This window comes from Paenibacillus sp. FSL R10-2771 (assembly GCF_038000205.1).
GTDB lineage: Bacteria > Bacillota > Bacilli > Paenibacillales > Paenibacillaceae > Paenibacillus_AQ > Paenibacillus_AQ phytohabitans.
In genome coordinates, this window is the sequence record NZ_JBBOBM010000001.1 from 3,171,932 (window position 1) to 3,287,274 (window position 115,343).

At 51.5% G+C, this 115,343-nt stretch carries 81 protein-coding genes and 1 riboswitch (2 of these 82 running past the window's edge); of the genes, 8 read left to right on the plus strand and 73 right to left on the minus strand.

The annotated features are described in order from the left end of the window. The 15 genes from NSU14_RS13640 to NSU14_RS13710 form a co-directional block, all read right to left on the minus strand. Positions 1–3,015, minus strand: the 5' portion of a protein-coding gene (locus NSU14_RS13640; protein WP_340945455.1) for a family 43 glycosylhydrolase. Its footprint begins 180 nt before the window's first position; only the first 3,015 of its 3,195 coding nucleotides appear in the window; it begins with the start codon at positions 3,013–3,015; the stop codon falls past the left edge of the window. Positions 3,016–3,870: 855 nt separating this feature from the next. After that, positions 3,871–5,721 (minus strand): sensor histidine kinase, encoded by a 1,851-nt coding sequence (locus tag NSU14_RS13645; RefSeq protein WP_042137499.1) that lies wholly within the window; start codon positions 5,719–5,721, stop codon positions 3,871–3,873. 20 nt (positions 5,722–5,741) lie between these two features. Next, on the minus strand, positions 5,742–7,184 hold the full coding sequence (locus NSU14_RS13650; protein WP_340945459.1) for a response regulator: 1,443 nt from the start codon (positions 7,182–7,184) through the stop codon (positions 5,742–5,744). Positions 7,185–7,304: 120 nt separating this feature from the next. Further along, positions 7,305–8,900: an extracellular solute-binding protein gene (locus NSU14_RS13655; protein ID WP_340945461.1), complete on the minus strand. Its 1,596-nt coding sequence runs from the start codon at positions 8,898–8,900 to the stop codon at positions 7,305–7,307. A 130-nt stretch (positions 8,901–9,030) separates the two neighbouring features. Then, entirely contained in the window at positions 9,031–9,927 is an 897-nt protein-coding gene (locus NSU14_RS13660; protein WP_081970010.1) for a carbohydrate ABC transporter permease, read from the minus strand. After that, positions 9,921–10,871 (minus strand): ABC transporter permease, encoded by a 951-nt coding sequence (locus NSU14_RS13665; protein ID WP_042137495.1) that lies wholly within the window; start codon positions 10,869–10,871, stop codon positions 9,921–9,923. Before NSU14_RS13665 ends, NSU14_RS13660 begins: the two co-directional genes overlap by 7 nt. A 198-nt stretch (positions 10,872–11,069) precedes the next feature. Next, entirely contained in the window at positions 11,070–11,804 is a 735-nt protein-coding gene (locus NSU14_RS13670; RefSeq protein WP_340945465.1) for a glutamine amidotransferase, read from the minus strand. 72 nt (positions 11,805–11,876) lie between these two features. Beyond that, positions 11,877–13,190: an ArgE/DapE family deacylase gene (locus NSU14_RS13675; protein WP_231575146.1), complete on the minus strand. Its 1,314-nt coding sequence runs from the start codon at positions 13,188–13,190 to the stop codon at positions 11,877–11,879. A 70-nt stretch (positions 13,191–13,260) separates the two neighbouring features. Continuing rightward, positions 13,261–13,770, minus strand: a complete 510-nt coding sequence (locus NSU14_RS13680) for an ureidoglycolate lyase (RefSeq protein ID WP_042137490.1) — start codon at positions 13,768–13,770, stop codon at positions 13,261–13,263. 26 nt (positions 13,771–13,796) lie between these two features. Next, a complete protein-coding gene (locus tag NSU14_RS13685) occupies positions 13,797–14,834 on the minus strand; it encodes an autoinducer 2 ABC transporter substrate-binding protein (protein ID WP_042137488.1) in 1,038 nt (345 codons plus the stop codon). 5 nt (positions 14,835–14,839) lie between these two features. Continuing rightward, entirely contained in the window at positions 14,840–15,784 is a 945-nt protein-coding gene (locus NSU14_RS13690; RefSeq protein ID WP_042137486.1) for an ABC transporter permease, read from the minus strand. After that, a complete protein-coding gene (locus tag NSU14_RS13695) occupies positions 15,781–16,743 on the minus strand; it encodes an ABC transporter permease (protein ID WP_042137484.1) in 963 nt (320 codons plus the stop codon). The genes NSU14_RS13690 and NSU14_RS13695 overlap by 4 nt, the downstream gene beginning before the upstream one ends. Next, the gene (locus NSU14_RS13700) at positions 16,740–18,251 is read right to left on the minus strand and encodes a sugar ABC transporter ATP-binding protein (RefSeq protein WP_340945475.1); all 1,512 of its coding nucleotides are present in this window, start codon (positions 18,249–18,251) and stop codon (positions 16,740–16,742) included. Before NSU14_RS13700 ends, NSU14_RS13695 begins: the two co-directional genes overlap by 4 nt. 151 nt (positions 18,252–18,402) lie before the next feature. Then, a complete protein-coding gene (gene rbsK / locus NSU14_RS13705) occupies positions 18,403–19,320 on the minus strand; it encodes a ribokinase (RefSeq protein ID WP_340945478.1) in 918 nt (305 codons plus the stop codon). Between the two features lie 21 nt (positions 19,321–19,341). Further along, positions 19,342–20,376, minus strand: a complete 1,035-nt coding sequence (locus NSU14_RS13710) for a LacI family DNA-binding transcriptional regulator (RefSeq protein WP_256703784.1) — start codon at positions 20,374–20,376, stop codon at positions 19,342–19,344. 477 nt (positions 20,377–20,853) lie between these two features. On the opposite strand from NSU14_RS13710, the gene NSU14_RS13715 reads away from it, so the two are divergent. After that, positions 20,854–22,008, plus strand: a complete 1,155-nt coding sequence (locus NSU14_RS13715) for a glycosyltransferase family 61 protein (protein WP_340945482.1) — start codon at positions 20,854–20,856, stop codon at positions 22,006–22,008. Positions 22,009–22,049: 41 nt separating this feature from the next. Here NSU14_RS13715 and NSU14_RS13720 read toward each other — a convergent pair whose 3' ends face one another. From NSU14_RS13720 to NSU14_RS13760, 9 genes are all read right to left on the minus strand, one after another. Next, positions 22,050–22,859 carry an AAA family ATPase gene (locus NSU14_RS13720; RefSeq protein WP_340945485.1) on the minus strand — a complete coding sequence of 270 codons (810 nt, stop codon included), beginning with the start codon at positions 22,857–22,859 and terminating at the stop codon, positions 22,050–22,052. Further along, positions 22,856–24,361 (minus strand): right-handed parallel beta-helix repeat-containing protein, encoded by a 1,506-nt coding sequence (locus NSU14_RS13725; RefSeq protein ID WP_340945490.1) that lies wholly within the window; start codon positions 24,359–24,361, stop codon positions 22,856–22,858. The genes NSU14_RS13720 and NSU14_RS13725 overlap by 4 nt, the downstream gene beginning before the upstream one ends. Before the next feature lie 621 nt (positions 24,362–24,982). Beyond that, entirely contained in the window at positions 24,983–25,336 is a 354-nt protein-coding gene (locus NSU14_RS13730) for a YciI family protein (RefSeq protein ID WP_336100314.1), read from the minus strand. Positions 25,337–25,446: 110 nt separating this feature from the next. Continuing rightward, positions 25,447–26,640, minus strand: coding sequence for a Ger(x)C family spore germination protein (locus tag NSU14_RS13735; protein ID WP_042137473.1), 1,194 nt, complete (start codon positions 26,638–26,640; stop codon positions 25,447–25,449). After that, the gene (locus NSU14_RS13740) at positions 26,637–27,725 is read right to left on the minus strand and encodes a GerAB/ArcD/ProY family transporter (protein WP_042137471.1); all 1,089 of its coding nucleotides are present in this window, start codon (positions 27,723–27,725) and stop codon (positions 26,637–26,639) included. Before NSU14_RS13740 ends, NSU14_RS13735 begins: the two co-directional genes overlap by 4 nt. Before the next feature lie 25 nt (positions 27,726–27,750). After that, on the minus strand, positions 27,751–29,502 hold the full coding sequence (locus NSU14_RS13745; protein ID WP_340945497.1) for a spore germination protein: 1,752 nt from the start codon (positions 29,500–29,502) through the stop codon (positions 27,751–27,753). A 154-nt stretch (positions 29,503–29,656) separates the two neighbouring features. After that, a complete protein-coding gene (locus NSU14_RS13750) occupies positions 29,657–30,319 on the minus strand; it encodes a hypothetical protein (protein ID WP_340945499.1) in 663 nt (220 codons plus the stop codon). A gap of 161 nt (positions 30,320–30,480) precedes the next feature. Then, the gene (locus tag NSU14_RS13755) at positions 30,481–30,936 is read right to left on the minus strand and encodes an amidase domain-containing protein (protein ID WP_340945501.1); all 456 of its coding nucleotides are present in this window, start codon (positions 30,934–30,936) and stop codon (positions 30,481–30,483) included. Between the two features lie 440 nt (positions 30,937–31,376). Beyond that, positions 31,377–32,240: an alpha/beta fold hydrolase gene (locus NSU14_RS13760; RefSeq protein ID WP_340948939.1), complete on the minus strand. Its 864-nt coding sequence runs from the start codon at positions 32,238–32,240 to the stop codon at positions 31,377–31,379. 187 nt (positions 32,241–32,427) lie between these two features. Between NSU14_RS13760 and NSU14_RS13765 the strand changes: the two genes are divergently transcribed. After that, a complete protein-coding gene (locus NSU14_RS13765) occupies positions 32,428–33,000 on the plus strand; it encodes a TetR/AcrR family transcriptional regulator (protein ID WP_042137462.1) in 573 nt (190 codons plus the stop codon). A gap of 47 nt (positions 33,001–33,047) precedes the next feature. Here NSU14_RS13765 and NSU14_RS13770 read toward each other — a convergent pair whose 3' ends face one another. From NSU14_RS13770 to NSU14_RS13850, 17 genes are all read right to left on the minus strand, one after another. Then, positions 33,048–33,236, minus strand: a complete 189-nt coding sequence (locus tag NSU14_RS13770; RefSeq protein ID WP_052421883.1) for a hypothetical protein — start codon at positions 33,234–33,236, stop codon at positions 33,048–33,050. A 114-nt stretch (positions 33,237–33,350) separates the two neighbouring features. Beyond that, complete coding sequence (locus NSU14_RS13775; RefSeq protein ID WP_340945504.1) at positions 33,351–34,202, minus strand: RCC1 domain-containing protein; 852 nt, start codon at positions 34,200–34,202, stop codon at positions 33,351–33,353. Positions 34,203–34,295: 93 nt separating this feature from the next. Continuing rightward, a complete protein-coding gene (locus NSU14_RS13780) occupies positions 34,296–35,648 on the minus strand; it encodes an MATE family efflux transporter (protein WP_336100323.1) in 1,353 nt (450 codons plus the stop codon). A gap of 242 nt (positions 35,649–35,890) precedes the next feature. Continuing rightward, a complete protein-coding gene (locus NSU14_RS13785; RefSeq protein ID WP_052421882.1) occupies positions 35,891–36,577 on the minus strand; it encodes a MarR family winged helix-turn-helix transcriptional regulator in 687 nt (228 codons plus the stop codon). 113 nt (positions 36,578–36,690) lie between these two features. Next, on the minus strand, positions 36,691–37,500 hold the full coding sequence (locus NSU14_RS13790) for an alpha/beta fold hydrolase (protein ID WP_042137456.1): 810 nt from the start codon (positions 37,498–37,500) through the stop codon (positions 36,691–36,693). A 7-nt stretch (positions 37,501–37,507) separates the two neighbouring features. Further along, positions 37,508–37,640, minus strand: a riboswitch (cyclic di-AMP (ydaO/yuaA leader). A 180-nt stretch (positions 37,641–37,820) separates the two neighbouring features. Continuing rightward, positions 37,821–39,131 (minus strand): extracellular solute-binding protein, encoded by a 1,311-nt coding sequence (locus NSU14_RS13795; protein ID WP_340945512.1) that lies wholly within the window; start codon positions 39,129–39,131, stop codon positions 37,821–37,823. Positions 39,132–39,197: 66 nt separating this feature from the next. After that, positions 39,198–40,025: a carbohydrate ABC transporter permease gene (locus NSU14_RS13800; RefSeq protein WP_042137452.1), complete on the minus strand. Its 828-nt coding sequence runs from the start codon at positions 40,023–40,025 to the stop codon at positions 39,198–39,200. Between the two features lie 12 nt (positions 40,026–40,037). Further along, positions 40,038–40,916, minus strand: a complete 879-nt coding sequence (locus tag NSU14_RS13805) for a carbohydrate ABC transporter permease (protein WP_042137450.1) — start codon at positions 40,914–40,916, stop codon at positions 40,038–40,040. Then, positions 40,913–42,004: an ABC transporter ATP-binding protein gene (locus tag NSU14_RS13810; RefSeq protein WP_340945518.1), complete on the minus strand. Its 1,092-nt coding sequence runs from the start codon at positions 42,002–42,004 to the stop codon at positions 40,913–40,915. Before NSU14_RS13810 ends, NSU14_RS13805 begins: the two co-directional genes overlap by 4 nt. Positions 42,005–42,049: 45 nt before the next feature. After that, on the minus strand, positions 42,050–42,784 hold the full coding sequence (locus NSU14_RS13815) for a glycerophosphodiester phosphodiesterase (RefSeq protein WP_042137446.1): 735 nt from the start codon (positions 42,782–42,784) through the stop codon (positions 42,050–42,052). Continuing rightward, positions 42,781–43,524 carry a glycerophosphodiester phosphodiesterase gene (locus NSU14_RS13820; protein ID WP_042137444.1) on the minus strand — a complete coding sequence of 248 codons (744 nt, stop codon included), beginning with the start codon at positions 43,522–43,524 and terminating at the stop codon, positions 42,781–42,783. Before NSU14_RS13820 ends, NSU14_RS13815 begins: the two co-directional genes overlap by 4 nt. A gap of 20 nt (positions 43,525–43,544) precedes the next feature. After that, positions 43,545–44,339: an HAD-IIA family hydrolase gene (locus NSU14_RS13825; protein WP_052422189.1), complete on the minus strand. Its 795-nt coding sequence runs from the start codon at positions 44,337–44,339 to the stop codon at positions 43,545–43,547. A gap of 165 nt (positions 44,340–44,504) precedes the next feature. Next, a complete protein-coding gene (locus tag NSU14_RS13830) occupies positions 44,505–45,065 on the minus strand; it encodes a glycerol-3-phosphate responsive antiterminator (RefSeq protein ID WP_042137442.1) in 561 nt (186 codons plus the stop codon). A gap of 197 nt (positions 45,066–45,262) precedes the next feature. Then, positions 45,263–46,162 carry a sensor histidine kinase gene (locus tag NSU14_RS13835; RefSeq protein WP_042137440.1) on the minus strand — a complete coding sequence of 300 codons (900 nt, stop codon included), beginning with the start codon at positions 46,160–46,162 and terminating at the stop codon, positions 45,263–45,265. Positions 46,163–46,184: 22 nt separating this feature from the next. After that, positions 46,185–46,946, minus strand: coding sequence for an ABC transporter permease (locus NSU14_RS13840; protein WP_042137438.1), 762 nt, complete (start codon positions 46,944–46,946; stop codon positions 46,185–46,187). After that, entirely contained in the window at positions 46,939–47,862 is a 924-nt protein-coding gene (locus NSU14_RS13845) for an ATP-binding cassette domain-containing protein (protein WP_042137436.1), read from the minus strand. The genes NSU14_RS13840 and NSU14_RS13845 overlap by 8 nt, the downstream gene beginning before the upstream one ends. Before the next feature lie 81 nt (positions 47,863–47,943). Then, positions 47,944–48,636: a response regulator transcription factor gene (locus NSU14_RS13850; RefSeq protein ID WP_042137434.1), complete on the minus strand. Its 693-nt coding sequence runs from the start codon at positions 48,634–48,636 to the stop codon at positions 47,944–47,946. A 235-nt stretch (positions 48,637–48,871) separates the two neighbouring features. On the opposite strand from NSU14_RS13850, the gene NSU14_RS13855 reads away from it, so the two are divergent. Next, on the plus strand, positions 48,872–50,002 hold the full coding sequence (locus NSU14_RS13855) for an IS4 family transposase (RefSeq protein ID WP_340945528.1): 1,131 nt from the start codon (positions 48,872–48,874) through the stop codon (positions 50,000–50,002). 354 nt (positions 50,003–50,356) lie between these two features. Here the strand turns inward: NSU14_RS13855 and NSU14_RS13860 are convergent, their stop codons facing one another. From NSU14_RS13860 to NSU14_RS13890, 7 genes are all read right to left on the minus strand, one after another. After that, entirely contained in the window at positions 50,357–51,643 is a 1,287-nt protein-coding gene (locus tag NSU14_RS13860) for a Gfo/Idh/MocA family oxidoreductase (RefSeq protein WP_340945530.1), read from the minus strand. 147 nt (positions 51,644–51,790) lie between these two features. Continuing rightward, a complete protein-coding gene (locus tag NSU14_RS13865) occupies positions 51,791–55,540 on the minus strand; it encodes a sugar-binding protein (protein WP_340945533.1) in 3,750 nt (1,249 codons plus the stop codon). A gap of 27 nt (positions 55,541–55,567) precedes the next feature. After that, a complete protein-coding gene (locus NSU14_RS13870; protein WP_340945536.1) occupies positions 55,568–56,965 on the minus strand; it encodes an FAD-dependent oxidoreductase in 1,398 nt (465 codons plus the stop codon). Then, positions 56,962–59,031, minus strand: coding sequence for an MGH1-like glycoside hydrolase domain-containing protein (locus NSU14_RS13875; RefSeq protein WP_340945538.1), 2,070 nt, complete (start codon positions 59,029–59,031; stop codon positions 56,962–56,964). The genes NSU14_RS13870 and NSU14_RS13875 overlap by 4 nt, the downstream gene beginning before the upstream one ends. A gap of 30 nt (positions 59,032–59,061) precedes the next feature. Next, complete coding sequence (locus NSU14_RS13880) at positions 59,062–59,916, minus strand: carbohydrate ABC transporter permease (RefSeq protein WP_039292182.1); 855 nt, start codon at positions 59,914–59,916, stop codon at positions 59,062–59,064. Then, positions 59,910–60,881, minus strand: a complete 972-nt coding sequence (locus tag NSU14_RS13885; RefSeq protein ID WP_171719614.1) for an ABC transporter permease — start codon at positions 60,879–60,881, stop codon at positions 59,910–59,912. The genes NSU14_RS13880 and NSU14_RS13885 overlap by 7 nt, the downstream gene beginning before the upstream one ends. A gap of 86 nt (positions 60,882–60,967) precedes the next feature. Then, entirely contained in the window at positions 60,968–62,566 is a 1,599-nt protein-coding gene (locus NSU14_RS13890) for an extracellular solute-binding protein (protein WP_340945548.1), read from the minus strand. 261 nt (positions 62,567–62,827) lie between these two features. Between NSU14_RS13890 and NSU14_RS13895 the strand changes: the two genes are divergently transcribed. Continuing rightward, positions 62,828–65,137: a helix-turn-helix domain-containing protein gene (locus NSU14_RS13895; protein WP_340945551.1), complete on the plus strand. Its 2,310-nt coding sequence runs from the start codon at positions 62,828–62,830 to the stop codon at positions 65,135–65,137. Positions 65,138–65,537: 400 nt separating this feature from the next. Here NSU14_RS13895 and NSU14_RS13900 read toward each other — a convergent pair whose 3' ends face one another. From NSU14_RS13900 to NSU14_RS13940, 9 genes are all read right to left on the minus strand, one after another. Next, positions 65,538–68,330 (minus strand): polysaccharide lyase family 8 super-sandwich domain-containing protein, encoded by a 2,793-nt coding sequence (locus NSU14_RS13900; protein WP_340945554.1) that lies wholly within the window; start codon positions 68,328–68,330, stop codon positions 65,538–65,540. Positions 68,331–68,664: 334 nt separating this feature from the next. Beyond that, positions 68,665–70,923 carry a polysaccharide lyase 8 family protein gene (locus NSU14_RS13905; protein WP_340945557.1) on the minus strand — a complete coding sequence of 753 codons (2,259 nt, stop codon included), beginning with the start codon at positions 70,921–70,923 and terminating at the stop codon, positions 68,665–68,667. 33 nt (positions 70,924–70,956) lie between these two features. Next, a complete protein-coding gene (locus NSU14_RS13910; protein ID WP_340948941.1) occupies positions 70,957–73,116 on the minus strand; it encodes a GH92 family glycosyl hydrolase in 2,160 nt (719 codons plus the stop codon). A 39-nt stretch (positions 73,117–73,155) separates the two neighbouring features. Then, positions 73,156–74,259: a glycoside hydrolase family 88 protein gene (locus tag NSU14_RS13915; RefSeq protein WP_042137412.1), complete on the minus strand. Its 1,104-nt coding sequence runs from the start codon at positions 74,257–74,259 to the stop codon at positions 73,156–73,158. A gap of 85 nt (positions 74,260–74,344) precedes the next feature. Beyond that, positions 74,345–75,916 carry an ABC transporter substrate-binding protein gene (locus tag NSU14_RS13920; protein WP_340945562.1) on the minus strand — a complete coding sequence of 524 codons (1,572 nt, stop codon included), beginning with the start codon at positions 75,914–75,916 and terminating at the stop codon, positions 74,345–74,347. A gap of 77 nt (positions 75,917–75,993) precedes the next feature. Further along, the gene (locus NSU14_RS13925) at positions 75,994–76,905 is read right to left on the minus strand and encodes a carbohydrate ABC transporter permease (protein WP_336100343.1); all 912 of its coding nucleotides are present in this window, start codon (positions 76,903–76,905) and stop codon (positions 75,994–75,996) included. A 16-nt stretch (positions 76,906–76,921) separates the two neighbouring features. After that, positions 76,922–77,857 carry an ABC transporter permease gene (locus tag NSU14_RS13930; protein WP_197074243.1) on the minus strand — a complete coding sequence of 312 codons (936 nt, stop codon included), beginning with the start codon at positions 77,855–77,857 and terminating at the stop codon, positions 76,922–76,924. 106 nt (positions 77,858–77,963) lie between these two features. Further along, positions 77,964–79,796 (minus strand): sensor histidine kinase, encoded by a 1,833-nt coding sequence (locus NSU14_RS13935; RefSeq protein WP_340948942.1) that lies wholly within the window; start codon positions 79,794–79,796, stop codon positions 77,964–77,966. Beyond that, positions 79,684–81,336, minus strand: a complete 1,653-nt coding sequence (locus NSU14_RS13940; RefSeq protein ID WP_340945567.1) for a response regulator transcription factor — start codon at positions 81,334–81,336, stop codon at positions 79,684–79,686. Before NSU14_RS13940 ends, NSU14_RS13935 begins: the two co-directional genes overlap by 113 nt. A gap of 348 nt (positions 81,337–81,684) precedes the next feature. Between NSU14_RS13940 and NSU14_RS13945 the strand changes: the two genes are divergently transcribed. Beyond that, complete coding sequence (locus NSU14_RS13945; protein WP_340945569.1) at positions 81,685–85,344, plus strand: glycoside hydrolase family 9 protein; 3,660 nt, start codon at positions 81,685–81,687, stop codon at positions 85,342–85,344. A gap of 516 nt (positions 85,345–85,860) precedes the next feature. Here NSU14_RS13945 and NSU14_RS13950 read toward each other — a convergent pair. From NSU14_RS13950 to NSU14_RS14005, 12 genes are all read right to left on the minus strand, one after another. Beyond that, a complete protein-coding gene (locus NSU14_RS13950) occupies positions 85,861–86,478 on the minus strand; it encodes an SGNH/GDSL hydrolase family protein (RefSeq protein WP_340945572.1) in 618 nt (205 codons plus the stop codon). A 15-nt stretch (positions 86,479–86,493) separates the two neighbouring features. Then, positions 86,494–88,419 carry an FAD-dependent oxidoreductase gene (locus NSU14_RS13955; RefSeq protein ID WP_340945575.1) on the minus strand — a complete coding sequence of 642 codons (1,926 nt, stop codon included), beginning with the start codon at positions 88,417–88,419 and terminating at the stop codon, positions 86,494–86,496. Between the two features lie 26 nt (positions 88,420–88,445). Then, positions 88,446–89,771, minus strand: a complete 1,326-nt coding sequence (locus tag NSU14_RS13960) for a carbohydrate ABC transporter permease (RefSeq protein ID WP_042137399.1) — start codon at positions 89,769–89,771, stop codon at positions 88,446–88,448. A gap of 5 nt (positions 89,772–89,776) precedes the next feature. Next, positions 89,777–90,688, minus strand: coding sequence for a carbohydrate ABC transporter permease (locus NSU14_RS13965; protein ID WP_042137398.1), 912 nt, complete (start codon positions 90,686–90,688; stop codon positions 89,777–89,779). Positions 90,689–90,765: 77 nt separating this feature from the next. Further along, positions 90,766–92,190, minus strand: coding sequence for an extracellular solute-binding protein (locus NSU14_RS13970; protein WP_340945581.1), 1,425 nt, complete (start codon positions 92,188–92,190; stop codon positions 90,766–90,768). Positions 92,191–92,291: 101 nt separating this feature from the next. Beyond that, positions 92,292–94,139 (minus strand): FAD-dependent oxidoreductase, encoded by a 1,848-nt coding sequence (locus NSU14_RS13975; RefSeq protein ID WP_340945584.1) that lies wholly within the window; start codon positions 94,137–94,139, stop codon positions 92,292–92,294. Continuing rightward, positions 94,117–94,968 carry a hypothetical protein gene (locus NSU14_RS13980; RefSeq protein ID WP_340945585.1) on the minus strand — a complete coding sequence of 284 codons (852 nt, stop codon included), beginning with the start codon at positions 94,966–94,968 and terminating at the stop codon, positions 94,117–94,119. Before NSU14_RS13980 ends, NSU14_RS13975 begins: the two co-directional genes overlap by 23 nt. Positions 94,969–95,013: 45 nt before the next feature. Next, positions 95,014–96,642, minus strand: coding sequence for a response regulator (locus tag NSU14_RS13985; protein ID WP_336100355.1), 1,629 nt, complete (start codon positions 96,640–96,642; stop codon positions 95,014–95,016). A 4-nt stretch (positions 96,643–96,646) separates the two neighbouring features. Beyond that, on the minus strand, positions 96,647–98,455 hold the full coding sequence (locus tag NSU14_RS13990; RefSeq protein ID WP_042137397.1) for a sensor histidine kinase: 1,809 nt from the start codon (positions 98,453–98,455) through the stop codon (positions 96,647–96,649). A 13-nt stretch (positions 98,456–98,468) separates the two neighbouring features. Then, a complete protein-coding gene (locus NSU14_RS13995; RefSeq protein WP_340945591.1) occupies positions 98,469–101,225 on the minus strand; it encodes an alpha-mannosidase in 2,757 nt (918 codons plus the stop codon). Between the two features lie 166 nt (positions 101,226–101,391). Next, positions 101,392–106,206: a sugar-binding protein gene (locus NSU14_RS14000; protein ID WP_340945593.1), complete on the minus strand. Its 4,815-nt coding sequence runs from the start codon at positions 106,204–106,206 to the stop codon at positions 101,392–101,394. Between the two features lie 140 nt (positions 106,207–106,346). Beyond that, positions 106,347–106,898 carry a TetR/AcrR family transcriptional regulator gene (locus tag NSU14_RS14005; RefSeq protein ID WP_171719593.1) on the minus strand — a complete coding sequence of 184 codons (552 nt, stop codon included), beginning with the start codon at positions 106,896–106,898 and terminating at the stop codon, positions 106,347–106,349. Between the two features lie 148 nt (positions 106,899–107,046). Between NSU14_RS14005 and NSU14_RS14010 the strand changes: the two genes are divergently transcribed. Further along, the gene (locus NSU14_RS14010) at positions 107,047–107,958 is read left to right on the plus strand and encodes a ketopantoate reductase family protein (protein WP_340945598.1); all 912 of its coding nucleotides are present in this window, start codon (positions 107,047–107,049) and stop codon (positions 107,956–107,958) included. Here the strand turns inward: NSU14_RS14010 and NSU14_RS14015 are convergent. Continuing rightward, the gene (locus NSU14_RS14015) at positions 107,942–109,030 is read right to left on the minus strand and encodes an NAD(P)/FAD-dependent oxidoreductase (protein WP_340945602.1); all 1,089 of its coding nucleotides are present in this window, start codon (positions 109,028–109,030) and stop codon (positions 107,942–107,944) included. The genes NSU14_RS14010 and NSU14_RS14015 overlap by 17 nt on opposite strands. A gap of 561 nt (positions 109,031–109,591) precedes the next feature. On the opposite strand from NSU14_RS14015, the gene NSU14_RS14020 reads away from it, so the two are divergent. Together NSU14_RS14020 and NSU14_RS14025 are read left to right on the plus strand one after the other, a co-directional pair. Beyond that, a complete protein-coding gene (locus tag NSU14_RS14020) occupies positions 109,592–111,640 on the plus strand; it encodes a B12-binding domain-containing radical SAM protein (protein ID WP_336100364.1) in 2,049 nt (682 codons plus the stop codon). Between the two features lie 31 nt (positions 111,641–111,671). Beyond that, complete coding sequence (locus NSU14_RS14025) at positions 111,672–112,958, plus strand: MFS transporter (protein WP_336100366.1); 1,287 nt, start codon at positions 111,672–111,674, stop codon at positions 112,956–112,958. Between the two features lie 379 nt (positions 112,959–113,337). Here NSU14_RS14025 and NSU14_RS14030 read toward each other — a convergent pair whose 3' ends face one another. The 3 genes in view from NSU14_RS14030 to NSU14_RS14040 are tightly spaced (at most 27 nt apart) and all read right to left on the minus strand, a layout consistent with a single transcriptional unit that may run on beyond the window. Further along, positions 113,338–114,084, minus strand: a complete 747-nt coding sequence (locus NSU14_RS14030; protein ID WP_340948943.1) for a cyclase family protein — start codon at positions 114,082–114,084, stop codon at positions 113,338–113,340. Between the two features lie 23 nt (positions 114,085–114,107). Next, a complete protein-coding gene (gene map / locus NSU14_RS14035; protein WP_340945606.1) occupies positions 114,108–114,854 on the minus strand; it encodes a type I methionyl aminopeptidase in 747 nt (248 codons plus the stop codon). 27 nt (positions 114,855–114,881) lie between these two features. Next, positions 114,882–115,343, minus strand: the 3' portion of a protein-coding gene (locus tag NSU14_RS14040) for a TetR/AcrR family transcriptional regulator (protein WP_340945608.1). 294 nt of this gene lie beyond the right edge of the window; only the last 462 of its 756 coding nucleotides appear in the window; the start codon falls outside the window, past its right edge; the stop codon is at positions 114,882–114,884.

Below are 115,343 nucleotides of genomic sequence, written 5' to 3' on the forward strand. Positions count from 1 at the left end.
GAAGCTGAAGTCCGTGGCCACCGGAGCAGGAGCATCGTTAATATAGACGGTATAAGTCTTGGCGTCCCAGTTAGCGACCATTTTGATTTTGTACCATGTGCTCAGACTGAAGTCTTTAACCTTAACCTTATTGGAGGCTCCATTCTGCACGATGATTTTACCTGTATCAAACGCCGTGACCATGGAATAATTGCCGTTTCCGCTGTCGTTCCTCACCATGGCGCCATTGGCGTACGGGAAGCTACTGTTCAATCTGACGCGATATTCGATGACGATACGTTCATCCGCCTCAGCTTTGACCTCACCTGTATATGGCAGGAACAGATTGGCCTTGCCCGCTGTAGCGGTAGTCGTCAGCCGGAGGAATTTATTCCCGCCTTCCTCCTGCACAGTGGTGGTAGCGCCGCCAGTGAGAGCTTCGCTGACAATACCGTAAGGGTATTTACCTTCCGTGTCGCCGGAGAAATCCCGGTAAGCGTTATAGAACACGCCATCCTGTGTAGTGTTAAGCGAAGCTAACAGGGCGGCCTCTGCTTCAGCAAGCTTATTAAGCTCCCTGTCAAACTGCTCTTTGGTCAAATTCGCGTTCCCGGCCAGTTCCTCCGCGTGATCCACTTCTGCCACGAAGGCGTTATACTTCGATTGACTATAGTTACCTAGCCCGTCTCCCAAAGGATAGGAGAAATTGACCAGCTTGCCGCGGAGCTGGTTCACAATCTCATCCAGACCATAACCCGGAACAACTTCTACGGAAACGGTGGAGAAGAACTCACGTCCGGCCAGCTTCAGGGTAACAGGCACCTGAACTGTGCCAATCGAACTGAAATCAAGTCCTGTCAGCTCCCGGCTGACGACAGCGGCCTGCTTCGGCTTATTATTGTAAACGACATCCACAATTCCGGGCAGCTTGGGGCTTACACCAGAAGGAGTCCTCACCGCAGTTACCACTTGAACCACCTCAGAAGCTGGGATGACGGTCAGGTTGTATTCCGCCTGCTTACCGCTATACGCGGCTGTTATAAGAGCTGTGCCCGGTTTAACCGCATACACCGATTGGCCAACCGAACCGGACTCCATCCTGGCTACCTCGGGATCGCTGCTGGTATACTGGGCATCGCCTGTCACCTTTCGAACTTCATAGTTGTTATAATGTGCTGTTAGCTGAAGGGGCGAGCTGGTCTGCCCGCTGGTCAGTATAGGGGACAATCCCTTCATCACAACAGACTGCACCGATTTAGGCTCTGCAGTTACGGTAACCGCGGCCGTTGTTGTTTTCCCGTTGTAGGCAGCGGTGATAGTGACACTGCCTGCCTTTAGAGCCTCAATCAGATTCCCTGTAATAACGGCCACCTTCGTATCAGAAGAACTGAAGACCGCTCCTGTATTAACAGTGGAATAAGTAGTGCCTGTTACCGAATACAGGGGCAAACTGCGGGTTTCCCCCAAGCCCAGCGTGAACCCTGGAGCTTCAAATAGAAGCTCTGACGTATTCAGCCGGAACACATCCATACTGTCGATTTCGGCAACATTTTTCCCCTTGTAGAAGCTGATGGTGTTGCTGCCTTGTTCAAGATAGACCTTCGCCGTGGAAGCCCCCCAGCGGTTCAATCCCGAATAGACAATGTTCAGATTGGCACCGGAACCGCCGTTGACCGACAAGATATGGGAGGCCTCTCCCGCATCCGGTGAGCCATTGGCATTACGTACAGACAGCATATAAAAGCCCGCCTCCGGCACGTTAACTGTAAACCGGGCATAATCATTGTCGTTCCTGATGTTGGCGACTTTCATCCCGCCGGAAGCGGAGGCTTCCCGCCGGACAGCCGGGAAAGATTCATCAGCCGGATCTTTCACCAGTATCGCTGCTTCTGCTTCATAACGCGTCCGCACCGGCTCACCCGAAGGCACTGCAAGCGGACTGTTCGGATCGGCGGGTTCTCCCAGGTTCGGCGTATGGTCTGCATTCCAGGTGAACCTCTGCGCACGGACATTGCGGGTCCAGCCTGAGCCCGGCCAGCGGGCGGTATGGTAGATAATCCAGTCCTCTGTACCGTCTGGAGAGGTGACGATACTGTGGTGGCCCGGGCCGTAGACGCCATTCGCACTGGAGAAGACCGGCTGATCGCGCTTGATCCAGGAGCCTGGGTTCAGCGGATCATCACTGAGCTTGGCGGTAATCAGCCCAAGGCAGTAGCTGTCTGTCCAGCTTCCATTGGCAGAATAGATCAGATTAATAGTGTCCCCCTTTATAGTGATCTGCGGACCTTCATTGATTCTGCCCGGGGACGTCTCCCAATCATGTTCAGGCGTAGATATCAGTACCCGCTGCGAGCTTATGGTCCGCGGATCGCTCATCCGGGCGATGTATAGATTCTGGAAGCTTCCGTCCGTATCTTCCCAGCCGGACCAGATGAAATAGTGTTGCTCACCCACCGTCAGCACCGTTCCGTCGATCGCCCAGCGGTCGGTGGGATCGGTGATTTTACCTTTGAACTCCCAGGTTCCGCTTAGCGGATCTGCACTGGCGTTCTCCAGCACGTACATACGGTGGTTGGCGTTGGTTCCGTTGTCGGCTGCGAAGTAGATGTACCATTTGTACGCTCCGTCCGTATCTTTGAGATAGTGCATTTCCGGCGCCCACACATTGGAGCTATACTGCGTCCCCTTAACCGGTGTCCAGGCCAGGCTCCGCTCACCCGCTTCAATGCCGGTGATGGTCTTCGCCCTGCGGATCATGATCCCGCTGGCATTGACGAATACGTTGTAATAATAGCCGTCCGTATGCTGGTATACCCAAGGATCGGCTCCCGTCTGCATAATAACATTGTAGAAATCGGACACGTTATTCCCTCCTTGTACAGCGGCCGGCCCCGGTGAAGCCGGCGTTGACTCTTCCGCAGCAGCCACCCCGCCCCATTGTGGCAGCATCAGCAGCAGTGCGAGACACAGCAGCAGCACTCTGGATTTTTTGCCAGGCATGTGCAGCCCTTCTTCGATAGATAAAAACGCTTTCATTTTTTCATCTCCCTCTTGTTTAGATTTTTCAGGTTAGCGTCCTCATTCTACCTTCTGGAGAACTTTTAAAAAATGTACTATCTTAAATGGTTTTTGTAACCGTTTTAGAAAAAGTGCTTTACCTGTGGCAGGAAACCATAAAATCAACCGGAGGGTGAATCTGAGGTTATATAAGAGGCACTTAAGTATTGAACTTGAAGCTTCGTCGTCACTGCGGTGAACATTTGACTTCCGCCGCTGTTGTCACCAGATTTCTTGATTAATACGGCTCTTCGCGGTGGAAATCCGGTGACTGCTGCTGCTTCCGATGCTAGCTTTCCTGCGGAAAGCTTTCAGGCGGTCGCTACCGCTCCTACAGTTCCAAATTTCCCCTCCGTTTCTTTTGCTTTTTGTTTATCTCTTTAGTGCCTCTTATATGGAATAAATGATTAGTTGGATAAACGTATCTTAATTTGAATGCTTTGCAGCGTCTGAGAGAATTAGTTGGAAAAACGTCATTTAATTTCATGGATTTCCTCTACTCTGCTCGATTTTCCGCCTATTAAGTGCTATTTTTCCAACTGTTCCCTGTGAAGGACACCTCTGTTCATGAGCAAGTGTAGTTAATCCAACTGCTATTTCCGGCGACAGGCGCTACCACATCCTTGTCCATACTGTTGCCAGCTTCTGAAGCTATGCAATCCAAAAAGACACCTCCCGATTAAAGGAAGTGTCCTGGTTGCACATTCGATTAGCCTATCTGCCCTTCCCGGTAAAGATCTGTCTGATGAGCTCCAGTGGAACCTTGGGAATCCAGCCGGATCTTACGAATTACGGACAGGATTCTTCTGTCCGCAGGATCGGCGTCGTCATAGCTCACATTCCCTCAGATTGTCTAAACTCTTCAATCGTATCGCGGTCGTACGCCAGCTGCGGAATCTTCACGGTCACTGTTGTTCCATGCCCAAACCGGCTTTCTATAGTGATCCCGTAACCTTCTCCGAACAGAAGCCGGAGCCTGTTATGGATATTTGTGATCCCAATACCTTGTACCGGTTGTCCGTCTGATGCCCGCGCCGGGTACTCCATACCCAGCTTGGCCTGGAGGGCGGCTAGTACTTCCGGTTCCATTCCTTTCCCTGTATCTGTAATACAGAAGCACACATCTCCATGCTCATCCATCCTTCCGGTAACCAGAAGCCGGCCGCCTTCGTCCATCCGCTCCAGCCCGTGGTAGACAGAATTCTCCACAATAGGCTGGAGGATCATCTTGGGCGTCTTCATAGATAGCAGCCTCTCCTCCACATCAAGCTCCATGGAGAATTTATTCTCGTAGCGGATTAAGATAATCTTCATATAGGCCTGAATACAGTCCACTTCTTCCCGAATCTGTACAAGATTATCCTTCTTGATGCTGTACCGGAAAATCTTGGACATACAGTAGGTAATTTGCGCAATCTCCCTGCTTCCGTATTCCAATCCGATGCTGCTGATACAATTAAGCGTATTATAGAGGAAGTGAGGATTAATCTGGCTCTGCAGGGCAGAGAATTCCGCCTGCTTCTGGCTCAGCTCGGATTCATAGAGTCTGGCCTGGGTACCAAACATGTCTCTGGCCATTTCCTCCATTTCATCCATCATCCGGTTAATGTCGCGGGCCAGCAAGCCCACCTCATTGGTGAACCGGACTTTAATGCGGAAGCCCATGTCCCGCCGCCCGACCCTCTTCATATCCATAACAAGTCCCATTAACGGACGCATCAGATTGTTCATGAAGAAGCTGCCGGTTAAGAGCATGGTTAGAATAATGCCAATGCCGACGATAATACTGACCTTCCGCATCGGGGCCATGTCCGCAGTCAGTTCACGCACCGGAATCATACTAACAACCCGCCATCCGTCAGCCTCCTCCAGACCCTTGACCTGAACGAGAATCTCCTCCCCGTCGATGGTTTCTTTTACACCATTAAGCAAGATATCCTTATCCATAGACAGCACATCCCTGAACAAGGTACCGCGGGCATTAGAATTCGTGGAGGCGATTACTTCGTCCCGGTTATTCAGTATGTACAAGGTGGAATTGGCTGTTAATTCTGTATTTTCCACCAGCCCCTGCAGCTTGTCCATATTGACCATCACGGTGCAGTAACCTGTAATCTGGGAGAAATAGACTCCCCCAATATTCTCCACAATCGGCGCGATATAGAAGAACTGTTCCGTACCTGTCCGTTCGTCTTTCAGAATCGTGGTGAACATCCCCTGCTCCCGCAGCATAGGGTCATCCTTATATTTCTGAATAAAAGTATCATAGGGGTTGATGAAAAAAATATCGCCGCTTGCCGAGTCCAGACTGTGCAGCCGCCTTCCCTTGATGTCGTTAATGATGATGCCGTTCACATAGGAATTGAAGGATCTCATGTATTCCATAAGATCCAGTGCATACGGACCGCTGTCGAACGCTCTTTTGTAGTCATCAACCTCTACGGAGAATTCCTGAATTAGCTTGCTGTTGACTGCAATTCCGGTGCTGACCCGGATATCATTGAACACCGTATCAATCTTGTGGCGGGTCTGTTCAATCATCTGGTTGCCGTAAGTGGCAGCCCGCTTCTGGGTTAAATTAGAGAAGCTATGGAAGAAATAGATCTCCATGACGGTAAATATAACGATCGAGAAAAAAAAGATAAGCCATATCTGATGTTTTAATTTCACTTTACTGGTCTTCATGGCTTACCGCTCCGATCCGATTAGCTTTTTCTGAATTTGGTGGGCGTCATCCCGCAATGCTTCTTGAACACTTTATTGAAATAATAATAATCCACATACCCCGACTTAACGGCAATTTGCTCAATGGACAGGTCCGTATGCTTCAGCAGCTCCCGGGCTTTCCTGATCCTCAGCTCTGCCACATATTCGGAGAAGGTTCTGCCCAGATTGTTCTTGAACAACTGGCAGCAATACACCTGATTAATGAAGAACTGGACAGACAAATCCTTCAGATACAACTTCTGCTCAAAGTTCCGGTCGATATAGGCGACCATCCGGTTGAAGCAGGATAGGATATCCCCTTCCTGCAAGGAACGGCTGCTGCCTTGCCGGATGACCGTAAGGACGTCATGCAAGAAGCTGCACAGAGACGCAAAGTCTTCGAACCGTTCCTTGATCTCGGAATAATTGAGGAATTCCAGCTCCATGTCCCTCAGTTCCTCAGCATACGTGTTGATAAGCATCCCGACAGCCTGATTCCATAAGTAGACCACCTCACCCATGCCCAGATGATGGTTCCTGAAGTATTTCTGCAGTCCTGTAATGTACACATCCATATCGTCAAGCGAATTCCCGTGAATGATCGTATAGAGTCCATCAATACAAGGTTTCATGAGATGAAGCTTCGGCTCATAGTGAACGGCTGCTGAAGTCTGCTCCAGAAAAATATGCGAGGCGGACAGGTCAGCTTCTTTGATCAGTTTGCTCACCTGCTGAAGCTGGCTGCTGATGCTGCTGATGCCCACACTTTGGATTCCCGTCTCTGTCAGCACCCCTTCATCCGGGGTCCACTCCAAGCTGCTCAGATGCTCAGCCATCCGCACGACCAGCAGCTTCCGGGACCCGGCTTCAACCTCCACGGCAGTTATGTTCCTGCCCTCCGGAGACAACAGCTTCCTGATACCCTTAAGTTCACTCCGCAAATAGACCGCAAACACTTGGTAATAGCATACAGCCGTGCTGGCCGGAAGCGGCAGGAAGCGCCTGATCTCGGTCTCATCCCCCGAGGTCAGCGCATCCAGAAGAAGGTGATTGCGCGTTGCGCTTCTCCGGGAAAAGTGAGCGGCCAGCTTCGCAATGAATGTATCTGTCATATCGACATCCAGAGGCTTCAGGAAATAATCGAGCGCCCCGTGGCGTATCGCTTCCTGGGCGTATTCAAATTCCCCATATCCGCTTACGATGACAAACTCGGTGTTCAGCCCTTGAGCTTTGGCCCGCTTCATCAGTTCCAGCCCTGAGATATCCGGCATCCGGATATCCGTAAACACCAAGTCCGGCTGCAGTGTGCGTATGGCCTCCCACGCTTTGTAAGCGCTTGTATATTGTCCTGCAATTTCAAAGCCATACTTCTCCCAGTCGAAGGCGTTCTGTATTCCTCTTATCGCCCACGACTCATCATCTACAATCATGACCTTGTACATGGGTAGCCTCCTGAACCTATGGATTCCTCTGAATAATAGTGAAATTGTCCGGGAATAGCAACCGAAATTCGGATAAACCATGATGATAAACTCTCAATGGCTTATCCGAATATGATGAGATTATTTTTTGGCGGCTTGGCTCTCTCTGTAATTCTTCACATTCTCCTCTTGAACAGCTTTACCGCCGGCGTCCATATATTCTTTCACCAGCTTCTCGTACAGGGCGTCGAACTCTGAAGGCTTGGCAACGATCAGCCTGTCAATCATTTGCTTGTTCATGTCGCCCAGCGTTTTGCCGTACTTGATATTGGCTTCGTTCGGTATGCCATAGTTGTAGCTGCTATAGCCGTCCGTTGTATTGATTGCATAGGAGTCAATCGCCAGCTTCTCATAACTTTTGTCCCCGGCTGCCAGCGCTGCCGCATAGGTTCTGACATTCTTTTCGGTATCGCCCAGCTCAGCGCCGTTAACAATCATCGTATAATCCATATTCAAATTGCTCATTTGCATTTTCTCGCCGGTCTGTGCAATCCCGTGAGGGATGCCGTCTACCATCTTGTGGTTAACGCCTTCATCACCGAACTGCAGGAAGAACATCACTTCCGGATCAGCCATCCAGTTCAGATATTTAATCGCCAGCTCCGCGTTCTTGCTGCTCTTGGGAATGAAGGAGAATATACCATTCTCATTATATACCTCTTTGAGGTATTTGCCTTCGTCATTCTTGAAGGTATCAATCGGAACATAGTTGGCCTCCGGCGAATTTTGCTTCAGCGGAACACGGATTTTTTGTGTCATCGGATAATCCCAGTTGGCGGCATAGAAGCCTACCTTGCCGTTCGTTACATCAGCATCCGCCTGCTTGGTTGTTTTGTCCAGGGCAAAATCAGGGCTGATCAGCTTCTCATTGTACAGCTTGTTCAGCCATTGGTAAGCCTCCTTGTTACCGGGCTTCAGCCAGTTCGACGTGGTGATGAATTCCTCCTCCGGCATGGACTTCCAGAACGATTGCACCAGGTTGCCGAAGGTGTAGTTCATCCCGGCAGCCGCTGTAGCCCAAGGGATGACGCCGTCAACATTACCGGGGTTCTTGTCACGGAAGGCTACCAGCGTCTCATACAATTCGTCCCGGTTCGTCGGAACCGGCAGGCCCAGCTTATCCAGCCAATCCTTGCGGATGAACATTCCGTTCCAGGCCAGCAGGGTCCGCTTGCCCGGGATGGAGACCTGTTTGCCGTCATATTTTCCGTAGGAGAGCACCTTCTCACCCAGGTACGATTTCAATTGCCGGCCGTGCTGTTCAAGCAATTCGTCCAGCGTATAGAGTCCCTTGCTTTTGGCGAAGCGGGTGACCAGGGTCCCGTCGTAGGTGAAGGAAATATCAGGAGCCTGGTTCGCGGCCATTAACACATTCAGCTTGTCGACTTCCTGGGAGCGGGGGACAGGAACAAATTCTACAATGGCGTTATTGGGCTTGCCGAATTTCTCATTAACGTATTGGGTCCATTTGTTGTTGTTCAAATCCGGCTGTCCCTGAACCCCGCGGTCGAACACTTCTACCGTCAAGGTTGCCGGAGCACCGGAAGGGGCGCCAGATGCAGTCGTTGATGCCTCTGACGATGATGTCTCCCCGCTCTTGTTGCCATTGCCTCCACAGCCTGCGGCAACACTGGCCAGAAGAGCTGTACTACACAGAACTGCTGCTATTTTCTTCATGTCCGTCTTCACTATAAACCACCCTTTCATGCCCCTGTTTATTAAAATCGTTCATGCTGTAAACCCTTAGCTTTACATTTATCATTCAACTGTCCTGGAATCCCCTCCTTTGATCTAATATGTTGTTCTATCAGCCCTTGATCGCCCCGGTCATCACACCGTCTACGAAATACTTCTGCAGTTTGGGATAGATCAGTAGAATCGGGATCGTTGTAAACATGACACTGGCTGCTTTCAGGGATTCAGGCACAATGAAGGAGCCTATACTTCCTTCTCCCCCCTGCTGGCTATCCAACTGCTGATTGGCCGAAATGATCTGGTACAGCTTGAGCTGCATAGGGTACAGCTCCTTCTTCGTAATATAGAACAAGGCATCCTGGAAGCCATTCCACCGGTCCACAGCATAGAAAAGGCTTAATGTGGCAATGGAAGGCAGCGAGAGCGGAAGCACAATCCGGATGAGAATGCCCAGATCCGAACACCCGTCAATGGACGCTGATTCCTCCAGACTCTCAGGAAGCGAGGTGAAGAACGTTTTCAGGATGATCAGGTTGAAGACACTCATGGCGCCCGGCAGAATTAGACTCCATACCGTGTTCATCATACCGAGGTTTTTAACCAGAATATAGGAAGGAATCAGTCCGCCGCTGAAATACATCGTGAAGACGAGGGCTGACAGAATGAAATTTCTTCCCCACAGCCGCTTCTTCGTTAACGGATATGCCGCGCAAATGGTCAGGAACATGCACACTACGGTGAAGAAAATGGTAAGCACAATACTATATCCCAGCGTGTACAGCATATCCATATCGCTCAGAATGGTTTTGTAAGTCTCTATTGTGAAGCCTACCGGCCACAGTCCTACTTTTTGGGAAACGATCGCTTCATTGGAGCTGAGGGAAAGCGCTATCATATAAAGGAATGGAACAATACATGTGAAGGATAAGGCCACGATAAATACAATAATCGCAATATCGGCTACACTCATTTTTTTCCCTGGACGCACGTTCTTCATCAGCTTCACCATATTCCATCCTCCCCTAATTTCTTCGCGATGTAGTTGGCGCCTATGAGCAGGGTCAGACCGACCACGGATTGGAACAAGCCTACTGCTGTAGCCTGGGAGAAATCTCCCGAACTAATCCCCACTCTGTACACGAACGTACTGATTACATCGGAATATTCACTGACCAGTGAATTCCCCATCACGAAGGGGCGGTCGAACCCGATGGACACCATCCGGCCAATCTGAAGGATCAGCAGAATATTGATGGTCGGCTTAATGCCGGGCAGAGTAATATGCCACATTTTGCGGAGCCTGCTGCACCCGTCCATATCGGAGGCCTCATACAATTCCTTATTGATTCCGGTGATCGCCGCCAGATAAATGATCGTCCCCCAGCCGATATTCTGCCAGACGCCAACGAAGATGTAGGTGATCAGCCAGGGGACTTTCTGCGACAGGAACTCAATCTTCTCTAGCCCGAGGGCAGCGATGAAATGATTGACCATCCCGCTGTTCGAGAACATCAGGTATACAATCCCCCCAATGATCACCCAGGACATAAAGTGCGGCAGATACAGGACCGTCTGGGTTAATTTCTTGAATCTGGCCTGCCTTACTTCATTCAGAAGAATGGCCAGCAGAATCGGTGCCGGAAATCCCGCGATCAGATCCAGAACATTCAGCACCAGGGTATTCTTCAGTGCACGATAGAAGCTGTCCTGCTGGAAAATAAACCGGAACACATCGAGTCCAACCCACTCGCTCCCCCTTATTCCTGCGAAGATGTTGTAATCCTGGAATGCCATAATCAAGCCATAGATGGGAGCATATTTAAAAATGGCAATGTACGACAGAGGCACCAGCAAAAGGGCATAGAGGATGGCATCTCTTTTTATTCTGAACCAAAAAGTATTTCTCTTATTTATTCCGACACGATTTCGCTGATTGTATAAAACCGCTTTCATTTCTCTCATCCCTCCGGCTGTATTAAGGAGCTCTCATGTCCTTCATTATAGCTTCCGGGGAAAATAAGAAAATGTAATCCCTTAAATGAATTTGGTAATAACTTAAAAGGCTAAAAGTTATATAAAAAGAACAGCATCCTCCGGTTACGGAAGACGCTGTTCTTGCTGTACATTGAATTCTCTCGTCAAAATCTGATGTCAACCCTGCTTCAACGACTTGACGAGGTTAGCCCAGAATGCTGAATAGTGCTCCCATTCCATGAATTCCGTGGAGCCCCAGTGCGGTGAGCAGTCGCTGGCAAAGGCTGCGGTTCTGCCTTTGCCGTAAGTGCCAACGGTAAGAATGACATCACCGTTATGGCTCAGCAGCTCCTCGGCCTCCGTCTTGGCCGCCAGCTTGTTGTATCCAAGCAGCTTCGGCCACTCGCCGTAGCCTGCAAGCGGATGTTCTTTGGCGATTGCAGGAGAGAACCCTGAAGGCATCTCCACCCGGTCATCTCCGTTCTGCATAATAACCGGCAGCACCTCGGCCAGTACCGTATTCGTGTAATTCGCCTTACCCTCAATTCCCATAAACGTCAGGTAGCCGCCGACCATCAGCAGACCGCCGCCTTCCTCTACATACTGCTTAATATTGTCCAGAGCGTTGGGTATGATTTGCATCTGGTAGAAAGTCGGGTTCTGCAGCAGGAACGTATTCGCTCCTACATCACTGATGACTATGGCATCATACGCTTTAAGCTCTTCAAGCGACTGGGGAAACCGGACCTGGACCTCATGGGCAGGCATATAGGTTACCTCAATCCCCTCTTTGCGCAGACAGGACAGCAGGTAAGTGGCCCCTTCCTCATACTTTGTGGATGTAAAGCTGTCATACCCCTTGGTATGAATCATATGCACTACCCAGGATTCTCCAATAAACAAAATTTTCATATTATCATAGCCCTCCGTATTCCGTATTCCATATATGGTCATTAAGGCCTGCACGGCCGGTTGATCGCTAGCTTAAGCCTTCTCTGTCCCGCACCAGTCGATAATCGTCTTGGCGATCATTTTCACAGCCTGGATCACTTCATTTACGGGTGTGAATTCATCGCTGTGATGAGCCAGGCTCGGGTCACCGGGACCGAAGTTAATCGTCGGAATGCCTACATTAACCGGCCAGCCCATGTCCGTGTGGAAGCCAAGCCCTTCGATGGTGCCTGCCTCGCCAATCGCCTGCAGGGACTGGACACAGGTCTGCACAAATGGATGGTCCACATCGGTTTCTGCACAATCCGCGTCGACCATCCACTCGATTTCCGGCAGATGCTCACTTAGCCATGGATCTTGCAGAGCAGCCTGGCGCAGGAAGTCTGTCAATTCCTTCTTCACGTTCCCTCCGACCAGCTTCTCATCACGCTCGGACGGCAGGTACTGCGCATTAAAGACAATCTCTGCCTCATTCGCAAATGAGGTCGGGTATTCACCGGCGTTAAGCTGGGCCACATGCACCTGGCAGGGAATCGATAAATAAGGGTGAGTCTTGCTTACGGCCCACTGCTCATTCAACCGGTCGAACGCATCCAGGATATAGCGTGCTTTCTTGATGGAGTCTACTGCGCCGCCGTCTTTCCAGTCCGCCTGCGGCATTTCGATATGGCCGCTCCGGCCCTGAATCTTGATTTTGCCCCACAGAATCCCTCTGCACAGCGGAGCAATCGTCAGCGAGGTTGGTTCGGTCAATATACAGGCATCGGCCCGGTATCCGTGGTGAATGAAATCGAGTGCCCCCATGCCTCCGGCTTCCTCATCCACCACGGTTCCCACTACAACGGGCCCCTTCAGCTTAAGTCCACTGCCCAGAACCGCCTCCACAGCCATAATCATTGCGGCAACGCCGCCCTTCATATCTACAGTGCCGCGGCCGTACATTTTGCCGTCCATGATCGTGCCTTCGAACGGATCAACCGTCCATTTCGAGCCCGCCATGACAACATCGATATGACCGAACAATAATAAGGACTTACCGGGAGCGTCTTTTCCGAAGGTTGCTGCCAGATTGGGTCTGCCGGTGAAATCTCGTCCCGGGTAATAACCCGCCATTCCTTCATACGGCTTCAGGTCATCCGCATTCGGCTCCCACATCTCGATCTCAGCGCCGAGGCCCTCAAGCTTACGGGAGATAAATTCCTGAACCTCCTTCTCCTTGGAAGGACCCGGTTCATCGAAGAACCACGGGTTGACGCTGGGAATCTGGATCAGCTGCTGCAAAAATTCCAGGATTTCCTCCTGATGATCTTCAATCCATTCCATGACTTGCTGTTCCTGATTCATCATCTCTGCTCCTTCTCGGCCGTCTGCACCGGGCTTGCATCCCGGTGTAACGGCGCCCGCTGTAGTCTAACCTTTAATCAAACCGGATGGTGTCTCCACCAATGAAATCTACCCACGGATTAATCATCTCATCTCCGAACTTGTCCTTCTTCTTCTCAATGGCAAAGAGATACCGGGCATCTTCGGACGCCGGATAAGACGGGCTGTGCCAGACTCCGCGGCCGATGACAATGGCTTGTCCCGGCTTGATGCGGAAGCATTTCACAGTCAGGGGATCAGGCTGCTCCTCCGGGTCTTCGATGTCGTTGCAGCAGGCAACGGGCTGAATGATCTCCCGGTCGAAGGTGAGCAGCAGCTCCTCGCGGCTTACATGCCGTTCCATCGCAGTAACCACGAACGCGCGCTGCTGTGTTTCCACCAAGCCGAAGCCGATGGGCTCCGACACATCCAGCATCTGAATATAGCTCCAGCAGTCCCAGCCGTCACCTGTCTTGGATGGCTCGGTTGCCGGCAGATCAATGACTTTGCCATACGGGGCAAATGCGGTTCCCGTCAAATCTTCTATGATGACTCTATGTTCCATATAAGCTGCCTCCTTTCCAGCTTTGACTAGAAGTCAAAGCTGTCCACATTCTCACTGGTGACTTCAAGAGTGCCGATGAATACGTTCTGTCCGTCAACCTTGACAGCGCCCACGGTCGGAATTTCCATCCCGTCTTTAATTTCATTCCCCTGGGCCAGCTGGTCCAGAATGTAAACTGTAGTATATGCAAGCTTGCCCGGGTCCCAGATAATATCCGTTTTGATCGTGCCGTTGGCGATATAGTTCTTCACAACGCTTGGAACGGCAATCCCTGTAATGGCGATCTGCCCCTGCTCAATCGTGCCCGCCTTCACCGCCTGTTCAACGACCTCAGCCGCTGCCGGCGGCTCACCGCCCGCAAACCCGATAATCCCTTTGAGATCCGGATAAGTCTGGATTAAGTTCTGGGCATTGGCATAAGCCTTCTGCTGGTCATCGTCGCTCGATACGGTCGTTACCAGCTCGATGTCAGGATAGTTAGCTGCAAAATAGGCTTTGGCCGCATCAGACTTGGCAATCTGATTCTGGGAGCCGAGACCTGCCACCATGAAGGCAACCTGCCCCTTGCCGCCCATCTCTTCACCGATTGTCTTAGCCAGCAATTCTCCGACTTCTTCGTCAGTGGCCGGGGCTACATAATATTGACGGTCGGTATCCGGTGCATCGCTGTCCCAGGTGACGATCTTCACATCCTGGTCGGCAGCTTTTTTGAAGACAGGTCCTACCGCCTTGGCATCGTTCGGAGATACACCGATTCCGCTTACCTTGCGGGTCAGCATGTCCTGAATCATGTTGATCTGTTTGGATGAATCCGCCTCGGTTGGTGCATTGAATACAACCTCAACACCCATATCCCCGGCCGCCTGCTTGGCTCCCTTCTCCGCAGCAGCCCAGTAAGCAGGCCCGATCGATTTCGGGTTGATGAAGTAGGTTCTAGTGCCGGAAGCGGCAGCCCCGTTATTAGTCTGGGAGCCGGTGTCCGCCTGAGAATTCCCCGCATTTCCACAAGCAGTCAAGCTCAAAGCAAGTACGCCAGTCAGTAACGCTAATGTCATTTTTTTCATAGGGTTCACTCTCCACTAATTTTTTTATTTCCTACCGCAAGCAGCAGCAGGGCTCCTAAAATGACTGCCTGATACAGCACCGAAACGCCCAGCAAATTCAGACCATTACGCAAGAACACAATAATCAGCAGACCGACAAAGGTGCCGGTAAGGCTTCCCCTCCCTCCAAAAATATGAGTGCCGCCTATCAGAGTAGCTGTGATGACATCCAGCTCTATATTGGTACCCGATGTCGCTTCGGCGCTTGCCAGCCGTGACACCAGGAATACACCTGCCAGTGCAGAGAACAAACCGCTAAGCATAAAGAGTGCGAAACGAATACGGACTACCGAAATGCCGGAATAACGTACGACCTCTTCGTTATTGCCGATCCCGTAAATATAGGTGCCGAATTTCGTTTTCTTCATGACGAAGCTGGCAATCAGGAACAACACGACCAGTACGATTGCATTAAATGGAATTCCTGCAATGTAATGCTGTCCAAGGAAGTAGAAGGAATCCGGGTAGCCGCTGATCGGTCTGCCTTCATTGATGACATAGACCAGGCCCCGGAGCATAACCAGCATTCCGATGGTGACGACAATCGCCTGCATCCTATGCCTTGCAATAAGATAACCGTTAACGGCCCCGCACATCAGACCCGCCACAAGGCCGAAAATGACGCAAATCCAGATGTTGAAGCCCCGTTCAAAGGCGACCCCCATAGATACAGCGGAGAAAGCTAGGATTGATCCGACTGACAGGTCCATCGCACCGGAAATGATGATCAGCGTCATGGGTATAGCGATAAGCCCGACTTCAACCATCTGGTTCAGTACATTCATAAAGTTCGTAACGGATAAGAAATAGGGGGAGAGGAAGCTGAACAGGATTAGGATGAACAGCAACAGTGACAGCTGAACGAGCAGCGTATTCGATTTGAGCGGCAGACGGCTTGTCCAGGCTTTCATACCAGATCCCCTTCTTTCCCTTTATTTTGGCGTGCCCGCTGTAGCGTATTGATAACGATAGCCAGGATAATCAGAAACCCGGTGGTTGCATCCACCCAGAACGGGGAGACCTTCGCAATAATCAGGCCGTTCTTGACGATGCCCATAAAGAGTACGCCGAGCATCGTTCCGCCGATGGTGCCTACGCCGCCAAAGATGCTGCCTCCACCGATCAGAACCGCAGCCATGACTTCAAAGGACAGGCTGTTGCCTGCGGTCGATGCCTGAACACTGCCTACCTTGGCTGCAAAGATAACGGAGGCGATTCCTACCAGCATTCCGGTTAACACATATACCAGGAACTTGGTTCTGGCCACATTGATGCCCGCCAGCTTGGCTGCAGAGCTGTTGCCTCCGACGGAGTATATTCTTCTGCCTCCCCGGGTGTATTTCAGCAAGTAGATGAAGACGGCAATCAGGAGCAGGGCTATGATCAGCGGAAACGAAATCCCCAGCACCATCCCTTGACCGAAAAAGCGGAAGCTGTCCGGGAAATTGTTCATCCATGTTCCGCCGCTTATCCCGACGGCAACCCCCCGGAAGATATACATGGTAGCTAAAGTGACGATGATATCCGGGATTTTCCTTACAGCGATAAAATATCCGTTCACCACTCCGCAAAGGACACCGATAACGACTCCGAGCAAAGCCGCTATGACGGGGGAAACTCCTTTACTGAGAAACAGCCCGACTGAAGTTGCCGTCACTGCCAGGACAGAGCCTACGGATAAATCCATGCCGCCCAGCAGAATGACCATGGTCATCCCGATTGCCACAATAAACATGGTCGTATTCTGATCCAGAATAAGCTTGAAATTAGTAAGGGCGAAGAAGTCCGGTGTGATGATGGAGAAAAGTACGATGACTAGGATCGTGAATATCATGATAGGTGCTTCATGTATATTTGAAATGCGTTTCATAAGGTGCCTCCCTTCCCGCGCGGATGTGAGGCCCGCTGCAGCAGCTGCTCCTGATCAGCTTCGCCATGGGCAAATTCATGTACAATATCACCCTGGTACATCACCAGCACCCGGTCACTGAGTCCTATAACCTCCGGCATTTCCGAAGAAATAAGCAATATGCTTAATCCCTCCCGGGCGAGCTCGTGAATAATGCTGTAAATTTCCGCTTTGGCACCCACATCCACGCCACGCGTGGGTTCTTCAAGTATGAGAATATCGGGTTGGGCTGCAAGCCATTTGCCGATGACCACCTTCTGCTGATTGCCTCCGCTTAAGAAATCCACGGTCTGGCCATCATCCGGCGCCTTGATCCGCAGCTTCTTCATATATTCCGCGCTCACATGCTGAATGGCATTCCGGTCCAGCACTAGTCCTTTGGACAGCTCGGGCAGCATGGCGAAGGTGATATTTTGCCTGATGGACATCGGCTTAATGATGCCCTGGCGGTGCCGGTCAGGGGGGACATAGGCCAGCTTTTTAGCTTTGGCCTTACTGGGATTTGTAATCTTGACAGGCTGTCCATTAATCTCGATCTCCCCGCTTCCCCGCTTCAGGCCGAACAGACGCTCGGCAACCGTATGCGATCCGGAGCCCGGAATACCGAACAGCCCGGCAATTTCTCCTTTTCTCAGCTCAAATGAGATCTTGTGGCTGGCATCCAGTGACAGGTCCCTTACCTTAAGCACTACCTCTTTCCCATGCGGCTGCTTGCGGACCGGATACAACTGCTGAACCTCTTTACCTACCATCATCTGAATTAGGCTCTGCTCGGTGACTTCGCTAATAGGCTGAGTAGCAACCTTGTGGCCGTCTCTTAGAACGGTGACCTTGTCAGCAATCTCGAAGATTTCCTTCATCCGGTGAGAGACATACACGATGGCTACACCCTGTGACCGCAGCCGGCGGATGACTTCAAACATCTTCTTGACTTCATTCTCGGGCAATGCCGCTGACGGCTCGTCCATAATCAGCACATCGGCCTTGAAGGACAGCGCCTTGGCAATCTCGACCACCTGCTGGCTATGCACACCGAGGTGCCGCACCTCTTCACGGACATCGATGTCACCCCCTCCGATGGAGTCGACCAGCGCTTGGGCCTCTGCAACCATTCTGGACCACTTGATCCGGCCGAACCCGCCAGCCATTTCCGGACGGTCGATGAAGATATTCTCCGCTGCGGACAGATTCGTAAACAGGTTGAACTCCTGATGGATAATCGACACACCTTGGCGCTGGGCATCCAGCGGACTGCGGAAGACCGCTTCCTTGCCTTTTAACCTGACGGTTCCCCCTGTTGGCGGATACACACCGGAAAGGATCTTCATCAGCGTTGATTTGCCGGCACCGTTCTCGCCCATTAGTGCGTGGACCTCACCCGGATACAGCTCGAAACCGACATCGGTCAAAGCTTTTACACCCGGGAATTCTTTGCGAATACCCTCCATGGTCAATACTGGTTGAGTCATTCTGTGACCCCCTTTTTCATTCGCTATTGAAACATGGTTTTATAGTTACTTTAATAATTAAAAGCGTTAATTTGCGAAAGTGTTTGGGTGAAGAAACCTCTTTTTCACGAAGGAAACTAATATTTCTATGGTAAGTTATGAATTTCTACGGCTAGGAACCAGCCTGTTCAAGAAAAGCATTAACCTGCTCTATCACGGGTATAGAGCTTTGAGCTCCAGGAGCGGAGACGGTTATCGCGGCTGCAGCGGAAGCATATTGCAGACTGTCTGCCAGTTCCTTGCCTGCATAGTAGGCTGAAGCGAAGGCTCCGATAAATGTATCCCCTGCAGCTGTAGTGTCCACGGCTTCCACAGGATAGGCGGGAATCTCGATGATATTCCCGTCACCATCCATGTATACAGCCCCTTGGCTGCCCAGTGTAATAATCAATTGCGGAATTCCATCCTCCAATAACAACCGGCCCGCGCTGCACGCCTCCTTGAAGCTTACAATCCGCATCCCGCTCAGTGCCTCCGCTTCGGTTTCGTTCATGATCAGTAAGCGTATTCCTCTGAGCTGGTCACGGTCAAATCCGGTCACCGGAGCCGGGTTCATGCATACGGGGACGCCTGCAGCTACGGCCCTATCAATTATCCTGCGATTCACAGAGCCTGGAATTTCATTCTGCAGGAGGATGACATCGTATGGGGACAGCACCAGCGCTTCCAGATCGTCTCCGCCATAACTATAGTTGGCTCCCGGCGACAGGATAATATTGTTCTCCCCTGAGGAATCAGTGGTAATGAGTGCGATCCCGGTCGTTTCCGGCTTGCGGGCAATGGCTGTGGTATCGATCCCCTCATCTTCAAGCTTCCGGCATATCTCTATGCCAAAAGCGTCGGTGCCTACTCCTCCCGCCATCGCTACCTTGGCCCCGGATCGCGCTGCGGCACAGGCCTGATTGCCTCCTTTCCCTCCTGCATGAAAGCCAGTACCCAGACCATGTAACGTTTCACCGGGAACAGGAAGCCGGTCTACCCGGGTCACAATATCCATATTCATGCTGCCTACGACAAGAATGTTAGCCATACCTCTTCCTCCCGTGCTACTCTACTTTAGCTTTTTAACGGAACCCCGCTTGATCAGCTCCACATCCAGTATCACTTTTTTTAGCTTTGGTGAAGACCCGTTTGTGGGCACCTTGATCTTCTGAATAAGCATTTCCGTCGCGTGCAGCCCCATCTCTCTCATCGGTCTGCCCACAACAGTCACTTGGGGCTGGACAAACTGGGCGAGTTCGTTCTCGTCAAAACCAATTAAAGATATATCTTCACCTATCCGCAGATTCAAGTCCCGGATGGCTTTAATAGCCCCTGTACAGATCACATTATTGGTAGCAAAAATTGCTGTGGGCGGCTGTTCAGCCTGCATAAGCTCTATCGTAAACCTGTATCCGTCTTCCTCAAGCCACCGGCCCTGCTTATGATAATTGGAATCCGGCGTAATACCATTCTCATGCAGAGCCTGATGATAACCCCAATATCTGTCTTTGCCGTCATTGAAGTCATGTGCTCCGTCGATAATTGCGATACGTTCATGGCCATAGTCCACAAAATGTCTGACCGCCTCGTAGGCCCCCCGGAAGTTATCAATCAGAACACCGTCATGCCCGCAATCGTTGATAAACCGGTCCACCAGGATTGTAGGCTTGCGGATGTTGCGGTAGAATGCGGCCTCTTTGTGCGTACCGATAAGAATAATTCCGTCAACATTGCGTCCCAGAAAACCTTCGAAGAACTCTTCCTCCTCCGCCTCATCGTTATATGTAGAGACAACGAGTGTGGAGAATCCCTCTTTCTTAGCCGCTTCCACGGTTCCGCCAATGACGGCGGTATAGAATGGATTCTGAATCTCCGGAACAACGACTGCAATCATATGGGTTTTCTTGTTGACCATAGACGCAGCCATCGTATTCGGAACGAAATTAAGCTCCTCGATCATCTTCAGGATTTTTTTGCGGGTTGCATCACTTACACGATCCCGGCCATTCATTACTCTTGAGACAGTTGCCACCGAGACGCCCGCAAGTCTGGCCACATCTTTGATGGTAAGCTCTTTATCCGCCATAATTTTCCTTTCTGTCATAACGTTTACGCAAGAATTAGACTTCTATATCAACGTTATAATCAGTGAGTTTGGATTTATTTGCAAAAACGTTTTCGCAATTTCTAGGTTTATTTTAGTATAGGAATTCATGAATTACAATAGGAAATACTTAAAATTTAAAAATAAAAACGCTTACAACTGTTATTTATGACATGATTGCGTTATGTATTCGGTTTTTAATTTCTTTATAATGGAAAAAATCTGTTTTATATGTTAGATAACATAACATTTGATATTTTTAGAGCGTTCAATTTTGATGAATGGCTTTGAACGGATTTTGTGAAATATAAAATTCAAGCGGGAGGCATTCAGGGCTGTGAATTTGTAAAAACGTTTACGCAAATATCCCTACACTTTTCTTTGGGAATGTCCGCCTTTTTTTTCTGTCTTCGTGCCCGTTAAGCTAGGCCCGCATAAAATAACTTCATGAGATTAAACGGAATGGCGGGATGATCAGTGGATGAAATCTGCGGAAACGATAAGCCGGGTGGCACAAGCCTGAGAGAGTCCGGGTTCTACCGTGATGTGTGGGAATGGGAGGCTTCCGTTCCCTCTGGAGCCGGGGAAAGAGTTGTACCTTTTGACTTTGGTGGAGCCGCTGAATATAAGGCCCCCAACACACTTGAACCGGAAGTTCACCCGTACCTGCAACCCTATACTCTTCACCCCGGAGTCGGATATGTGGCATGTATTCCGAGCGGGCGTGTATGGGGACGATCTGGGGCGGTCCTGACATCAGACAACAAACTGATCTATGACCTATCCCCCGAATACGATGGACAACTGCACAGAATGCTGACACTGGAAGAACACCCGGCGTTGCAGCGGCGGGAGGCCTTGGAGCATCAGGAGGTCCCTGGAACGGCTGCTGTATTAACTTTTTGCGGGAGCCATAACTATTTTCACTGGTTATATGATGTGCTGCCGCGGCTGGGGATGCTTAGGACTCTAAATCTCTCGTTTCATACCCTCATTATGAACCCGAATCCTTATGGGGCTTTCGTGGAAGAGACGTTAGCCATGTTTGACGTACCGGAATCGTCCGTAATTCACGCCGCCAATGACCGGGAAATTCAGGCCGAGCGGCTGGTGGTTCCTTCCCTGATGATGAATTCCCATTATCCGCCTTGGACCACTGCTACCCTCCGGAGGTTTATGCTGCCCGGACACGTCACACTCCACCATTCACCAAGCCGTATTTTCATTTCCCGGGGCCAAGCATCTGCCCGCCGGTTCACTAACGAGAACGAAGTCATCCGGCATTTGGAGGCGTACGGATTCGTTCCCGTTTGTCTGGAGGATTGGACCGTGGCCCAGCAGGTTCAGCTCTTTGCTTGTGCCAAAGCGATAGTTTCCCCGCATGGTGCGGGACTGGCCAATCTTGCTTTCTGCATGAAGGGAACCGTTGTTATCGAAATTTTTCATATCCGGCATGTAGTGCCTACTTACTGGATGATCAGCAACCACAACAAACTTGACTACTACATGATGTACGGACAAGATGACGGTACAGCACAGGACCGGTTTCCGGGACTTGCAGACTTCACGGTGAATTTGGACCGGCTGGAGCAAACACTTGTTATGGCCGGACTGAAGATGCAAGGCGCATGAGCAGCCGTTCAGGTGAAGCAGACCGTCATTACATTCCACTCTCATTCAAACAACTGCTTATGCTTATTGAAAAACTGATAAAAGAATTGGACATTGTCCAGCTCAAACCATTCTGCTGTCTGAAGAGGTTTTGCATCGAGGTTGTATATTTTTGCCTGCAGTGTGCCTAGAACATAGGGTGAATGAGTAGCAATGATGAATTGGCTGTCCAAATAACGCGCCAGCTCATTGATTTGCTCGGCCATTTTTATCTGATTGGCTGGAGACAGTGATGTTTCCGGCTCGTCCAGTAAGTACAATTGCCCGGGCAGCAGATATTCCTCGAAAAACTGCATGGATGTTTCGCCATTCGAGTATTTCTCTTGTGAGAACTGAATGTCGTCCAGCTTCTTCTTAAACGCATAGGTTGCTTCATATTCTGCTGCCTGTTCTTTGCTCATTCCTTTGTTCATCTGCTCATATAACAGTCCCTCACGCAGGACGGAGGCTTGTTGGATCTTCTTGACCTCATATAGAATATCCTCTGATTTCAGATACCGGCTTCCTTCTGGAAGCCGCCTGATTGTACGCTCTTGCTCATCCTGCCCGAGCTGATAGCTGCTCCTCTCCACAAACCGCTGAGCATAAATACTATGCCCATAGCTGGTCATTCTTTCGGCTCCCGGAATCCCCAGCTTGCCCGAAATTACATTAAGTAACGTGGATTTACCGCTGCCATTATTGCCATAGAGCACTGTGATCCGGTCAAACAACAGCACCTCCCCGGCGATATGTTTAAATACATGGTCAGGGTAGATGTTGGGATTACGCTCGATTTCATCAGACAGCTTAAAGCTCCGCAAATAAATCATGGCTGTGCTCCTTCCTCTGTAGCTCCGCCATCGGCTCCCGGAGACCCCGGCTCCAGCCGGAAGTCATCACGGGCGGCATCTTTGAACTGCGGCTCGGCAAATCGTGAGCCGGAATCATTGCCTGAGCCGCGCTGGTAAGCGGCGAAGCTGGTGTAGGGTTTCTTTTTCCAGACCCAGAACGCCTCATCCGCTCCAGCCTCAGCGTAATAAAGATTACCATCCACCGTGTTGTTCCGGTTGCTCGTGTATTCGTTGCTGATGAACACGCTGGAATCTCCAGCTACAATAATATTCTTACTAATCGTATTGCCGCTTAAGTTCGCTTGCAGATACAATTGTCCATTGCCGTCGCCCAAGAGGTCATTCTTGTACAGCGTATTAGATACAACCGTACTATCGCTGGTGCCACCGCGCTCCCCGTCATAACCGCCCATTGCAATGCCGGTCAGGCGATTGCGGTAGATCAGGTTGTCTTGTACCGTGATGCCGCTGGTTAGCCGTCCCTTATGCTCGGAAGCAAGCTCAATCCCAATGTCATTGTCGTATACGCGATTCTCCGCGACAAGGATTGACCTGCCCCCGTCAATGTATATCCCGCCCGCTGCATTGCTGCCGTTCGGCACAGAAGCGCCGTATGACGGATTAGTATTGGATGAAATCCCGTAGACTACATTGCCTCGTACCGTTCCGTTCCTAGCCTGATCTACCGCCATGTCTTCGGCCGTACCTTCAAAGCCGATCAGGTCAATCCCGATGTTGTCATTGTCATGAATAATATTGTTCGTAATCGCAAAAGCATCCACATTGCCATTCACAGCCAGCGCTTCACTGGAACCGAGGACCAAATCATACACTTCATTGCCGTCAATGGTCAGGCCAACCAGGGCTGCGTCTGTTTCAGTACCGTACACCGCTATCCCGTGGGCATCTCTGCCGGAAAGCTCGTCCCCCTCAGGAATGGCGGTATTGGCGATGGAATGAATGCGGTTATTCAGTAACGAGATGTCCTTCCCTGAGCCGTGAATATAGATGCCTGCAGGCACCTCGCCTCTGGTTGACGTCTTATAATTGCGAATTTCCAGTTCCCTTATGGTAACATAGCCCGCATGACCGATCTCGATAAGCCCTTCCAGCCCGTTAACCGGCAGACCTTCCCCGTCAAGGACTGCTGTCTCATTGGGATAACCGGCGAACACGATAGGTCCCGCCGCCGCTGAGCCTCCTCTTGAGATGCGCAGCTTCTGATGATACACGCCTCCGCGAATATAGACGTAACTACCCGGACCGGCATGATCGGCAGCATACTGGAGTGTCTTCCAGGGTGAATCTATCGTCCCCGGGTTAGTGTTATCTCCAGCTATAGATACGTAGTAGATATTAGCGGCATCCTCCGGATCTGTATTTACAGTTGGCGAAGCTGGTGAGATGGGCGGAATGGAAGAGATTGGTGAGGTTGTATCCGGCAGCGGTGGATACTGGCTGCCGGAACATCCCCAGATCATAAGCAAACAAAGTAAAATGGCGGATCGCCGGAAGTTTCTAAGCATATTCGCCGTCCTCTCAACTACACTTCTATATAATTGCGGAAATTCATTCCATTGATTATCATAATGGATAACCCTAATCAAGACAAACCAAGAGAAGCGTATTCTATATAAAAGGAAATAAAAGGGCTATATAGCAAAAAACAGACCCGGATAGGATCTGTGTGCGTACAATTCGAGAGACATCTGCATAGATCGCGTGTAGAGGTAGACATAAAAGTTGTACGTTTTACAACTTTGATTCGTAAACAGCAGGGTATTCGTAAGGATTGTTGTATGAAATACAAGAATAATCCGTCTACGCCGCTTGAAACAGATGAAATGCTGCATTTTTTACAACAATTTTGGATTTGAGCCGATATGGAAAGGGGAATGTTGTATTATGTGCAGGATTTTATGAAAAGCTACAGAACTTCGTCTTAAGCCCCAGAAAAAAGATGAACCGGGAAATTCCTGCGGCAACTGTAGCCGCCCGGAGCCCGGATGCCACATTATTCACGGTTGAAGGATTTGGTTGTATGTTAAAATCTTAAGTTCTTAAGTTCTAAAGTTCAGCCTATTTAGCTGGTCATTGTCCTGTTAATCAAATACCTGGCGTAATTCAACCTGGCCTTCACCATGCCCTTGCGGGTCCGGCATGCGCATAGCCCACGCGAGGGCTTCTTCCCTCGATTTCACATCAATCAGAATGAATCCGGCAATCAAGTCTTCCGATTCCGTGAAGGGGCCGTCTGTAATTACCGGGTCTCCCCCTGCTGCCGGATACGAAAGGCGAATCCCGTTTGAGCTTGGATGAAGTCCTTTTGCTGCAACCCGTACACCTGCCTTAACTAATTCCTCATTATACTGTGTCATGGCTTGCCTGAGTTCCGGACTTGGGAGATTCCCGGCCTCCGAATTCTTCGAGGCTTTGACAATCAGCATGAATAACATGAATAGCCCTCCTTAAATCCCATATATGATTTGCTCGCATTATTAACCCTGACCCTATTATAGGGATCAAAGCTTTACTTGTGTAGTAATTTCCCTCCAATGTATTTAGGTCAGTCCGTCGCTGTACCGGAAGCACCATACTCTTCGATTTGAAGCTTAACCTCAAGGTGTACCGGAAGACTGGTGAACGTCTGATCCCAATGCTCTTTCACTTTCCGCCATACCTCAGGATGCTGAATTCTCAGGGTTTTACCGAATCCGCCGACGTCGGCATGCAGCTCATGCTGCATTTTATCAATTACGGTCTTTACCAGCTCCTTTACCTCCTTCTCCAGCTCCATGGCATCCCGTCTCATAAAAGCCGCATCCAATCGGTCCCCGTCTGTTGAGAAGGTTTCGGCGTACCGGCCTTTCGATTCGATCTTTACATGGAACGAAATCTGCCCCTCTTCCACAACCGCCTTGATCTTGCTGCTCATCGCTTTCACCTCATAGGTGATCAGCCGGCCGGTGTCATCCTTGTGGGTTTTGAGTACACCGCCTTTACCCTTGCCTGTCAGCCAGACTACACCCTCCAGCTCCTTCTCGCTCAAAAAACCGCTGAGCTTGCCTGACTCACCGTCAATGATTCCGGCTCCGGCAAACTTCATTTCATTCTCCGCAGCAATAACATTCTGCAGCAGAAAGCTCTTCTTGCTGTGCAAAGGTCCAACAATCTTGGTAATGGTTACCGGGTCCCAGATGCGCAGGCTCCGGTCACGGTTGCCGAAGATGCCTTCGAGCACAAAGGCCGGTGTCTGGCCGGGCAGCACATTGTTCAGTACATCCTTGGCTTTCCCCTTGCTGACCAGGACCAGCACGCTCGGGCGGATATCATTATCCCGGCTGAAGAAATCAATCAGCTCCGACAGCTTCGTGGAACGGGCCAGCTTCTCGCCAATAACAATTACCTTTAAGTGGTGCCCGATCGGCTGGCGGTTTGTGCGCAGCGAGAGCTCACGGATGGCCTCAAAGATAGAATCGCCGGTCTCGGTCATATTGTAGAAATTTCTTGAAGCAGCCCCTTCTTTTTTGGAGCCTACAGCGCCTTGCGGCACAATAAATTGATAGGTCGCTGATATCCGTTCGCGTTTAGGATAGTCTCCTCCTTCACCTTCGAACTTCTTTTCAATGGCAGTCTCATCAGCCGCGTCCAGCGCTACCGCTACTTCCATATTCAAATTCTCAATCGGTGCACTGCTCCAGCAGGCCGTTAACAGCATTATTTGAGCAAACGACACAATCAGCAGAATGCAGCGCTTCATGAACCGGCTCTCCGGAAATAAGCAATGAGCAGCAGCGGCAGCGGGATCAGACCGAAGAGCACAATCGCCCCATTGCCAAGCCCTGTGCCAAAGGCAAATAAATTATTAATGTTGTGCGGCGCTTCCGTGATGAGATAAGCAACCGGCAGCAGCAGGAATAAACAATGATCCAGTTTGAGGTTGAAGATATGCGAGACTCCCAGTGCAGCGCCGTAAAAAGAGATACAGAATGTACAGAAAATCTGCATAATCCAGATTACCAGCAGCAGCGACTCAAACCGTTCGAACAGAAGATTCACTTCAAAGCTGCGGATCAGGTCAATGAATGGCCAAGTCCGGGTAACCACTCCTTCTACAGAAAATGCCCCGATCGTCAGTATAACCGCCAGCAAATAAAAAACCATTGAGATAAGGGTTCCGATTACGAGAACTCTGCCGGCCCGTTTGGGCTTGTCCATAAAAGCAACAAGAAACAGCAGTGCTTCGCCCGCTGTATAGGTTAGGGCCGTTGGCTTAATTCCTCTCCAGACCGGAGCGAGGCCTTCTCCAAGTACAGGCCGCAGATTGTCCAGATCGAACACCTTCAGGCTGAGCAGGCAGACGCCGAAGAATATGGCACCGGCCATAGGAGCAACGAGTCTGCTTAGCCGTGATAAGGCATTGATTCCCCCTCTGCACAGATAAAGTGCGACCCACAGGAACATGCCGGCTACTGCCCATGGAGGGGTACCTTCCAGGAGGAAAAACATAGTTACCTCCTGCATAGTACGCAGCTCGTAGCCGGACACCGCGAGGAAATACCCGATGATCACCAGCCCGAGCAATACGGCGACCGGTTTACCGGTAATTTGGGTACTGTATTGAAAAAAGGTCTGGCCCGGAAACCTCTGGCTGAGTCTGACGATAATTACACCTGCTGCCATTGAACAGAGCGACCCCAGTATTACTGAAATCCACACATCGGGCGTGCCTGCAGCCTGTACGGTTGTCCGGGGAAGGCTGAATATCCCGGCTACGAGAATGTAATTTACCATAATAATGGTCGCCTGACTCGTTGTAATTTTGTCATGGGCTTTAGTGATCATTGGCTCACCTCCCTTTCACTTAAGCTTATCTTTTACGCAGCTTATCCTTTGGCTCCAAAAGTGAAGGACGGCGCTTCATCAACTGCAGCGGTACCCGGACAATAAAGTCGCGAAGGTCACTCATCCGGTTAGGGGTGATCATGCTCAGATAAGGCACACCGAAGCTCTTCAGCTTAATCAGATGACTGCTCAGCAGGAGGAAGAACAGTACTACACCGTACAGCCCGAAGGTAGCGGCGAAGAACATCGCGAAGAAGCGGAGAAACCGCAGGGTGATCCCTGCACTGTACATCGGCACCGAGAAGGAAGAAATCGCCGTAACGGCAACGACAATGACCAGAATCGGGCTGACAATCCCCGCTTCTACCGCCGCTTGGCCGATGATCAGACCGCCGACGATACCCATGGCCGGGCCAATTGGCTTAGGCAGACGCAGGCCCGCCTCACGCAGGATTTCGATCGAAATCTCCATAATGAGCGCTTCGATTAAGGTCGGAAACGGAACCCCTTGGCGTGAGCTCATGATCGAAATTGCCAGCTTGGTTGGAACCAGACCTGGATGGAAGGAGAGGAAGGAAATATAGAGCGCCGGAGCAAACAGTGATACGGAGGCGGCGAAGAAGCGCAGCATCCGCAATAAGGAGCCGGAGAACCAGCGGTCATAATAATCCTCGGGAGATTGCAGCAGCATCCCGAACGTCACCGGCATGATCAAGGCAAACGGTGTGCCGTCCAGCAAAATGGCAGCCCTTCCCTCCAGCAGTGCAGCCATCACCCGGTCCGGCCGTTCCGTATTCTGAACCTGCTGGAAAGGGCTGAGATAATTGTCCTCAACCAGCTGTTCGATATAACCGGATTCCTGCACATCATCGATATTAATCGTATGAATTCTCCGGGTGACTTCTGCAATCAGTTCATCATTAGCTATCCCTTTAATGTAGGTTAGTATCAGCTCTTTCTCGACTCTTTCTCCGACCGTAAAAGAAATCATCGCAAGATCGGTGTTCTGTCCGTGCCTGCGCAGCATGGCCGTATTGTCGCTCAGCGCTTCCGTGAAGCCGATTCGCGGGCCGCGCAGCAGCGCTTCCGAGATCGGTTCCTCTACACTTCTTGTATTCCCTTTAGACGTCCCCAGGATGAAGACCTCGCTCATTCCTTCGATCAGCAGCACCGCAGAGCCGAATAACACCTTTTTGAGCGACATGTCCAGCTGATTGGTGAATTCAACTTCCGAGACCAGCACCACCTGATGAACAATGATTTCTTTCAGGCTCGCCGGATCAGGCGGAGTGTCCAGCCCTTCAAATGGACGTGCTGCATTCATCAGCGGCCTTAGGATATTGCGGTCCATTCCATCCTTGTCGGTGAGGCCGTCCAGAAAGAACAGCGCTGCCTTCAATTTCAGGGTCCCTACACGTAGCTCCCGTACATTAACATCCGACATATCCGCACTGATCTCCCTAAAGGTCTGTAGATCCTGCTGAAATTGTCCGGTATAGGTTAACGTTTGCTGCTGATTATTCTGCGAAGTAGTTGAAGGAACGATCTTATTATTTTTCACAGCTTCACTGGTTTGCTCTGCTTCACCGGTATCCTCGGAGCTTGGCACGCCTCCGCCCTTCTGCCCTTCAGCCCGTCTTCCCCGGGTACTTGCCTTGCCTTCCTTAGCGCGAAGCCACAGCATGCATCTTGTCAAAATGACCGGAACAATAAAAATAATAAGTGCCTGCATGCACACACTCCAGCCGGGAATGTAACCCGTAATGCTCTTCCACAACACAAACACCCCCTCTGATCGTAACCCTTATTTTGGCCGAAGCTGGATAATTCATGCACACCTGCTAATTAAGACGAATTCAACCGTTTTTCTGAATCTATTTCACATCAAAAAAGCGAGTCACGGAGGACTCGCTTGTCAGGAATGGTGCTTATTATTTGCTGGTAAACACGCTGTAGACCGTTTCCTTATCATTCTGCACATAAACCACGTTGATTGTACTCACTTTCCAGTCCTGAAACGTTAAATAAACATATTCTGAGCCGGAAATTGTGATTATGAGGCCTGAGGATTTTTGATACAGTTCATCACTGGGATCGAGATAGCTGTATTCAAATCTTTTTTTAAGATACTCTGCGTATTCCTTCCCGGTTAATTCACTCATAAACTTATCTTCCAAGGAATAACGGTAGGCAGCAACATATCCGGGTCCTTTACTAAAGTTAAAAATAAGCTGCTTCCCGTCTTGCGTAGCAAAAGCACTCCGTAGTACGTTCGAGTATCTTTCTGATGCGAATGAGGCGGTATCGAAGGATCTGAGAAGAGACTTACCCTTCATATCATAAACATACACTCCGCCCGTGGTTTCAAATATTACCTTATCTCTATCTGCATAAATAAGGTGCGGAGGCTCAGAGCCAATAAAGAAATCATCAATTTTCTGTAAGTCAATCTCTGGAATAATAACTTCATTTTGATTTGCGGCAGCCTGGGTTGAAGCGGCTTTATCCCGATCATAATAATGCAAGAAAAGCATGATAACCACAACGCAAGCAACAACAGTAATACAGGAGAGTAATCCTGTTTTTCTATTCATTTGGCCTCCAGGCTAAACATGCTTATATAACAATTAGTGAACTTATTGTACAGCAGTTAGATGGATTAGTCTGTAAGCCAGTACGTCTGCTCCATCAATTGGGTATACGTTAGTAAGAATTTCATTTGTGTTATACGAATAATCACCTGTTCTGGATGTGATTAATGGATATTGAGTGTTATAGCTAGGAGCATAGGAACCAGTAACGATGGTAGAATGACCAAACCCTGGGTATCCGTAAACTGAATACTTAATCTGAATAATATCCCCATTCTCCCAGTTAACATATTGAGGCGGTCAGGCGTAGGCCAACGGTTTGGATTCGGAACGTGAAATTCATTCACACCTGCCCATGACGGGGTACGTGCGGATAATGAATCATAATACCAGCTAGTGCGGTTTTCTTTGGCTCCTCCTGCTAACAAACTATGGGAAATAAAATTTGTACAATCATTTGCAATGGCGCTGAAATCATAATAAGGTGCGTAGCTTGAATTTCCTGAGCTTGGCTCCGTTTTGCTGCTGTTAACAATTGCATATGTAACAATATTGCTTCTGGCAGTACTGCTTACACTTGCAAGACTGGCGGAATTAGGGGTTGCAGCATTAGGATTCATTGCATCCGTCTTGTAGAGCGAAACTTCAGAATCCAGCTTATCAAAAAAATTATTTTCATTGCTTAATTTAGTTTCTAAGATTTCATTTGGTTTTTTACTGTAATCAAGCTGGTATTATAAGTTATGACTACGTTATTATCTAATACCTGATAGTCATAGACACTTACCTCCAACGAAAAGCTGGATACATCAATATCGAAACGAACATTTCTGTTTTTGATAATATCATGCTTCAAATCGACATATTGGAGCACATTTTCGTCCTTAATATATTTGGACACATTCATGTCTTGCTTCATATCAATGAAATAATAATATTCCTTCAGAAATTCCTTACCAATCTCCTCGTATTTATCCATAGTTTTGGAGGAAGACAGCTCCAAAGCGTAGGCACTCGGATTAATTTCCACGCTAAAAACAAGAAATAGTATGGCGATATGCTATTTTAACTCTTTTTTAAGAAAACTGCGGATGAGGCTCACACTGAGTTCCAGATCTTCTTCGAGCGGGAAATGCCCCGTATCTAACAAATGAACCTCCACATCTTTTAAATCCTTTTGAAAGGCTAAGGCTCCCTCCGGTCCAAAGAAAAAGTCGTTTTTACCCCACGCAGCGAGTAAAGGCGGATGAGAGTTCCGGAAGTATTCCTGCCAGACCGGATATTGTTTCAAATTATTCTGATAATCGTAAGAGAGAGCCAGTTGAATGTCTTGATTCCCCGGACGATCCAGGGCAATTTGGTCCATATTCCAGTTATCAGGGCTTATGGTCTCAGGATTACGGGTTCCATTCACATACTGAAACTTCGTCAGTTCCGGTGTCAGCAGATTGAGCATACCTTCAAGACTGGCCGGATTCCCTGGATCATTCCAAAAGGCACGCATCGGTGCCCAGGACTCTCCGATTCCTTCTTCATAAGCATTTCCGTTCTGTGAAATAATGGCTTGAACGCGTTCCGGATGCATACGGGCCAAACGGAAGCCTACCGGAGCACCGTAATCATGAACATACAGGATATATTGGTTCAGGTTCAATTGTTCAACGAATGCATTGATCAGCACGGCAAGATTGTCGAAGGTATACGTGAATTCTGAAGTTGACGGCTGATCGCTGTTCCCGAAACCGGGATAGTCCGGAGCTACGATATGGTAATCGCCTTCGAGTTCACGAATAAGGTTTCTGTACATATGCGATGAAGAAGGAAATCCATGCAGCAGAAGAAGTGTTGGCTTCTCCCTGCTCCCTGCCTCGCGGTAAAAAATATTCAAACCTTCAACTTGTGCATAGCTGTATTGTATAGTCATTGAACCAACCTCCCCATTGTTACCGGTAACCAGCTTACCTGTTCCGATACTCAATAGTATACATACAGGTCTGTATAGATTCAAGTTATTTTTTTTAGATTTATCATTTGCGTAGTAACCGTGAGCCATTTATAATAGATAGACTGATCTGTATACTTTTGAAATACTGTGAACCGGAGGGAATCCTGTGGCTAATAAAAGTAAAAAAGAACATATCCTAACTGTCGCCTCCGACTTATTTAATAAACAGGGAATCCGGGCTACCGGTGTAGACCAGGTTGTCTCTGAATCGAACATAGCCAAAATGACGCTCTACAATCATTTCCGTTCCAAGGATGAGCTTGTCCTTGCTTATCTCATGAAGTACGATGACGAGTGGAGAAAACGGTTCGAAGACTCAGTCAACAAGAGCGCAAAAACGCCCAGAGACAAATTACTGGCTGTATTCGATATGCTCGGAGAATGGTTCGGGGAGCCGGAATTTAATGGCTGCGTGTACATTAAGACGGCAGCGGAATTCATGGATCACTCCCATCCTTACTATGAAGCAGCCCGTAATTACAAAGCTTTTATGAAAAAATACATCGATTCTGTTCTTAATGAATGTCCGTCTGTGAATCGCGAAGCCTTATCCAGCGGTCTGTCTCTGTTAGTGGAAGGCGCGATTACTGCAGCCATGCTGCAGACCGATCCCAAGCCTGCGGAGCATGCCCGGGAAACCGCCAGGGTGATCATTGATTATTATCTGCAAAGCAAATAATGAGTAAGCCGGTCCCGAAAGGGACCGGCTTCATTTAACTTTTTAAGTTAATCCCGTTTGTTCTCTACAGATTTCATACGGTTCTGATCGTCAGGCACACGGTCAACACTAAATTCCTGGCCGGCTTCTGCCTCGCCATGGGCGCTGACACTCCGGGCAAAATTGGTGAACTGCTTTTTGTGCTCATCTTGCTCGTGCTTTAGACGAAGAAGCTCCTTCGGATCCTGATTTGTCATTGTCTTAACCTCCCGGGAAATTCAAAATGCCGCGATTTACGATCATCTTTTATCAACTTTTCCATTGATTACAATGCCCTTATTCGTATGATTTATTCGTATTTCATCCTGCTCTCAATAGTCCTCCAGCTGTCCGAAAGGCCAACTGCTCACCTCGCATTGACCATATGTATCATCACCCGCAGCTATCACCGTGCCATCTGACTTAAGGCCAACGCTATGAGCGCAGCCTGCCGCAACCGCCACGATATCGCGCCAGTCACTTATATTGCATTCGCCGTGTTTATTCCAGCCTTGAGCTTCCACTGTACCGTCTGCCTTAAGACAGATGGTGTGATGACTGCCAGCCGCTATCGCAACGATATCATGCCAGCCGCTTACCTCGCATTGACCTTCATGATTCCGGCCTGCAGCCACCACCGTGCCATCTGCTCTAAGGCCGGCGGTATGAAGATAACCTGCCCCTATCGCCACGATATCGCACCAGCTGCTAACATTGGATTGGCCATACCGGTTATTCCCCGTAATTGTCACCGTGCCGTCCCGTTTCAGTCCGGCGGTATGCCAGTCGCCAGCTGCAACCGCTATAATATCACGCCAGCTGTGTACATCGCATTGACCTTCATTATTCCGGCCAACGGCCACTACCGTGCCATCCGATTGAATGCCAACCGAACGGCGCCAACCCGCAGCAACCGCCACGATACCCTGCCAGCCGCTTACCTCGCATTGATTATGCATATTCCAGCCCACAGCGGCCACCGTACCGTCCGGTCTGAGTCCGAGGGTATGTGAATTCCCTGTATGGGCATTAGCTGCAGCAATTGCCACCATATCCTGCCAGCCGCTTACGTCACATTGACCATATTTATTGTCGCCCGCTGCCATTACTGCCCCATCCGGCCTAAGCAGGACAGTATGACGGTAACCAGCTGCTATGGAAGGCACACGTTCCAACACATTCATGAATCTCGCTCCTTCATTGAAGACTTCGGTATTATTGCGGCTCCCTCTAGAGTATCTATCCTTGGCTGTCTTATCAAGAGCCGAATCCAGATCCTACTGTGCTAAACTCACCAAGTCCGGCTGTAATTTGTTCCGCAGAACATACAGCATGATGGCCCCGACCAGGAACGCCACGACATCGGAAATGACCAGCGACCAGACCACCCCATGGAATCCGTTCATGCGGTTGGCAATGTAGAGCACAGGAATCAGAGTAATTCCTTGAATAACTGACATAATGAAGGCGGCGGTCCCTTGTGCTGTTGCCTGGAAGATCCCCGTGAATAGCGTCGTCATACCTGTAATGAACAAGGACAAGAACGTGACATGCAGAATGTAGCTGCCCATTTCAATTAATTGCGGATCATTGGTGAATAGACCAATTAAGTGGTCAGAGACCAGGTAGACGATAACGCCGAACAAGATGGCTAACGCCAGAATTGTTTTAATGGTGAATTGAATGGTATGCTTCATGCGCAATCGGTTCGCTGCAAAAGAGAACGCAATAAGCGGCACGACGCCCTCACTTAAGCCCATCAGGATTAACTCGGGAAATTGCAGCAATCGTGAGGAAATTCCGAAGCCCGCAATAGCCTGCTCCCCATACTCAACCAGAAAACGGTTAAAGATAAGCGACATGGCACCCATGAAGAGACTCATTACAAAGACGGGAACTCCGATTTTGAATACATTTCTTAGAATGACCTTAGTGGCCTTGAATTGTTTCAGTGAGACTGTTAAGAATCGACTCTTAAATCCTATATGATAGGCGTAATAAGCACTCGCAACCATGTTAGAAATGACCGTGGCAGACGCAACACCGATTACATCCCAGTGGAAGACGAAGATGACCAGCGCATCGAGAATTATATTCACGGCCACACTAAGCAGCATACCAATCATAGATGTTATCGCGGCTCCCTCCGAGCGGACAATACTCTCCAATGTGAAGAATAATACAACGAAGGGTGAGCCAATAAGCATAATGGTGACGTAGTCCTTGGTAAATCCGAAGGAGTCAGGCGTTGCCCCGAGGCCATGTACGATAGAATTAATGAGCGGCAGGCCGACGGCCATCGCGATAAGACCGAGAACCAGGCTGCTGTAAAAGGCGAATGCAGACACATGCTTAACATCAGCCGTATTTTTCTCTCCCAGCAAACGGGAAATGAAGGCACTGCTGCCGACACCAATCAGGTTACCCAGCGCCATAATGACCGCGAATAACGGTAAGGTTAAGGCAAGTGCGGTTAACATGGCAGTGTTATTTAACGTTCCAATGAAAAATGCATTCAGGATGGAATAGATGACACTCATTGACGTTCCAAGCATCATTGGTATTGCGAAGTGCGCTACGGCTTTTGCAACCGGTGCTTTTTCAAAGTAATGGAGGTTTTCTGTATCCATGCGGTTCACCACTTTCTTCCTGTATGTTAGTCTCTATATTAGTTAGAATTCTAACTATAAATTGATTGCGAACTTTGCGCCGCACCAAACAAACCCGTAACAAATGACAATACGGGTCTCGTAAGCGGGTGTTGACTAATCGTCAGTTTCAGACTGTATTTGGTAAAATCTTTATTGCGCTGCCTTTGCCTTCAGTTCTTCGGGAAAGACAGCGCCGCTGCTGCTAATAGGAAATGCTTTACTTACTTGTCATCCGAATCACTGGAGTTGTCCTTCGAGCCGTCTCTACCATCTCTGGAAGGCCAGCCGAAGCCGTTCATGCCGCCGCCTTGACCTTCCCGGCCAAATCCGGGGAATCTTCCGCTAAAGCGTCCGTCATCCATATTTCCCCACATTCTGCTCATTTGTCCGCGCATGGCCATCAGCTTGTCGAATTCCTCTGATCCTATGCGCTCCTTAGCGGCCTCCATCCACATAGCCATTACATCACGGTCTGCATCTGTTCCTAGTTCTTCTTCTAAGGCTGTAATGACGCGGACCAGGTATTCACCGAAGGCTGCCTGTTCTTCTGGAGACAGGACTGAAAATATGCTGCCGCCCTCAACCTCCTGGCCCTCTTCCTCCCGCCCTTTCGGCGTCAGATAAATCAGCATGATGCGTTTATCTGTCTCGGAAGGCTGACGGGTAATATATTCGGCCTTCTCCAGTTTGGCCAGCAATTCATTGAGCGAGGATACACGAATGTCCAGCATATAGGATAAATCCTTCGTGCTGATTCCGTCCTTCATCCGGAGAAACGCCATGATCCTGCCTTGTCCCCGTGACGTATCTGCCATAGGGCCAACAGCGGCGTGGTTCTTCAGATGCTGTCTCTGCAACAGCCATTGCAGCTTGGCGAGCTTGTCGTACAATTCAGCATTCATATTCATTATGAATCCTCCCAGGGATATATTTACGGTACCTGTCAATCAATGTAACGGTACCTGTTGAATTTATTATAACGGTACCTGTTATACTTGTCAAAGATTTTCTACAGGTGCCGTTAATAAATTTTCCGCTGGAAGCATTGCTGGTCTTTCAGGTAATCAAGCAGTAGCCGGTTGAAGTGCTGCGGCTGACATAAATGGCTGGGATACATGGCATCTTCCAGTATTGCCAGCGTGGCGAGCGGATATTTGGCCGCTGTTTGTCTCACCTGCTCCAGAACCCGCTCATTCTGATTGCCTGATACACAAAGAACGGGGACCTGCAGCCTTAGTGCAAACCCGTAGCTGTCCGTATGTCTTAGTGCCAGACGCTGTTTAATCAATTCTGTTGTCCGTTCATGGACAAGCTCTCTTCTCAGAATATGATACGCAGACAGCCATTTGTTATATGTAATGCGCAAAGAACGGATGAACATTTCAGCCGGAAGATAATGGGCGGCCCATGCGCAGATTTGAAAGAGCTCCAGCACTTTGCTGCCTTTGGACGTACAATCTCCTAGGATGTAATTGTCCACCAACACCAGATTAATTACCCGTTCAGGATTCAGATAGGCGAATTTCTGGGCAAGCACAGCACCGCTGGAACAAGCTACGATGACGGCCCGTTCTACGGACAGTCCATCCAATAATCCCTTCAGATCTTCACACTGCGTGTCTACAATCCGGCTGATCTCCACATCCATTTTACCGGATTGCCCATTCCCTCTTAGGTCAAACAAGATCACTTTCGCCCGCTTGCTGAAATACTCCGCCTGAGGCTCGAACAGATGATGTGAAGTCGAATAATCATGAATAAAAACAATGGGCAGACCACTGCCCGACACCTCGTAATAGAGGGTAGTTCCATTGACGTCAATATACGGCATTACCTGTGCATCCTCTCATGTCGCTTACGGAGTTAGCTGCCGGATTCGGGCTTGAAGAGTAGCCCTACTCGATTCCTCGAGATTCACCCCAGAAAACTTGGTTTCCCCGCTTCCATTACGGAACTCAGCGATTACATATATTTTTGCGGATATAGATTAACAGAAACTTCAGTATAGCCCATATTCGTCTATGAATGAATAGCTTAGGTGAATTTGCCCAACACGCGCAGAAACCAGCCGCAGTGAACCCAAAAAGCAGAGCAGCGATTCTCCCGTTACCGGAGACTCACTGCTCTGCTTGCTTTAAACATCATCTATAATCAGCGGTTCAGGATGTCATCCACCTCTTTGGCGAGCGTGTCCAGGCTGTCCTGAATTGGCAGGTTCTCCAGCCAGATATCGTTGATGCGTGTGCCCATCAGATCTTCAATCTCATGGTACGTACCGGTCATCGGACGCATTTTGCTGAATTCCAGCTCATCGGAAGCGACCTTGTAGCCTGGGAAGGCGGCAATGGTCTCTTTCATCAGGTCTGTGTCCAGGGAGGTTAGACGGGTCGGAAGATATCCCGTATTGGCAGAAGCATACGCCGCCTGTTCGGTATCCGACAGCCATTTCATGAATTCAAAAGCGGCTGCTTTCTCATTATCCGTTCCCGTATTCGCCAGATACGTATTCGATCCGCCGACCGGAACGCCCCGTTTGCCGTCTTCTCCGGCAGGAATCATGGATACGCCGAGATCAATTCCACTCTCCGCGGCCATGCCGGCAAACGTTTTGTAGCCGCCGACACTGGAGAAGATCAGCGCTGTGCCCGGATTGGCAATGGAGGCATAGTAGGCATCCTTGTCCGTGACCCCGAGTACTTTGATTAGTCCCTTGGATTCCAGATCCTCAATGAAGGAGATCAGCTTCACTGCGCCTTCACTGTTGATATTGGATTTCGTCTCATCCTCATTGACCACATTAGTATCCGAGTACGAATGCAACAGCGCCTCCATCACCCAGAAGTCATAGTTGAACAGGTACATCGGCGGCTGGCCGGTAGCATCATATGCGGTCTGCAGATAGGCCTCCAGTTCGGCAAAGGTCGCCGGTCCGTTCGTATCCAGCCCTTCTTTAGCGGCGAGCGTCTTGTTTACATACATCACGGGAACACTCCGCATATGGGGAAAGGCATACAGATCCTCGCCCAGATACAGGTTGCCGAGGTCGCCGATTTTGAAATCCGAGGTGTCGAACTTGTCCGTTTCCATGAACGGTTCGAGATTGGCAATAATGTCACTGTCGGCAAAGCCCTTAGTCATCGCCACTTCATCAATAAAAACATTCGGCAGCGTACCCGCTATGGCTGCAGCGTTAATCTTCTGCTGCATTTCCCAGTAATCGCCTTGATATTCAGCATTCACATGGATATTCAGCTCGGCTCCTTTGGTCTCGTTGAACTGGTCCACCAGATTCTGATTTACATCCTCCACGGCGGAGGTCCAGAAGTTCAGCTCGGTAACGGAATCCCCTTTCTCATAGGCCGCTATACTGGATTCGGCTTCGGTGGTGGCACAGCCTGCAAGAACGGTGGTCAGTGCAACAGTGGCGAGCAGCGGAGTTACTCTTTTTCCCCATACCTTCATTATTCGTTTCTCCTCCATGAACTGCTGTATTTGGTATTCAACATGCAAGGCCGCAGGGTATTCCCGCTACTTCACTCCCATGTAGGTGAACGCTTTGATAATCTGCTTGCGTGCAATCAGGAAGACCAGCAGAATCGGCACGATCAGCATCATATTCCCGGCCATCACGATCTGCGGGCTGAGCCCCTCCACATCCTGAAGCTTCTGAATTCCAAGCGGCAAGGTTCGGACAGCATCCGTTGTGGTCCATACGAGCGGGAAAAAGTAACTGTTCCACGTCCCGATGAACGTCAGCAGCGCGAGTGTGGACAAGGTGGGCACAGCGGCAGGCATCATGATCGTGCAGATGATTTTGAACTCACTGGCATTATCCAGACGGGCTGCCTCCAGCTGGGAATCCGGCACCTGCATGAAGGTCTGCCGCAGCATGAAGATGGCCGTACCGCTGGCAATGAAGGGCACGATGAGCGATACATAAGTGTTCAGCAGTCCGGACTTCGCAAACATGACGAAGATCGGCAGGAAGATCAGCTGTCCCGGAATCATCATGGTGGCGAGCACGATGCCGAACAGCGCGTTTTTACCCTTGAATTGATACCTTGCGAATGCATAGGCTGCCGGAACAACAACGACCAGCTGACCGAGCATCGTCCCGAGCGTAATGATCAGGGAATTGCGGGTATAATGCAGAAAGTTAATCCTCGTAAAAGCATCCCGGAAGTTCTGCCACTGCAGCGAATCCACCCAGAATTTCGGCGGCATCCGAAGCACCTCGCCCAGCGTCTTGAACGCGGTGAGGATCATCCAATAGAATGGCATCAGGAAGATCACGATCAGCAGAACAGATACAATGATCCGTAGTCCTGCGCCCGGCAGCCGGACCCAAACCTTCATTTCCTCACCCCTTTAGCGGTAATGAACCCGTTTATTCAGTGCTTTGAAGTAGAAAATCGTAATCAGCCCCACGATACCTATCAGCACGACCGCCATTGCGGAGGCGTAGCCGACCCGGTAATATTCGAAGCTCTGCTTATAAATGCTGAAGATCAGCGTGTTCGTGGCATTGGACGGACCGCCCTGCGTCATGATATTGATCGTCTCGAACACCTGGAAGGAGCCGATGATATTCATCAGGATCAGGAAGAACAAGGTCGGTGAGATCATCTTGAGCGTAATTTGAAAGAAAACGGAACGCTTGGACGCATTGTCCAGAGCCGCAGCCTCATAGAGGTAACCCGGAATAGAGCCCAAGGCGGAGCAAATGATCAGCGCATTGAATCCGACGGATTTCCAGACCGAGACCAGCACCAGCGAGAACAGCGCCACATCCTTATCGGTCAGCCAGCCCACCGGCGCTGCTCCCAGCACAGACAGCAGGTAATTGAACAGCCCCGTATCCGTGTTCATCAGCCACATCCAAATCAGCGATACGGATACCAGCGAGATGATATTGGGCGTGAAGCTCAGTGTCTGGATGAACCGGTTCAGCGGTGTGTTTTTCTGTAAAAAGAGCGCCAGCCCCATCGCCAGCACCATCACCAGCCCAACGTCCATCCCCATGTACAGCAGCGTATTGAGCAGGGTATGGAGGAAATCCCGGCCGCTGAACAGCTCTGCATAGTTGCTGAGTCCGGCGAACTTCATCGGTCCGCGCATATTCCAGGTGAAGAAGCTCAAATAGATGTTGTACAGAATCGGATAGAGGTAAAATACCGTCAGGATGATCACTGCCGGAGCAACCAGCAGATAGGGAAGCACCTTCACGGACGGGCGCAGCCGCTTCATGCCGAATCACCGGTGCTTCCGGCAGTGCTGATTCCGGACTGTGCAGCTTCCCGGACCCGCTGCTCCTGCGCGTCGAAGAATGCCAGATGCTCCTTCTTCACGTAGAGCTTCACGGCTTCCAGCTCGCGTTCCGGACGGTCGAAGCATTTCACCGAAATGATCAGCCCGTTCTCCAGCTGCACTTTGTAGATAATCTCCGACCCGAGCAGCTCCCGGCCGCTGAGCGTGCCCGTCAGGCTAACGGTATTGTCCGGTTCCATTCCCGGCTCCAGGGTAAACTTCGCCTTCTCTGGACGGAAGCCGAGATAGCGGGCCTGCTGCGGAGCCAGCTTACGGATTTCTTCCCCGCAGCGGTCGAGTGCCAGAATATTCATCGGCGGGGTGCCGATGAAACGGCTGGAGAACAGGTTGGCCGGATCGTAATACAGGTTGTGCGGGTTATCCTCCTGCATGACCTTCCCGCCATCCATCAGCACGATCCGGGTGCCCATGCTCATCGCCTCCACCTGATCATGGGTTACGTAGACAAAGGTCGCGCCCAGCTTCTTATGCAGCTCGATCAGCTCCGCGCGCATCTGCTGCCTCAGCTTGGCATCCAGATTGGACAGCGGCTCGTCCATCAGGAACACGGCTGGCTTCTTCACCATAGCCCGTGCCAAGGCGACCCGCTGGCGTTCACCGCCGGAGAGAAACTCCGGCTTTTTGTGCAAATGCCTGGTCAGTCCGACGGTCTCCGCAATTTCAGTAATCAGCCGCTGGCGTTCCTCCTTCGGCACTTTGTTATTCTTCAGCCCGTATTCGATGTTCTTCTCGACCGTCATGGTCGGGTACAAGGCATAATTCTGAAATACCATGGCCAGATTCCGTTTGCCCGGCTCTACCTGATTCATGCTTACCCCGCCGATGTGAATCGAGCCTTCCGTGGAATGCTCCAGTCCGGCAATCATTCTTAGCGTTGTAGACTTGCCGCACCCGGAAGGGCCGACCAGCACCGTGAAGCTGCCGCTCTCAATCGTCAGATTCAAATCCTCAATAATCAGCTTGTCGCCGTATTTCTTGGTTACCTTTTCCAGAACGATGCCGCTCATATTCTCCTCCTCCAGCAGTGGTCTTCCGCTGCTTCCTTTCGTCTCTCAGTTCTTCAGGCACTCCCGCGCAAGGTCTGGTTTATTGGTCATAATCCGCGTAACCCCCAGATTCCGCAAGCGGATCATCTCCGCCTCATCATCCACGGTCCAGGGATTGACCTCGAACCGGCTGCGGTCCGCCAGCTCCATGAAGGCTTTATCTACCCCCAGATAATACGGATGCAGAACATCCGCCCGGCAATTCGCCGCATATGCCTCCAGCCGGTAGAAGCTCTCCATGAACGCAATCGCCGTCTTGAGCTCCGGGTAATCTCGCTTCAGCCGGGCCACGGCATTGTGATTGATCGAAGAGATCAGCGTATTCTCTGTATAGCCATAACGGCGTACCAGCTCCGCTGTCCGCATATTCACTTCACCGTAAGGCCGGGAATAATCCTTCGTCTCGATGTTGATGTACAGCCCGTGCTTCATGGCGAACTCCATCACCTCGCCAAGCTCGGGCAGGCGGCTTCCGTCCGTTCCGTATTTCCCGGCAAAAGTATACGAGAAATCATACTGCCGCAGCTCCTCCAGCGTCAGCTCTCCGACCAGACCTGTCCCGTTCGAAGTCCGGTCCATGGACAGATCGTGGATCACCACCAGCTTCCCGTCCCGGGTCAGCTGCACATCCAGTTCAATGCCGTGCGCCCCCATGTCCAGGGCTAGCCCGAATGCGGCCATCGTATTCTCCGGCGCATAGGCGCTTGCTCCACGGTGAGCCAGTATCTGGGTCTGCTTCATGCGCGTACCTCTCTAAGCTGATAGCAGACATCCGGACGGTCAGTGATGATCGCGTCTATACCGGCCTCCAGCATCATGCGGATATGCTCCGGATCATTCACTGTCCAAGCATTGACCTGAACTCCTGCTGCGTGCGCTTCTTCTATCAGTTCGCGGTTAACCCCGATGTACAAGGGATGCAGAGCATCGGCTCCGGTCATTTGCGCATATTTCCCGCCCTCGTATAGCCCCGCGATATAGAGCAGCGCTGTCCGCATCTCCGGGCAAGATTCCTTGAGCCTTACCATAGAGGTATGATTGAAGGAAGAAAAGATCACTTGTCCGCTGAGCCCATACTCCCCGACCAGCTTCGCCGCCTCTTTCCCGAGCCCGGAGTACAGCTCCGACTTAGAGAGGATATCCTTCACTTCGATATTCAGGTATAAGTCATGTCCCTTCACCAGTTCCAGCACTTCACGGAGGGTAGGAATCTGCGCTTCCGGGTATTGCTCCTCGAAGCCTGTATTGAAGCGGAAGGTCTTAAGCTCAGCCAGCGTGTAGGACATAATATCCCCTTTGCCGTTAGAGGTGCGGTCAATCGTATCATCATGAATCACCACGATCTCTCCGTCTTTGGTCAGATGAATATCGATTTCCAGACCGTCGGCATGCTGCTGCACCGCGAGCCTGAAGGCTTCCAGTGTATTCTCCGGTGCATAGGCGCTTGCGCCGCGGTGGGCCAGTATTTTACAATCCTGCATAGTTTCTCATCCTCCTGTTATTAGGGTTCGGCTTGATTGTTGAATAGATCGGCCAGGGAGTTCAGAACATAACCCGGAAGAATCTGCTGCCGCGCTATATCCGCTCTTGTGCTCACTCCGGTAAGGACAAGGGCTGTCTGCATGCCGCTGCCGTTACCCATTAGAATGTCTGTCTCCAGCCGGTCGCCTACCATCAGGCATTGCTCAGGGGGACAGGCCAGCAGGCGAAGCGCCTCCTGCGCATAATAGGAAGAAGGCTTGCCAATAATCACATCAGCCTCTGTCCCGGCCGCAGTTTCCAGCGCTTTGACAATCGCCCAGGTATCCGGGATATAACCTCCGGGCACCGGGCAGGCCGGATCGGGATTGACCGCCACCAGCCTGGCGCCCCCTCTTGCCGCTCTCATTCCGAGCACCAGCTTCTCATAATTGAATTCGCGGTCCATGCCTACCAGCACATGGGTTGCTGCCTCAGGGTTCCCGGTTACGGCCACTCCGAACTCCTCCATTTGCTTCCGCATTACCGCTTCTCCAACCAGATACAACCTGGCTTCCGGCTCTTCCCGTGCGAAGTAGCTGCCGCTGACATAGAGTGCCGTCAAGATTTCCTCTTCCCCGCAGGCCAGCCCCATGTGCTCCAGTCTGCGCTGGCAATCCCGGGGAGTATGGACCGAGCTGTTGGTCAGAAAAAGAACTTTCCGGCCTCTTCGCCGCAGCTCCGCAACCGTGTCCACCACACCCGCAAGCAGCTGATCGCCAATCAGCACGGTCCCATCCAAATCAAAGCAGTAGGCTTCATATGAAGCGATGTCCATCAGCGCTTGCTCCTTTTCATTCAGGTTCACTGGTTCTCCGCGCCGGAATTTCCGCACAAAAAAACCAGCTCCAGAAATTAAGCCTCCGATTACAGCCTCGTAAGGCTCCATCGAATGCTAATAACTGACCGCTGGGTTTTCTCATCGTCTCCACCCCGGGGTACGTTATTCACTTATTTCACGCTTCCACTGCCACAGGGCCGCGTCCCCAATGGAGACATAATCGGCACCGCTGTCCAGCGCACTGCTGATTTCCTGCTTTTCCCGGATCAGTCCGCCTACGATCAGCGGCTGCTTAATGCGCTGCTTCATATCTTTGATGATTCTCGGCATCAGTCCGGGCATGAGCTCGACCTCATCGGGATTACAGGTCTTGATCATCCGAAGCGCGGTTTCTATCGCTGCCGTATCAATGGCGAAGAACCGCTGGATACTGGCGAGCCCGTGCGCTCTGGCTGTGGCGATGGCATTGCTCTTGGTGGTAATGATCCCGTCGATCCGGAAGGCTTCGGCCAAATACTGAATCGCCGCCGCATCTCTGCCAATTCCGCCGACCATCTCTACATGGACGAATACCTGCTTGCCTGCATGCTGCAGCGGCTTCACAATCTGCCCCAGGTTGTTGATGTTCCCGGTCATCAGATTCACACGCTTCACACCGCAGACAACCGCCTGATCAATCTGTGACTCCTCGGTGATCGAAGCAATAATGGGGTTATGCTTCAAGTAAGCATCCTCCCTTCACTTATAGCTTGCAGCTGCCAGCTTGTCTTCCTGCTGGTCCTACCCCCTATGTTACAGAGCTTTTATTCGCTTAATATCAGAGCGCTGTAAAAGTTACAGTTAACATTCAGGCAAGGAATTCCATTGCCGCAGATAACTGACAGGGTTCGGGGCTTCGTATATCAAGCACTGCATGAGAGCTATTTGATCTTCCAACGGCAAGTCATCATCAAATAATCCTGGTGCATCTCGGCTGTCAGCGTTCCGTCCATCTTGTCCATAAGACTTTTGGCAATCGAGAGTCCTAGTCCGGATCCTTGGGCAGAACGTGTGCGGTCGACTGTGTAGAAACGGTCGAATATCAACCTTACCTCGTCACTTGATAATGCCTTCGCCTCGTTAACGATTCTCAACTCGGCAAACCCGTCCCTCTTTTGGAGGCAAATGTTCACCTCTCCGCTCGCATGTTTGACAGTATTGATGAGCAAATTCTCAACCACTCTGCGTATAGCTGATTCATCGGCATAGATAACCACGTCTTCCTCTGGCAGCCGGATATCCGGTATAATGTTCTGTTCATTGAAACGGTCGTAGAAACCAACCAGTATTTCTGAAAGGAGTACAGTCATTCCGATTCGCTCCGTCTTGAGCTGATAATCGGGGGACTCAATGAGGGACAGCTCGAAGAAATCATTCAACAACGCCTGCAGACGCTTCGTCCGGTTATGAATGATCGAGAGGTATTCCTGCTTCTCCTCATCCGTAACCGGCTCCGCTCCAAGCAGTTGAACATAACCTGATATGGAGGTCAGCGGAGTACGGATGTCATGGGAAATGTTCGCAACTGCCTGCCGCAGCTCCTGCTCGCTCCGTCTTCTGCGTGCTTCTGCCTCGACGACAAGTCCGGACTGGCGGTTAATTTGACTCGCTAGCGCTTCCAGCCGGTTGTCGAATAAGGTGACTTCAATTTTTTTACCGGTAGTTCCCTTGTTGTAAAGGTACAATTGCTGTGTCATACGCTTTAGCTCCCGCCTGAGCAGCAGCAGATAGGCAAGCAGAAGAGCTGCCGCCGCAGCCAGTATAAGCGTCAGGATAAGCAAGACTCTTCCGCCCCTTTCATATCTATTTGATTTCCTTTCTGCGGTACACAAGAATACCGAGCAGCCCGGATACGGCGATCGTCAGTATGGGCACAAGCAGGAGCGCCGGCAGATCATGGCTATCCATTCTGGGCTTGCCGATATCCCCCATAAGCTTGAAGATCGAATATTCATATACCTTGGTTAAGGAAGGAATGTATTCAACCAAGCCGCCCAGAACGGAATCAATCAATAGAAAGAAAATAATCGAGAAGCCAATTGATTTGCCGCTGTCGGTGAATAGGGCAGTGAACAGGGCTCCGATTGCCGCGTAGCCTGAAGTATACAGCAGCGTTAGTCCAAGAACCCGTAATATGAAGGACGAATCTACACCCTCCGGCAGGTGGCCGAAACCTGCAAGCAGCGAGACCTCTGCTGTGCTTATGACCGGGAATACCAGAGAAATAGCCATGGTTCCGATAGAGAATCCAATCAGCTTGGCAGCGAATAGCCTGCCTCTGGTGTGGCCTGATGATGCGATCGACTTCATTACACCTGTTGAATATTCATTGGCGATGAAGAATCCTGCCAGGGCTGCTACGCCCAATTTGATCACATAAGCATTGCTTGCAATAAAAGTAATCAGGAATTCTGCTCCCGTGAACTGCGGCGCTCCACTGGACTTGTTATCAAAATAGTAGAGCAGCGGGTAGGCCAGTGAAAGAGCGGCGGTTATAAGCAGCAGCACGCGGAAGGATCGGTCCTTGCGCAGCTTGAACAACTCGGATCTAATCAGATTATACATAGCCGGCACCTCCGATCCGCTTCATGAAATAGCTCTCCAGATCTTCTCCCATGGGCATGAACTGCTCAATCTGTACACCTGCAGAGAATAACGCCGAAGATATTTCCGCGGGTTGCCCGAAACGGCCGAACAGCTTAATGGCCCCATCCGGCATCACTTCGAAATCATGGGTATTTAGCTCGTTCTGAATGACCGTTACCGCTTTGTCCGGATTATCCGATTTAATGAACAAATATTGCTGGCATTTATCATTTAATTCCCGGGCGGTGAGCTGTTCCAGCAGCTTTCCCTGATGAATGATGCCATAGTGGCTGGCGAGCAGATGCAGTTCGCTCAGAATGTGGCTGGAGATCAGAATCGTTAATCCCCGTTCATGGTTAAGCCGCTTGAGCAGCTCGCGCATTTCGATGACGCTCATCGGATCCAGCCCGTTAGTCGGCTCATCCAGAATCAGAAATTCGGGATCGCTCAGCATGGCGATTGCCAGGCCCAGCCGCTGCTTCATGCCAAGCGAGAAATTCTTTACTTTCTTCCTGCCTGTATCCTGTAGCCCGACCAGCTCCAGCATACGTACGACGCTATCTTTACCGGGAATGCCCCGGAGGAGCCGGTTCACCTCCAGATTCTCTCCGGCAGTCATGTGCGGGAACAATGCGGGGCTCTCAATAATCAACCCCATTCGCTTGCGTGCCCGGGTTAACGACTTCTCGTCGCCGGCGCCAAATAATTCAATTGATCCTCCGGTTGGAAAAGCAAGTCCGGTTATGATGCGCATCAGTGTTGATTTTCCTGCTCCATTCTGCCCGATAAAGCCATAGATAGCACCTTTGCGGATCGTTAAATTTACTTTATCCAGTGCTACACCGCCTTGGAACTTCTTGGACAATTGATTCGTTTGCAAAATAACTTCATTCATAGTCTCTTGGCCTCCTTCTGTCTTAGACCAAGTATAGAAACAATAACTTAAGAGAGTCTAAAGCCGAATCTTAAGAATGTCTTAAGGCTTTAGCCGATAGCCCATGCCCCATACGGTCTCGATATATTCGCTTCCCGGTGCAGCCTTCACAAGTTTGTTCCGCAAATTGCTCATATGTACGTTGACCGTATTGTCATCACCATGGTAGGGCTCATCCCATACGCTTTCGTATAGATTTGCTTTGGTGAATACTTTTTGGGGTGCCGACAGGAGCAAGCTTAGAATGTTGTATTCCCTGGCGGTCAGTGCAACCTTCATCCCTTCTGCAGTCACCGTTCTAGAGTCGGATTCAAGCAGGAGTCCTTTATGCTGCATGATGCGCGATACAGGCGGAGCCGCAATTTGTGCATACCTGCGCAGATGCAAATCGATTCGTGCGGACACCTCCTCGAGATCAAAGGGCTTCGTAATGAAGTCGTCTGCACCTCCGCGCAGCGCGGATACTTTGGTATGCTGTTCACCTTTAGCCGAAATGATAAGGACCGGCACATCCCCCCGTGAACGGATCCAATCCAGCAGCTCCTCCCCGGTCATTCCAGGCAGCATTAAATCCAGCAATACCATACTCCATTCCCGTTGTTGCAGATAGAGTAACGCTTCGGTTCCGGAGAAGGCAGGCTGGGGTACATAACCGCTTTTTCGTATAATACTGCACAGCAGCCGGCTGATATCGCTATCATCCTCGGCTACAAGAATATGTATCGAATTATTCATCGTATCTCCTTGTATTTCCTTAATTGGCTGTCATTTCTGAAGTCTATGTTTTTATGATAGACTGTTTCTGCTTCTTTTTCCAGAATGAATAGCAGTCCCCATCGGTAGTAAGCCCTTTAGGCATCATTGTTGTACGTTTTGTAAGCGTGTTGATTTCCCAAAAAAAGGGACAAAAAAGGCCGCCATTTCGGGTAATGGTAAGTACGACCAAACCAAACCGAAATGAGGCGACCTCATGAATAATAATACCCCATTCTTGGCCGTGTTCAAACAAGTATTAACTCCGGAAGAAGTCGAAATGGTGACCGGGCAAACCGAGGACTACGAGGATACCGGCACCAAAATGACCGTTGGTGTGTTGTTCGACTACTTTGTCCAAGCCTGCTACCACCAATGGGATGGCTTTCGTCAAAGTGCCCGTGTGGGCTCGAACTACGATTTACCCAAGGTTCATTACTCCACCCTTTCTGGCAAAGCCGGTGAAGTTCCTTACGATATTTTCAAACGTTTGTTTCAAATGCTCGTCCAGAAATGTAACCGGCAAACCCAGAGGCACCTGAATCTGCCTAAAGATCTTCTGCTCATTGACTCTACGACGATTACGGCGGCAAACTCCCGCATGTCTTGGGCTCCGTATAAAAAATTCAGAGGAGGCATTAAGCTGCATGTCGCTTTTTCGCATGGACAGCATTCACCCGTGAATGTGGTCGAATCGATTGCCCGGCGCAATGACGCTCCATTTGGAGAAGTCTTGGCCGATAAGGACTACCTTTTAGTCCAGGATCGAGCGTATGGAAAAATCGGTCGATTGGATCAATATGTGCAGCAAGGTCAGTCCTTTGTGATTCGTCTGAAAGATAATCTCCATTTGGTGATGCCGCGAAAGCTTCAGCGATCGGCGGAGGGAGACACCAAAATTGTACGCGATATTACCTGTTATATCGGTCAAGGGAAACACCAATCCATCCAACGCCACCGCGTCGTTGAATTTGAAAATGACCGGGGTGAAGTCGTACGGGTCGTGACCGATTTGAGGAAAGAGTCCGCTCATGTGATTGCTGAAATTTACAAAGCACGCTGGGAGATTGAAGTCTTTTTCCGCTGGGTGAAACAGCATTTGAATGTTCCTTGTCTCTTTGGAACCACCGAAAATGCAGTATATAATCAATTGTTTGTGGCCCTTGCCGCGTATGTGCTTTTGAAGTACATTTTTGATGAAATTCATCCGAAGGTACCAGTCTTTGCTGGGCTGACTCTTTGGGAATTTATGCAGTACTGGCGTATATTTAATCTTCCGCTGGAGTGGCAAGTTCAGTTTAGTCTGCTCAGGCGTAAAGGTCATCTAGGTGTTTTTGTCATCCCATAATATGGGTAATCAACACGCCTGTACGTTTTGCAACTTTGATTTATTAATAGCCTGGTATTCGGGAAGATTGTTGTATGAAATACAAGAATAAACCTGCTAAGCCGCTTGAAAAAGGTGAAATCCTGCATTTTATACAACAATTTTGAATTTGTGCCGATAGGATGAGGGGAATGTTGTATTATGTGCAGGATTTTATGGAAAAGGTAATTTATATTCTGCCTAGGGAAGCTGCTGTCATAAGTAGAGGCATCCCCATACATCATTAACTGATGGGGATGCCTCTTGTAAACACACAACTGTATTTAAAACCTGCTCTTCCCAACGTAGCAGCCTACGCCAGCCTTCTTCAACAAATTAGATGGTAATCAGATCCTTGATCCGGACCGGTAGTCCGGTCCGCATGGCCTGATTAGCGGCGATTCCGGTCATGATGGAGCGGGCTCCGTCCCGGTGGTCGGCCGCACGATGGTAAATATCCTCGTCCGGGGTTCCGAACAGATCGTTCAGCAGCACAGGATCGCCGCCGCCGTGGCCTCCCGTTCCTTCATCCACCTGGACTTCATAAGGCGCTCCAAACATGGGATGCACCACAATATGCTTACCCTCCACAGCTCCCTCCAGGGCACGGTCCCCGCCGGCATTGACATAGGATTTTTCCACGATGCTCATTTCGATTCGGCCCTTGGAGCCGTTAAAAGCTATCCGGTACCCCTCCCAAGGCATGTAGGCGTTCAATGAATACGTAAGAATCGCCTTATTGCTGTACCGGACCATTACCCCCATGGTGTCCTCAATGCTGATTCCGTCGCCGAACACGCTTTGATCCCGCTGATAACCGTCCTCTGCTTCCGCATCCAGGTACATCTCCTTCAGAACGGGATTCTCATCCAGCTGCAGGGCAAAGGGATCGTCCTTGGCAGCCGGATTTCCGGTGGCACGCTGATAGAATGAAGTTACGCCGCGGTTCTCGGCATTCTCCCGGCCATAGAATCGCAGGTCGCCGAAGGCAAACACCGTTTCGGGTTCCGCACCGATCCAGAAGTTGACCAGATCAAAGTGATGAGTGGATTTGTGAACGAGCAGTCCCCCGCTGTTGCGCTTGTCCCGGTGCCAGCGGCGGAAATAATCCGCCCCATGCTCAGTATTCAGCAGCCATTCGAAATGAATGGAATGCACTTCCCCGATCACCCCGGAGGCAATCAGCTCGCGGGCTTTCGTATGATGCGGAGCATAGCGGTAATTGAAGGTGACCCTGACCTTGCGTCCGGTACGCTCCACCGCTTCGTAAATCTCCTTGCATTTCTCCACATCAACGGTCATGGGCTTCTCTGTGATCACATCACAGCCAAGCTCAAGCGCGCGGATAATATATCTGTGATGGGTCCGGTCGACACTGGTGACAATGACAATATCCGGTTTCTCTGTTTCGATCATGGTGTCAAATTGTTCAGCCAGGTAGGTTTTCACCTGCGGATACCCGTGTGTCTCCGACAACAGCTTGTTGGCGTAATCCATACGTGTCTGATTCACATCGCAAAAAGCGGTAAGCTCCGCAGAATCCCTGTACTCCTTAGCGATAGCTTCATAGAAAAATTGCGCCCTGCCGCCAATGCCTACTTGTACATAACGCTTCTTGTCCAATTACTTGTGCCTCCTAAAGTTAGCTCTTATTTTGAGTTCCAGTTTTTGAATATCACATTCTAATATCAGCATGTTCCAGGCAGCAACGGCTTCGCTGTTCTCCAAAGCAGCTTAAGCTTATGAAAGCGGCGCAGCCGTGCACTACCCTCAGTTATCTGTCTCAGCCGGAAAGTCGAGACTGAACAAATAGGGGGTCAGCGGCTGAAGCTCCAGGGTCTGCCCCGCATTACTTTGATCTGTAATCAGATCCATGAAGCCGTTTGCCGTTAATCCGTTGCGGACTGCTTTGACCGCCACGGGTTCCGGGCCATAGTTAACCACATTCATGAGTGTATGTCCCCCGTATTCAACGGTTCTCCACTCGACATTGTATACGGGAGCATTGTCTGTCGGATCAAGCAGCAGCAGCTGCCCCGGATTTACAGTCTGCAGGACCGGTAACAAGTAATCTCTGATTTGGCCTGCTGTCCAGTCCGTTGCCGATATTTTGTCCGCATGGGTGAACACATAACTTCTGTCTGCGGCAGAGAGCGGTGCACCGTGCGGTGTAAGCTCCAAAGCGTGGGAGCCGATCAGCAGCACCCGTCCTCCCTGCTCCATAAACTGTCTGATCCCACTCAGCGTCTCCGGATTGACTCTTGAAGCGTTTGGCACAATCAGCAGCTTATAATCGTCCAACCCGCCATTGTCTACCTGCCCTTCAGAAACATATCCAGCCTTGTAGCCGCTGTAAGACAACGCTTCATAAGAGCGTAGCGAGACTGCCGAATAATCGCCGGAGAAGACACCTGAGGCTGTAGAATACAGAATCGCCACCTGCGGCTGCTCGTTCTGGAAGGCGGTAACCTGACCGGCCAGCCGGTTCAGGTCCAGATTGGTCCGTCCCGCCTGAGCTACAACATCCGGCCGGTGCAGAATGCTGCCCTCGGTACTGGCCGTTTCATTGTATGTCCGCTCCCAGACCCAGATTGCCGAGCCGCCCCTGCCGTGAATCGCACTCTGCCACAGTACGGAGCGGACATGCTTTGCCTGTTCCGGCGTATACATTTTGTCCCCGTCTGCGATCAGATGATGCTCCGAATTAAAGACCGGGGCTTCTTTGAAGGAGGCCTGCAAATCATAGAAGCTGAGTTCTTCCATGAAGCCCTTCGGGCCTTCGTTGATATAATTCCAGTTGTCATTGCCGTTGATCTGGCTGAACTCCGAGAAGCGCTCGATATCCACGCCCCAGGACAGGCTGCCCCGGGGATCACCCATGATTTTTGCCTGTACGGGCAACCCGGGAGCAAGCTCATGGATAATTCCGGCCATCCATTCATGCCAGCTGGCGAAGTAATCCTGGTTAAACAGCACATAGTCATAAGACGCCGGAGAAGCTGTAATATTCTCAGGCATAGGCACTTCGGTAAAAGAGCTATAGGCCGTTTGATAGACGCCGTTCAGCTGCCCGATATCGCCGTCATAGATTCCTTCAAGATACTGCTGCCAGGCAGGCAGCGCATAGGCGTCCTTATTGGCCGTATAGACCGACTCGTTGGTGAGCGTAAGACTCTGCAGCGAATCATAATCCTTGATGGCAGGAATCAAGGCCCGCAGATAATCCTCTATAATGGATTTGGCCATCGGCTGAAACAGGGAGAATTTAATAGAGCCGTTATTCTCCACCTTCAGCTCGGGCCACTTTGCGAGTACCCAGTCCGGAAAATAATGCGGGGAAATCAGGAGATTGACCGCAACATCATAATCCTCAGCCCGCTGCAGCGCCGGTAACAGATCCGATTGGATTTTGCGGGTGGAGACAACGTATTCCTTGTCTGGGGAATAACCGCCCAGCTCCTCAAAGCCGGGATTCTGAATCAGATTCACCGTGCTCCCGGCCTTGACAACACTTAAGTCATCCACCCAGACCGTACCTGTATTCTCGGATAAAATAACCAGCGGGTAGGATACCTCCCCCTTCGCTGTGGTATATTCGAACGTCACCTCCGTCCAGTCATAGGTTCCGCCGGGCAACGGCTGACGCTGCTTCCAGCCCGTTCCGCCCGGGAACCAGACGTTCCTGGCATTGTCACCCTTCACCCATACCTTGAATTCATAGGTAGTCTCCGGCTCTACTGCTATGGTCTGGGCGACATTGATGAATACATTCGGCTGCCGCGGCGATGCATTGGCAATCTTCAGGGAATGATTGCCGGAATGGCTTATCCCTTCTGTAATTGCTGCTGTAGCAGACACCGCACCGGAGCGGTTGACGGTGTAGCGGTTTACGAAATCTTGTTTGTCCAGAATGACATCCCTTGGCCCCAGCTCAATCTGGATTACGTTCGCTCCGAGATCCTGAAGCTTCGGAATATCCCGCTTCACCTGGTTGAAGTGACCGTAGCCCGTGAAGAAGATTGGCCGTTCTTCGGTGACGCCCGTACTCCTCACGATGGTGTCACCCACGAAGGAATATCCGGAAATCTCCGGGCGTCCGGAGACATACCGGGGTGCGGACTGCGGGGTCAGGCTGCCATCCAGATACCCTTCCAGCTGCTGCTTGCTGCCTGCAAGCATCGTCTCCAGCTCAGCCGCCACATACTGCGCTCTGCCGAGCCGCCCCTGCACGATATCCTCCTTGCCGTAACCAATGAAGTCCTTGATTACGGTATAATCAATCCGCTCATAATCTGTGGACAGTCCTTGTGCCTCACATTGCAGCAGCAACTGCTCCAGACCGGGCAGTTGTGCATTCACACTATCCAGCATGGCCTCAATCTCTGCGGGATCGAGCACCGCAGTCACCTTCAGCTCCTGCCGCTTGCCGGCAGTACTCCCTTGCTGCGCAAGCGTGAATTCAAGCAGCTGCTCTCCGGGGTCCGCCGTGGTGAACGGCAGGCTCCATCCGGCGGCCGAGCCGGCAGGCAGCGTGAAATCCGCTTCAACACCCGGCAGGCTGGATGACAGATGGAGGTTATGCGGTTCACTGGTCGTGTTCACAGCGTACACCGAATAAGAGACAGTCGTATTCACATTGATCTCCCGGGGACCTTCCACCCAGAAGCTCCAAGGGTCGTCGGAAGGGACCAGATGAATCACTGCATGATCGGCCGGACTTTTGGCTTTGCCGATGCCCGGTGTCCATTCCAGCCAGCCCCGGCGGCCCGCGCCGTCATTGTCGTTGAACAGCAGCGTGAACGGAAGCTCCCCGTTCTCCGGCATACCCGTAGAGATAGCAGACCACGGCATCCGTACCTCATAGAAGGTCTCCTGTCCGGTCCGGCTGGCTGCAGCTGTGATCACTTCCGCTCCTGCTGCGGCTCCGCCTTCGCTGAACTGCCAGACATGCGCCTGCCCGTCCATATAATTGATGGCGTATTCCGGCCCGTAGCTGCCGCCGGGACTGAAGGCGAACTGGATGCTGTCCCCTCTCCACATGGTGCTGTCGGAGACAGGAGCATGCACATTATCCGTCACCTTCGCCGTCCAGTAGAAGTAGCTCTGGTCATAAGCGAGATAGACGCTGGCGGATACATCCGCAGGTCCTCCCCAGCCTTCGACCAGCACCTGCCCGGCAGCCTCCGGAAGCCGGATCTCTGCGTAGCGATCCCATTCGTCCACTACCCCGTCAATGACGATGTCCTCCGCTTCCAGAGCCAAAGCGTGCGTATGCTTACCGAAGCTACTGCGGAAATCATCTTCCCAGTCTGTAATGACCGGTGAAGCCGGTTCTTCATAGACGGACTCAGTTACGCTGGCGGGAGTGCCCGGAGCATCCGGCGGTATGATCCCCCCAGGTGATGCAATCGCTCTCAATGGTTCTCCGTAGACAGCAGAGGGGAACCCCTCTGCCGCCATGGAGAATACCAGCACGATGATCAACGCCCATACGGCTTGCTTGCTGCTTCTCCTATTCATCGTTGCGTATTCCTCCCTTCTGAATGGTCAGTCATGACTTGACTTGAAGTTCGGTTCCAATGATCCAGGCTGTTCCTGCTGCGGACTGGCCGGAAGCGGGATCCGCTCCACTTCACCTTCTGTGAATTGCCCCCGCAGCTGTAGCACATAACGGATATGTGCAGGCATCACCTCCCTTACATCCGCCTTCCCCTGAATCACGGCCAGCGAGGCAGCAACCCCCGCCGCTTCACCGATGGCGCTGACCGACGCCATGATCCGGTAAGAGCTGTGCGCCTCATGGGTTCCGCTGATGCAGCGGGAGGCGAGCAGGAGATTGGAGCAGCCCACGGGGATCAGTGAACGATAAGGAATATGATAATATCCGTCCCCGGGAATGCGCTCCAGCCGGGTCGCTCCTCCATCCGGGCTGTGAATGTCCAGTGAGTAGGCGCAAGCTGCAATCATATCCCCGAAATGCCGGTTGTTCAGGCAATCTTCGGCTGTCAGGACATACTCACCAGTGATCCGCCGGCCTTCCCTGACACCGAGACGCGGTGCAATATAATCCAGCTTGGCCTGCCGGAATGCCGGATGCCCGCAGATGGCCCCGAACAATTCATTGGCTTGCCGGGTACCCTCCTCCATACCCCGGCTTACTGATTCGGGACGGGTTGGGTCCACTCCCAGCACAGAGGTGGAGTTGAAGAGCAGCGACTTGCCGTCCGGATAAGGAAAGCAGGTGATGCTCTGCCTTGGATTAGCGGTCTCCCCCTTGTCCTTAAGCTCCTGATAATACGGCAGCAGCTCAAGCCGCAGGGAATGGATCGCCGGCCAGGTCTGGATATCCGGATTCTTCAGCTTCATGGGATCGAAGCCGCTCACACGAAAGGTGGCGGTGGCTGATTGCAGCTTGCCGTCACCTTCACGGCCGATTTCGTACTGCATCCCTGCCATTGCGGACAGATTACCGTCCGCCGTGGCATCCAGAAATACCTCTGCGGCAACCGTTCCAGCCTGATTGCCCTGAAGGTGAAGTCGCTGAATCCGACCCTTCTCCACATCAACCTCATTCACCGAGCACCCGGTCCACACGGTTAGCGTTGGCTCAGCTTCCAGGAGCTGCTGATAGGTGGACTTCAGAAACTGCTCATCATAGGTCGGCACCCGCTGTTCGTTGTAATGGGTATACGCCGCCGGGAACAGCTCGCGGTGAATGCCGCTTGTAACCGGTCGTCCCATACTGTCGCGGAAATTGCAGATCAGCGAGACGCTGGAGAAGACGCCGGTGCCGCCGACTTCAGGCCCCGCCTCAATCAGCAGCACCCGCCGGAACAACCTCGCAGCAGCCAGGGCTGCGCTGATCCCGCCGACTCCTGCTCCTACCACCACAAGCTCGAAATTCCAGTTTCCCTTCATAGCGTCCGCTCCCTTCTCTCTCTTCAATTCCTCCGGCTCCCGGTGGACTGAACAACCTCACGGAGGCTGGGGACACCGCTGTAGATTACCTTGTCATCGCAGATGATCTCGCACCATTCCGGGCTCATCCGCACATCAATGATATGCCCCCGGAAAACGAAACCGGAAAGAGAGACCCTTCCTTCAGCGGGCGGGCGGGGATGAATCCATAAGCTGCCGTCCAGGCGGGGATCGAGACCGGCCAGGCCAAACAGTATTGCTTCCGCGCCAGCCAAGCCTGCGACCACATTCGCCCGCTTATGCACGGGTACAGCCGGGCGGTCACAGTAATGCTCCTGCGGATAATACGGCAGATGCTGCCCCATCCAGAAGTGGCGCTTCAGTGTATCCCACGCCAGCTCATCGCGTCCGGATTCCCACAATGTCAGCGCCAGCATCGGCCCATCCCCGGTATAAGCCCCGCCTCCCGACCAGTCCGGATCATTCTGCTCATAATGCAGCTCATCTTCGGCCGAGATACTGCTCACGCCGTATTTGCCGAGAAATGCCCCATCCCTAACCTGTGCGAACATTCCCTGCTTCATCTCCTCGGTGCAGGCACCGAAGCGCAGCGCGTCATAATATTGAATCGAATAGATCCATTCCGCATGGCCTTCGGGATAAATGGCCTTGAACCAGGCTTTGTCCTCATCCCACAGATGAGTGCGGATCGACTGGCGGATACGCTCCGCCTTGTCCCGCCATTCCTGTGCGGGCTGATCCGCCGCCAGATCCAGATGCTGCGCCAGATCGGCCAAGCGGTCATAACTCCAGGCCCGCTCGGCATTCGGACTGGCTACAATATGTTCATAGCCTGCACCCCGCATTTCCAGCAGGTTCGGCTGAAGGCCGTAGTCCAGCAGCTCATTCCATTCCGGCAACCGGCTATCGTCATATAAGGCCAGCGTCCGCATGGTCGGGAACAGTTCTGCCCCTTCTCCGTGCAGTACAAAGATAGACCAGGCAAAGTTCAGGAAGGACCATAAGCTATACGAATAGGGCACATGGGCCCCTTGTCCGCTGGGAGCAAACCGGGAGTGCCGTTCAATGCCGCTGGCTGCCATTAGTCCCGCGAGCTCTGCCGCTTTGTCCTTCCCCAGCATCAGCGCCAGCGTTCTTGCACCGTATCCCCCCGCATCCCATGGATAACAGCAGATCCCTGCACCTTCCAGGCCGGAGACGGCGGGAAATGGCTGAATGGCGAATTCCGGGTTCTCCCACAGACAGACCATCCCGCTGATCAATGAGCGGCGGTAATAGTCTTCCAGTCCCGGAATATCCGATTGCAGCACCGGCAATTCACGGCAGGCTTCCTCAAGCCGGCGTTCCCAGACTACGGTTGTCCGCCCCCCCAGCTCTTTCAGGGTCTGCCCTTCTTCCCAACGGAACTCTTGTCCGGCAGGAGTCAGAACCGCAGCCATCCGGAACACGGCCTCCTCCCCTTCTCCAAGGCTCAGCTCCTGATCCCCTTCCCGAAGCAGGGTAATACGGACCTGTTCGTTCTCCCAGATTCCTTCCTCAATCTGCAGCGCAGGACCGGCAGAGGTCAGCGGTGCTCCATAGTCCCAATCGTCCAGCGGAACCATGGCCGGGCTTCCCGGCACCAGCTCCGGTAGAACAGCAACCGTTACCGTTCTAAGACTGCGGTTCTTGATCCGCTGAGTCAGGAGGAAGCCATGTGTATCCGCCAGAGGCGTCAATTCACTGGACACCGCAAGTGATAAGAGGCCTCCCTCCATCAGATGATGATAGGTCCCTTGTCTTTTGATCTGATCGGGCTGCCATACGCCCTTCGCATACAGTACGCCACAGTCCCCTTTGCCTAAGTCTCCGTTATCCCGGACAGGATGTCCGTCCGCTGTTATATGAAGTTTAACGGCCAGATCCTTGGCGGCATAAGGAGGCGAATAGCAGCCTTGAACGCCGCAGACCGTTCGCGCGGACGGCGCCGCAGTACTATAACCGCTGCTCACCCAGAGATGTTCAGCAGGTGCCAGACTTTTCCGTAAATCAAACGCAAATGAACCGAGTGTATAGTTTGTAGTCACCTTCATGTGTTCCCTCCGGAAATGGAATTCTGTACTTCAGCCCTTCACCGAGCCCAGCAGAACCCCTTTGATAAAATGCTTTTGCAAAAACGGATAAACGCAGAGGATTGGCAGCACAGTGATGATGATCGCCGCGGCCTTCAGACCCTCTGGCTGGATGTACTGGGAGGAGTCACCGCCTGCAAGCAGGGAATCAATCGGCGTCTGCAGCATCTGGTACAGCTTGACTGTTACAGGCAGCAGCTGCGATTTGCTGATGAAATACAAGGCATTGGAATACGTGTTCCACAGAGCAACCGCATAGAACAGCGAAATCGCAGCCAAGATAGGCTTGGATAAAGGCAGCGTCAGCTTGAAGAACACCGTCAGATCCGTTGCACCGTCAATCGTCGCTGATTCTTCCAGCTCGGCCGGCAGGCCTTCAAAAAATGATTTCATCACAAACAGATTGTAAGCACTTACCAGCCCGGGCAGCCAGATCGCCCAGAAGGTATTGATCAGGTGCAGCTGCTTAACCAGCAGGAACAGCGGGATCAGCCCGGTACCGAACAGCATGCTGAACATCACCATAAACGTAAAGATCTGCCGTCCTTTCAATCTCCGCTTCGAAAGCGTGTATGCGGCCAGCGTAGTTGCAATCATCTGGAGTACAGTACCTACGGCTGTGATGATCACTGTATTCTTGAGAGCGATGAGCAGCTGCCCGTCGATGAACAGCTGTTTATAGGCCTGAACGGTAATTTCTACCGGCCACAATACCACTTCGCCCGAGATGATCGCCCGGCTGCTGCTCAGCGACATCGCCAGAATATTCAGAATCGGAAATACCGTTATGAACGCACACAGGGCCAGAAACAAATACAGCGGCATACTTTTCAGTCGGTTTACCATAATCCGCCTTCTCCCAGCTTTTTCACAATTTTGTTGACCGTCAGCACCAGAATCAGCCCGATCAGCGCCTGAAATAATCCCACAGCCGTTGCCAGACTGTATTGCGCGTTCTGCAGCCCTGTGCGGTACACGAATGTGCTGATGACATCGGATACACTGAAGACAGCGGCATTCTGCAGATTAAAGATATGCTCGAAGCCCACATCCATCATCTTCCCCATTTGCAGAACCAGCAGGACACCAATGGTCCCGCGGATACCCGGCAGCGTAATATGCCAGATCTGGCGCAGCTTGGTGGCTCCGTCGATTTTGGCCGCTTCGTATAAGCCGGGGTCAATAGATGAGATGGCGGCCATATAGATAATCGTACCCCAGCCCGCGCTTTGCCAGATGGTGGAGACAATGAACACCACAGGCCACCATAAGGTGCTGGTCATGAAGTAAACCGGATCAATCCCGAACAGGCGCAGGGCCGCGTTCACTACTCCGGTGGAAGGTGACAGCAAGGAGACAATGATCCCCGCCAGAACTACCCATGAGATGAAAAAAGGCAAATACAGCATGTTCTGCACGGCCCGTTTGAACCAGTTCACCCGCAGCTCATTCAGCAGCAGGGCCAGCAGGATCGGAGCCGGGAAGGCAAAAACAAGATTGTATAAATTCAGCAGCAGGGTGTTGCGCAGCACATTCCAGAAGTCTGAGCTTCCAAACAAGGTATGAAAATGCTTAAGCCCCACCCAGGGGCTGCCCCAAACTCCGTCCAGCAGGCGGAAATCCTTGAAGGCGATCAGCTCGCCGTACAGGGTGACAAATTTGAACAGGAAGAAATAGGACATGGCCGGAATAAGGAACAAGTACAGATAACGGTCCCGGTAGAGATAAAATAGCAGGCCCCGCCCCGGCTTGTTCAGGCCTTTGGAGCGTATGGCCGCCGGACCGGAGGGCTGGTGCAATGTTTTTGGCATATAGCTCTTTCTCACTCCTCTATAAATTTCGGGAGCCTGGAATAGCGTTCATTCCGCAGCTCCCTTATATCCAAGAATCGTATGGGTTACTTCAGCTTGTCTTTGTTCGCGTCGTACCAGGCCTGAACCTTGGCGGTTACACTGTCTCCGTCCAGGCTGTTCCAGGCTTGGCGCAGCTCTTCGACCGCTTCATCCGGTGTCTGATTGCTCATCGCCATACGGGTGTTAATTTCCTTCCATTTGGTTTCAAACTGGCCGGCGATGGAGGCGTATTCCGCAACTGGCGGGATATATGGCAGATCCTTGCGGAAGGTATAGGTCTCACTGTTCTTAATAATCGTACTTTTGAGGGCAGCCATATCCTGATCATCCTTGCTGTCCCCTGCCCGGGTGACCAAATAATCCGGTGTCTGCTGCTCCTGCTGAACCAGCCGGTATTCCGAAGCATAGCCGACCTCCGTCTTCCATTTGTCAAAATCGGTTGTGACCGGAATGCTGTCCTTCAGCTGATAATGTACGCCTTCAGTTCCATAGGTCAGCGGCTCCCAGCCTGAATCCAGCATCCAGTCGATAAATTCCATCGCTGCCTGCGGATTTTTCATGTTTTTGTTAAAAGCGGTCAGCAGATGGTTAGGGACTTCGACCTCATAGCCATTCGTTCCGTATTTCGTGGACAGAGGCGGAACTGCGGCCAGTGTGGCCTCCGGATTATTTTTCCGCAGCTCGGTAATGGTATTGTCCATGTTCAGGTTACTGAAATAGATGCCGGAGCGACCCGTGGTCCACAGCTGCTTCTGCCGCGAAAATTCCTTATCTGTCGCAAATTCCTTGTCAACGAGACTCTCATGGTAAGCAAGCTGGCGGAAAGCAAGCGCATCTTTATACCGTTCGGTGAAGAAGCTCTGGGTGAGCTTTCCGTCCTCCACGAACCAGGCCGCACTGCGCGCCATATACCAGTCGTCGGTAATCGCCGTGTAGGCCGTTGACATCGCCATTGGAATGGTATCGGCCGCACCGTTGCCGTCAGGGTCTTTGTCCCGGAAGGCTTTGGCGACCTCCACCAGCTCATCCACCGAAGTCGGCATAGCCAGCCCGAGTTTATCCAGCCAGTCCTGCCGGATGAAGATAGCGGTATTGGCACGGGCAGGCCGCATGCTTGCGATGGCATAGATTTTACCGTCATCCAGGGTCAGGTACGGCTTCAGCTCGGGATGCTCCTGCAGATATTTTTTGTAGCTGGTGCTGTACTTGTCGATATACTCATCCAGCGGCTGAATGGCTCCTTCATCGGCCCAGCGGACAATAAAGTCGCGGTTGAAGGTAGTCATCATATCCGGCGCCTGATCGGAAGCAATCAGCACATTGAATTTATCCGCCTCCTGATTGCGCGGAATCGGCACCCAATTCACCTTCACTCCGGAATTCTCATTGATATACTTTGTCCAGCGGTTCTCTTCATAAGAGCCTTCTCCCGTTGCCACCTGCCCCCTGTCATAAATGGAACCGGATATTTCCTTGGGCAGCGAAGCATAGGGATCTGCGCTTGGCGCCTGTGAGGCAGCGGCCGGGGATGGCCCTGCGGACGTGCCGGCGTTTCCGTTACTGTTGCCGCATGCGGACAAAGCCGCCGTTCCTAGCAGCAGCACCGCGAGAAGCGCGGGGGTGAGCTTTCTGTTTCTGTACATTCTTTTGACCTCCAATGGACTTGTGATGTTGGGCAGATCATGTCTTGCTAAGACGGTGAAGCCTGGCGCCTGGCCTCCACCTAACTATAGCGGGCTATCCGGCAGACTGAATAGTTGCAGAACCTACAATGAACTCTCATCTCCCGCTATCCGGCGGATATTTGTAGATAACGCTACATCATAATGGAAAGTGACACCCGCTTACCGCTGCATTATGTCATATAATGAAGTGAACATCCGCCGGTTAAGGAGCGATAGCAAGTGAAGAGAAGAATTTCTGCCAAAGTACAGCTCATGTATACCGCATTATTTATCCTGATTATCCTGATGACAGTGGCGATCAGCTATATCAGCTCTATCCGCCAGTTAGAAAGGCAGGTGATTGGTTCGAATCAGAATGTGCTGAGCCAGATCAGCAAACGGGTTGACAGCACACTTCAGGAAATCGATTTGACCACCATCAATCTGCTGCGGAGTAATGATACCCGGTCTTTTTTTGAGGACTCCGGTCCGGATTCTGCACAGCATTTACTGGGCCTCTCTATGCTCCAGGATCAGCTGGGCAACAATCTCGCAGCCAATTTTAATATGAAGGCGATCTATCTGTATTCGGAGAAAAGCGGCAAGCTCCTCTCTGCTTCCGACTATTACCCGCTGGAATCAGCGCCTTCCATGGGCTGGATCAAGTCCTTCACCGGCAGCGGCAAGACCGGCAAATGGAATGCCTCTCCTCCGGCAGCAGAGAGCAGCGATTTCCTGCTTGTCCGCAATTACCCTTTTACCGCCGGACCCAAAGACAGAAGCGGTGTAATGGTCACGCGAATTAATGAAAAGAGTATCTCGAAGATGTTCGGCGATCTGCAATTCAGCGACAGCTACAATGTATTTCTGGTCGACCGGAACGGGAATGTGCTGTCCCATAAGGACCCCAAGCTGATTCATCAGAGCATTCTGGACAACAGCTACGCTTCCCGGGTACTTGCACGCGAAGGGCGGGGGTACGTGGTAGAGAAAACAGCCACCGGGAAAAATCTCGTATTCTACGATAACTCTGCTTATACCGGCTGGAAGCTGATTTACATCGTATCCCAGCAGCAGCTCAGTACGCTTTCGCTTACAGTGCGCTATATTCTGATCGCCATGGCCGTGCTGATGGTTGTCATCGCGGTTTCCGCAAGCCGCTTCGTCAATCACCGCTGGTTTGCTCCCATGGAGTTTTTCATTGCAAGGCTGGAGGAGATTACTGTGCGCACTCCCTCTGGTTTCCAGAGCTTACCTTCTTCACAGGCACTCTCCTATAATGATCTGCATAACAGAATAGAGCAGGTATTCACCGGTTATTCCAATGCAGAAAAGAAGCTCCACGAGAGCATTCCGGCGCTGAAGCTGCAGATTATGTTCGATATTCTGACCGGCAACCGGACGAAATTCGCCTCCGCTGAGCCTATGCTTAATCATGTGGGCATTGAATTGTATCCGCAGCATTATATCGTCCTCACCATTGAATTCGATAATAAGGCTATGCTGGAGAAGGTTGGAGACATGAATCTGTACCTGTACGCGCTGTGTAATGTAGCTGAAGAGATGATCCGCTCCCGGCAGGACAAGGTCAAAGGGGCTGCGATTCAGATGAACGATGATCAGGCGGTAATGATTCTGAGCTTCAGGGATGCAGGTCGTGCGGAGAATACAATGGAAGCCAGATCATTCGGAGAGGATTTCATGGCCTATGTTGAGGTGCAGTTCAGACGGACGATTTCCGTCAGCATGGGTGAGTATTATGATCATTTTCAAGATATCCGCAAGTCTTATCTGGAGTCGGCAGGGCTGATTTCCTGTAAAATCCTCATGGGACATAATGCGCTCATCACCTCAAACGATGTTGGTGCATGGGACAGCGGCAGGCTGCTTGAGGTCTTTGAGTCCGTTGATGCTGTGCAGGAAACGGTCAAGCAGGTGAACGCGGAGAAAACCGGAATCGTGCTGGAGGAGCTGTTCAAACGGGCGGCGCGATGCAATCTGTCCAAAGAGATGATGGTCCAGCTCTGCCTGCAGGTCATTCTAAAAGCGCTGCGGACCGCAGCTGACTCCAGCCTGAATGAACAATTTCAGACAGAGCATGAAGCGGTGTTCATACGCCTTCAGCAATGTGAGACATTGTACGAGATGCGGATGGTTCTAAGCTCGCTGATGACCGAACTGATTCAGTCTCTGCAGGAGAAACGTAGCAGTAAGAAAAAAAGCGGCGAATTGATTGAAAGCGTTCTCTCTTATATCACAGAGCACTATGCCCAGAGCGACATTTCCGTTAATTATTTGGCTGACCGGTTCAGCATCAGCCCCAATTATTTAAGCAAGCTGTTCAAGGAATATACCTTCAGCAATTTTGTCGACTATCTGATTGAAGTACGCATGAAGGCCGCCCACCGGCTGCTGCTGGAAACCCCCATGAAGCTGAATGATATTGCCGAGCAGGTCGGCTACACCAACTTCTCCAGCTTTCTGCGCAATTTCAAGAAATACTATGGCATGACGCCGACGGAATACCGGCAGCTGCATTTGAATTCCTGATTGAAACCTCTCTGAAAACACAGAAAGCCGCCGGATGGGCGGCTTTCTGTGCGTATATGTTCTTGTCCGACAATGCTGTTATCTATACACGGCTCAAAGCCGCTCCAGAAAAGGAACAGCCAGCCCTGCAATCCGCTGAAAGCCAGCCGCGTTCGGGTGAAGACCGTCGAGGGTGAAATAATCCAGGGTTAACCGGGTAATCAATCAATGTGGCGTAGCCACCGCGAAAGGTATGAATGTCCCGCCTTCAATGCTCCCAGCGGCTGATAGCCACCCGCCGCGCTGATGCTGTCTCCAAGCGTGGCCCAGCTTTTACCTGCCCATCTGGCGGATTGCTTCAAATAAATTCTCCTTTCCCGTTAGTGTCTCTTGATGCAACCTTTATTCACTTAGCTGCCAGTTACGGGTTACGCACAAATCTGACCGCATCGGCAGCAACATATCCGCTGGTTCCGTTATTGCGGATCGTCACACTGCCGGAGGTGCCGGCAGTGAAGGTGTACGTTCCGATTAAGTTCCATACCCCGCCGTTTGAGGTCTGGTCTATGGTAAGTGTTGCCGTCCCGCCGGCATGAACGACTTCAATTGGGATCGCAGTGGAGCGGTTAAAATGCTCCGGCCACATCATATAGACGCTATAAGTGGCGGTGACGGGCAACTCGGGTGTATACGTAATACTTTTGCTGCCTTTGCCGCTGTTGTCATCATGTACATAGTTGATTCCGTACCGGTCTGTCTGTACCGCAGAGGTCTTCCAGCTTCCCGTCTTTAGCACACCTGTGGTGTCATTATTGTCCACAATAACCTCTTCTCCAGGGAGGGTTGGCGGCGTACTGCTGCCCGGTTCAAAGGAGGCCTTGAACGTCTTGCCTTTGGCTGCGTTGACATTGACTGTTAATTTGATGGTCGGGCTGAGCTGCGTCACTGTAATTCCGGGGTCCGCAGTATATCCGCTTGCCGAACGGTCCAGTTCAACCTCAATAACACCGGTATTTAACTGTGTCGGATCGCTGACCGATAGTTCCAAAGTGCCATCTTCGGCTTCTCTGGTCATCACTGATGCTTTCTTGTTCACTGAGATCAGATCGACGGAGCTGGCCCCATCTTCCCAGAAATTCGCCCCAATGATGCCCAGCTTCGTTTCTTTTACCGCTTGAACAGAGGAGGAGTTTGACAGCACTTCAATATCAGGCGCTGCGGCATAAGCAGCCACTTGAGCAGCGGTCTTGCCCGGCAGCAGGACATATTGATATTCCCCGCCACCCGGATTCACGCCATGATTCAGCCATAAGGTCATATAATTGCGGGTTATCGGTGTGGACGGGGTTACCGGACGTGGGTTGATCTGCTTCCAGTTCCCTGTTCTGGCCTCTCTCTTGGCGGTAAGCGATACATTCTGGGGAAAATAATATCCGGTATCGGCACCAGCTGTGCTACCGGACAGGTGAGCCCAGGCTACCTGGTCTAGGGTTTCCGACCACCCTAAAGCTGAAGGCTGTACTTCGCCATTCACAGTGAGTGTATTACTGCCCGCCGTGTTCAGCTTCCGGTTCTCCACGATGGTTTCAACGGCAATATTGTCCGTGCTGGTGATGCCTGCACCCAGGGAGACGATTTCGCCGTCAAACATGAACCAGGATTTCCGGGCGCCAAGCGTATGATCCGCATACTGCAAATCCATACCTGAGCTGCCGTATAAGTTCTGAATGTCGGTGCCGCCAGTCCACGTATTTGCACTGGTATGGCTGCTTGACGGGGTCTGGGACAACACGGTTGTTCCCGGCAGGCGGTAATTATCGACGGTTGGCCAGAAATCATTGCTGTATTGTCCGAGATCGCTGTTATACAAGCTGGTCATCCCGGCTGAGGTGTACCAGGCTTTGGCGTTCTCGCTGTTGATCGCTTCAAAGCTGCTGATGCGCTTCGAATACATAGCAAGTCCGATGCTATATTCAGGCCGGTGCTGGACTGCCCGGTCCATCGCCGAGAATTGCTTATAGACCTTAAGCTCTTCCGCCGGCTCAATCAACGGGTCCGCGCTTATGCTCTTGGCCAGTACGATGGATGGGATCGGTGCACTGGAATAGAAGGACTTGAAGGTATCCGACATTATCCAGCCCTTAAGCATCTGCTTGAAGTCAGCCGCTTGTGCGGGCGGCGCGATCCCGGACAACAGCAGGATACCTTGCATCGCTGTATGTCCCGCGTCATGATCCTGACTGTAATTTCTGGAGATTTCCCTGCCGCGAACCATATCCATCATGGCGCCTTTGTACATCAGCGGCTGATAGGTGTTGTATACCCAATCCCAGACATTGGACTGGTTAGGATCGGTGACCTGCCATGTTGAACCGTGGAGCATTCCCATCAGATCGCTTACAGCCAGCAGCAGACTGAGTCCATACCCTCCGGTATAGGGGATATTGCCATGCTGAATGAATGAACCATCTCGATAGAAGCCGTCTCCGCTAACCGTGTAATTAAAAATCGAAGATAGCCCGTCACGCGCAGCGGCAATCTTGGCACCATCTTTGACGAGGATTCCCCGAACGCCTACGACGATCGCTTTCCACGAGCGGTTGGCTCCTGTTAAGGTGACGGTTGGCGAGAAACGTTCCACGGCTTTCATATAATTCGTAATTTGAGCCGGACTTAGGGAGTCATACATCAGCACTGCTGTATCGTTCAGCTGCATCGGTATGCCGATCTGCCAATCCCACCAATTGCTGGTTCCGCTGGCGGTCGTCGTTACCGCCTCATGGTATCTGGTTGCATACATATAATCGAGTGCAGCAACGATGTCGGTCTCAAGCTGACTATCCTGGTACAACGCCGAACCAGTGGTGGCATAAGCGAGCGCCATGGTGTATAGACGTTCATAGGTCACCCGGATGTGAATCGAATTCCCGGTGCCGGGATTATCGCTCCACAGATAGGTACGGCTGGGCGAGGTATTCATTGTCTGCCAATAACCATTCGCTTCAGTGGTCAGCCTGGTAATTGCAGCGGCTATATCCGTATCCGCAGTATTCAGGGAGGCTCCTCCGGTCAGCATAACCTTGCGGTGCTCCCTCATTCCGTCGAATTCATCCGCTGCGCGGGCACGCTGCATACCCATTATTCCTTCAAAGCTGCCGACAGTCAGGAGCAGAATTAACATAATCATGCAGCTTTTCATTAGCATTCTTCTCATCCATAATCCTCCTTTTTTCATTCATTGCTTCGTTTGCTTCGTTTTCGTAATCCAAACACTTCTTTTTCCCGACATAATTCTTTCTTTACCGCGCCTGTAATTCCGCCTTACGATGAAGCGCTTACATTTAATAGTATGATATGGAATGACAGCTAAAGAAACTATGTGAATTCGAGAAAAGGTATGAAATTTCGAGCGATCTTGAAAGGTTACCTTTCATTTCCCCATTTAGCCCGCTTCGGGCGGAATAAAGGCGCTGGTGCCCCTGATTTCACCCTCTCATTCTTTAAGAAGAAAGCCGCAACTCTGGCGGCCAATACATTTCATAGATTCGCTAGGTCCCAAGCTCAACGTGAAACGAGGCTCCCCCGGCACCATCCGGGTCAAACCACAGTCTCACCTTGCCGGTTTCACTGTGTTCTACCGTTATCCGGTCTGACTTGTTCTTCACTCGGGTACCAGGGTGATTGAATTCAATCCTGATTTCGATCAGACTGCGCTGCCTTTGTGTCGGATCGGCTATAGCCAGGCTCCAGCCTGCCGGATTCCTTTGCAGCACAATGGAGGCTTGACTGCTGCAAGCAATCCCCCCGCTTGTATACCAGCCTGCCTTCCAGAAATGCGCTGCTGTAATTCCCAGTTCAGAATCTTCAACCGCATGCACCTGAGCATTCAATTCCAGGATTCTCACCCTGGGTTCCTCAGCGAAACAAGCAGTCTCTTGCTCACTGTAGCCAGGTAGAAGCACATATGCATAGGTATCCCCCGCCGGGGCTTCTCCATGACCGAACCACAACGTCTGATAGAACCGTTCCATCTTCTCAGGTGAACCGGCATCGTTGATTTCCTTCCAGCTCCCCTGGCGCTGTTCACGCAAGGCATGTACACGGCATTGTTCAGGAAAAAAGAAGCCCACGTCCGCTCCCCGCTCACCGCCCGCTATATGAATCCATTTGGGGTGAAGGGTCTCTGTCACGGCATCTCCAGGATTCCGGCAGATTCTTCTTCCGTCTGCGGTAATCGCATGGTCTCCCAACGATTTCAATTTCCGGTTATCGATGATCGTCTCCACTTTAGCGGAATTACGGCTCTTAATATCCGAACCTAAGGCAACGATGCGGGTTCCGAGCAAAAACCAGCTTTTGAGCGCTGTCAGTCCATCGGCCTCGTTAACTACATCCTCCAATTCCATGGCAATGGCGCCGTATTGGTTATGAAAAACGGCCCCACCGACAAAATCCCGGTTGCTTAAACGCCCTTGCCCGGCTCCATCCTCCTGACGCTTGTTTGTTACTGTAGTTCCGGGCAGGCGGCAGGGATCAACGGTCGGCCAGTAAGCATCGGCATATTGCCCCAAGTCACTATTATACAGATGACCCATGCCATACGAAGTATACCAGCCCTTTAGATTTTCCCCATTAATAGATTCATAGCTATAGATCCGGCTGGAGAACATACTAATGGAGTAGGCAAAACCCGAACCCTGCAGCACCGCCCGGTCCATATGCGCAAACAGCTTGCAGAAGGACTCTTCTCGGGCAGGCTGCACGAATTCATTGTCCAGCAGAGCTTTGGCTTGAGCCGCAGTATCCGGCGGTGCACCGGCTGTATAGGATTTATACGTGTCAGCCACAATCCACCCTTTCGCTCTGGAGAGCAGACGTACCTGCTCCGCTTCATCCAGTATGCGCGAGAAGCGTAAGCAGGAGGTGATCACCGAATGCCCGCTCTCATGATTCTGCGAATCCGCCCGCGAGATTTCCCTGCCGCTGGTCATATCCAGCAGGGACCCCTTGAACATAAGGGGCACAAAGGAATCTTCAATCCACTTGGCTGTCAAATCGCGGGCTTCACCCGGCAATTCCCAAGGAGTATCATGCAGCCACACCATCAGGCGGACCACATCCTGCAGCAGTGAGACCCCATATCCGCCGGTGTACGCGTATTTATCATGCTGAACAAAGGAGCCATCCTCATAGAAGCCGTCCCCTTCGCTAACATTCTTGAATACCGGAAGCAGCGCACTAAGGGCGGCGGACAGCTTCTGCCCGTCGCCCTGAATAACGGCAGCAAGAGCAACTGCCGTAGACTTCCAGACCAGATTAGCTCCGGTGGACGGCGGAGCCTTAGCCACGAACCACTGTGCATGAAACGCCGGATCGCCGACATATTTGTCTATGGGGAGGAGTAGACGCTCTACAAGTTCTGTATCCGGCAGCTCCTCCATGAGCAGCAGGGTTTCCAGCAGAGCTATCGGCACGCCAATCTCCCAATACCACCAGTTTCCATAGGGATGGCAGCTTTCGTTGTATCTCTGTGCATATAGCCATCCCAATCCATAAATCACCTGTTGCCTTAATGTAGAGTCCAGATAACAAGCAGACCGTGATGACTTCAGAGCAACCGCCATCGCTCTTAAACGGCCAATGATCACAAATACATCCGAAGCGTTCTCAGCATAAGGAACATCAGCCCATAGCAACTCCTGGTGATAGAGCATCGTATCCTGATCATGCCTGACACTTTGCAGAAATTCATGACTCAGCGTATCTCCCGAGATATATTGCAGCCATTTGTTTTTTAAGTTCTGCATGGGAATTCTCTCCTTCAGCCACCGGTTCGCCCTTTATGACTTTGCGCGCTGTTCCCATTCCTTGAGCGGGGAAGGTGGAATCATGCTTCCCCACTCTCCGGCTTCAGAGCCAAGCTCCAGCAGAAGCGTGCCTCCTCCGGCGATTTCTTCATGGCGGACCCAGGCACGGTTCAATTCCTTGCCGTTGATGGAAGCGGACAGGATATACCGGTTGCCGGACCCGCTGCATTCACCCTGAGTCTCGATCGTCAGAGGAACGGGAGTCTCCTTCGCTCCCAGCAGCAAGGTTACCTTATTGAACAACGGTGGGACGAGGAAATAGATGTCCTGACCCATCAAAGGGTACAACCCCATAGCTGAACAGATGAAAAAGGCACTCTGACAGCCCATATCCTCGTTATCACCCAATCCGTCACGTTCAGCCCTGAAGTATGTCTCCAGACATTCCCGGACCCGGTCAGCCGACCGGTCGGGTCTTCCCGCATAAATATATAAATAAGGAATATGCAGCATAGTTTCCTTGGAGTTATAGAATCCGCCGTCAAAGAAATCGTCTAAATGCCTGATAAAAGCTTCTGTCCCCCCATGCCGTTCGACCAGTCCATGAAAGTCATGATGCGTGCTGAACGACCATTGCAGGCTGGTTCCTTCGTAGAAGTAAGGATCATTCCATGAATCCGGCAGGCAGGATAAGGGGTCGAAGGACTCTGCCCATTCCCCGCCCGGAAGCCGGGGCGCGAAGCATTTGAGATCCTCCCGCCATAAATTCCATAGCTTCTCCGAGCTTTGATAATATTCTTCTGCCGCCTCCTCCTCACCAAGAACTTCGGCCAATTGGCCGATACACCAGTCCTGATAGGTATACTCCATATGACGGGATACACAGTTCTTCTTCACATCCGTCGACAAGTACCCCAGGGAATGGTAATCCTTCAGGTGACGGCCATAGAGCCAGGTGTCCGGAGACGGAACCTCATTATTCTTGCGCATTTGCTTCAGGGCTTTAACATAATCTATTCCCTCCAGCTTCTTAAGCGCCGCTTCACAGAACAGCACATCTGCGGAGCTTCCCCCTTGAATCATCGCACTATGTCCCATAATCCAGGCGTCCGGCAGCCAGCCGGTATGATCCGCGATATCCAGCAGACAATTGAGGATATCCGCTTCAAGCTGCGGGTCGAGCAGTGTAATCAACGAGTTGGCATTTCGGACGCTGTCCCACAGTGCATACAGATCAGTGAAGTGCCGGACCCCGGATTCCCAGGCGAAGTTCTCATCGTCTACCCCCAAGTCACTCGGCATACAGAACAGCCGGGTCATCAGAGTATAGAACAGCCGCGTATGCTCCTCACTTCCGCCTTCCACCGTGACTCTGCTCAGTTTATCTTCCCAGATGCCGCCGGCCGCTTGCCGGATTTTATCGAATCCGGCGGACGCTTCCCGGTCCACACTGGCTCTGGCCTTGCCGACACTTACATAAGAAATGCCTGTCTTCGCCACCAGAACTCCGCAGTCACCGAAGCTAAGGGAAGCCTTACAATTCGGGCCATCCACAGACGGGCTGCGCCGTACTCCGCCGGCGTCTGCCAGCAGGCTGCTCTTCATCGGCTGATCGAAGCGAATAAAGAAGTAGACGGAATAAGGGAACTCATGCCCCCAGCCCCCGCGCAGGTCGGAACGGCCTGCAATCTCGTACTCCGATATTACTTCAAGGTAACCGCCCGTGGAGACGCCGGTAGTCTTCCCCGGCTCATCTCCGCCTACCTGAATTACTGCTCCGGCATCAATCAGCAGGTTGGCAGCATCCCCGGCCTTGAAGCTGTAACGGTGGATGCCTGTGCGCGCTGTGCTGGTCAATTCAGCCTGTATGGCAGCGGGCATTAATCGCACGCTGTAATATCCTGCTTCGGCCTGCTCATTCTCCTTAAGGTAAGGATCAATATGGAACCGCTGCATGCCGGTATAAGGGGTGAAGCCCACATTGCCGTAACGGCCTCCGCCTCCCGTTCCGCTGACATGCGTATGGCTGAATCGGATAATCGGCCTCGAACTGTTGTAGCCGTGGGATAGCTGCGGCGGCAGCGTATCCGGGCCAAGCCTTACGATGCTGCCCGGCAGATAAGGCCCGCACAAGCAATTGTTTTCTCCATCCACGCCTATAAACGGATCAACATAATCCACTCTTCTTCTCATCAACGTTGTACCTCCTTCATTGCCGGTAATGCCTTCCCTCTACCAAAAGATTTCGCTCTCGCCCTTTAACTTCAGCAAGGCTTCCAGAAAGTAAAAGTCGCCGTAGATGATAGGCACCTCTACTTCGGCATTGGACGGGAAGCTGCCGGTCCCCTTGGTAATCAACGCTTCTTCCGCCGGGTCCTCCGGCGTGTAATGACGGAACAGCGCTTCCGTTATTGCCGCGCCGAGCTTCCGGTAGCGCGCTGCTTCTTCACCTTCCAGCAGAAAGGCAATTTCCAGCATTCCGCTGGCTGCGCAGGCCGCAGCTGTTGAATCTTTGGCCCATAGCTGTTCTGCAGGTGCCCGGAAATCCCACGGTGGCACAAGATCCTCCGGCAATTGTGCGGCGAAATAATCCGCAGCCGCTTTGGCCGCATCCAAAAACCGGATGTCGCGCGTATAGCGGTACCCTATAGCGAATCCGTAAATCGCCCAGGCCGATCCGCGGGACCAGGCGGAATCCGGACTATACCCTTGTCCGCCAAGCGCTTCTATCCGCTCTCCCGTTCCGGGATCGAAGCGGACGATATGGTGCACCGAGCCATCCTGACGGATGAATTCCCGCAGCGCCATTTCAGAATGTGCAGCGGCTATATGCCGGTACCGCGGGTCCTTAAGCTCTTCGCTGGCCCAGTACAGTAAGCCAAGATTCATCATGCAATCTATAATAGCCAGGCCTTCACTGCCCTCATACAGCCAGGCACGGATGAAATGCCCTTTAAGATTAAAGCGGCTGGCTAAATGGCTGGCAGCGATCAGCCCTCTTCTTCTGGACAGCATATTGCCGGTAAGCTTGTAGTCGGCTACCGCTGACAAGCTCCAGAGGAATCCGTTATCATGATGCAGCTGTTCGTATTCCTGAAGAGGCGCATCCAGCTGCTCCTCACAGTTCTCGGCGATCCTCCGGTATTCCTCATCGCCGGTAGCACGATAAGCCAGCCACAGGATTCCGGGCCAGAACCCGTTGGTCCAGCAATCGGGGTCACGCGCATCATATTTTCCGCCGTAAGAGGCATTGGGGAAGGTTGCTCCGATTCTGTGGCGCGTGGTGCTTAATTTGCCCAGGGAATAATCCCAGGCCTCATTGATCCAAGTCTCCATCGTGTATGGTCTCCTTTTCTCTTGTACAGTTAAATGGCAGGACGCCCTGAAACAACAGACCTCCTGCCATGCTTCAATCCGTTAATTATTGAGCTGCTTTCCAGGCATCAATTTGGCTCTGCAATTCTGTTTGGACCTTCTCAATGCCGGCCTTCTTTAATTTCTCATTTCTTTCCTCAAGCATTTTGGCAGGGTCAGGAATAGCCCCCGTGCTTGCGGCCCGGTACTCGCCAATGACCGAGGTAAGCTGAGTAATCTCGTTTTTGACGGACGACTCATCGAATACGAACCCTAACAGCGGTGAACGTTTGGCCTCATTGTTGAATTCCTTCCAGCTTGAATACAAATCATCAGGCTGACCCGGCTTGAGATAATTGATGAGCTGATTACCGATCACCCAGAACAAGGCGCTGGTGCCATATCCGGAATCGGCAATCGGCTCGATGCGGTTCTCGCTAATCTTCTTATAGTGGGTTCCTTCAATTCCGTTAACGAACAGGTTCACGGCGTAAGGATCGGTATGCAGCGCATTTAATACCATCATGGCCCGCTCCGGATCTTTGGAGGTGCGGGAGATGGAGAACATCGATCCGGCGGCAAGGTCCGTGGTTACAATAGGCTCTTCGATAACCTTAGAGACAAAATCATATTTATTGTCTGTGGCAATTTTCAGTTCAATATCAGCCCCCGGCTTCCAGACGGCCTGCTGCATCCAGATTTTACCCTGTTTTCTTAAATCACCGATGTCAGTCGTTGTTGTAGCTGCATCGCTATTGATGTAGCCCTTCTCATAATAGCTGCGGTTCAGCTCATACTCCGCTTTGGCAATCGATGAGATTTCCGGATCAACAACCGACTTTATCTGGATGTTATCTGTATTCGTATAGTCATATAAGAACAAAGGAATCTTGTTAGGCGTTGGCCCGATAACGCGGAAGTTCGAGCGGGTCTCATACATCATGCCTTCACCCGACTCCTTAATGAAATCCAGAATCAATTCCGGCTCTTTCTCCTTCAGCAGCTTGAACCAGGGTTCAAAGTCTGACATCGTCTTAATATCCTCAATAGGGATACTATATTTGTCGACTATATCTTTCCGGTAAGTGTAGGCCTTGCCCTGGGTAATCTCTTTGTTTGTGGGAATCCCATACAGCTTCCCTTTGTAGCGCGGAGCCTCCAGGTAGATCGGGTTCAGGTTCTCCGAGATGCCCTGCCCGTATTTGGCCAGCAGATCATCCAGATCCAGGAAGGCGCCCTTAGAGACGTTGCCGAAGAAATTAAGCCATGAGGCTGTGAATACAAGATCCATCGGTTCACCGGCATTTAACATCAGCTCGGTCTTCTGCTTGTATTCGCTGGAGGCAATCGGCTGAAGATCAACAGTGGCATTGAATTTCTCTTTGAAATATTCACTGAGCTTGGCTTCGACCAGCGCATCATCCCGCTGCGGCGCACCGAAGTAGATAATCGACACCTCGTAAGGCTTCAGTGATTCCGGACTGTCAGCAGGTGCCGCAGTACTCGTGCTCTCCGTGCCTTTTGATGCTGCCGGTTCAGAAGTACCCCCGTTATTACCGCCAGAGCATGCCTGCAAGGCTAACGCAAGAACCAGAACAATCGCCGTGAATAGCGGTTTGCGCCCTTTTAACTTTTTCATATTAACCCTCCCTAAATGATTAAGCTTATATATAGAACGGCAGACAGAATATGCTGCTTGCCGGCTCCACCGCTGCTTTAGCCCTTAACAGCCCCTACTGTGAGGCCTTTGACAAAATATTTCTGAAAGAAAGGGTACGCGATCAGAATCGGCCCCATCCCTATGACGGCCATTGCCATCTGTAAGGATTCATTCGGCAGGTTCTTCATCATCGTTGGATTCTGGGCGGCCAGCTCTACGTTATTGCGCAGATACTGCACGTCATTGAGGACACGCATCATCAAATACTGGAGCGGATATTTGTCCTCACTGCTGATATACAGCAGCGCATTGAACCAGTCGTTCCAATAACCTATAGTGCTGAACAAAGCCATGGTCGCCAGGACAGGCAACGAGAGCGGCAGAACGATCCGCAGGAAGATTCTAAGCTCACCCGCACCGTCAATTCTTGCCGATTCAATCACTGCAGGATGAATGGTCGTCTGGAAAAAGGTCCGCATAATGATTACGTTGAATGGCACAATCAGCATGGGCAGGATCAGCGCCATATAGGAATCCTTGATATGCAGCACCTGTGTGTAAATTAAATATCTGCTGACCATCCCGCCATTAAACAACATCGTGAAGAACAAAAAGAATGTAAATGCATTACGGAACGGATAATCCGCACGTGAAATGGGATAGGCATACAGTGCCATGAGCAGTACACTGAGCGCTGTGCCAAGAATAGTTATGGTAAAGCTCACCCGGTAGCCCGACAGAATCGTCTGAAAATCCTTAAAGATGGATTCGTACGCAATCAACGACCATTTATCCGGAACAAAGCTGTACCCCTGAGTCAGAATGGACTGCCCGTCTGTGAAGGATACAATAATGACAAGCAGAACAGGCAAAAAGCAGATTAGTGAGAGGATTACAAAAGCAATGTTTAAAATCAAACTGGAAGCTACAGAGATTCCGCCGATGCGGTTGCCGGAGTCATTGGCCATGATTGTTCTCCTTTATTTAGAATAATGCCTGTTCCCGGTCAATTTGTCTGACCGCGCTATTGGTTGCGATCACCATGATGAACCCAACCACCGATTGAACAAGCGCCGTGGCCGAGGACATCCCGATATCATTTAATTGCATCAAGGCCCGGTATACATACGTATCCACGGTATCCGTTACCGGATACAATGCCCCTGAGTTCATGGGCACCTGGAAGAACAGCCCGAAGTCTGAACTGAAGATACTTCCCATCGACAGAATCGTCATAATGATAATGACCGGCCGGATAAAAGGGATCGTTATGTTCGTAATCTGCTTCCACTTGGAAGCCCCGTCGATAAGCGCAGCCTCATAGTATTCGGGGTCAATTCCGGCAATCGCCGCAATGTAGATTACAGCACCGAAGCCGGCATGCTTCCAGGCGTTCACGAACACCAGGATATAAGGCCAGTATTCCTTCTCCGAATACCAGAACACCGCATCCTGCCCGAAGGCTTTGAGGACGGTGGCATTAATGAAGCCATGATCCGGCTGCAGGAAAGCGTATACGAGATAACTCACCACGACCATAGACAGGAAGTGCGGCAGGATAATAAAGCTTTGGTAAGCTTTTGCCAGAAACCGCCTCCGGATCTCATTGATGGCCACCGCGATCGATACTGACAGCACTAGGTTCAGCATCATAAAGGTTAAGCTGTACAGGAGCGTGTTTCTTACAATTCTCCACATATCTCCCGAAGAGAACAGGAATTTGAAATTATCAAATCCTACCCATGGACTCCCCCAAATTCCGTCAATGTAATTCACATTCTTGAACGCAATGAATATACCGAACATCGGCAGATAGCTGTGCGCCAGAAGGACAAGAACGGCCGGCAGCATCATTAGTGTCAGCGCCTTGTACTTCCACATGGCATGGATAAATCTTGAGAATCCAGTGGCTCTAGTCATGTCCATTACTCCTTTCATGGACTTATTATAGAACCATCTCTACACGGCTACGATGATGCATTCCCGTAAAAACGTGATCTTTTAAACGCCCATAGCCGGTAGTCCTTCATTCAGGCCTGCGCAAAGGCAGGGTGATGATTGCCCGTGTCCACCCGTCCACACTTCGTTCATAGGTTAAACCATACGCCTCCCCGTAATGGAGCTGGACCCGCTGATGCACATTTCTGATGCCGTACCCCTTCGGACTATGCTCTGCCTGTATAATGGCTGAGAGTTCATCCGGATCTACAGGCAGATGTCCGTTGTCCTCTACGATGAAGCGTAGGGTATCTTCACTTTGAACGGCAGTTACCCGTATCTCTCCTTCCCCATCCATTCCGCGCACGCCATGAATAATGGCATTTTCGATCAGAGGCTGAATAATGACTTTGGGAGTTTCATAGCCGCTCAATGTTTCATCGATCTGCCAGCAGACCTCGAAGGTGTCAGGATAACGTTTCTCTTGCAGCCGTGTATAGGCCTGGGCATGCTCCAGCTCTTCCCCGGCTGTAATCATTTTACGGCCTTTGCTTAGCCCAATACGCAGCAGCATGGATAAGTCACGGACCATTTCGCCTACCTCGGTATTTCCGCTATCCAGCGCGTACCAGTAAATCGAGTCCAGGGTATTGTACAGATAATGGGGGGTGATCTGGGATTGAAGCATCAGCAGCTCATACTCCTTTTGTTTCAGCTGCATCACATAATTTTCTTCAATTGAATAATCAAGCCTTTTGGTCATTTTCACAAATGATCCATACAGAATGCCGAACTCGTCATGCCTGAGCGGCTCCTCCGTCCATGACAGCGTTTTGCCGGGTTCATATATTTTCATAACCGAGACGAGCTTCACTACGGGCTTGACGACAAGCCGCACTAAATAGAGAACAAACGTGAGGACAAATGCTAAAAAAACGACGGAGATAATGACGAGCATATTTTGCAGCCAGATTTGTTTACCGGTAATGGACGCTAAGGGGATTTTGTACAATAATCTGGTGTGGAATTTCGGACTGTCCGAATAGGCATAGAGCCACTCTTCCCCGCCTTCTTCCGCAAAGGTGAAGCCGTAAGGCCCCGCAGGTCCGATATTCTTGTCAATCTCGGCCAGTGAAATGCTGCCTGAACCTGCGGACATTAACAGCTCATCCTTGTCGTTGAATAAAAAGATACCGGCAGCAGACGGCACCTCAACAGATACCATATCCCGGGTTAAAAGCACCTCTACCTTGTTGACCACCAGCAGGCCGATGGCCTCATTATAATCCCGGGGATTGAGGATACTGCGCATGAACGAGATTGTTTGCTCACCGGTCTCTGCATGCGTAATGCGCAGTGCCCCGCCGCCGCTGACATCCATGTTGCTTACCATAGCGTCAGGCAACACGCCGGAGTCATTATCCAAATACTTGAATCCCTTCGTCTTATGGGAAAGATCAAAAGGCGTATCTCTACGCTCAATATTTCTCATATAAATTGCATATTCCGTGCCCCCGGTAGACCAGCTCTCCAGAATATTATCGGCCTGCTGGATTTCATTCAATGTGTCAATTCCGGTCCAGAAGCTGTACCCCGCCGGATTACTGAAAAAGTGATTATCCAGCAGTGTGACCGTCCTGTCATTGATCGCGGATATGGTTTTGTCTATCGTCACATGATTTTGTTTAACCAGCTGGAGTGTTGTACTGCCGACTTCTTCCTTGATGGTGTCTACAGCCACATAAGCTGAAATCCAGCCTACTACTATAAAGGGCAGGACAATCAATACGAGGAATGCCAGGGTGACTTTATGCTTCAGTTTCAGTTTCAGCTTCAGTCCGGTTCCCTCCTCTGGCTTGCTTGCGGAATTCTGCCGGTGTGAGCCCCAGCATTCTCTTGAACATCCGGCTGAAGTGCTCAGGCGACTCATACCCTACCGCAAAGGCGATTTCATACCGTTTCTTGTCCGTGGTAATCATCAGCCGCCGGGCCTCTTCCATCCGCAGGGCCGTCACATAATCCCAGAGGTTGGTTTTCATATCACGTTTGAAAATATAACCCAAGTGAGCTGCGCTGAAATGAACCTCCTCGGAAATATCCTGAATTTTCAGCGCCGGATTACGGTAATTCTTCTGGATGTAGCTGGTAATCCGCGAGATGACGTTCTGATCTCTGGCCTTAGAGAGCTGCTGCAAAAAAGCAACCGAATCTTCAATGTACCGGTGCAGCCGTTCCAGCTTCTGCTGTCCGATAAGCCCCTGGAACACCATATCCGGGTTGAAATCATAGAGGGAAACCCCGTTCCCCTGTCCGTATTCGACCAGCAGCCCGTAAATCCGGTAGATCAGCATCCCGCAATAGCTGTTCGTGACCTCCTGTGACTGTTCAGACACCGGCAGCTGGCCAAGGATGCTTTGCGGATTCACGTCCCCGGCGGATTCTACCGCTGATTTCATCTGCTCCATGAATTCACTGACCTTGCTCATCCAGACCACCATACTCAGATTGTCCTGCACGGCTATATCGTGATAATAGAAGACCCTTTGTCCGGGATGGACTTTGGTCCACTCCGCCGCAGTGTCTGCTTCTTCCATCAGCCTGGGGAGCATTAATACATCTCCGCCTAAAGTGCTGAGGCCGATCGTTGCCTCCACATTCAGATACTGCTTCATATTCATGGCGATCATCTGCCCGATCATATGGATCTGCGAGTGTACTCTAACCCGGGGATCGCCCATTTCTTCGGCAGATAACTGGATAATGCTGATGATCGAATGGCCGAAGCCGTTGAAGGTCAAACCATTCCACTCCATTAAGGTTTCATTCATAATATTGATCGCCGCATATTTCAATAATTTGCGGTCATGCAGAGTGACCTTCTGTTGGCTGAAGCCGGCCTGGCTATAATCAATGCGGCTGGAGATCACGCCGAAGAATTGTCCTTGTAATAGCTCTCCCACCTCACTGGTCACATCTTCAATATCCTTCCGGGTCAGATTCCGCTCTGTAACCAGCTCCATCAGCCACTCATTGCGCCTGGACTGGTCCTGTACCGGCCTGCTTTCCGCCTCAAGACTCTTCCCCGGAAGCTCTTTCTGGGTTAACGCTTTGCGGACTACCCGCAGCAGCTCTGTTCGCTCTACCGGCTTAACCAGATAATCCTTTGCCCCCAGCCGGAGTGATTTTTTGGCAAAATCAAACTTCTCATGGGCGGAAATGACAATCACCGGGACATTCCACTGCTCCATATAGATATTCTCCATTAATTCAATTCCGCTCATCCGGCCCATCTGTATATCGGTCAGCACCAGATCAAAGCGGTCCATCCGCAAATAATCAATCGCTTCGAACCCATTGATTGCCGTTTCAACATAAGTGATGTTCATATCCGAAGCGAGCAGGAAGTTCTTGATTCCCGCACTCACTCTCGGCTCATCGTCTACCACGAGAATTTTATACATGATGCTCCCCCCTTTTGTATCACAGTACACTCGCTGCAAATTCCGGTAGATGATCTATTTCATCTTTTGTGTGATCTATATCAGGATTGTTGACCGCCAGGCTTTGAAAGATCTCTGTTTCATAGGTTTGAAGCCGTTACAGCCCTAGTATAGATCACATATTTCCCGTAATTCATCATCGATTAGTGATAGTAACTCTTTTATGCTCTTTTTGCAAGCGTTTACATAAATAAGGAAAGGAGATTAGGGTTCACACTATCCGACTATGAGGAGGTTAAACAGATGTTCAGATCATGCCTATTCCCCGGGAGACTCAAAAAGTTATTACCGGTATGCCTCAGTCTGTTGTTGATCATAAGTACTGTCGCTCTGTCTCCCCGGCCTGCCGCAGCAGCGGTTAACCCCTTGCCGGGACCCGGCCACCCTCTTCTGTATGATGATTTTGCCGGCGGCGGGCTGTTCAAACAAAATTGGACGAACTGGTACAATCAGAACGGGGGCAGCGGCACTTTCACCAAGACGGTCCAAGGCACCCGTACGATTGGAAAGTTCACACAAACCCCAGGCTCCTCCACCTCCTGGGCCAAGTTTCAGCCGATGAACGAGACCTTTGACCTCTCGGGCTACCGTTACATGAATCTGTCTTTGCAAAATGCAGGTTATGCCCAGTCACTCATTCGTGTTGTCATAAGCGATGGGATCACCAATTACAATCTTACCGGTGGTTACGTACCTGCAACGAATACCTGGACCAGCCTGCAGTTTGATCTGGATGCCCTGTCGCCCAAGATTCAGAAGGAGAAAGTCAAACTGGAGGTGTGGCTTAGACAAGCCGGCGGGACTTACGGGGAAATGCTGATCGATGATATCGTGTTTACCACGGCCTCCGGCGGTACCGCGCCTCAGTTAAGCCCGGCTGTGATGAGTGCGGATACAGATGGAAGTTATAACCAGAACACTAATTTCACCTTCGATGCCACTTATACCGACCCGGATAACGAGGCGCCATATGCCGTCCAGGTGATCATTGATGACACGGCCTATACTATGCGCGAAACCGATCAAGCCGATGTTACCTACACGGATGGAAAAGATTACAGGTTCATGACCAAGCTTACGGCGGGAGCCCACTCCTATTATTTCCGCACCACAGATACGACTTCCAATGAAGTCACGACCGGAATTCACAATTTGAGCGTAACCAATTCCTCTTCTGTGATTGATATTGTAGTGAGCCAAGCCGGCTACAGTGCGGACGATATCAAGAACGCCAATTTCATCTCAACCACAACCGTCACAGACGCTACTTATGAAATCTTGGATGGATCTAATGTCGTGTCATCAGGCACCATGACTTACGAGGGCTTCTATTGGAATAAGCATGTCTACTCTATCGGTTTCTCCTCCGTCACGGATGCCGGGAACAACTACAGGGTGCGAAGTAATCAGCAATATTCCTATCCTTTTGAAATCAGACCTAACCTGTGGGATCAATACAAGGATGAAATGACTGCCTTCTACCGTCTTCTGCGTGCCTCAGTAGCCACCAGTGATGCTTATCCTGAGGGTTACAGCAGTGTAGCTCCTTCCGCCAAGCTCTACCATGCCGCGGGTCACCTGGATGATGCCCAGTCTGCGGACGGCCTGACCCATTATGATCTGACAGGCAGCTGGTACGATGCTGGGGATTACGGCAAATATGGCGGTAACCAATGGGTCGGCGCGGAGATTGCACTTGCTTATACGCGTTATGCGGACAAAGACAGTGTGAAGTACGATAACGACAGCAATGGCATCCCGGACCTGGTAGATGAAGCTGTCTTCGGCAGCGAATATCTCATTAAGTTCGCGGATCAGCTTGGCGGGGAAATGTATAATCTCAGGAACAATGCTTCTTTCGTTCACCCGGAGAAATCTAGCGACAACATCTCCGTCACAGCGGATGACCGGAAGCTGACCGATTTAAGCGTCGGCGGCTCAGCCAAGTCAGCGGGTACACTTGCTGCTACAGCGCGCGCGATCCGCACGGCCATTAACGAAGGCGATATCGCGTCAGCCCGGATTGCAGAACTCACGGATTTTGCCGACCAATGCGAGAGCGCAGCTGTAATCTTCTATGATTATGTGGTTGCCCATCCTGACGGTCCAATAGGCTCTTACTCCACCAGAGGAGGCATCCCCAATTCCAAGCTGCTCGCTGATGTCGAACTGTACTTGCTGACCGGCGAGATCCAGTATAGGAATGCAGCCTCGGCTACAATTAACGCCTTAACCTTGGGTGACATCTCCTCCACGAACTACTGGGATATGAGCCCAATGTCCATGGCTGAGTTCTATCCGGTTGCCGATGCTGCAACACAGTCTCATATTCATAGTTTGTTAAAAGGGCAAGCGGATTTCTTCCTCTCCACTTCAGATGATACCCCGTATGGTGTACTGAACCAGTTCAAAAACTTCGGCGTAAACGAACCTCATGCTTCTTATTTAGGGGACCTGCTGCGGTACTATGAATTATTCGGTGACCCGGCAGCACTGGAGGCGGTGGTAAAAGGTATGTATTGGCTGTTCGGAGAAAATCCGTGGAATATCAGCTGGGTCTCCGGCATTGGCACCCATCATGTAATGTTCCCGCATACCCGCTACAATGAGGATTCCAATACTGCGGGTGATACCGGGATTATCTTCCCCGGCGCCATGGTCAGCGGACCGAATATGAAAGATCCTAAGAATCGGAACAGTATAAGCCCCTGGTACGAAGACCGTTCCCTCTATCTGGATGATACGAATCAGTGGCGGTATAACGAGTTCAGTATCAGTATTCAGGCAGGACTCCTGTACACAGTTATGGGACTTAGTGCAACTCCGGGAACAGGGGCAGACAACACAGCGAAGCCGCCCGCCTTGCCGCTACTCTCTCCGGTGATTGGAGAATGGGTCCGCGGAGATGTAACTGTTTTTGCTGAGGCCGGGGATGGTCTGAGCCAGGTAGAGTATGCGGCAGCCGGATTGCCCTATCAGCCGATGACGGTATCCGGTAATGTATATTCAACTGTAAGCGGTGCGGTGTACGCTGCGGTTATCGATGAGAGCCAATCCTTGCCCTACGTAAGCCGGAGAGTAGATGTTCGTGCGAAGGACTCTTCCGGCGGATACACCTACAGCTCTACTCATTACACTGTTGCTCCGGTGTTGCCTGACCCCTCCACTCCGCTGTTATATGATGATTTTGGCGGCGGCGGCTTCTGGGGTGGCTCTGCGGCCAACACGACCTGGGTCAACTGGTATAATCAGAATGGCGGCACAGGAACGTTCACCAAGCTTACAGTAGACGGACGTTCAGCCGGCAAATTCGCTCAGACTCCGTCAGCTGTGACTTCAGCGGCTAAATTCCAGCCATGGAACGATGTTGTCGATCTGAGCGGCTACCGGTTTTTGAATATTACGCTTAAGAATCCGGCCTCGCCTGACCTCAGAACCCGGATTGAAATCAATGACGGCAAAAGAACGTACAATCTGACCGGAGGCTGGGTAGAGGTTCCAGCGGACTGGAGCGATCTGCAATTTGATCTGAATGCACTTAGTCCGGCTATTGAAAAAAAGGCACTCAAGTTGTCGATTTGGCTTAAACAAAATACAGTTACTGACGGAGAAATGCTGATTGATGAAATTAAGGCGACCAATCAGGTCAGCGGAAGTGCGCCAACGTTAACTTCAGGAGGCGTAAATCATACAGCAGGCACGCCGCAGACCGAGTATACTTTCACAGTCACTTATACCGATGCGGATAATCAGGCCCCATTTGCCATGGAGCTGGTCTTGGACGGCGTTGTCCGGATCATGCAGCCTGCTAATCCAGGTGACACTAACTATGTTGACGGCAGAGTCTATCAATACACGACCAAGCTGCCTCCCGGCCAGCATTCCTACTACTTCCACACCACCGATACGTTTACGGATGCCATAAGTACAGAGGTTCTGCTCGGCCCTATAGTTGGTTGGGGTAGCTAATAAGCCCGCTGCATACGGGGCTGTCCCAAGCTAAGAAATAGCTGCTTGGGACAGCTCCTCCTTCTATTTCTCGCAAAAACGGTACCGTCCCTAAAAAGGACGGTACCGTTTGCTGCTTGTGTAGTAGGATCAACGTGTGCACTTGAGTGGACGCTGCGCGGACAGGATGTTATAGATTCATCCGCTTTCTGTGGCAGAGATCCAGAAACTTTGTATAAAATCATGCCCAAAATACAACATTTCCCTCCTCATATCGGCCCAAATCCAAAATTGTTGTACAAATTGCAGCATTTCACCTTATTCAAGCAGCTCAGCAGGATTATTCTTGTATTTCATACAACAATCCTTCCGATCACCTGGCTATCCATGGATTAGAGTTGTAAAACGTACAACATTTAGCAGAAATTGATCTATGGTGGTCCATGCATGACGTCAAAACGGAGGAGAACCGGATGAAAACTATTGAACACCGTATGACGGAAGCGGCATTTCTTCATTGGCCAAATCACTGACTGTTCAAATCCGCTCCAGAAAAGGGATGGCCAGCTCTGCAATCCGCTGAAAGCCTGCCTCATTCGGATGAAGGCCGTCAACGGTGAAAAAGTTCAGGGTTAACCCGGTAATCCCGCTTTCGGCATATAAGTCCAGTACGGGCAAGGCATAATAAGCCCCGATCCTGCGGACCGCTTCAGCGTATTCCGGCAGGCGGAAGCCTGCGCCGTTAATGAAGGCAGTATCCCATCCGTCCTTATCCCGCTGAAGCGGAGTCCACAGATTCAGACGGGCATCCGGTCTGCGGGTTAACAGGTCCTCAATCAAAGTGGCGTAGGCACCGTAAAACGTATGAATGTCCCGCCCTTCCATATTTCCCAGCGGCTTATCGAGCCTGAAATCGTTGGTTCCGGCCATAATAGTAACACAGTCAGGGATCTCAGTTAAGGAACTGCCCGCATGTACAGTCGCCCCGTAGTCACGGTCTCCGCCTGCTGCCATAGGACAACCGCTGACTGCGAGGTTGACCATTGTTCCGAAATCAACTTCTGCACACACCAGCGGCTGATAACCACCCGCCGCGCTGATGCTGTCGCCAAGCGTGCCCCAGCTTTTGCCTGCCCATCGGCCAGATGCTCTCAAAAACACACCCCCTCACTACATTTGCTGAACCTCACGGATAAGCTCATACAGCTTGGACACAAACGTCCCTCTTGTGATGCTGGATTCCCGGCTAAGCTCTATAAGCGGGTCCTCCCGGGCGGAGAGGCCAAGCCCTCTTAATGCAACCTGTATCCAATTCGCCGCCATCGCCCCGGTTAGCAGCGGCCGTTCACGCCAGTACTCCCGCGGTCCGGCTTCCTCCAGGGGCAGCCTTGGCCCCATATCTGTACCAACCGGAATTAGGTTGTCTGTCGCCGGAAGTACAGGCAGGCTGCGGCATCCGGGTAAACTGCGTGCCCATGCAATCAGTCTGGAGGCTTCGGATAACGGCATTGGATCGTCTAATCCGGCAGCATAAGCAGTGAAGAACCCCTTTGTTCCCAAGTATTCCGCGGCCTGCCTTGCCGGATGATCCCAGGCAACATCTTCGAAGTAAGTAATCCGCTGCTCCCGATCAAGCAAGCTGATCTGCAATGCATCGACAGGCACAAGACGCACATCTGTGTTCCTAGTGATGGCAAGGTCTGCGGCTATGCCGGCCGCAAAGCCGAGCTGCATCCAGCATGGCTCCATCCGGAGGGTGCCGAAGCCCATATGGCTGGCGGACACGGCGACCGGTACCAGCAATCCGTCAATAGCTTGAGGAACTATAACACCGTAGGGAATCTGATAGATTTCAGACAGCCAGTTGAGGCCGAGGAAGCCCTCAAGCGCTTTGTTTTGACCTTCGGGCTCCCGTTTCTTCACGGCATGAGAATCAATGGGGTAATCCCCGATCGCGATGCTGTCCAATTGAATCGGCGCACGCCCAAGGCCCGGAGCCAGTCTTGCATCATTTTCTGTAAACGTGTACTCTCCCTGTATCCTTCTGGCTTCACGCACATATAACTGCGGCGGGAAATAATCGTAAGCGGTAAATTCATCCGCCGCATACCCCCAGCTCTGCGCATCCTTGCGAAAGTCCTCCGGCAGCTCCTCATCGTGCTGAATAAACCACAGCAGCCCCTGAATATACTCCTTCTGGCGTTTCGCGAATAGCTCCCTTGTCCTGCGGTCCCCATCGGCATAAGCCGTATTCTCCTCCGGAAGATCCGTCGAGCACATGCAGTAATGGTGGTTATTGCTGTCTGTCTTACCGTTCGGCACGGCCAGCATATTAAGCACGTCGCCAATGGACTTGATACGCTGCTCCGCTACATCAGTTGCCAGCAGGGCATATTCGTCACGGTTATACCCCGGAGGTCTGGTACAAGCAATGAAATTATCCCGGTTCCGGGTTAGGCACAGCCTGTAATTATACGCTTGTATCCGGTCATCCCCTTCGCCGGTGCTGCCGGGATACACTTCCTTCGATTCATCGAAGTTCATATAGAGCCTGCCGGCATACTCCTCGTTCCACTCTTCCCGGGATTCGCGCCCCAGCCGGTAAGGCACACCTGCCATCGCCGCCAGATCACCCTCGTAAGTCCCGTCCACGAATACGTTGCCGACCAATTCCTGTTCGCCAGCATCCGTCTGTACCCGAATCGCCAGCAGTTGAGTGCCTTCTACCCGGACACCCTTCAGCTCCGCACACAGCTGAATGTGAAGCAGCGTTTCCTTGCCTGTCATCTCCTGCAGGATATGCTGAGCGACGGACGGCTCGAAGAATAATCCGTTATTGCAATCCTGGACCTGCGCGGATTCTTCGCCGTACCGGTCACGATAATAAGCATGTACGCGGCCGGCAAATTCACGGAATACGGCGCCGGAGGCTTCAAGAGAGAGAATATCGGTTCTGCCTAGTCCGCTGGTCAGCATTCCTCCCAGATGATCTGTCGGTTCCAGAAGCAAGGTCCGCCGGCCCTGCCTCGCCGCTCCGAGCGCTGCACCGATTCCGCCGGGTGTTGCTCCGTATATGACAACCTCATAGCTTTCCATTTATCCTCTGCTCCTTCAAGTGGTTATTAGCCCTTAATTCCTGTGAAATTAATCCCTTTCTCCACGAAACGCTGTGTGGATATGAACAAGATCAGCAGCGGAATCAGCGAGAGGACGCCGCTCGCACTGATCAGGTTCGGCCGGACGATGGTATTGCGGTTGGTCGTCTGCTGCATATCGTTCATCGCGACCGGGAAGGTCCAATGCTCCGGCGATTTCGTTACGATGTAGGGCCACATGAATTCATTCCATACAGGCACGAAGGTCATGACCGCCACGATGGTGAACACAGGGATCGACATGGGAACGACAATCTTCAAGAAGGTTCTGAATTCACCAGCACCGTCAATCCGGGCCGCCTGAAGCAATTCCTTGGGCAGCTGATCGAAGAAGCCTTTGAACAGGAAGATTACGAAGCCCCAGGCGAAATGCGGCAGGATGATGGCCCACAGGGAGTCACTTAGATGCAGGTTCTTGATCAGAATATATTGCGGGATCAGGATCGATACCCCGGGAATCATAATTGTCGCCAGGAAGAACATCAACAGGAAGAATCTGAGGCGGCTGCTGCGGATGAGCTGGGACAAGGCATAACTGCCGATACCCGCGAAGACCAGCTGCCAGATGATGACGGTGAACGTGACCATTCCGCTGTTGATGAAGTAACGGTAGAACCCGAGATCCCCGGCTTTCCCAAGCGCTATGTGCTGCAGGCTGGCGAAGCTGTCGAACAGCCTTAGCTTATTGCGGGAATGCTCTACACTCGTTATTGTTCCGGCTAACACGTCATGGGACACGAAGAAATCGCGGTAAAGCTTCGCCACCTCATGGTCAGAGGAGGGTGCCGTAGCCTTGGCCGGCTTAGAGGCCGGTCCGTACCATTCGAAATCACTCAGTTTCCGCTCTGCGATGGTGGGCAGCTTAAGCTTCATCACCTGATCGTTGACGACGCGGGTAGGCACAATCGACATCTGGCCCACATAGAATTGCGCCGAAGTGGCCTTGGCCCGGAACAGCTGCTGGCCGTCCCTCGTCCCGTTCACGATAATCTCGCCGATATTGTTGCGGATTAAGGATGCCCAGGGGAACCAGATCGCCTCCATTGCTTCTTTCTTATAGAAGGTCTCATCCCCGCTGGCTGCACCCGTGAAATCTAATGTAACAGTAATCGTGTGAGGCACGTCCGGAATGAATTTGGGCGTAGCCGATTGAATCGACTCGTTGTCCATGATGGAAGTAAGGCACAGCCATACGAGTGGCAGCGTACCGAACAGGAGAAACAATATCGTCACAGCATAGGAGGTGAACTTTAGTCCCTTCTCACCTCGCTCAGAGATGCGGTTAGATTTCATAAGGATCAGTTCTCCTCCTTCTGCAGCTTGAATTGAATGACCGTCAGCAAGGCAATTACCAGAAACATGAAGAATGACAGGGCAGCCGACATCCCGAAGTTCGATTGTTCGAAGGCAGAACGCTGAATGAGCAAGGAAACGACCAGTGAAGCATCTGCAGGACCGCCCTTCGTCAGAATGAAGATATTATCGAATGCAAGCAGTGCACCGGACATGAACGAGATGAACTGGATCAGGATTACGAAGCGGATGTTAGGCAGCACCAGGGACCGGATTCGGCGCCAGGGGCCGCAACCATCGATTTTGGCCGATTCGAATAATTCTGCAGGGATCGATTTGATCGCAGCATAGTAGAGCAGCACTCCGATTCCGCCGCTGGCGAAAAACCCCGGCAGGACAATGGCGAACTTAGTCATGTTAATATCGTTGAGCCAGCCGTAGGGACCAAGGCCGATTTTGCCGAGCAAGTAATTGAACAGCCCGCTGTCGGGGTTGTACATCCACTTCCACAGCAGCGCGCCTGCCACGACCGGCAGAATGCTCGGAATCTGATACAGCACCCGGTACACTCCGTTCGCCTTGCGGATCTCGCTCAGGAAGATGGCTTGAACGATCGGCACCCAGAAGGTTAACGCGACGGACAGGAGGAAGATGATAAAAGTGTTCTTGAGCGCAAGCCAGAACGTCGATGTCTGCAAAAAGACGAAGTAATTCTCTAACCCGACGAACCTGCCGGGCGGATTCACGATATCGTAGTTAAATAGACTGATTTGCACGGCCGAGAAGATCAGATAATACTTAAACACGATGAAGACGATAATGGATGGCAGTAGAAACAAGACCGGCGTCCACCGGATACGGAAACGGGTCCGGGGGGCGGGAAGGGCCTTCAGGGGAGGACTGGATTCGAGCTTCATCTTTTCACCGCCTGCACAAGAATAGATGCCGGGATCCCCTTGCCGGAAACCCCGGGCAGCTTAACAGTAATCTGTGGTTATTTGCCGGATTTACTCAGGATATCTGCGTTATATTTATCGATAACTTCCTTCTGCGCCAATTGTTCCGCCGCCTTGAGCTCCGTCAAAGGACCAGCATTCTGATCGAGCAGCACCTTCTGAATCGGCTTCACCACATAGGGGCTCAGACTCGACTTCAAATAATATTCCAATTGCTGCGTTTCGGCCGCCTTACGGATGGCACTTAAGAAATCAGCGGGCATGCCTTCAACATAATTGGATGTGTCTACGTCTTTGACGACGGTAAACGGGTTGACTCCCAGCCCGTTGTCTTTATTGAACTGCAGCCGGGTCTCGAAGGCTTCCTTGGAGGACATGAACATAATGTAATCAAAAGCCGCCTGCCGCTTCTCCGGAGTTGCCGACGGGCTGATTGCCCAGAAGCTGCCGCCCACCTGGGATGGGCCTACACCCGCAGGACCGACCGGGTATGGCATGAAGCCGATTACGCTCGGGTCCATACCCTGTCCGACGAAGGTGTTATAGGCATCGGATGCTCCGAGGATCATCGCCGACTTCCCGCTGTAGAAGTCCTTGTTATTCTCTTCAAAAGACTGGAGAACATTGCTCTGAACGACCTTATGCGTCCATTTCAAATCCTTGTAATACTGCAAGGCTTTGACGGTAGCCTCAGAAGTGAAGTTAAGCTTGACCGTTCCGTCCGGCTGCAGCTCCGTCAAATCTCCGCCGGCTTGCCAGACGTAATACTCGAAGTGCCAGTCGCCCCAGTCCATGCCGAGAATATCGAAACCGATAGTGCCCGGATTCTTCTCTTGTACGGTCTTGGCCGTAGCAGCGAATTCATCCCATGTGGCGGGAAGGCTCGTGATTCCGGCAGTTTCGAACAGCTTTTTGTTGTAATAGACGCCCGTCGAATACATTGAGAGAGGTACGCCATAGATTTTACCGTCCCGTGTAGCCATGTTGAAGGCGCCGTCGATAAAACGGTCCTTATCAGGGGAAGCGTTGATCAAATCGGTAATATCCGCTACAATGCCCGCTTGAACGTATTCCTGCATCTTGGGGAACGATGGCCGGAACACATCAGGCTGCTCTCCGCCCGCAACCGCTGCCAGGAATTTCTCGGGCGTCTGCGTCTCATCCTCGTGTGTGACCTTGATGTTCGGATAAGCAGCATCGAACTTTGCCTGCAGTTCTTCGGCGACCGCTTTCGTTGCGGCATCCGGCGCCGGCTTATCCCAAACGGTAATCTCGACGATAGCTGCTTCCTTGGAAGGCCCTGCTGTATTCTCCGCCGCAGGCGTATTTCCCGCCGGCGTTGACGCCGATTCGGCTGCCGGATCGTTCCCGTTGCCGGAACCGCACGCCGTCAGCAGGCCGAAGGCGAGCGACATGGTTAACAGCGCAGCCCGCTTGTGTGTAGACCCTTTATAACGCTTCATTTCATAATCCCCCCGTGAAGTGTGGTTGCTGTACCCCTTCATCATAAAGGGTTGCAACCGCTTACTAAATAGAAATAATTAACCGGCTAAATATGAATATTTCACCTCCAGGACAGCGGTCCGATGTCCCAGCGGAGGATTGTTTGTTCTATGCACAACCGGATTTTAGGGAGCATGTCGTACGGAATGTGAGGCGCACCGGGCAGGGCGACCTCGAATCCGAGGTCTTTCCTGTGCAGCAGCTTACAATAAGCTTCGGCTGTTGGACTCCGCGTATCCGAGTGGCGGTCCCCGATTCTGGCCAAGGCAGCCACTGCGAACGAGACGTATTGGAAGTGTACTTCGGCAGGCGTCTCCGACGCTTCACTTGCATCCGGGTTCGGGAAAGCTTCTACAGGTTCTTCCAATAGGGTATACAGCAAGTCAGCCGCATCCTTGTCCGCAAGCAGTCCCAGCAGGAGAATCGCCGAATAGCCCCGTCCATGGCTGCGCTTATGGACGAGGCGGGTCTGTGGTACGAAGGGGTCCTTCACGCGCGCGAGCTTTCTCAGCACAGGTGCGGACGAGGCATCCCCAAGCAATGCAAGTGCGAATGCACTATGCTTACTGAGGTCAGACTCAGGAACCTGTGTCATCCAGGCTCTTAATGCAGCTTGAATAGATCCACCCATTCTAACCGCCGACCAGATCGAAAGCCCCGGATGCGCGCTGGACATACCTTCCCTGATGGTCTCCGACTGACCGAGCCAAGCCGGACCCGTATTGTGCCCGCTTGCCTGCAAGCAGCCTGTTGCGGTGAGCAGCGCGGATAGCTCCGGATAAGGAACCTCCCGGAGCGGTACTTTCCTGGTTATGGAGAGATAGGCGGCATAGGCGGCAGCCTCCCCTGCTTTTTGCATATCCCGTTTCATCCGTACACAGGTGGCCAAGTCATGATCGACGGCCAGACATCTGCCCGCGACGAGCAGCCCCTCCATTCCTCTGGGAATGAGCGCGCCGAGCGGGACCGGAACGGAGAGTTTGTGTCCCCACATGCTGCAGGCAACGGTCCATTTCTGCAGCACCTCGCTCTCGAAGGCGGTATCCTTGCTGTGCAGATCAACATGCGCATACGCGTAATACAAGGGCTCCGTTGTATGAATGTCATTGAGGACGCATTCGAGTGTCACCTGTGCTTCCCCTTCGATCAGCCGTCCTTCCCTGATTCCGGTCAGTGGTGCAAGGCGGAGCCAGCGGTCCCGCTCAGTATATGTATCCTTCAGGTGCGTAGAGACGGTTGCGGACGTGAGGATTGCTTGCGACAGAGCTAACGCATCTCCCGGATCGGCATAACCCGAGTCGGTATGCCGGCAGTTAACCTGTCCGTTCTCCAGCTGCAGCCATACGTTCGAGAACGGCTGCAGCTGGCCGTCCATCTTACGGCCGCAGTACATGCCCGCTCCTGCATGCGCGCACACATGCGCGTCTCCCGTACAATCAATCACGACTTCACTGTCCGCCGTGAATCGGCCTTCCGGGGATATCCATTCGATTCCGCATACGCGTTTGCCCCGTCTAAGGACTCTTGTGATTGTGCTCTCATACCGGAGGTCTGCGCCAAGCTGAATCACTTCCTGCTCCATTACGATCATTTTGGCTTCTCCGTTCACGCCTTGCGAAGGTGTGAAGCATCCGGCAGCAAGCGTTAGCACCTGCTCATCCAGAGGCTCGGATATACCGCCCCTCGACCCGTAATAATAGCTCCATACAGCCCCGGCCGTTCCTGTACCGCCCATGCCATGCAGACGCTCTACGCCAAGAACCTTCAGCCCTTGCCTGGCCGCCGTGATCGCCGCAATCGCTCCTGCTGTTCCCAGCCCTGCTACAATGACATCATAGCGTCCCGCATAAGCTCCCCCGAAGGACGAATGGTTGACCACGCCGCCGCTATACCTTTCTGCGCACTCCATCTGATGCTCCCTCCCATCTCTTTTGTTGAACATAGCCTTGATCGATAGCTTCAACCGGGTGCCCATACCCTTTTGACGGGAGCCAGAACCAGCTGTCCGTGACGAGCTGCAAGCCTCGCTGCACTTCACAATCGAAGACGGAGGCGATGGCGGCAATTGTCCAGGGGAGAAGTACAGTTGGACGGGTATGCCAATAGCTTAATAGACCGTTTCTTGCAGCAGGCCAATCGTCGTCTGCTGCAAGCGTCCATTTGACGATATGCTCTGCGCTGAAACGACCTTGAACGAACTCCACCCCGGGATCGCTGGCAGCAGGCAGGCCCTGATCTGCAATTCCTGTGTGAATATACGCATTAAGGCTGCGCCCGGCCGGACGGATCTCTGCCGGACGGGATACCCGGCATGTAGTCGTATCTATTATGCGGTCGGCCGTTACCGTATGTAGACCGGATGCATTGAATAGATCAACCTCGAAGCCTGCGGGGAGCTGCCGGATCTCAATAATCTCTGTCAGGAGCAGCACCTGAACCCGGGCATCCAGCAGTCTCCGGCACAGAACAGGATGAAGGCCCGGAAGGTGCACCGGCTCTAAGGCGGCCTCGGTCAAATTGCGCTGACGGAGCTCCAGCACGAACGAGCGTCCGAATGAGGACAGCGGAATCGGCCCATCGTTCCGTCCAGGGTTGAAGCTCTCGATATACTCTTGCCCTACTGCTGCCGACCGCTCGACGACCAGAGTCGACTCCGGTGCCGCTAACGCTGCTCCGATTCCGCTGCAAGTCGCTCCGCAGATTATTGTCTTATAGTGAGCTTGCAATGTATGTTCCATGATCTTCATCGAACCCTTGTCCCCCCTTGTCAACACTCATCGGCCTTACTCTGAAGCAGCCGACATGTTCAAGCGGTACTGAACCGGAGTCGTACCAGTCGATTTCCGGAACACGCTGCTGAAATAAGCCGCATCGGGAAAGCCAACCAGAACGGCAATTTCCTGGATCTGCAGCTCCGTCTTCTTCAAGAGCTGTCCGGCCTTGCGGATTCGTTCTTCAGTCAAGTAGCTGATGAAGCTGCTTTTAAACCGTTCTTTGAACCGTCTGGAGAAATAATTCGGGTGGATATAGAAGCGGTCAGCAATGACCTGGAGACTGATCGGCTCATGCAGATTATTGTCTATATAGAGCTTGATTTCATCCATAAGATCGGGATTCGAGGAATGCCGCATCCTGTTTAAGTGATCCATCATATTATGGGTCATAGCGGCAAGCTTGACCTCAATCTCCGTCCAGCTCTCCACCCCGTGAAGCCAGCTCAGGAGATCGCCGACCTCACCGATGATCCATTCCGGGATACTTGTCTTAAGCAGCAGATATTTGCGGTAGAGAAGATGGAGATCAATGCAGAAGCTCTCCAGCTGATTGAAGCTGGAAGCTTCGTACTCCACGAGTGCTTCGATACGGGGGCCGAGCCACTTGATTAAGGCTGCGGCATTGCCATCGTTCAAAAGGCGGAATACAAAACGCTCATCCTCTTCCGCAAGAACCGAGCTCCCGTTACCCTGACCGCCGGCTGCCGGTGTCAAGCCGTATACTTTATTCCGTCCGTGGATAATCCGGTCCCGCAGCGCTTGCTTGGCTTGCTGATAGGACTGATGGATCTGGCGGATATTCCGCACCGGCAGGCCGAAGCCGATGGTCACCTCAAGCTTAAGATAGCGGTGAATCCCCGTCATCACCCCTTCAAGCTCATGCTTTATAGAGGTGAGGCCGATGGAATTGCCGTCTCCAAGGAGGTAGACAAGCTCTTTGTGATAGATGGAATGGCGGAATAACATCCCTTCCCGCTCCCTGGATTCAATCAGCTGGGAGATGACATTGGAGATTGCAAATCCAAGCAGAGCTTCGTCTCCCTGGAGGAAAGAGCTATAGGGCAAGTCGGGCCGTGTGACTTCGAACAGGACGATTACGAACTCGCGGCAAGAAGTGTTCATGGAAGCCAGCTCCCTGTCCTGCTCGAAGGCAAAGCCCTCGTCTCCCTGCTGGATCAGCTGGGTCAACAGCCGCTCACGCGAAGTCTCCTCGCTTCTTTGCTGAAGCAGCTGGAGCTCATCGCCGAGCGTGGAATGCCGTCGGTCCTGCTCGATCTTCGCCATGATCCGGATCAGGCAGCCCCGAAGCTCTTCGGGTTCGACCGGCTTCAGCAGATAGTCGGCAACTCCGTATTGGATGCCTCTTTTGGCGAACTCGAATTCTTCATAGCCGCTGACCAGGATAAATTGCAGTTTATCGTCGACCTCCTTGGCCTCGCGGATGAAATCAAGCCCGTTCATCTCCGGCATCCGGATATCCGTAATGACGATATCCGGCCGGAGCTCAGCCAGACGCTGCAAGCCTTCAATACCATTCGCGGCTTCGCCAATCTCCCCGATCGGCAGCCCCATCCGTTCGATGATCCGGATCAGGCCTTGCCGTAAGATAGGCTCATCTTCAATCAGGAGCAGTTTCATCCCACTACTCCTCCTCTCCCAGTTTTCTTAGATGAATAACGGCTTCAGTGCCTTGCTCCTGCTCACTGGTAATGGTAAGACCATATTCATTTCCATACAGCAGCTTGATCCGGTTCTGCACGTTCATCAGTCCGATGGAGGATGGCGGCAGCTCGTCACGCCGCTGCTGGATATCCTGACTCAGCAGCATGTTGAGCTCCGCCAGTCTTGACGCTGCAATCGGCGGGCCGTTGTTCCATACATTGAGATAGATTTCCTGATCGGACAGTCTCCAGCCCCGGATTCGCAGCTCGCATTGCGCAGACATTCTGTCGAAGACATGCACGAAGCAATTCTCCACCAAGGGCTGTATCAGCAGCTTCGGAATGGAGAAGCCGTATATTGAATCCTCCACTTCGATCGTATATTTGAACCGGTTCCCGTACCGTTGCTGCTGAATATAGAGGTACAATTCGATCTGCCGCAGCTCAAGCTGTATCGTTGACGTCCGGGCAGCACTTATGTTGTAACGGAACATCTTTGCCAGTGATCTGCTGATCAGGCTAATACGGTCGTCATCATGCAGGGTAGCAAGGCTATCGATTATGCCTAGTGTATTGTAGAGAAAGTGAGGATTGATCTGCGATTGCAGCGCCTTGATTTCCGCTTCTTTACGGACTAAGTCTGCCTCGTACACTTTCCGGATCAGCGACTTGATCTCCTCAGTCATGTGGTTAAAACGGTGAATGATGTAACCGGTTTCATCTTTGGTGCGGATAGGCAGAATAATATCGTAATCGCCCTTCTCAACGGCCAGAATGCCTTTCTTCAGCTCTTTGAGAGGAGTAAGAATTCGTGAGGACAGCAAAATTGCCACCAGCATGGCTCCCAATAAGCAGGCAATTCCGATCAAGATCGTATCCCGCGCCAATCCGTTCACCTCTTTGAGCAGAGTACGGACATTAACGATGCCCACCAGTACCCATGACGTATTCGCCAAAGGCTGGGAAACGTACAGCACTTCCGAATCATTACGGCGCTCCAGCGGTTTACCGGGCAGTGAGGAATCGGCAGAGATCCGGACCGTCTCTTCCCTTGCATCCACCAGCAGAAAGTCCACGCCTTCCGTCTCACCAAGTCCTGAGAGCCATTGCTTCAGATACTCATAAGACAGCTGGACCATCAGGACACCGATAATGGGGAACTTGGATAGCGTGCTGATATTCTTGACTGCCTGTACGAAAGTCAGCGTGCTAACCTTCTGCCCTGTACGCCGGTCAAAAGCTATCGAGGGGACCCAGACGCCTTTGCCGTTATTCGCCACCGCGATCTCCTTCAAATCTTCGAAATCGACTACATCCGTGTTATTGAGATTGCCTTTGATCAAGCGATTGCCCTCAAGCTGTGTAACCACGATGAATTCGACTGCGGAATGATCGGTCACGAATTGACTGAAGTTGCCGGAGAATTCACTATAAGCCAGCGGATCAGAGCCTAACGTCTGCACGAAGCTTTGGAATCTCGGGTCAGAGAAGTAATTCCATGCGGTACTCTTGATATTGGCCATCTGCGTCTCCAGGTTGGTGGCTGATTGCGAACTGAAGAGCTCCATATTCTGGATCTCGCGCTGCTTGATATCGGAGGAAGTATGATCGTAGGTATATAAGCCAAGCGTTGATACCGTAATCGTGATGATCGCGAATAAGGCGAGCAGCATTTTACGGAAAAGGGAGCGTGAAAAATAGCCGAATACAGCCATAATCCCCTTTGTGACCGAATGGATTAACGAGAGTATGGCCATCGCCCCCAGATCATAATTTTTTCCATAATTCATTATAATCCGATTATTACGCTAAAGGGAGTCCTTCCTGACCTTCTCTCTCATAAACCGCCGTCACAATTTCGGCAGGCCGGACCGGCAACCGAACCCGTCCATCCTGCCCTTGGGTCAGCCTATGCAGACGTTCCTCCATAATGTTGCTTTTGTTCCATACGCCCCCGCCTCCCGGAGGTGCATCCAGCAATAGGACCGCAGGCTGCATAGAGGCATTGAACCAGCGGACGGCGAGATCGCCGGTTTCTTCCGAAACCTTGAACGAGGTTAGTAACAATCCGTCTCCCTCCCATTGCAGCCAAGAATGGGTAGGGGGAAGTTCTCCGGATTTCAACCCGGTTGGAATTACCGTAAAGGGAACCGACTGGCGATAGGCTTCCGCCGCCGCTTCAGTCCGGAACGGCTTACCCGAATACGGAATTAGGCTGAGCTGGGCCGTATGCGTTCCCAGGCACTGTGCCTCCGGCGTGCGGAACACGCCCCAGTCCCCTAATTCGCCCACGGCCCGAAGCAGCGTGACGGCAAGCGTGTTACGGCCGTCCTGCAGCACTTCATACTCGTGCAGCCCAAGGGCAGCCGCCATCAGACCGGCCTCCACGGAATCGATGCCGGAGAATGATTGCTGAGGATGGCAGTAGCTCGGATTGACCCATTCGGGATCGGGTATATTACTGCGCTCCGCAATCTCGAAGACTGACTCCGCGTAATGGCTGTCCGCCTGAATGCCGGCCGGGAAGCAGATACGCAGCCGGTGATCCTTCGCCTGATTGTCGTAATGGACCGATAGCTTCAAGCTTCTCGCTTCCCGCTCCAGCGTCACCTTCATCCTGAGGATGAGCGGAATCTCACGCTTGCCGCGCTGGGCTTGCCGATCCATGAACGGAACCATCGCATCGATCTCTTCCTGCAGCAGCGAATCCGCTTCTGCCGGAACAGCCCACCGGTGAACGATTTCGAACGTGGCTGCACCGGCCCAATTCTCCACCAGTTCGCAGGAAGACACCTGGCTGTCTTCCGTCGTCAGCGCAGAATGTCCCTGCGGTGCGGTATATACGTATTCATTGCCGATATCGCCCGTATCCTCGAAATAGCCTAGTCCGGGATAGGTTGTCTGCGATGCCTTATCCAGCAAAGTGAACGTTCCGTTATCTGCAATATCCACCCGAATCCATTCATTCTCCATTGATCGCGGACCTGTAACCAGCGAAGACGGCGGGAAAGATGCAGCTGGCAGCGTATCCGTTGCCCAGGCGAATGTCCGGTATCCGAGAGCCGGAATTTGGCCGGCTAAGAAGATCAAGCGGATGATACGGGCGTAATAAGGCTCGCGGAACCGGTCCTTCGGCAGCTTGTAGCCGAAGCGGACGCCGAGGTCCTCCACCTGCGCTTCAAGGTTGTCGCCCGAATCCGTAATGACGTATCCCGGCCGGAAGGGCAGGCTGCTGAGTCTTTGCTTCAGCTCAGCCGGCTTGCCTTCAGCCAGATACAACCGCTGGGTCTCCAGTTCCACCGTGACGACACCGTGCTTGGGCCAGCCGGACGTGTTGAATACGACGAACGGCAAGGCGTTACCGTATGCTGCGAAGCAAGAGGTATCCACCCTGCCCGCCAGAGCCTCCGCGCTGTCCAGGGCGATCGATTCCGCCACCTGAAGACTTTTGTCGAACCGTGTTACCATCTCCCGGTGAACCTCATCAACACTGCAGCCGCAGATGCTGTCGTGAGGATGATTCTGCATCAGCGTCTTCCACGCATAAGCAAGCAAGTGATGCGGGTAGGCATCCCCCTGCAGGTAAGCGAAGGCTGCAAGCGGCTCTGCAACACGCTCCAGCTCTGATTGGCCCAGGGCATTCTGCCGCTTCAGATGAATCCGGCTTGAAGCCGTGTTGACTAGTGTATACCAGCCGTCACTGCGTAAGCTGCGCAGTTCTCCTTGGATGATGTTAAGCTTCTGCGGTGCCGCAGCCCGGACCTGTTCGATATAGGATTCGAAGTCAGAATGTACGAACCGGGTATCCGGATATAACCGGCGTGCGGCCGCAAGCGCTGCGGACAGATCGGCCTGGACCGGCTGATGGTCGCAGCCGTTCATGAGCAGCAGGTGAGGTGTCGATGCATACTGCCCGGCCGCTGCTATGCGTTCGTCCCAATAGGCCGTAGCCTCTTCGTTCCGGACCGGTATCTCCATCCCGTTGTTGTACCAGTTCGCGAATAAGATGCCCAGGACTTTCGTGCCGTCAGGCGACTCCCAGTACATCTCGGAAAAAGGCGATTCGTAGCTGCCTGATTGCCGGGTGTAATTATTGAAGCCTGTCGGCTTCACCCCTCTACCGAATACCGCCGCTGTCATGCCCGCTTGCGCGATCAGCTGCGGCGCCTGCCCGATATTTCCGAAGGAATCAGGGAAATAACCGATCCTCGTCCAGCGGCCATAGGGCTTCGCGGCCTGCCAGCCGGCCAGCAGGTTCCGCACATTGGCTTCCGGACTGGTCAGGAACTCATCCTGCAGGATATACCAAGGGCCGATCAGGATACGGCCCTCTCTTATACGCTGCTCAAGCTCTTCCCTGCGATCAGGACGCACTTGTAAATAATCGTCCAGGATGATCGTCTGCCCGTCGAGATGGAAGCTGCGGAATTCCGCGTCCCGTTCCAGCACGTCCAGCAATTCATCCATCAAAGCGACCAGTCTCACGTGATGCTTTTCAAACGGCATATACCATTCCCGGTCCCAATGCGTATGGGATATGACATGTACAATGTTATTCATTGCGGCACTCCCCTTGTCGTTTCTTCGGTAGACTCAGCGTAATTGTATAGAGTTTCGCTAAGAGCGGGAATAGAATATCTGTACTTCCTCGCTATGAAAATTTAAACGGCCATGCCAAACAGCGGTACGGAGACTACTCCCCGCACCGCTGTTGTCCTGCTTGGTTCTATAAACCGCTAATTTTGAAATTATCCAGATACACGCGGTGATCCCGCTGGGAAGTCGACCCGATCAGGACGGCCGCATAAGCAGTGGCGTTTCCGTTAAATCCGTCTGTCTGGAAGCTGTAATTGCTGGTACTCCCCGTAAAGGTTATATTTGAGATCGCGCCCCTGGAGGTATCTACCGTATAGGCCAGATGCAGGAAGCCGCTCTCCGGATTCCAGGTTCCGGTATACGCAATCTCGGACCCGGCAGATTGCCCGTTCACCTTAAGCGTGATGGCGCCCGTCCGGTTGTCGATGCTCAGGCCGGTAAAATAAGTCTCGGCAAGCTCGCCGCTGCTCTGTGAGGGAAGTGCGGCGTAGAATCCGAGTCCCACATACTCGGTAGCTTTCACCGGGAAGGAGAGATCCGCCTCGATGCGCATCTTCCCCGGCTTCTGGTAGGCTCCGGAGCTGACGATTGGAATGGCCATTGCGCCCCGGGAATTGCCGGCCGCATTGATCTGTGCCTGCGGCAACGGATTTCCCTGGCTGTTATTCACATAAGCGGAGAAATTGCCGTTCGAAGGGAAGCTTGCCAGCGACCAAGTCCCTCCTGGAAGATTAGCCGTGTCCGGTGCTCTTCCGGAAATCACGCTTCCGTTGCTTCCGCTGAATCCGTCGGAGATCAAGGTGACTGCCTCAACATTCACCGCCACATTTGCGGTTAAGCCCTCATACGTGGCTTGGACCACAGATGTTCCGGCCGACACCCCGGTAATCACCCCTGCCGCATCGACGGCAGCTACTGCCGGATTGCTGCTCGACCAGGCAACCTGGACACCGCTCATGACCGTGTTATTCTGATCATAGACTGCAGCCGTTACAGAAACCGTCCCCCCGACAGGCATGTGGACTTCGGTCTGATCGACCGCAATCGAAGCCGGTCCGGGGAGGTCTGCTCCAAGCTTCGTCCGGTCTGTTAAGATTAGATCCCCGAAGAGATCCGGATTCTTGCTGAAGCCGATCCCGCTCATATACTCCATCCATCCCCGTCTGCCTGTTCCGTCATTATCATTCACGAGCAGAGAGAACCCGATGGAGTTCGCCGCAGACGGCGTTATTCCGGCGGGAAGCACATCTGACCATTTAACCGCCAGCTCGTAGACGGTTTGGGTGCCTTCCCGGTGGATCGCGACGGATGAATTCTGCAGGTTATTGCCGCCGATGCCGCCTCTTTTCATGATTGCTTGTGTCTCCGGATTCAAGGCGACGATGTTCTCACTCCAGCCCAGTTTACCCGGCTCGACGGGACGGCCCGGATCGATTGCGAACTGGATGGAATCTCCCTTCCAGGCATCGCCCGGAGGATTGTTGTTAATATGGGTATTATCTGTCACCTGAACCGCCAGGTAGAGCTGCTCTGCGTCCCACTTGGTATAGGCGGTGGCACTTAGATCTTCTAATCCTCCCCAATCCGTCATGAGCCGGACCTGCGAGGCCTGATCCAATACGAATGACTCCGCGTGGCTCCACTCCGCTGCACCGATAACTCCGTCTATCGTAATAGGCTGGTTCGACTTGACCGCTGTCAGAGCGCTGATATTCCGTTCGATGAGCTGCGAGAACCCGTCATCCCGGTCTACCTTGATCTTGACAGACAATGGAACGTCCTTGCTTAGCGACGGAGCCGGAATGACAAGAGTTGTACTCGAATGAGGCGCAACAGGCGCAAAAGGTAGCGTTCCGGCCATATCTGAGGGTTCCAGCCCGGTGACTGTTCCCCCATCCATTGGCCCGAGTGCATTCTGGTTGTCAATCGTGACCGCCAGATCCCAGCCGTCTCCGGCTGCGTTCACGACCGGAGAGACATGCACAGCGTCAGCTTCCTTCATGAGAACTTCCAGCGTCAGACTGCCGTACTGTTCGCCGGACGCACCGGTCGGGTAGATGCGTGCGCTGCCGGTGGAGGGGGATCCCGGGGCTCTGACGGTTAAAGTGTCCGTTGGCGATCCCGCACTGAAGGAGCTTCCTGATACCAGCTGCCAGCCGGCCGGAAGGGCCAGACTGTAAGTTCCAGAGAGCGATTCTGCCCCGCCTGCCCGCGTGACCTGTATCTGAACTTCTTCCCCCGGTGCCGCCGTTATAGCAGAAGTGTCCGCCTGAAAGGTCGGCGTATCCAGCACTGGAGCCGCGGCGAGATTGCCGACGATGTAGACGGGTTCCTGCGAAGCCGTGAATGTCGTCGTGCCTCCGATCGTATCGAAGGAACGGGCATTACCGAATAGATCTCTCAGCTCTACCTCGGCGGTACCCGTATGCAGACCAATCTGCTTATCGGTGTTTGACCAGATTACAGTGATATCCTGGTTGTCGGACGCACGGTGGAACTTATAGGCTCTTACATCATTGTCCGTCAGACTGTAAGCCTGAACGAAGGCGGCTCCGCCCAGCAGCTCCGAGACGGCATTGAACCCGACGAACGAAGGTTTCGGCGAATTATCGACGTACAGCACACCTTGGCTGCATTCATAGAAGGTGCTGTCGGTACAGTCGTTCAGGAAATCGTACCAGTAAATTCGATCGATCAGCTTATTATTCGCCAGATTGGCTACATACAATTGAACCGCATAAGAAGCCGAATCAAGCTCCGTTACCCCTCCCCATTTCTGATCCATTGTCGGCCAGCCAATCTCGGTCAGCCATAATTCAATATCCTTGGTGAGCCCATGACTACTCTGATAAGCTTTAATATAACTGTCCAGATCCTGAAATTCAGCAAGCGTCTCCCCTTGTTCAGGATTGTAGGAAGGGTACACATGGAAGGACATCACATCCAGATATTGCGTGGCCCCAAGATCGACCAGCTGCTTCAGCCAAGGCTCATCATAGTTCAAGGTGACACCGCCGACTACCTTGAGGCTTGGATTCACGCCTTTGATAATCGTATACGCGTTCTGCAGAATCGCCAGATATTGCGCGGGTGTCAGCTGGGTACTGAGTTCATTGCCGATTTCAAAAGCGTTCACCTTGCCCTGCAGACTTGTCACCGTCTGTTCTATGACAACAGGATCTGTGCTTGTCACGATGAATGTGCTTAATCCGTTTGCGGCTGCGTTATCAATGTAAGTCGTTGGGTTGCCCGGATTGTAGCCATCCCGGATCGATACAGCGCCCGCCTGGACAGCCAGCGGAAGCCGGATATCTGAGCCTCCATAGGCTTTGCTGAAATGGGTGTTCATGCCCAGGAACGATTGGACAGGTTTACCCGTCAGATCGGTGATTGTTCCGAGATGCAGGTCTTCATGAAGCTGAATCGTCCCATCTGCACTGGCGGCGTCTACGGATATGGTATACGTCCCTTTGTTCAGAATACCGAAATTCAGCGGCTTGATGAAGCCCTTCTGCTCCGGATTCAGGCTGACATCGAACTCACCTTCATCCACCGTGATATTCGAATAGTCAAGAAGACTGTACTTCACATGCAGGGCCCTGCCGGATTCGAACTGATTGTCAAAAACCAGGTTGACGCCCGATGCTTCCGTCTCCTTGAAAACACTGCCTGTCTTGACTTGTGCCCCGCGCATCGACACGGTGGGGATGAGTTCAGCGGTTACCTTGGCGAAGCAGACCGGTATACTGGTCTCAATCCGGAAGTCGGAGCCATTATTCAGACGGTTGCTGAACTGGGCATCCTCGATGATGTAAGTCGCCTGCTTCCAGGTATTGCTGCCGGTCAGTACGGTCAAGTCGGTGTAAGCGTACTGCGTCTGTGATGAATCATAGGCAAGCTTGAAGCCTTTCTCTCCGCTCACGGCGCTGTCGTAGTAGTCTACCGTTACCTTGACCGTGTTTTTGCCGCCATAAATGTAATTATCGGTTACCTTGAAATAGATATAATGCGCGCTGGCGGCAGGATTCGTCTGCCAGCCGGTAATGCCATTGTAAGTCTGGATCGTCTTAGCATTCGAATCTCCGGCAAACGGCGTCAATCCGTTCTCCTGTGTAACCGATCCCATGATAACGCTTACAGGTCCGGTCACCTTGGTTACAGTCACGGGAATGTTCGTGGTGAGGGTGCCGTACTTCGCTGTGACAACGGCGCTTCCCAGCTGCATGGCCGTGATCTTGCCGGTGCTGTCAACCTTGGCGATGGCAGCGTTGCTGCTGGTGTAGCTGAGGGTCAGCTTGTTCATCAGGAACCCGTTCTGGTCCAGTACAGCGGCAGCAATCGTACGGGTTGATCCGATGGGCAGACTTACGGCAGCCGGAACTGCCTGAAGCCCCGTTGCTGCAGAAGTTACCGCACTCTTCGCGACAGTGATGCTCCCGAACAGGACAGGGACAGAGGTGTCAATCCGGAGATCAGCCCCATTCTCCCTATTCGCAAAGTTAGCGTCCTTTAAGGTGTAGGTGACGGTCTTCCAGGTGTTGCTGCCTGTCAGATACGTCTTAGGTACGTTATAATCCCATGCACTTGATACGGAGTCGTAGGAGAATCCGAAGATGTTGTCTGCGCTGCCGGCCATATCATAATATTCGAATGTGACCGTCACCGCATTAGTTCCGCCATGGATGAAGGCATCCGACACGTTCAGGTAAATATATTTCCCGCCCCCGGCCGGGTCTGTCCGCCAGCCGGATTTGCCCTGGACCGTCTCTTTGATGACCCCTCCCGGACCGTCCCCGTTCCAGGCCGTTATTCCATTCTCTGTATTCGTCTCTCCCAGCACAATACTAACCGGACCCGGTACCGGATCTGCACCTGCATAAGACGGAACGACTGCGACAATCAGCATCCAGACAAGCAGCAATGACACAACGGACTTCCTCTTCATTATTAACCCCACCTCACCTCATCTTTAAGGTAATTGCACCTTCATTATAATGACGGGGAGCGAAGGACCCTATGAATATCCTAATGTAAGCGCTATTAAAATTTGAACAAGTCGAATAATGCTGAGAAATCGGCATGGTTTCAGTTCTGAGAATAGGCCGTTACCCCCGCAGTATATAGGTTGTCCACTAACCTGTGGAATTCTTCCGGCGGTAAATCCTTTTCCCGCTGAAGCCATAGACGAAGCAGAGAAAGTGAGGTTGAGATCTGAAACTCAATCAGGTATGGCTTTAAGGAATCGTTGTGCGGAACGTTTAAATCCAATCTATCCAGGATCATTTCTCTTTTCAAGCGTTCAATAAAATGGATACTGCCATAATCACCCAGGAGGGCCTTGAGGACCGAGAGATATTCCTGGTTTTCCAGACAATGAAGCGCATCCTGAACAGTATAGGCAGCCAGCTTTTTATTCGCCAACTCTTCTTTGATGTAATTCAACAAATCATTCTCAACAGAGTCCAACAATTCGTAAATATCAGTGAAGTATTGATAAAAGGTGCTGCGGTTATATCCCGACTTCTTCGCAATCTCTTGCACCGAGATTTTTTCAATCGGCTTTTGGCTATACAGCTCACAAAAAACATCTATGAAATTTTGTCTTGTTTTTTCCGTGATTTCGGGCTGTTTTTTCATTCCATACTCCTTCGCAGACAAGATTATCATCCGACACATCCTGAAAAACTGATGGTTGATGAGGGAAGACTAAAGATTTATGATCACATCATACAACACGTTGTTGGATAGTCAATACCGGAATGTTAAAATAATAGGGGGAATTATTATGCCAGTAAAACAAAAAAGAATTTTGATTTTTGGTGCAGGTGTTATAGGGAGCGCGTATGCAATCAAATTCTTGGAAGCGGGGGTGGATGTTACTCTGTTTGCACGTTCTAACCGGTTTACAGCCTTGAAAGAGAAAGGCCTGCAATATAATGAGAAAGGTGCCGTTAAAGCGGTACAGGTAAAAGTCATCGATAAGCTTGAAAATGATGATGTATATGATTTTATTTTGGTAACCGTTCGTTACGATCAAGCCGAATCCGCGTTGTTAGCACTCAAAGAAAATCAAAGCAAAAATATTGTTACCATGACTAATAATTCAATTGGATTTGCTTCGTGGCTGGATATTGTGGGAGACAGACTTTTACCGGCTTTTCCCGGGGCTGGCGGACAGATTAAAGAGGGGATTTTGTATGCCCGGTTTCCGCCAAAGATGCTATTCGCTACTACATTTGGAGAAATCAACGGTTCAGTGACAGAACGTGTAGAAAACCTCGCACAATTATTTAAAACAGCAAAGCTTCCTTACAAAATGAATAAGGATATGAGAGCTTATCTCATAACACATTCCGTATCGGACATTGCATTGCTTAGTAGTTTACACTCTGACCATAAGATTATTGACGAAAAAACAGTCAGAACCAGACAAACGGCACACCAAATAACAGTCACCTTAAAAACGTATTTAAGGGCCATCCAAAATGCTGGTGTTGCTATTCATCCATCTGTATTTAAATTTATGCTTTTATGCCCAAACCTGATTTTGGATTTTTTCTTTATGCTATGGCTGCGGACTAATATGGTACGGGATATGCTGCTGCCGGATTACGCGGATAGTGCAAACAGGGAAATTGTGCAGCTGAGGAACGATTTATTGAAGCTCTTAAGCCAAAAAGTTAGCTCTTCAGCTTAATATAGGGACGAAGCAGATAACTTGCTATTTTTAAAGGATTAAGGTTTGGGCTTGTTAGCAATTTTTTGCCCAAGTAGCTGTCGAGATTACGGATAATTAGATCCAGGATCTCATCCGAGAGATGCTCCATCGTCCTGCGCAGAACAATTGAGTTCTCATAACTCTCTCTGATCGGCTTGGTAAGCTCCTCATAATTACCCAAACCGCATAAATCCCGGGCGGCATAAATCCCTGTCATCCAGGAGGCATGCTGTCCGAACCCCATGAACGGCATCATTGCCCCAAAGCAATTACCGACATAAAATGTATTGCCGATCCTGCCGGAGTGACATACCCCTAGGGGGTAACCGGTGATTTGGAATTGGTCTGTGATGGGCAGCGCTTGCTGGAGTTCCGCTTGTACCTTGAGATAATAACGCTCCCATAGAGTTTCTATACCGGTATTCATCTCAGGGAGATCAGGAATGGCAATGACAAGGTTAGCCTCTTTCTCCGAGAATGGAATCAGGTATCCGTATCCGAAAGGTGCGAGGTCGTAATCCAGCCAAGCCTTAACCTCATACGGATCGAATTGGCCCTCAACCGTTGCTCCTTTGACCGAAACCGTCAGATCTTCCCTGAAATTGCGGGTTTTCTTCGAGTAATCGCTGTCCCCCGTTGCAAGCACCACATGCGTATAGTCTGCCAGCAGTTCCTCATATGTTTTGTCAGATCTATAATGGATTTTTGACTTAACCTGCCTCCCCAGCTGTGCTTCATAAGAATTCTTATGTCTTCCACGAATGTTCGTGAAGCCTAGCTGCCCTTCCAGAATAGCCTGCTCATGCTTCGAATAAAATGTAAACTTTGAAATGCCGGCAGCCGGATGAAGATATATACCGTATTGCTCCGATAAGTAAGCGATACTGTCGTTAACGGGACGGGTGAACATGGAGAGCAGCACTTCGGCATTCACAAACCGGTCTCCAATCATACTGCGGCTCTCAAAAATTACGGGTTCTATTCCATGCTTCTCAAGTGTAATGGCACAGGCAAGCCCCGATATTCCTGCCCCCATGATTGCAACTTTCATCTAGCGCTCACTCCTTCCAGACATTCTCTTGCATACATTCTTCCCGTAACAGCAGAGTGAGTATTCATTTAGGCTTGAGCGATTTTACACAGAAATACCCAATTTAATAGTTTATCTGTAATTAATTTCATCGTCAATCTGCTAACTCATAGGTCTAATGGTATTTTATAGCATATAATCTCTTTAATTAGCTAAAGGAGGTGAATTTACATGAAAAAGGAAGAAAAAGAGCTGCTTGCAGCGATTTTGGAAGTTACCGAAGCATCTGATAACGATGTTACACGCCAGAACAACGTCAATAACATTCACTAAGTAACTCTCCGCAGCCCATCCTCCTCATTGAATCTTCCAATGAGGAGGAATTCTCTTCATAATGGAGGTTTTGGAATGGTAAAAACTGCGCTAATATACCCTCCGGTCAGCGATCCTACTTCAGGTTATCACAGCCTATGTTGCTTGGCGGGCTATGCGCGGCAATTCGGCTTTGAAGATATTGATATTATTGATAGTAATATAGACTCTTGGCTGTATACCGTAACGCCTGGGCAAATCGGAAGAACAATGCAATATATAAATGAACGGACCGCGCAGCTTCAGGCACTGGAACAACCTACGCCCATTGAACAGATGGAGCTTTATTACGCGCTCAAAGTACAAGGCATGAATTTTGCCGGGGCGCTGCCAGCCGCGCTGCATACTTTCCGTGATGAAACAGAATTTTTTGACTACAGGCTGTATACCAGCGCCGTTGAGACTGTAATGCTCTGGATGGATGCCTTATCTCTAAAGGGCTTCCCGGGGCAGTTCAGAGGGTTCAGCTTAGCCACCAGCGGATTCTTCAATGTATTTAACTCCCTGGATATGCGCGATACCCGAATTACCGGAGTGATCTCCGGACCTTTCACCGACTATTTCAGGAACGAATTGATTCCCGGCATCATCACTGGCGGTTATTCCCTCGTCGGGATCAGCATCACCTATGTCGCCCAGCTTCCTTTCGCGCTCAGCATGGCGCAGCACATCCGGGAGAGCTGCCCGGAAACCCGGATTATATTTGGCGGGACTGCCGTCTCAGATTACTGGAAATATATTTTGAACAAAAGCGATTTCTATGCTGTATTTGACTCTGCAGATGCCTGCATTATCGGCGAAGGTGAAAGTGCACTGGTCTCTATCCTCCAGGCATTGAAGCACCATAAGCCGCTGCCTGCGTCACCGAATATTGCACTGCATCCCCGGTACCAGGCGGTGCATGGTGCCTCCGCTCTGGAGATCAAATACGAAGATATCTGCTCCTTTCCGGTGCCGGAGTACAGCAAGCTGCCCTGGGAGAAATACTTATCCCCCTTTCCGTTCATTTACTATTCTCCTTCACGGGGATGTTATTGGAACCGGTGCACCTTTTGTGATTACGGCCTCAATACCGATTCTCCTACCAGTCCCTGGCGGCAATTCCCGCTGGATAAGATTATGGAAGATTTGAGGACGCTCGCCGTCACCTACAAATATATCTACTTCTCAGTGGACGTGTTATCTCCGGCCCTGCTGCTTAAGCTGGCAGCAGCGATTCTGGAAGAAGGACTCGACATCCGCTGGGGAGCGGAGATCCGGTTAGAGGAATACTGGACACCGGAACGCTGCGCGTTGCTTCAGCAAAGCGGATGTACCGCCATCTCGGTCGGATTTGAATCCGGCAACCAGCGGATATTGAATCTGATTAATAAAGGAACCAAGGTGGACCGGCTGCAGGAAACAATCCAAATGTTCAGCGAAGCCGGCATCGGCGTACAAATTATGGGATTTACCGGATTTCCTACGGAAACGGTTGACGATGCCCTGAGTTCAGTTGATTTTTTGCAGCATAACAGCAGGCACTGGACTTTTGGCGGGCTTGGCCAGTTCGTGTTAACCAAAGGTGCCATTATTGCCAAAGAACCGGAGCGCTTCGGCATTCAGGATCTCCGGCCTTTTGAGGGCGAAGATGTCGCCTGGAGGCTGTTTTACAGTGAGCAAACGCACTTGCTTGCCAACACTTCCCGTTGGGGACCGAAGGAGCTGACAGAGGCCAAAGCATCCCTCAGAAGCAACCTTTTTGACCGTCCCTGGGTGGGGGGAGTGGATACTGCGCATTCGATGTTCTATCACGACCGGTTTGGGAACAAGGTCCTCCAGGTCATCAGGGGGACAACTCAGACGGCAGCTAACGAGAACTCAATTTTGGAATTAAACGGACACCTTCTAGAGGGACATTATTACCTTCCGGTCCACAAGCTTTTTAACAAAAAGAACCTGGATAACATCCTTGACAGATCCGAATGCGAAGGTAAGGCAGTCACCGCGCAAAATATAACAGAACTTCTCGGGCAATGGAACCCGGATTGCTCCAGTTACCCGCAGCCCAAAGAGCAGCAGCTGTTCGTCCGGCGGGATGGCACTCTTTTTCCGTTTCCTGTACCCATGATCGAGTTTTTGCGGAATTTCGTGCCTGGCTTAAGTTTGACAGAGCTGCTGCAGCAATCGGCACAGCATGAGTTCCATACTGAGCTATGGCAACACTGTATCTCGAACCGGTTTCTGCGGCTGAAACGGTTACCGGCAGCAGAAGCTTGAAGATCGCTTTATGAAGGAGGTGTGCTATTCCTTGAACCCCGCAACCAGCAAACCTAATTACAGACTCCTGTTAAAACATAATGCCGATTTCCGCTATCTATGGCTGGCCCGTGCCAGCTCCGTCTTCGGGGATTCCTTATACAATCTGGCCATCAGCTGGCTCGTGTACTCGATGACCGGCTCCTCGCTCCAGGTGGGGCTGGTCATTGTCGCCAAGTTCCTGCCGGAAATGATACTCGGTTTATTCATTGGCGCCTGGGTAGACCGCTTGAACAAAAAGATTCTGATGCAGATCGCCGATGCCGCTCAGGCTCTGCTCACCGTAACCCTTGCTGTACTCATGCTCACCGGGCAGCTTCAGCTGCTGCATATCTATCTGATCACAGTTGGCTTATCGATTATGGGCAATCTGTTTGCTACCTCGCAGAGCTCCTTCCTGCCTGAGCTCATCGCGGATAAAACCTATCTCATCTCAGCCAATTCACTGCTGTCCGTTTCCCTGCAAATCACCCGTATTCTCGGAACAGTTGCGGGTGGAATATTGGTGGCCTCTATCGGAAATTCAGGGGCTGTGATTGTGGATGCGGTAACCTTTATCATCTCGCTTGCTCTGATCCAGCAAATTAAGCAACGCGGCAAGGCCGGGATGAATTCCCGTGCCGCCACCGGCTTGTCCATCTTCGCGGAAATCGGCGAGGGCTGGCAATGGCTGCGGGGACAAACGGCCATGCTCGTGCTTATCCTTCTCGGTACACTCAGCAATATTGCCTTAGGGCCAAGCAATGTGCTTCCCCCCATGCTGATCGGTGAGCTGCTGGAAGGCGGTTCCGGCGAGCTTGGTATTTTCAATGCAGCTATAGCTGTGGGGCTGCTTCTGGGCGGACTGTTCGTCGGCAGCAGGTCTCCCCGGAGAATTGGTGTCTGGTTCTCCTGCGGCCTTGGGGTTCAAGGCCTTGGCATGTGTGTGATCGCCTTATCTTCCGCTCTCTGGCCGGCTTGCTTCGGCAACTTGATCCTGGGCTTTGGCGTAACAGTCACGGTGATCCCGATGAGCACCTTGTTCCAGCTGCTGGTTCCGTCTCCGCTTCGGGGGCGTGTCAACAGCATCAGCTCCATGGCCTTTAACATCTCCATCCCGTTAACCTATGGCGGAGTAGGTATTCTGGCTGACAGAATCGGCGTGGAAGTATGCTTCGGTCTTGCCGCTGCCTTGTTCGCCGTTTGTCTGATCATCGGGCTGACCAATCATCATCTGCGCAGCCTCGACATCCAGGCTCCACAGTCGTCCCCATCACCTCAGACCAGTCAGTCGGTATAAGTAATCTACATATTTGCATCTCTTCGTGACCCGGTACGCTGGTAACTCCAGTCATGCCGGTAGGACCGGTAGAACCTGCCGGGCCAGGTTTTTTATTTCATTCAAATATTTCGTTGAATACCAGTTCAGCTGAAACCAGTCTGCATTGCGTTACTGCCATTCATCACTCAACCATTTGCCACAATTACTGTTGCTAGGGTCTGGTCTGGTCTGGTCAACTCTCTATAAATACAAGCTGAGTGATTGATATACTAATATTCAGACTTAACGGTTTTGAGAATCCCAAGTTCCTCGGTAAACAAAATAAAGACTGCAACTCATTTACGAGTATACAGTCTTTATTTTAGCAGTAAGCTTCACCAGTTTTTCATAATCGATCTTAAGCTTCTACTTCAACAATGATATTAATAATCGAAGCGTCATGGTCTTTAATACGAAGGGGTGCCGCGAAGGCGGAAATGAGTTTTTTATCAATTAACGGCGCTGGATTAATATCTTCATAAATTAGCATCGTCGGCTCTTTATACTTCTCATGGTCTAAAAAGGCATGGTGGACAAAAAATCCTGTTCTTTTGGCTTCCGCCATATTTTCAATGCTTAAGGTATCAATAGCTACGGCTTTGCAGTTTGGCAGCTTCGTCCGGATGTATTCAGCAGCTTCGGGAGAGACGGCCGGAAAATGATTAGCGTATTGCTCGAAATCCGTATTCCTGTATTTCCAATAGCCCGTATTGAAGATTAGAATATCTGCTTCATGAAGCTCTTCGTACGCCTCAAGCATAGCGGTTGTAATGAAACCGTCAGCGCCCAGCGGGCAGTCAATTAATAGCGGGCTTCTGTAGATGAAGTCTTCAATTGGAACAGCATCTATGCCCTTACCGTTATTCAAATGATGCCACGGTGCATCAACATGGGTACCCGCATGAAGATAAATGGTTAATACACTTCCGTTCCATTCGTCTCCTTTACTCAAGCGCTCACGAGGATCTAATTTCACTTCTGGCAGCCCTGGAAAAACCGGCATTCCAGCATAAATCGGGTAACCGATTTCGACGTATTTTGAAATAATAACACTCTCCTGTAGTTTCTTTGGGCATAGTACAAGTTCACCCTGATTAACGTTAATCGGTTATTAAGTTCTAATAACACTTACTGGGCAGTCAGAATCAGCGGTCCGTCCGCCGTGATTGCGATCGTATGCTCATATTGCGCCGACAGCTTGCCGTCTGCTGTTCTTGCCGTCCACTCATCATCGTCAATCGTGATGCGGTACGTACCTTCGTTGATCATGGGTTCGATGGTAAATACCATGCCTTCCTTTAACCGGATGCCTTTGCCGGCGATGCCGATATGCTCATAGCTCGGCTCTTCGTGCAGGCTCCGCCCGATCCCGTGCGCCAGCAGATCACGCACAACGGAATAACCGTTCGCTTCCGCGTGTTGTTGAATCGCCGATGTGATATCGCCGAGCCGGCCTCCGGGAACCGCCCGGGCGATCCCCAGGTCCAGACATTCCTTCGTCACCTTCATTAATTGCTGCGCCTCCGGCCGGATGTTGCCCACCGCATAGCTCACGCACGAATCGCCGAACCATCCGCCGTATTCCGCGACGATGTCGAGCTTCAGCAAGTCTCCGTCCATGACCGCCCGATTCGAAGGAATGCCGTGTGCCACTACATCGTTAATCGAAATACAGGTTTCTGCGGGGAACCCGTTATAACCTTTCGTGAACTGCTTGCCGCCCAGCTTGGTAATGTGCCTGGCTACAAAGTCATTGATTTCTTGAGTGGTGATCCCAGGTTCGATCAGGTTGGCCACCGCGCGGTAGCAATCCGCCACGATTTGACCCGCCTGTTTCATTTCTTCGATTTCTCGGGGGGATTTTAGAATAATCATCTTTGGTTTATTCGCTCCTTATGCTTGCTAGAATTTCAGAAGCCGGGCGATATCCCCGGCCTCCTCGTGCAGTTTCCCGCGGCGAAGCGAAAGTGAGGCGCACCCGGTCATCGCGGCCAGCAGCATTTCCGCTCGCTGCAGCTTATCCGGTGATTCCGCTGCGTTTCCGCCGGAAGCGGCAGCCCCCTCCGCCGCGCTTCCGGTTTCCAGCAGTGCGGCAAACGGCGTGAGCACCTCCTGGCGGAAAGCGTTCGAGAGCGGGGAAGAACGCCCTTCAGGCAGCGAGGCAAAACCCTCACCCGCCAGCTTATAAAGCAGGTATACGGAGTGGTCCTCCGCCCAAAGCTGCAGCAGCCAGATGCTGGCGGTGGCGGGGTCAAACTCTACGGCACCGGCCGTTTCACCGCTGCCGCTTAAGGAATCCGGGGCTCCCGTGCCCACGGTGTCTGCCACAGCAGCCAACCCCATATGTCTGCCCGCCGTTGACTG

Coding starts and splice junctions, on each gene's coding strand:
- NSU14_RS13645 (WP_042137499.1), bottom strand. CDS start 5,721: ATGAAGACCAGTAAAGTGAAATTAAAACATCAGATATGGCTTATCTTT.
- NSU14_RS13650 (WP_340945459.1), bottom strand. CDS start 7,184: ATGTACAAGGTCATGATTGTAGATGATGAGTCGTGGGCGATAAGAGGA.
- NSU14_RS13655 (WP_340945461.1), bottom strand. CDS start 8,900: ATGAAGAAAATAGCAGCAGTTCTGTGTAGTACAGCTCTTCTGGCCAGT.
- NSU14_RS13660 (WP_081970010.1), bottom strand. CDS start 9,927: ATGGTGAAGCTGATGAAGAACGTGCGTCCAGGGAAAAAAATGAGTGTA.
- NSU14_RS13665 (WP_042137495.1), bottom strand. CDS start 10,871: ATGAAAGCGGTTTTATACAATCAGCGAAATCGTGTCGGAATAAATAAG.
- NSU14_RS13670 (WP_340945465.1), bottom strand. CDS start 11,804: ATGAAAATTTTGTTTATTGGAGAATCCTGGGTAGTGCATATGATTCAT.
- NSU14_RS13675 (WP_231575146.1), bottom strand. CDS start 13,190: ATGATGAATCAGGAACAGCAAGTCATGGAATGGATTGAAGATCATCAG.
- NSU14_RS13680 (WP_042137490.1), bottom strand. CDS start 13,770: ATGGAACATAGAGTCATCATAGAAGATTTGACGGGAACCGCATTTGCC.
- NSU14_RS13685 (WP_042137488.1), bottom strand. CDS start 14,834: ATGAAAAAAATGACATTAGCGTTACTGACTGGCGTACTTGCTTTGAGC.
- NSU14_RS13690 (WP_042137486.1), bottom strand. CDS start 15,784: ATGAAAGCCTGGACAAGCCGTCTGCCGCTCAAATCGAATACGCTGCTC.
- NSU14_RS13695 (WP_042137484.1), bottom strand. CDS start 16,743: ATGAAACGCATTTCAAATATACATGAAGCACCTATCATGATATTCACG.
- NSU14_RS13700 (WP_340945475.1), bottom strand. CDS start 18,251: ATGACTCAACCAGTATTGACCATGGAGGGTATTCGCAAAGAATTCCCG.
- rbsK (WP_340945478.1), bottom strand. CDS start 19,320: ATGGCTAACATTCTTGTCGTAGGCAGCATGAATATGGATATTGTGACC.
- NSU14_RS13710 (WP_256703784.1), bottom strand. CDS start 20,376: ATGACAGAAAGGAAAATTATGGCGGATAAAGAGCTTACCATCAAAGAT.
- NSU14_RS13720 (WP_340945485.1), bottom strand. CDS start 22,859: ATGATTTATTTGCGGAGCTTTAAGCTGTCTGATGAAATCGAGCGTAAT.
- NSU14_RS13725 (WP_340945490.1), bottom strand. CDS start 24,361: ATGATCTGGGGATGTTCCGGCAGCCAGTATCCACCGCTGCCGGATACA.
- NSU14_RS13730 (WP_336100314.1), bottom strand. CDS start 25,336: ATGTTATTCATGCTGATTGTCAAAGCCTCGAAGAATTCGGAGGCCGGG.
- NSU14_RS13735 (WP_042137473.1), bottom strand. CDS start 26,640: ATGAAGCGCTGCATTCTGCTGATTGTGTCGTTTGCTCAAATAATGCTG.
- NSU14_RS13740 (WP_042137471.1), bottom strand. CDS start 27,725: ATGATCACTAAAGCCCATGACAAAATTACAACGAGTCAGGCGACCATT.
- NSU14_RS13750 (WP_340945499.1), bottom strand. CDS start 30,319: ATGAATAGAAAAACAGGATTACTCTCCTGTATTACTGTTGTTGCTTGC.
- NSU14_RS13755 (WP_340945501.1), bottom strand. CDS start 30,936: ATGAATCCTAATGCTGCAACCCCTAATTCCGCCAGTCTTGCAAGTGTA.
- NSU14_RS13760 (WP_340948939.1), bottom strand. CDS start 32,240: ATGACTATACAATACAGCTATGCACAAGTTGAAGGTTTGAATATTTTT.
- NSU14_RS13770 (WP_052421883.1), bottom strand. CDS start 33,236: ATGACAAATCAGGATCCGAAGGAGCTTCTTCGTCTAAAGCACGAGCAA.
- NSU14_RS13775 (WP_340945504.1), bottom strand. CDS start 34,202: ATGAATGTGTTGGAACGTGTGCCTTCCATAGCAGCTGGTTACCGTCAT.
- NSU14_RS13780 (WP_336100323.1), bottom strand. CDS start 35,648: ATGGATACAGAAAACCTCCATTACTTTGAAAAAGCACCGGTTGCAAAA.
- NSU14_RS13785 (WP_052421882.1), bottom strand. CDS start 36,577: ATGAATATGAATGCTGAATTGTACGACAAGCTCGCCAAGCTGCAATGG.
- NSU14_RS13790 (WP_042137456.1), bottom strand. CDS start 37,500: ATGCCGTATATTGACGTCAATGGAACTACCCTCTATTACGAGGTGTCG.
- NSU14_RS13795 (WP_340945512.1), bottom strand. CDS start 39,131: ATGAAGGTATGGGGAAAAAGAGTAACTCCGCTGCTCGCCACTGTTGCA.
- NSU14_RS13800 (WP_042137452.1), bottom strand. CDS start 40,025: ATGAAGGTTTGGGTCCGGCTGCCGGGCGCAGGACTACGGATCATTGTA.
- NSU14_RS13805 (WP_042137450.1), bottom strand. CDS start 40,916: ATGAAGCGGCTGCGCCCGTCCGTGAAGGTGCTTCCCTATCTGCTGGTT.
- NSU14_RS13810 (WP_340945518.1), bottom strand. CDS start 42,004: ATGAGCGGCATCGTTCTGGAAAAGGTAACCAAGAAATACGGCGACAAG.
- NSU14_RS13815 (WP_042137446.1), bottom strand. CDS start 42,784: ATGAAGCAGACCCAGATACTGGCTCACCGTGGAGCAAGCGCCTATGCG.
- NSU14_RS13820 (WP_042137444.1), bottom strand. CDS start 43,524: ATGCAGGATTGTAAAATACTGGCCCACCGCGGCGCAAGCGCCTATGCA.
- NSU14_RS13825 (WP_052422189.1), bottom strand. CDS start 44,339: ATGGACATCGCTTCATATGAAGCCTACTGCTTTGATTTGGATGGGACC.
- NSU14_RS13840 (WP_042137438.1), bottom strand. CDS start 46,946: ATGTATAATCTGATTAGATCCGAGTTGTTCAAGCTGCGCAAGGACCGA.
- NSU14_RS13845 (WP_042137436.1), bottom strand. CDS start 47,862: ATGAATGAAGTTATTTTGCAAACGAATCAATTGTCCAAGAAGTTCCAA.
- NSU14_RS13850 (WP_042137434.1), bottom strand. CDS start 48,636: ATGAATAATTCGATACATATTCTTGTAGCCGAGGATGATAGCGATATC.
- NSU14_RS13855 (WP_340945528.1), top strand. CDS start 48,872: ATGAATAATAATACCCCATTCTTGGCCGTGTTCAAACAAGTATTAACT.
- NSU14_RS13865 (WP_340945533.1), bottom strand. CDS start 55,540: ATGAATAGGAGAAGCAGCAAGCAAGCCGTATGGGCGTTGATCATCGTG.
- NSU14_RS13875 (WP_340945538.1), bottom strand. CDS start 59,031: ATGAAGGTGACTACAAACTATACACTCGGTTCATTTGCGTTTGATTTA.
- NSU14_RS13880 (WP_039292182.1), bottom strand. CDS start 59,916: ATGGTAAACCGACTGAAAAGTATGCCGCTGTATTTGTTTCTGGCCCTG.
- NSU14_RS13885 (WP_171719614.1), bottom strand. CDS start 60,881: ATGCCAAAAACATTGCACCAGCCCTCCGGTCCGGCGGCCATACGCTCC.
- NSU14_RS13890 (WP_340945548.1), bottom strand. CDS start 62,566: ATGTACAGAAACAGAAAGCTCACCCCCGCGCTTCTCGCGGTGCTGCTG.
- NSU14_RS13900 (WP_340945554.1), bottom strand. CDS start 68,330: ATGAGAAGAATGCTAATGAAAAGCTGCATGATTATGTTAATTCTGCTC.
- NSU14_RS13905 (WP_340945557.1), bottom strand. CDS start 70,923: ATGCAGAACTTAAAAAACAAATGGCTGCAATATATCTCGGGAGATACG.
- NSU14_RS13910 (WP_340948941.1), bottom strand. CDS start 73,116: ATGAGAAGAAGAGTGGATTATGTTGATCCGTTTATAGGCGTGGATGGA.
- NSU14_RS13915 (WP_042137412.1), bottom strand. CDS start 74,259: ATGGAGACTTGGATCAATGAGGCCTGGGATTATTCCCTGGGCAAATTA.
- NSU14_RS13920 (WP_340945562.1), bottom strand. CDS start 75,916: ATGAAAAAGTTAAAAGGGCGCAAACCGCTATTCACGGCGATTGTTCTG.
- NSU14_RS13925 (WP_336100343.1), bottom strand. CDS start 76,905: ATGGCCAATGACTCCGGCAACCGCATCGGCGGAATCTCTGTAGCTTCC.
- NSU14_RS13930 (WP_197074243.1), bottom strand. CDS start 77,857: ATGACTAGAGCCACTGGATTCTCAAGATTTATCCATGCCATGTGGAAG.
- NSU14_RS13940 (WP_340945567.1), bottom strand. CDS start 81,336: ATGTATAAAATTCTCGTGGTAGACGATGAGCCGAGAGTGAGTGCGGGA.
- NSU14_RS13955 (WP_340945575.1), bottom strand. CDS start 88,419: ATGGAAAGCTATGAGGTTGTCATATACGGAGCAACACCCGGCGGAATC.
- NSU14_RS13960 (WP_042137399.1), bottom strand. CDS start 89,771: ATGAAATCTAACCGCATCTCTGAGCGAGGTGAGAAGGGACTAAAGTTC.
- NSU14_RS13965 (WP_042137398.1), bottom strand. CDS start 90,688: ATGAAGCTCGAATCCAGTCCTCCCCTGAAGGCCCTTCCCGCCCCCCGG.
- NSU14_RS13970 (WP_340945581.1), bottom strand. CDS start 92,190: ATGAAGCGTTATAAAGGGTCTACACACAAGCGGGCTGCGCTGTTAACC.
- NSU14_RS13975 (WP_340945584.1), bottom strand. CDS start 94,139: ATGGAGTGCGCAGAAAGGTATAGCGGCGGCGTGGTCAACCATTCGTCC.
- NSU14_RS13980 (WP_340945585.1), bottom strand. CDS start 94,968: ATGGAACATACATTGCAAGCTCACTATAAGACAATAATCTGCGGAGCG.
- NSU14_RS13985 (WP_336100355.1), bottom strand. CDS start 96,642: ATGAAACTGCTCCTGATTGAAGATGAGCCTATCTTACGGCAAGGCCTG.
- NSU14_RS13990 (WP_042137397.1), bottom strand. CDS start 98,455: ATGAATTATGGAAAAAATTATGATCTGGGGGCGATGGCCATACTCTCG.
- NSU14_RS13995 (WP_340945591.1), bottom strand. CDS start 101,225: ATGAATAACATTGTACATGTCATATCCCATACGCATTGGGACCGGGAA.
- NSU14_RS14000 (WP_340945593.1), bottom strand. CDS start 106,206: ATGAAGAGGAAGTCCGTTGTGTCATTGCTGCTTGTCTGGATGCTGATT.
- NSU14_RS14005 (WP_171719593.1), bottom strand. CDS start 106,898: ATGAAAAAACAGCCCGAAATCACGGAAAAAACAAGACAAAATTTCATA.
- NSU14_RS14010 (WP_340945598.1), top strand. CDS start 107,047: ATGCCAGTAAAACAAAAAAGAATTTTGATTTTTGGTGCAGGTGTTATA.
- NSU14_RS14015 (WP_340945602.1), bottom strand. CDS start 109,030: ATGAAAGTTGCAATCATGGGGGCAGGAATATCGGGGCTTGCCTGTGCC.
- NSU14_RS14020 (WP_336100364.1), top strand. CDS start 109,592: ATGCAATATATAAATGAACGGACCGCGCAGCTTCAGGCACTGGAACAA.
- map (WP_340945606.1), bottom strand. CDS start 114,854: ATGATTATTCTAAAATCCCCCCGAGAAATCGAAGAAATGAAACAGGCG.